We start from the raw sequence: 91,305 nt of genomic DNA on the forward strand, positions 1-91,305 counted from the left end.
GTAGGACACGGTCACGAAGATGCCGCCGCCGATCAGGGCGATGAGCATGATGGCGCGTGGCATGTTCTTACGCGGTTCGACGGTCTCCTCGGTGAGGGTGGTGACGGCGTCGAACCCGAGGAAAGAGTACGCGGCAATGGCAGCGCCGGCGGAGATAGTGGCAAAGCTGGACGTGTTGTTGAAGAACGGCTGCGTGCTCGCCAGGCCGCCGGCGCCCGCGGTGGACACCACGTTGCCGATGGACAGCGCCACAAAGAACACGATGACCAGCAGCTGGAACGCCATGAGCACGTAGTTGGCCTTGTCCGCCACCTTGATGCCCAGGATGTTCAGCAGGGTGGTGATGAGGACGAAGCCCACGATCCAGAGTCCGATCGGGATACCGGGGAACTGCGCGCTCAGATAGGAGCCGCCGATGAGCCAGATGACCATCGGCAGGAAGAGGTAGTCGAGCAGGATGGCCCAACCGACGAGGAACCCGACCCGCGGATCGATGGACCGGCGGACGTACGTGTAGGCGGAACCGGCCACGGGGTACGCGATGGCCATCCGGCCGTAGCTGTGGGCCGTGAACAGCATGGCGACCATTGCCACCAGGTAGGCGGAGGGCGATGCCCCGCCGGTGGCTTCGGCGATGATGCCGAAGATCCCCAAGACGATCAGCGGGGTCAGGTACGCCAGGCCGAACAGCACCAGGGACGGCAGTTTCAGCGTGCGGGTGAGGGTGGGTGTTGTTGTCACGAGTGGTTCCTTAGGCGTTGAAGGTCTGTGGAGCCCAGGTGGCCGGGGTGATCCGGCCCTGATAGACGGGCAGTTCGACGGCGTCCTCGCCGTCGCGGAACTGGGACCAGGGGCGGTTGAGATTTTCGGTGCCGTGCGTCCTGACATGCTCGACGGCGGCAAGGTCCAGTTCCGCCGTGAGCAGCTGCGGCTGATCGTCGGGTGCCTCGGCGAGGGTGTTGCCCTCGGGGTCGACGATGATGCTCAGGCCCTTGCCGGTGGGGCCGGCGCAGTTGACGCTGACCACGAAGACCTGGTTCACGATGGCGTTTGCCTTGGCGAGCACCAGCTCCTGGCGGCGGTCCGGCGTCGTGGTTTTCACGACGTTGAGAATCACCTCGGCGCCCATCCAGGCGAGCTGGCGGGAGACCTCGGGGAACCACGCGTCGTAGCAAATGTTCAGGCCCATCCTGCCGACGCCGGCCAGGTCCACGGTGGTGAACCGATCGCCGGGGTCATACGGCTCGAATGGGCGCCAGGGGAAGACCTTCCGGTAGTAGCCGGCCAGCTCCCCGTCCGGGGACAGGACCAGCTGGGTGTTGAACAGATGCCCTTCCGGGCCGCGCTCGCACACGCTGCCGGGAACCAGCCAGATGCCGAGGTCCGCAGCGAGTTGTTTTAGTTCGCGGACACGGGGCCCGTCCAGCGGTTCGGCGGAGGCCTGGAGCATTTCGGTGCGCTGCTGGTCGGGGTCGGAATCCCCGAACAGGTGCAGCTCCGGAAACACCACCAGCCTGCTGTGCGGCTGGACGGCGAGGGCGGCCGTGACCTCGTCCGCGAAGGCCGAGACGGTTTCGCCGATAAGCCGCGGCCGGGCCTGGGCAGCGATGAGGGGAAGGGTGCGTTGCATGGGGTTATCTCCACGGTGGGGTGTGTGATCTGAACTATATTAGATCAGAATGATCCAATTATGGGAAGAGGTGGAGATGGGCCGTAAAGTAGCGGATATGACCCGTCAGTTGGAGGACACCGCCGAGCCTTCGCCTATCGGTGCGGGAAGGCTGGCCGGCATCGACCGCCGAAGCGCCATCGATGCCGTCCGGCTGCGGATCGGCATGGCGATTTCACTGGGGCTGCTGAAACCCGGCGAGCGTCTGCCCGACCAGGAGGACGTGGCCCTGGGCCTGTCGGTCAGCCCGATCACCGCCCGGCGGGCGCTGGCGAGCCTGGCGGAGCAGGGCGTGGTGGTGCGCCGCCGCGGGCGGGGCGGCGGAACGTTCGTGGCGGACGAGCCGCCGCGGAACGTGCTGGCCGAACTCTCCGCATCACCGGCCGAGTCCCAGGCTGTGAACCGGCTGGTGGACCGGAGGCTGCTCTTCGAATGCGCCGTGACGCACTACGCGGCGATCAACGCCACCGCTGAGCAGCTGGATGAACTCGAGCGGCTGACGCGTGACATGGCTGAATCCTCGGACTGGTCCGACTACCACCAGGCGGACGAGCAGTTCCACCAGCTGGTGGGCACGGCGTCGGGGCTGGGGACCGCCGTCGAGGTTTACCACGAGACACTGGCCGAGCTCTACGCCTACTTCATCCCCTACCCGATCGAGCTGCTGCACAAATCAAACTGCGACCACGTCACGCTGGTGGCAGCCCTGCGCGCCGGAGATGTCCAGGAAGCAGTGGAGGTCTCGCGCAAGCACGTGGACATCTTGCACCGGACGATGTTCATGGGGCTGACGGAGGGTGGGGCTAGCGCAATGACTACTGACTGACGTGCTACCTCCGGCTGCTGCGTCGGGAGCCGACCGAAATCGTTGGGAGCCCCGATCAGCACGGTTATCGAAGGCCCCGGGACTACCGCCGTTCTACCGGAGGCGATCATCCGGCCAATGATTTTGCTAGTGGCTTTTCGTGCACGGTGCGCATACCCGGCAGCCCGGACCTTTCTGATGCACAGTCCATGTTTCCCAGGACATTGGACGCACGTCATGACGCCTGCCCACCCTTACGCCGTCACACAACAAAGGGGCCCCCAGATGGGAGCCCCTTCAGTTTGCTGCCTTTTACTTCAGGTTCTGAACTGCGTAGTCGGCTTCCGCCGGCGTGAACTTCTCGCCGCTCGCCGATGTCAGCTGCTGGCGGATGGCCTCCGGGGACATGGACATAGTCTCCTGGTAGCTCTTGGCCTTCGCCAGGGCATTCGCCTTGTAGTCTGCCTTGAGGTTATCAACAGCATATTGCGCTGCCTTAGGCGAGAACTTCTCGCCGAATTCCGATGTGAGCTGCTGGTAGATGCCGGCCTTGCTCATGTGCATAGTCTCGGAGTAGGACTCCGCCTTCTTCAGCGCGGACTTGTACTCGGTAGGGACTGCCGGTTCTGCGGGGGCCGTCGATTTTGCGGGGGCCGGAGCAGCAGGTGCCGCTGCCGATGCGTCCGCGCTAGGAGCGGCAGTAGTTGAAGGCTTGTTACCAGCGTTGGCAATCGACGAAATGATAATGATCCCAATGATGATCAGAGGGAGTAGGAACCGCTTCTTCTTAAACCAAGGCCGAGTAGCCTTTCTGTACGCCTTGTCCGCTGCCGCCTGGGCTTTGCCGTCCCGCGGAGCGCTCGGCCCCGTTGTGTTCTCTGTCATTGCAGATCCTGTCTAACTAACTTGGCTAATTTCTCTGGGTGGCGTCTCTGCCGCTGCATCACTGAGATGTAAAGCCCTGCGTCAGACCAAATGACAGGTCGGTCCCCCCGACAGATCATAGCGACAAGCTCACGATTTCTCGCATATGCCACGTCAGATTACTGTGCTCTTATCACTCGCATCGCCATATGGGGGAATCTTTGAAGAAGCACATCGCACCACTGGGTCTTGCAGCCCTCATCCTGACGGGCTGCTCGGCCCCGGCAGCGTCGCCGCAGCCGTCGGCCCCGTCGGTTGAGCCCGCAACCACACAGTCCGCCATGCCGTCACCGTCGGCGTCTGCCACTGCGTCAGCGGCAGCCACGAGGAGCGCTCGCGGCAACCTCATCAAGAAGATCGGGCAACCTGCTGGTTTCACGTCAGATGACGGGGGAACACAGGCAGCGACGTTCGTAATCAAGTCGATTGCACCCATCAAATGCACCGAGCCATACGCACAACCTGCCAAGAACGGACACTTCTTGGCTGCAACTGTGGATCTGCAGACGTTCCCGGTACTGGCAGACTCTTCTAATCCCATGGTCATGATGCAGTCCCCGAACTGGAAGTTCATTGCATCGAACGGAACGACGTTCAACGCCGACCTCGGTGGCAACTCTTACGGTTGCATCCCCGAGGCGGAAATGATCCCCGGCCGCGTCGGTCCCGGTGAAAAAGTAACAGGGAAGATTGTCTTCGACGTTCCCGCTACCACGGGCATTCTCGCCTTCGGTGTTAACGGGGGGACCGACTGGGAGTGGGTAATCCCCACCAAGTAGACAAGTCTCGGCCAGGAAGCAGTAGGCCCCGCCGCCATTGGTCGCGGGGCCTCCTTCTTGATAGGAGACGATGGGCCAAGCTCCCTGCCAGCGCATCCTTTCCATCGGAACCCGGAGCGCCAACCATGGCTTTCCCGGTCTTACTTACGCGCCCCTACCTCCGGACCGCCTTTGCCCCTAGCGATGGACCGGAAAGAGTGCTGTGCGTGCCTCGGAATGTGAATGCTGCATATAGCTGGCGAGGAACCCTAGAGGGACCCACGCGCCGCCTCCGCGCGCATCTTTTGCGCAGAGCCGCCCCAGACTGGGGTCGCGCCCACACCCCTGAGGTCAGCGATCCAGGAGACCCTTATCGGGGAACCTGGCGATCGGCCCGCGGACCAGCTTTAGCAGTGGCATGAAAACTAGCGCGAAAGAGTTGAGCCGCGTCATCGCTGAGCGAGCGCGCCTCTCTCGTGGGTCGAGTAGGCAGGTAGCGACCACGGCCGCCACGCGGCGTGAACGAGCCGCTGCCTCCACCGTGAGCAAACCTCCGATCCTGGCCCCGAGGAGGATGCCGGGGCGGCCGTCGTCTTCAGCTGAAATGAGGTCGACCAGTAAGTCGACCCAGTCCTCCTAGGTCACTTTTCCGCGCGACGTTGTCACCGTTCGGCCGCAGAGAGGCATGTCCACAGCAGTCAGATCGACGCTCCGGCCAGCCAAGAGGGACGGAGCAGGCCAGAGTGCCGCCGCATGGGCTCCCGCGCCGTGGACGACGAGTATCCGCACCGGGGCGCTGGCGTCACGTAACCGGAGGAGGTGGACCCGATGGTTCCGCCTTGGCCACCACTCCGAGACCGGGGGCACGAGTGACTTCCTTCGGGCAGTCGGCAAGAAGCTCGCGTAGTCCTCCACATTGATCTCGGCCGGTTGATGAGGCAGCATCGGGTTCGCCTTTCCACGGTCAACAGCCGTTCACGGTTTTACACGGAGAGTTTAACCAATCGAGTTGGGGTGGGTGGCCAGAGGAGTGACCTTGATCTTCAGGTACTGGTACATCGGGAAGGCGCTGAGAATCCGGTGCAGTTCGTCATTGGATTCGACGTCGAAAACGGAATAGTTTGCGTATTCTCCAACTACCCGCCAGATAGCTGCAAGGCGCCCATCTTGCTGGATAGCCTGCGAGTATTCCTTTTCCAGCCCCTGAAGGTGCTCAACCTCTTGTGGGTTAAGGTGGGGCGGGAATTGGACATCCATGCGGGCAAGGAACAGCATTTTTCTCTTTCAGTTTGCTATGAGGTGGACTAATGAACGCGGTATGCGGCGAGCTTGTCCTCGTCAATTTCCGCACCTACACCGGGCACGTTAGGCACGGCGATGGTCCCGTCCAGAATTTGGATCGGGTCGGCCAGCAGGTCGTCGGCCATGTCCAGGAAGTTGGACAATTCCCCTGCCCGGCGGCTGGATGCTTCGTGGGCGGCTCCAAAGGTGACGGTGGCCAGGGAACCGATTTGGGTGTCGATTTGGCTGCCCATCGTCACGTCGATCCCTAGACCGGTGCAGAGCCCCAGGATTTGCGTGGCTTCGGTGAATCCGGAGCGTGCGGTTTTGATGCAGATGGCGTTGCAGTTGCCGGCCAGCAGTTCCCGGGCGACGTCACCGGCGGTGGGAACTGATTCGTCGCCTACTACTGGTATCGGTGACTTGTCCACGAGACGCTGACGGCTCATGATTTCTTTCGCATCGCATGGTTCCTCGAGCAGCGTCAGACCAAGTCCTTCTGTGCGGCGGAGTACTTCCAGGGCTTCGTTTGCCGTCCAGCCGCGGTTTGCGTCGAGGTAGATTTCGACGTCCTCCCCCAGCCCTTCGCGCAGTACGCGGCACGCTTCAATGTCGAGTGAGAGCGGCCTGCGCCCTACCTTGAGCTTGAAGGTGGTGATGCCGTAAATCTCGCCGAAGCGCAGTGCCTCATCGAGTAGTTCTTCCGGCGGACGGAAGCCGAGCATGTGGCTGAGCCGCATGCGGTCGGTGTAGCCGCCGAGCAGCTTGTGAACCGGCGTTCCGAGCGTCTTGCCGGTTGCGTCCCAGACGCCGATGTCAACGGATCCCTTGGCGACGTGATTGCTGACGGTTCGGCCCAGCACGGCGTGGATTTGTTCCCGGTCCAGGACCTCCATCCCGAGCAACTGCGGGGCGAACACGTTGTCGATGATCGCCTTGATGGATTCCTGGGTCTCGCCGTAGGTGTATGGGCGGGGAGGAGCATCAGCGACTCCCGCGACTCCTTCGTCGGTGTTGACGCGGACGAGGACATGGTCAGCGGTGCTGACCTCACCACTGGCGAACTTCAGGGGGTGCGTGTAAGGGATCACGTAGGGAATCGCTTCGATTCGTTCAATTTTCACGGGGCGTTCCTTCCGGCTTCAGACCGTGAGGGCGAGAGGGGCAGGTCTGAGCGCGGGTATTGGTGGAGAACCGTTGCGGGATCCTGAGGGAGGATCCCGCAACGGCAGTTGAGTTAGCTCATCACTTTTAGTGATTAGGCCTCGGGATCCAGGACGAAGTTGTAAGTAGTCTGTACTCCCTGCCCGTTGGGGCCAGGCTGGATGTCGAGCATCAGCTCCGGTTTCGTCGCGGTGGCGATGTCGTCATCGTTGTGCGGATCTCCAGGGAAGTAGAGCTGCGTGGTCAGAAGCTCGCATCCCGGAGCGGAAACTTTCAGGTGCAGGTGGGCCGGACGCCATGCATGCCAGCCCGCTGCGTTGATGAGGCGACCGCAGGCCCCGTCGGTTGGGATCTGGTACGGGGCCGGCTGGATCGTGTTGATCCGGAAGTTCCCCTCGTCATCGGTGATGAAGGTACCGCGCAGGTTCCACTCAGGGATATTCGGTGCGAACTGGGAGTAGAAACCGTCTTCGTCAGCGTGCCACAGCTCAATCTTCGCAAATGAGAAAGGGCTGCCATCGGTGCTGCGGACCTGACCTTGGAAGAGCATCGGGGTGCCCTTCTCACCAGGGCGCATGTCGATGGTTGCGGGGCTTTTGTGTTCCGGGGAGTTCGGGACGTAGTAGGGCCCCTCGATGGATCCCTTGTTGCCCTTGCGGTGGCTGGTCGCCACTTCCTCTACGGAATGCTCAACCCAGACGTCCAGAAACAGCGGCCATTCGCCATCCTCTCCGACCTGGATCAGCCATGCTTTTAGTGCGTTGTATTCGTCATACGTGACCCTTTCTTCCAGCACGATGTCGTTCGCGGCTTTAATAAGCCGCCCGGCGAGCAGGGCGACACGCTCCTGACTCGTGGCGGCACTGGTCAGCTTGTTCTCACGGAATCGTTGCGTTGCGTTGGCGCCGGAGGAGGCAGCGGTTGCTTGTGCGCTCATGTCTGTTGTTCCTAATACTTCAGGCGGTTGGGTCTGGGGTTCGCTAAAGCTTCAGGAGCTTCGCGGCGTTGGTGCGCGCGATCTTAGTTAGATCGTTTTCGTTGAGTTCGAGGTTGTCGAACCAGGTTGCCGCCTCATCCATTCGCTCGAACGGGTAGTCAGAGGAGAAGAGCAGCCGGTCTGCCCCGATCTCCTGAATGGTGTTAAGCAGGGCAGGAGTGCGGAAGTTTCCGCTTGTCGTGAGGTAGAAATTGTTGCGCAAGTAATGTCCGAAGGTTTTCTCGATGGAGATGCCGCGGGGAGCGACGGCAACCCTGTGGTCGGTGCGCCAGATGTTGAAGGGCAGCAGCTCGCCCAGATGACCGAGGATGATCTGGATTCCAGGGTGCCTGTCGAACAGTCCGCTGCCCATCAGCCGCAGTGCGTGGGTGCCGGTTTCGACCGAGAATGCCCAGGCGGAACCGTACAGCCACGGGTGTCCGTCGTACTGTGGGCTTCGCGAAGCCAGCGGGTCACGGGGGTGAAGGTAGAGGGGCACATCGAGTTCCTCCACCGTGGCCCAGAACTCGGCGTACCGCGCGTCGTCCAAGTACACAACAGTGTCCTCCGTGCCGATTTGCGAATAGCCGTTCACCAAGGCCCCGACAAGGCCCAGGTCAATCACGGCGCGGCGCAACTCAGCGACCGCGGCGTCGGGGTCCTGCATCGGCAGCGCGGCGAAGGAAGCGAAACGATCTGGATTGTTCGAAACCTGTTTGGCGGCGTAGTCGTTCAGTCGCTTCGACCAGTCCACAGCCTGCTCGGAATTGTGCAGCGACTGGATGCCGGGCGACAGCAGCGACAACACGGACTTTTCAATCCCGCACTGGTCCATCAGGCGAAGCCGGTCATCGTGGATGTCCAGCAGCATGTCCCGGCGTGCAGGCCAGGCGTCGGCGGTGAAATGCTCCGCAGACTGCTCCACGATGTTGGGGTCGGTAGCACCGAAGTGCTCTTCAAGGGCGATCTTGGCAACCATAAAAGTACTTTCCTTTGAGATTAGGTGGAGCATGGAGTGGCCACACCGGAGTGTGGGTTTGGGCTCGACTAGGAGGCAGCCACTTCGGGTTGGGCTGCTGAGCTGACGGGGATCGGGAGCCGTGCGTCCTGGCGTTGCAGTTCCGCCTGAATGGCATAGGTGTCGCAGGTCCTACCCAGTGCGGTATAGGCGGCGGCGATGCCTGCCGCGTGACCGGTGGCGAAGGCCGTGCCCATCACCCTGAGTGAAGACCCGGCGGCCTGGTCCCCGTCAAGAAGACGGCCAGCGGCGAAGAGGTTGGCCCTGTTCACGCTCTTCAGGCAGTCAAGGGGAATGCCGAAATAGCCGGGATCGGCGATGAACTTCCAGATCGAAGGGACGCCGGGGCCCGGGTGGTACTCCATGGGCCAGGCCCCGATAGCGACCGCGTCGCGACAGGGTTCTGGGAGGAGGATGTCGTCTTCGGTGAGGCGCAGCGGAGCAACCACGTGCCGGGATTCCCGGGTACCGAGCTCCGGGCCGGTCGACACGATGTAGGCGTTCTCGCACCCGGGCACGGTCTTGAGCGCCTGGAGGTAGGCCTGTGCCTGGAGGCGGGCATGGGCTTCAGCCCGGCTGGTGTCCATGGCGCTGCGCGCGTCATAACCCTCGTCCACGAGATAGGTGATGATGTCCCCGGAGACCGGGAGGCGGGCCACAAGCCCGGTTTCGGCGAGCAGGTTCGGCACGCCGGCAGCCTTGCTGGCAGTGACGGCTTTCTTCAGTGCGGCTCGTCCGGCGTCAACGTCGAGCGGGATTCCCCCGAAGCGGACGCCCAGAGTGCCGTTCTGCACCTTGCCGTCACGGCCGTAACGCACTTCGGCACCACTGTGGCAGGCCAGGTCAGCGTCGCCAGTGGCATCGACGAACGCACCCGCCGAGAATTCGTGGATGCCTTCGTGGTCCGCGACACGGACCGTGGTTACGGCCCCGCTGTGCGCTTTGGCGCCCACGATGAGGCTGTGAAGCCGAACATGTACTCCGGCTTCGTCGCACAACCGGTCCAGGACGAACTTGACGTCTTCGGGTTCGAAGACGACGGTGACGGCGTTGTACTTGCGAGGTTCGCTGACGGCGCCCATTTCACGCAGTCTGGCGTAGACGTCTTCCATGACGCCGAAAACGACCTGCTGCTGGTCATCCTGCGTGAAGATGCCGGCGTAGGTGACGACATTACGGAGCGTGGCGGCTCCGCCGAGGCAGGGTCCCTTCTCCAGAAGCAGTGTTCGGGCGCCGGCACGGCTGGCGCCGATGGCTGCGGCTACTCCTGCTGACCCTCCGCCAGCGACGATGACGTCATAGTGCTTATTCAATGTGTTGCCTTTCAAAGTGTGCATAGTGGTATGGAGTGCTACCGCACTGGCTCGGAGGCGGCGGCGGCGAGGTTTTCGCTGGTAGGGGCTTTGGCCGGGCGGATCGCAAGCATGGGGATCACGGCGAGCAGCGGACCTGCAGCCAGGGCGAGGAATGCGAGCTGGAAGGAGGACGTGGCACCGAAAACCATCCCGATGACGGTGGGGACGACGGTGCTGCCCAGCTGCCAGAAGGCGTTGACTCCGCCTGCTGCGGATCCTGCCAGCTTTTCTCCGGCCAGGGTGGGGATCATGGCAAGCATGATCGGGCTGTAGACGTAGGCGGCGATGCCCAACAACGGTGCGATCCAAAGGAACTGCACGCCGTCCGTTGCCATGCTGAAAAGAACAAGAGTGGCCGAGAACGTCAGCAGAATGCATATGGTGAGGGTTCGTCGGGTCATCCTGATTGCGTCGGAAACGAACCCGATGAGGGGCTTCGAGAATATAGCGGTCGTGCCGAAAATGACCACGACGATGCCGGCCTGAACCGGGTCGACGCCGACGCCTTTGGTCATAAGCAGATTCGACCAGGTGACGAACCCATAGGTGCCCCAGAGGGCGCCAAAGCCTGCCAGGCCGAGCAGGATGAGGTTTCTGTTGCGCAGGAGGGGCTTGATCTGCGGTCGGGTCTTCTCTTGCGGGCCACTTTGCTGTTTGCCGCCGCGCAGAAGGATCAGGCAGATAATGCCGAGACCGACGGAGATGAACCCGAACAGGTGGTAGGAGGCCCGCCAGCTTGCCTGCTGGATCAGGGAAGGAACGACGGCGTTGGCAATAACAAGGCCCAGAGAGGTTGCTGTCATGAAGATACCCATTGCAGCTCCGCGTTTCTCAGGTCGGAACCAGTTGGAGATCAGCCGGATGCCTCCACCGAATTCTGCACCTGCGCACAGGCCGATGCAGGCTTGGAAGACCAGGCCCATCTCCGGGGAGGTCGACTCGCCGAAGCCGAGCATGAAGGAACCTGACAGCAGAATGCTCAGCCCGACAATGAGCCGGCCGCCGAGCCAGTCGGCAAGGAAGCCGCCGAACAGGTTGGAGAGGACGTAGCCGATGTAATACGTGGTGGCGAACAGGCCAAGCCCAGCCACGGCAACGCCGAGGTCGTCACCAACAGAACCCGCAGCGGGTCCCCAGGTGGCGCGGTCTACGGACGTCATGGTGAAAGCAGCCCAGGCTAAGGTCAGGACGACCCAACGGTATGGGGACTGGCGGATCGCAGTTTGCGAAGTCGTCATTGACTTTCTTTCTTTAGGGCATTCGACAGATGGGGAAGGGGCGGGCTGCAGCGGTCCCTGCTGTGAGGCTAAGAGCAATTCCCATAACTAACAGGAAGGGTCTATGTCACACATCACAATATAGAAGCCCTTGATTGCAGGTATCCAATACCCTTTTCAGTGAGGGGGCATACCCTGAAGTTATGGCGGGCAGGGAACCGCTAAGTGAAAGGATGCGACATGGAACTTCGGCAGCTGCGCTACTTCGTAGAGGTTTTTAGTCAGAGGTCAATCTCCAGGGCAGCCGAACAGCTGCTCATCTCCCAGCCTGCCTTGACGCGTCAGATCCGCCTCCTGGAACACGAGTGCGGCACACCCCTGTTTGAGCGCCTGCCCAAGGGAACATTCCCGACTCCGGCCGGCGTGGCCCTCCATAAGCATGCCCTGACCATGCTGGCAATGGCCGGGTCCGCCCGGGAGATAGCACGTCAAGCCGGACCGGTACGGCAGCCTGTCGCTCTTGGACTGGCGCCAGGCCTGCCTTTCGAATGGGTGGACCGACTTCTGGCGGCAGTCGCTGCACAAGCACCCCTAGCCGAGCTGGAACTGACAGATGGAGACACCACAAGCCAGTTAAGAATGGTCCGGGAAGGCCGTCTGGACATTGGCTTGGTGCATCAGGAGCCTTCAGAGGACTTGGTCGGCGGACGCGTAAGGAAGGAGTTCTTCGGCCTTGCCTGCCGTCCCGGACTGCCGGCGATTGGCGGCGAGACGGACTGTCGGTTGGCCGATGTTCATGATCAACGGGTGCTGATTCATTCCAGGGAGCAGTTCCCCCTCGGACATGACCGGCTACTGGCAACCTCCCATGAGTTGGGTGTGGCTCCAGCTTGGCGGATTGCAACCTTCAACGAGCATGCCCGCGCCTGCGCGGACTCCACGTCGTCCGTCGCGGTAATGCTGACCGAAGCAAGCGCCCGCCGCCTCCTGCCTGATTGGCAGTGGAAGCAGCTCGTGGACCCAGCCATGGCACTAGAGACGTGGCTGATTCGCCAACCCGTGACGCGCGGCATCGTCGAAAAGGTCGCCGACATCATCCTGGAAACATTCCAGTAGCGCCGCCTTGTCGTCGGAGTTACGGCTGCAGCCAAATCGGAGTTCGGCAGCCGCTGGCGGAACATCGAAATTTCTGACGCGTGGCGCCTATGTTCAGGGCTGATGGACGGCGGGACTCATAGGCCTTAAAGCGGCCTGCCGTGGATGCATTCCACGAAGGAAGGCATCCACGGCAGGGCTGTTATTTCGGACAGCGTTGGCTACGACTCGCAGGCGACGCCGTCGCGATCGCGGTCAAGGCTGGTGCTGTAGCCAGCCTGCCCGGCGTACAGCGGCGCGGCTCCTGCGGCCTTTGCTGCGGCGCAGTTGGCGTAGTAGGCGGAGGCTGGTGCCTGCGGGACAGCCTGCTGCACCGGCGCCTGCGGGACGGCCTGTTGAGCCGCCGCTTGCTCGGCCGCCAGCTTCGCGGCAGCAGCATCAGCCGCAGCCTTGTCGGCCGCCGCTTTATCAGCCGCTACTTTGTCCGCTGCAGCCTTGTCCGCGGCAGCTTTCGCGGCAGCTTTCGCGGCTGCAGCCTTTACGGCAGCAGCCTTTTCGGCGGCCACCTTGTCTGCAGCGGCCTTCTCCGCCGCGGCCTTTTCCGCCGCAATCGTGTCAAGGTTCTTGACGCCGAGGTGCACGGTGGAGCCCTTTGCCACTTGTGCACCGTCCGTGGGGTCTTGGGACACTACCTGCCAATTCTTCTCCACAATGATCGACTTGCCGTCCACGGTGTCCTCAGCCTCGACCTCGAGCCCCAGATCTTCCAGTTGTTCCGTGGCTATATCCAGGGTCAGGCCCACTACGCCTGGAACCGTGACAGTCTCTTCAGCCACTGCAACAGCGGTAGCTGATTCTGTCGGCTGCGCAGCCTCCTGCTTGCCGCCGCATCCAGTCAGCATGAGGCCGGCCAGTACGACTAATATCAACGTCTTTTTCATTTTTCCCCTTGGAAAGTTTGAAACTGTGAGTGATGGAATTGGTCTAGCTCTCGCAGGCGACGCCGTCGGAGTCGCGGTCGAGCGCCGGTCGGTAGCCCGCTGATCCGGCGTACAGTGGTGCTGCACCTGCAGCTTTGGCGGCAGCGCAGTTGGCGTAATAGGCGGCAGCTGGTGCTGCGGGAACGGGGGCGGGCACAACCGGTGCCGCCGGAACGGGGGCAGGCGCAACCGGTGCCGGAGCTGCCGGCGCCGGGGCCGGAGCAACGACAGCGGGGGCAGGTGCGACGGCGTCCGGGGCCGGGGCCACCGGGGCAGGTGCCACCACCGGTGCCGCCGCCGCCGGCGCCTTCGCGTTTGTTGGCGCGAGCTGGCCGGAGCAGTCGGCCAAGATCCTGGCCATCGCGTCGTGCTCCGCCTGCGTAACCCACAGGCTGTATGTCGCCTTCACCGAAATCTGCCGGGCAACGTATTCGCACCGGAAGCCCTTGTTTGGCGGCAGCCAGGTGGCGGCGTCGGCGTCGCCCTTTTGCATGTTTGTCGGGCCGTCCGTCGACTGCAGGTTCAGCGGATCATTGGCGAAGGCTGTCCGCTGTTCCGTGGTCAGCTGCTGTGCGCCCTTCTGCCAGGCGTCGCTGAGGGCAACAAAATGATCGATCTGGACGGCGCTGCTGGTCGCAGCCCCCCGCAGGAAGTTGATGCTGGTGCCCGTGTACGGGTCCGCCAGCGTGCCGGACCGCACCTTGCACGGGACGCTGTTGGTGTATTTGATACCGGTGAGGTCACGCTTGAGAGTGTCATTCCGCGTGTCGCAACCGTTGCGGTCAACGTCTGCCCACGCCTGGCCGAACAGCGCGCGGTCATACCCCGTCTTTGGTGCCCGGCCCTTGATGGGAAGGGTGGCCAGCAGGTCGACCGCCTTCGTGGCGAAGGCGGGCTGGGTCTTTGGAGCCGCCACGCTGGCGCCCTGCGCCAAGACGTACGGGCTGTCAGGATCCAGCGGGGCGCCCGTCTCCTGCACGGTTGGGGCGGACGACGGCGTCGGCGTCGCAGTGGTGGTGGCGCTCGCTTCTGCGGAGGCTGGCGAGGCAGTGCCCTCCGACGAGGCGGCCTCCAGCTCCGCCGTCGCACTGCGCGGCATCGCCAAGCCGCCCGCGATAAACAAGGCAAAGGCGACAGCAAGCGCAATGGCCCCCGCCTTCCTCTTTGCCGGGAGCCACGCCCATGAGCGGCGCCCGGTCGCCAGGACATAGAGACCGGTGAGCGCGGCCGAGATGGCCAGGAAGACCAGGGCACCCCCAACGCCGCCACTGAAGGCCCCCAACATCACGAACAGCGCGGTAATGCCCCCGACAATGAAGGTGGACGCGCGTGGCTTTCGCGGTGGCCTCGGGCCCCGTCCCGCACCCGTTGGTCCTGGTCCCAGAAGGCTCTCGTAATTCGACATTCGTATCCCCATTAATAAAGGCCCGGCAAGTAGCCGGGCCTTTTGCTCAAGCCGAAATGTAGCTAATGAGAAGCGTATTTCCCCGGCCCCGGGGGAAACCGACAACTGCGTTGATCTTGGGGCAACGTTGATCCAGTCTTGAGCCAACCTTGAGGATCCGTGTCACACTGCGCATCCAACGCGTAACTGCCACGCATCTTGTGCCCGAGGAGCGCGCACCCCGTGCCATGGCCAAGGCCCCTACCGGGCCCATATATAGACTGCAGGGGTACGTGTCCCTCGACTATTTAGGAGAAGTTCATGAGCTACAACGGAAGTCAGTCCGAGAAGCCGGTAGCAGCCGGCGACCTAGACCGCAGCCATATCGGTCAGACGGTGAGCTTTGAATCGAACGACTTCACGGTTGTCTTCGGAACAATCTCCGGCATCGCCCGGACCGAGGCCATGGTGTACCTGTCTCTTCAGGGAGTGGGCGGCGGCACCCATCTGAAGGAAGAGTACGACTTGCCTGTCGGCCAGAACGTCTACGTTCAGATGGACCCTCTGAGCACCGCCGGGAAAACCCTCGCCGAGGCGGAACGGGTCATCAAGGAGAAGTTCGACGAGATCAAGAAGAACCTCCGGGACCGGGAACAGAAACCGGACTCCGAACAGAAACCGGGCGCCGAGTAACCGGACTCCAGTCCGCGAGGAACCCCGCAGTGCGCAGCACTGCGGGGTTCCTCTGTCACGGCGCCCAGAGCGCCGCCCACTACCCGTGAGTGACCACAGCACCCACCAGGGCGAACAACGTCCCGGCCGCCAGGGCAACGAGGGCACGTTTCCGGGTGGGATACAACCAGCACACTGCGAATACAGCCACTGCCAGGATGACGCCGTTGACGACGCTCAGGATGACCGCGACCCACTCGGTCCCGGTGGCCACCCCGAAACCTCCGCCGCTGCAACCGCTGATCCCGCACCAGAAAAAACCGGCCACCATCCACTGCGGAAGGCTTAGCAGAACTGCCAGCGGCACGGCCCACCAGAGCTTGCTGACGTCCGGGGTGACCCCGCGCAGCGCCACCCGCGGATATTGAGCCGAGGCGCCGGGCATGCTGGCGGCCGGAACCTGTGTGACCCTCCGGATACCAAGGACAATCAACCGGAAGACACCCGCGTTGACCACCGCAAGGAGGACGTACCCCAGATAATAGAGGACCGTCGTCGGGCTCAATCCGCCCAAACTGAACTCATCCGGCGAGGGCGGACCCTCGGAACTAAACATGCCGATGATCAAATACGCAGCCGACACGGGCAGTGTCAGATACACCATGGCGAGCAGCAGGCCCTCTTTGGTCCGGGCATCCAGGTCCAGCCCTAAGCCATTGGTAAGTAGCGCTGCAACGACTGCGGCGACCGTCACCGACAGATAAACGACGACGGCGGCTCTGGCCCAGCGCGGCAGGGCCCTTTCCTTCGGCCGAGACCCGCTACTCACAACGCTCCCCCTTGACGTCATTCCGGCCCACTCGCCGCGAGGGAACCGATGGTGCCGGCACTCGCTCGGGCTACCGGCACTTTGATGGCCGCACGCCGGGGTTTCGACAGGCTCAACCACCGGAGGCTAAACCAGCAGCTTCGCCACCAGTTCCCCACGGCTGCCGACGCCCAATTTTCCGTAGAGCGCCTTCAGATGGTCGTGGACCGTGTGCGGGGAGATGAACAGATTTCGTGCGACGTCCGCCGTCGAAATTCCGGACAGAAGCTCCAGGCAGACATCCCGTTCACGGGCGGAGACCCCGTAGGCCGCCAGCAGGAGGCTGACCACGTCATGCGTGGTGGCCGGCTCCACGGTGATCACCATCTGCTCGGGGTCGTCGACCGTAATGAGGCGGCTGGCCTGCAGCACCACCCAGTTGCCGCCGGCGTCCCGCATTCTGGCCCGGGCAGTGCCTGAGACGGAGCCATGGGCCTGCCCCACGACGGAGTGCAGCGTCATGGTGAACCCGCCCGGCGCCGCATCCTCCACTTCGGCCAACCACAGGACAGCTGCGGGAGTGGCCGCCCGCAGTTCGCCGTGGATTCCGGCGATCACGATCACCGGGCCACCCCCAGCGGGGCGTTGCCCGCGCTGCACCCGCACGGCCACCCGGGTAGCAGCCGCCAGAGTGGCGGTGACGGCGTCCAGGAATTCCACCTCGCGGTCCGAGAAATCCTGTCCGCCTTCCCGGAAGATGCTGCCCACACCCCAGCACGCCTCGTCCACCCGGAACGCGCCGCGCAGCTCATGGTGCAGACCCAGGGGAACCAGCAGGTCATTGATCCGGACGCTGCGGACCACGTCCCGGTGCGGGGCATCAGAAATCCTGGCCACGGGCCTCGGCCGCCGCAGCAGCTCCCTGAACGTGTTGGGTTCGGCGCCAGCGTACTCGGACTCGGCGAAGCGAGCGGCATATTCATCCGTCACCGGCCATGGCCGCCAGTTGGTCACGGAGGTCATCCCCAGCGTGTCGGGGTCCACCGCGGCCCAGCAGCCCTGATCGAACGAAACTTCCCGCCGCACCACGGCCAGGGCGGCAGCGTACAGCTCAGCCAGGTCCAGGCCGCCCGAGGCGAGGTCCGCCATCTCGCGCCGGGCACGCTCAGCGCGCTCCTCCCACATACGTCCAGTATCCGGCCGGAGGGCCGGACCGCAATCCCCCAAACAGGGGATTGAGGAAGTCTCCAGGATCCCCTGGTGAGGGGATCGCAGGGCCGCGCGCCGCCGTCGTACTCTTCCTCCATGAACGCCGTATCGCAGCTGTTCGCGGTGCTTGCCGCACTGATCTACATCGTGGTGTTCCCGCTGGAAAGCTTCTTCCTGCGGCACCCGGCAGCGCAGAAATTCCTCAGCACACCTGCACAGAACGTGCCCGCCGTGATGATGTGGGCCATCCCCACCGGCTTCCGCAACCTCCTGATCGGCCTGGGGAACATCGCCGGAGTAGTCGCGGTGAACACGGGCTACGTGGTGGTGGGCTACACCCTGGTGGTCTACTGCTGCGCCAACATGGTGCTCAGCGGCGCCACCATGGGGCTGGCGGACTGGCTGGGCCACTATCCAAAGAAGGGCGACAGCATCCCCGGCACCCTCGGCGCGACCGTCCCGCCCCTCATTGCGCTGGTCGCTCTCCCGTTCTGAGCCTGCCGTTCTGAGCCTACGCGAACCGGGTCCGGACGCGGCGTACCCTAAGCCTATGGAAACCGAGGTCCGGGATCTCCGGCTCCGCACCGGCATCACGGTGCCGTGCCTCGTCCAGGGCGACGCCGGTGCGAAGCCGGTGTTGCTGCTGCATGCGTGGGGCGAATCCCGCGGCAGCTTTGACCGCCTGCTACCCCAGCTGACCGGATTCAGGGTCTACGCTCCGGACCTCCGCGGACAGGGCGAGGCCGACAAACCGGAGGACGGCTACTCCCTGGCAGAACAGGCCGAGGACGCCGCCGCAATCCTGGACGCCCTCAACGTTCCCCGGGCGTTCATCGTCGGCTCCTCCAGCGGAGGTTACGTCGGTCAGCATCTGGCCGTTACCCACCCCGGGCGGGTTGCGGCGCTGGTGCTGGTGGGCTCTCCCCTGAGCCTGCAGGGCAGACCCTCTTTCGCCGACGAAGTGGACGCCCTCACCGACCCGCTCGACGAGGGCTGGGTCCGGGATTCCTTGACCTGGTTTCCGATGCTGCACGACGTTCCTCCGTGGTTCATTGACGACCGCGTTCGCGACGGCCTCAGGATGCCCGCCCATGCATGGAAAGCAATCCTCGACGGCCTGGCCGCGGCCACTCCGCCCACAGAATGGGGAACCATCGAGGCGCCCACGCTGATCCTGTGGGGCGCCCAGGACAACCTTCTGCCGCGCAGCGACCAGGAAACCCTGGCAGCCCGGATCGAGGGAGCGGAGTTGAAGGTCTACCCCGACGTGGCGCACATGGTTCTGTGGGAGTGCCCGGAGCAGGTCGCCGAGGACGCGGCGGCGTTCTTTCGTTCCTGTGTTGACTCCCGCCAGCCGTGGGATGCACTGTGACTGGCCGCTATGCAGCCTCATTGGCCGGAAGGTTGCAGGAGGTTTATGAAAACCTGCCACTGCCGGCCGGCCAGGCGATCGGTCTGGCCTTGGATGCCCTCCTCGCCGGGCTCCATCCGTTGCCGTTGCCCGGCTCCCGTTCCCTGCGCCGGACGGCGGGGCTGGGGCTGCTGCTCGTCGGCGTCGGTCTCAATATTTGGGCTCTTGCTGAACGGGGACGCCGCTCAGCGGGCCCTTTCGAGCTGGAGCGACCGGAGGAACTGGTCACCAGCGGTCCTTACGCCTTCACCCGCAGAGAGGTACTGCCCGGCAGATGGGCCCGGATCGCCTAGCCCTTCTGAGGCGGGTAACCCGGTTCGGTGACAGTACGCGGCGCGGCAGCTCCTTGTGCTGCTCGTCGCATCGGTCCGCTCGGGCGTTAGCTCTCACGCGCCCTCCGAGATGTTGAGAATGCCCCATCGCTTTCCAAGAACCAATCCGACCCTGATCATTCTGGCAAATGCCGACCTCCGTCTTCACCCCCGGGCATGCCGTGCAGGTGGAAGACAATGCCGTCGCCCCGCAGTTCCTCCATTTCCCTTTGAGGTTATGCATCGGCAACATCTCCACCGCACTGGCCGTCCTTCGTCGCCCCTGATCACTGTGGCCCTTGGCTGGAGGGGAAAGACGTCATGCGAAAGCCATGTGCATCTCCCGCATTTGATCGTGAGTTCGAATCCGGCAGCGACTCCAATGAGACCCCTGGTGCAGTAACCGGCGGCTGCATCAACTTCTTCTGAGCCTTCCCGCAGTATTCGCTAAGGATTTCGGCAACCTCGGTTAGATAAGAGGAATTTGAGACATAATTTTTTTGCTACATCAAGCTCTCCACGATGATTCTCCTGGTGACGGCAGGTCATGAATTCACGGGCCGTAGCGATCGACAATGGCGTATCTGCATCAGTCAACCGGACTCCACCGAATCAGAACGCATTAAATAGAACACATTGAAAAGGGGAAAAGTGTCAGAGAATCAAACAATTCCGATCGCCGATCAGCCACGGATTCATCATGTCAAATTGGTCGAGGATAAGCGCAAAAACGGCTTGGGCGTCGCGGCTCTCGTGGTTGGCATCGTCGCCGCAGCATTCAGCATGATCCCACTGGTAGGAATGATTGCCTTTTTCCTCGGCCCGATCGTCATTATCCTCGGCATCATCGCCCTATTCCTCAAGAATCGAAAAAAGGGCATGGCAGTCACTGGTGTCATCCTCGGCGTCGTCAGCCTCATCGTCGCCGGAATGGTGACCGCCGGCGTGAGCGCTGTTGCGAACTCCATTGACGAAAGCATCAACGCCGAGCACACGGTGGAGTATGTCGTCACTACGTCAGGTCCGGCAAGCATTTCGTACTGGACACCGGGCGGAAACTCCACGGAAGACATCACGGCTGGATGGAAGAAGTCCATCACCTCGAAGGAATTCAATATCGCGAGCCTCTCTGTGACCGGAAGCTACTCCGACGCTTCCGCCGCTGTCACTTGCGACATCCTGATCGACGGCAAGAGCGCAGGGAAGAACACGGGTAAAGGCACCGGCGCTCATGCTTACTGCTCGGGGAGCACCTGGCAGAAGTAGATCGGCGGTAGGGCTGGTACTTTGCGCTGAACTGTCTGCCGGTGCCAGCCCTCTCACGTCTGACCGTCCCGCCGCCGCCGGATCCGCAGGCCATCGGCCAGCCCGGCGTGAAATCTGTGGCCAACGCGTGGCCGCTGCTCGGCGTCGGGGATCATGAAATATCGGCAAGGAGTACCCCCATTGAGAAACCCCACTGGCGCCGAAGCGCCAACGGAAAAGATCGCAGCCCAAGATATGCAATCTGACGCAGCTGCCAGCACGGACCAGACGGCAGAGATCGTCGAATTTCAGGAACCCCTCACGAAGGTATGCCCTAAATGCAGCGTACAAACTCAAACTGCCGGCAACTTCTGCCCGCATTGCGGTGCTGCCTACGCGGGCCAGCGTAAGATCCTGAAGCTCAGCAAGCGAGTCATTCTCAGTGCTGTCGGCCTTCTGATTATTGCCATCGCTGGAATAGCGATTGCACTTAGCATTCAACACAATAATCAGGTGAATTCCGAGAAGGCAGCTGCGGCCGCAGCTGCAGAGGTTCAGAAGGAACGCGAGACCGAGGAAGCCCGAGCCTCGGCCGCCGCCTCAGCATCAGCCGCGGCAAAAGAAGAAGCTGACTCTGCCGAGCGATTGAAGCGGACGTCTATTGTCACTGCACTGGAGGAGTCTGTTCTTAAGGACGCCAAGTCGCGCGTCAACGAGGGTGTCCTAGACGGACCCATTAAACGCGCATCATGCACCCCACTGGGTGGAGGATCCACAGACGATCTGACCGCAATCACTGGGACCTTCGAGTGCATCGCCGTGAACAAAACCGAAACAGATGGTTCAGAATCCGGCTACCGTTTTTCGGCGACAGTCAACTGGAATGCAGCCAGTTACTCCTGGCACCTCGGCAGCTGATTTCTGTCATTCCCAGGAATACGATGAGGCCGCTGCCTAGCGAACGGCGGCCCCATCGTGTTCACAAGGTTGACGATGAGCAGCATCAAGTACTCGACTAATCTCCTGGTAGGGTGCCCATCTCCGCGCGAACCGCCCTGTTACCGCTGACACTGCCGGTCGTCGTCCCCTTTGTCATTAGGCTGGCGGACGGCACGCTTACCCGCAGGGCCGCAAAGCGCGGGGCTGGTCAGAGCCGGAAGTGAAGGAACCCGTCCCCAGCGCTAACTGAGCGGACACCGCGAACCGTAAGCCCGCCGTCGGCCTCCCATCAGATGCCAAGTGACCCGACGCCGCGGCCTCGCTTGCAATTTTCGATTCCGGACGGCGGAAGCCAGCGGCACCCGGACAGGTACAACGGCTAGCGGCAGGCTCCGCTCCAGCACCTTGCCGCCCTTTAACCCCGGCGGTAGCCTGAAAACCAGATGACGGGCCGCGCCGCCCACCACCGGTTCCGCGAGTACCGGCACCGGCAGCGCCCACAGGCTCAGACCCGCCACCGGGAACGGGAGAGGCGATGTCTACGCTCGCAGACGGCCGGGAAGCCTACGCCGAACGGCGGTGGCCTGACGCCGTCGGGCAGTACACCGCTGCCGACCGCGACGCCGAACTGCCGGCCGGCGACCTGGAACAGCTGGCCACCTCCGTGATCCTCACCGGCCGGGGTTCCGAGGGAGTGGACATTCTGGCCCGGGCGCACCTGAAGTACCTCGCCGACGGCGACTACCCCGCCGCCGTCCGCTGCGCCGTTTGGACCGGGATTAACCTCATCTTGCTGGCTGAACCGGCCCGCAGCGCCGGCTGGCTGGCCCGGGCACACAGGATCGTCGAGGACCTGTCCGAACCCTGCCGCTTCGAGGGCATGCTGTTCTTACCTGCCGGGCTGGGCGCCCTTTACCAGGGCGACGGCGCCGCCGCCGCGGAAGCCTTCACCAGGGCCGCTGACCTCGGGCGGGAACGTGGCGACGCTGACACGGCGGCCCTCGGCATGCTGGGCCTGGGACAGGCAAAGATCATGCTGGGCCAGCTCGACGACGGCCGGGCCCTGCTCGACGAAGCGATGGTGGCCGTCACTGTCGGGGAGGTCTCCCCGGTCCCCGCCGGGATCATCTACTGCGCAGTGGTCGAAACCTGCCATCTGGCCTTCGACCTGCACCGTGCCCACGAATGGACACGGGCGCTGGACCGGTGGTGCGACGCGCAACAGAACCTGGTGGCCTTCAGCGGCCAGTGCCAGAGGCACCGGGCCGAGCTCTACCGGCTCCACGGCGCCTGGACCGAGGCGATCGACGCGGCCAAAATGGCCCAGGACCTCGCCTTCCGCGGCGACCGGATGGCCACCTACGGCGGCTTCTACGAACAGGGCGAAATTCACCGGCTCCGGGGCGACTTCGACGCCGCCGAGGCCGCCTACCTGCACGCCCAGGAGACCGGCTTCCCGGCGCAGCCCGGGCTGGCGCTTCTCCGCCTGGCCCAGGGCAGGCCGGACCAGGCCCAGTCCATGCTCCGGCTGGCCATGGACGGCGCCGCCCCCGACTACCGGCGCCGAATGCTGGCCGCCCGGGTGGAGATCGAACTGGCGGCAGGCGACGCGCGTGCGGCACGGGCCGCCATGGAGGAGCTGGCCTCGCTGTGCGCTTCGTTCGACATGCCCATGCTGCACGCCATCGCCGAGCAGTGCGAGGCCTCTGTCCTGTTCCACGAAGGTGACCCCGAGGCAGCCCTGGTCCTGCTCCGCCGTGCATGGTCCCGCTGGCTCAGCCTCGACGCGCCGTTCGAAGCGGCCCGCTGCCGTGCCCTCCTGGCCAGCGTGTGCGCCGCGCTCGGCGATGAGGAATCCGCCCGGCTGGAGCATGAGGCGGCCCGGGCAGTTTTTTCCGAGCTCGGCGCCGCTCCGGAGCTGTCCGCGCTTGAGTCATCGGCGCATGCGTCATCGGCGCTTGAGCAGTCGGCGCCCGTTGCGCCGGACGCCGGGACGGCTCACTTGCCAGCTTCCGCGGACGACGTCGGTCACGCCGCCGCCGCCGGGCCGCTCACCGCCCGCGAAACCGAGGTAGTCCGGCTCGTCGCCGCCGGACTGAGCAACCGGGACATCGCCGCCGAGCTGTTCATCAGCGAGAAAACGGTCGCCCGGCACCTGAGCAATATCTTCACCAAGCTGGGCTTGACCTCCCGGGCCGCGGCCACAGCCTACGCCTACCGGCACGGACTCGTCTGACCTCCCCTGGTGAGCCGGCACACCACCGTAAGGTAAGCAGGGTGAGCAGAATCAGCCCGTACGATGCCTGGCAGCGCCTGATTGAAGGCAACGAGCGTTTCGTCTCGGGAGATTCGATGCACCCGAACCAGAACGCCTCCCGGCGCAGCGCGCTGGCGCACACGCAAAACCCGTTCGCAGTCATCTTTGGTTGCGCGGACTCCCGACTCGCCGCGGAGATCATCTTCGACGTTGGCCTCGGCGACGTCTTCGTGGTGCGCACAGCCGGGCACGTGATCGACGACGCCGTTCTCGGCTCGCTCGAGTACGGCGTCTCGGTGCTCAAGGTCCCGCTGATCGTCGTCCTCGGACACGACAACTGCGGCGCCGTCACGGCCGCGAAAGAAGCCGTGGAAACCGGGGACGTGCCTTCGGGCCATATCCGCGACCTGGTTGAACGGATCACACCGTCGGTACTGAGGTCACTGCGTGAGGACAAGACGGACGTCAACGACATCGTTGTCGAACACGCCAAACAAACCGTGCGCCGGCTGCTCGACAGTTCACGGATGATTTTTGACGCCGTGGACAATTACTCCACTGCAGTGATCGCCGTCGCGTACCGGCTCGAAGAGGGCCGGGCGCGCCTCGTTTTCACAGCTGGCGTCCTCTGAAAGCCACGATCCTCTAACAGTCGCAGTCCTCCTTCCCCTGCATAAAATTACCCATCCCCCGCCCGCCGGATCCGCCCCGGAAATGGGTGATTCGCCCGATTCGCCGTGACGCGCCGAAAAATAGCGTTAGTGGCATGAACATTTCGGTGCTCGCAGGAATGGTTTCCACCGCCCTCTTTGCGGTGAGCTACCTGCCCATGCTGCTCAAGGCCCTGCACACGAGGGATCTTGACTCCTACAGCCTCGGCTACCTCGTGCTGAGCAACGCCGCCAACGCCGTGCACTCCGTTTACGTCGTCAGCCTCCCGCCGGGGCCGATCTGGGCGCTGCACTTCTTCTACGTCGTCGCCTCCGCACTGCTGCTCATCTGGTACCTGCGCTTCCGGTCCGTTCAAAACCACCAAACCGCACCTGCATCACCAAGGAGGCACCACCATGAACACCACCCCAGCAACTGACACCTTCGGCGCCGTCGGCACTACCGCCGTCGACACCGTCATCATCGGCGGCGGACAGTCCGGCCTGGCCCTGGGCTACTATCTGGCGCAACAGCACCGGAACTTTGTCATTCTCGACGCCGGCACACGGGTTGGCGACGCGTGGCGGAACCGCTGGGACTCGCTTCGCCTGTTCACCCCCGCCAAGTACGACGGCCTGCCCGGCCGGCGCTTCCCCGGCGACCCTCTCGCCTTCCCCACCAAGGACGAGCAGGCGGACTACCTTGAGGACTATGCCTCCCGGTTCCACCTGCCGGTCCGGCCCAACACGGCAGTCACCCGGCTGAGCCACGACGGGCAGCGGTTCCATGTCACAGCCGGGGCGCGGCGCTGGACGGCGGCGAACGTCGTCCTCGCCACCGGCGCCTACCATCTCCCCAAGACGCCGCGCTTTGCGGCGGAACTGCCAGCCGACATCGTGCAGTTCCACTCCTCCAACTACAAGAACACGGCCCAGCTCAAGCCCGGTCCGGTCCTGGTGGTGGGGCTGGGCAACTCCGGGGCGGAGATCGCCCTGGAGACCAGCCGCACGCATGAAACCTGGCTGGCCGGCAAGCCGAGCGGCGAAATCCCGTTCCGGCACGGGCGGACCGCGGCCCGGTTCTTCATCCCCCTGGTCCGCCTCGCCGGGATGCACGTGCTGACCACCAACACGCCGATCGGGCGCAAGGTGCTGCCCAAGCTGGCTGCCGTGGCAACCCCGTTAATCCGCACCAAGGTCGCTGACCTCGCCGCCGCCGGGGTCCACCTGGTGCCGCGGGTTGCCGGAGTGCAGGACGGCGCAGCAGTGCTCGACGACGGCCGGAGCCTTCCGGTGGCAAACGTCATCTGGTGCACCGGCTACACCGAGGCCTACCCGTGGATGGACATCCCGGCGCTGCCCGCGGACTGGAGGGAGCAGCAGCACCGCGGGATCGTGGATGCACTGCCGGGCCTGTACCTGCTGGGGAAGGACGTCATCTTCGCGGCAGCATCGGAAACCCTCCCCGGCGTGTGCCGGGACGCCAAGTATCTTGCGAAGCAGCTGGCCGCCACGCGGGCTCCACAGGACGCAGCAGAGGTCCAAAGCCGACTGGCGGCGTAACTAAACGACGCTGGCGCCCGTCCCGGCCGGCGACGGGACCGCGGCGGCGAGCGCCGGCGTCGTTCTCCTTCAGCGTCAGCTGTTACGCGCGCTGGGTGATGTTGAGAATGTTCCCTTCGCTGTCCAGGAACCAGGCGGACTTCCCCCAGTCATCCTTGAAGACGCCGTTCTCCGTCTTCAACCCGGGCTGGTCGTACTCTTCAAAGACGACGCCGCGGCCCCGCAGCTCCTCCATTTCGCGTTCGAGGTTGTCCGTGGTCCAGCCCATCTGGGTGTTCTTCGCCGTCCCGGCATTCTCTGTCTGATAAACGAGGAAGGCCGTTCCGTGACCGCCGCGGTACACCAGATTGTCGTCCTCCAAGGACTCGGAAGGCTCCAGCCCCAGCTTGTCCCGGTAGAAATCCCTCGCCCTCTTGATGTCCTTCGCCGGAAGCACAGCAATGATGTCTGAATCCGTGAGCATGATGATTTCCTTTGCGCATTGTTCTCTCGTTGATGGCGATGCTCTCCCCCGGAAGCGGTTCCGGAACGTCCTTGTCCGGTGGCCGCGTGGCCGCCCGTTCCGCCAATACCGTGGCGGCCACCTTGGGACTCTGCCCAGCCCTGCCAGCCGCCATCGGCGCGAGGGTCCCCGAAGCTTACGGGGCCATTATGGAGCCGATTCATGGCTACGGAAATAGTGCTGAGGCGATACCTCCACCATCTGGTGCCCGACATGGTGGAGGCACACGGAAGCCGTCAGCCGCTTGGAAGCCCTCGGCCCGCGACTGGCACAAACATATAAACGGCAATTCCTTCCGCTAGGCCCGGGCTCACGGCCCTGCTATCCCCAGGATTGTTCGGACATGTGCCGGAAGGCGACCTCGAGGATCCTCAGGTGCCGCGGGCGGGAGAGTGCGAACAGGACTACCTCGGCCACGTCGTCAGGGGTCATCATGTTTTCCAGTTCCGGCATGCCGGGGAGGCGCAGGCCCCGCCCCATCCCAAAGTTACTCGCGACCCCTCCCGGGCAGACATTAGTGCACCGGATGCCGCTGGCCCTGAGTTCGTGGTCCAATGAGCGTGTGAATCCGACTTGAGCGAACTTCGTGGCAACATATACGGCTTCGTCGGGCAGCCCGCGGCGGCCTGCTTCGGATGCAACAGTGACAATGTCCCCTGCGCCTCTTTTTTGCAGGTACGGAAGAGTGGCACTAACCGTGTTGAAGAGGCCCGTCACGTTGACGTCCGTCATTTCCTGAACGTCGCTGTCGGGGGTCTCGATGAAGGGTGCCCAGGAGCCCACCCCGGCGTTAGCGACGACGATGTCGATGCCGCCAAAGTGCTCCGCCGTCCTCTCGGCGGCGCACTGCATCGCCTCGCGGTCCCGGACATCGGCCAACGCCGTCAAGCTGTTGGGAAGACTGGGACCCAGTCCCGACCGCGACACCATGGAGACAGCGGCTCCCGACCTGGACAGGGCACCGGCGACGGCCGCACCAATGCCGCCGCTGGCTCCCGTGATGAAAGCAGTCTTGCCCGATAATTGATGGCTGATGGTTTCGTTCATGACATTACCGCCTGAGTCGATTCGATAGCTTTCACTTTGGTGTCGATCTAAGTCCAGTCCTGGCTGGAAAAGGGCTGGTGGCTGCGTCAAAGCGCATGAATGGCCCAGCCGGCGTGATGGGTCGTTCCTTGGAGCAACGTCACGAGGTCTTCACCTGTGTTGAACGCGTTGGGAGGGCAAGTCATGGGTTCCACTGCCAGCCCGATGCGGTGCCGTTCGGGTATCTCATGGTCCGCGGTGTGAAGCTGGACCCATGGGCAAGCCTGTCCCCAAGTCATGGCGACCCCGGTACCGCAGGGATCCCGTAGCTGTAGACGTACTTCGACCTCGCCAGGGATGGTACGGAGATCGGTGAAGGCGTGATCTATTGCCGTCTTACCCAGCCGTTGGGGGCGGCGGTAATCGAACGGTGTGCTGTCCACGGAGGTACGTTGGAGAGGAATGAGTCTGTCAGGTGTGACGTCGAGGAAGGTGCCTGCGTCCAGTTCCAGTGACCAGGTATCCAGGGAGGACGGCCCGGCCATGAGGTACGGGTGGGGGCAGGTCCCGTAGGGGGCAGCGTGTTCCGCGGTGTTCGTGGCAGTGACTGTGGTGTGAAAACCTGACTCGTCCACCACGTAGCTGACATCGAGCAGCAACTCGAAGGGGTAGCCCTTGCTCGGGCGCAGTACGTGCCGCAGTCCCAGGCGTGATCGTTCATGGTAGAGAACGGTCCAGGGAACGTGGGAAACCAGGCCGTGTAGCGCCGCCGCCCTGGAAGGCTCGTTGGTTGGAACCGTAAGCTCAACTCCCCCGAAAATATAGCGTCCGTCCGGAATGCGATTGGGCCAGGGTGCGATGATGGCGCCTCGGTAGTCGGGCATCGGCTCACCGAGAGCGAACGGGACGATCAGGTCACGGCCCTCATGAGTGAGCATGCGGACGGCGGCCCCTGCCTGCGTAATCGCCGCGCTGTAGCCCGCCGCGGAAATTCTGTAGTCACCGGCGTTCACCGTGCAGCCACCGGCCGCGTGGCCACGACCTGCAACAACCTGCCAGCGACTGCCGCGGTTTCCATCCGTGCTGGGGCGAGGTAGGCGCGGGGATCAACGATATCCGGGGTGGCCAGCGCGGAGCGGACCGCACCCGTGAATGCGACGTTCAGAATGGTCCCCAGATTGATCTTCACCATTCCTGACGCAACCGCAAGGACCACTTCGTCGTCGGGCACACCTGAGGACCCGTGGAGCACCAGGGGCACTCCCACTTCATTTTTGATCCGGGCGATGAGGTCGTGATCCAGCCGGGCTGTTTGTGCCGTCATGGCATGGGAGCTGCCGACGGCGACTGCCAACGAATCTACCCCGGTATCAGCGGCAAAGCGGGCGGCTTCGACGGGGTCGGTGCGCACCCCGGGGGCGTGGGCACCGTTCTTTCCGCCGATTTCTCCGAGCTCAGCCTCGACGTGCCATCCGCGCAGATGGGCCCACCGGGCTGCGTCGCGAGTCGCAATGACGTTGTCCTGGAACCCTAGGCGGGAGCCGTCAAACATCACGGACGTGATGGCAGTTCCGGCCGCCTCGCGGAGAATTCGCTCGTCCTCAATGTGGTCCAGGTGCAGCGACACGCAGGCATGGGAGGACTCCGCGAGCGCCGCCAGCCCGCTCACGAGCGGCTTGAGCCGGCCGCGGTGGAACTTGATGCAGTTTTCGCTGATCTGCAGCACGGCAGGCAGTTCGGTTTGCTCGGCGGCCTCAACGATGGCTTCCCCGTGCTCGAGGCTGATGACGTTGAAGGCGGCCAGCCCGACGCCGCTTGCGACCGCCTCGCGCATGAGCTCCCCGGTGTGTGCCAATGTCATTTGAACTCTCCGTTGCGTTTGGTTGGAGCCGCCAACCTTGTAATCAGCAGCTTTTAGATGTGAGCTTGACAACATCCCCAATAAAACACAACAATATCCAATATCTTCCAATCAACCAACAGGCAGGGGTGAAACCGGTGCTTCTCGTAGGACTCGACATCGGCACGACGGCGGTCAAGGCCGTGGTCTTTGACGAGCACGGCGCTGCCCTCGCCGAAGGCCGGGCCGCTACACCGTGGTCTGTTTCGCCACTGGGGGTTCAGCTGGAGGCTGCCGAACTTCTCAACGCCGCGGCCTCGGCCCTCACCTGTGCGCTGGCCACGGCACCGGACGGTGCGGTGGCTTCCATCGGCATCACCAGCATGGGTGAATCGGGCGTGCTGACCGGCCCGGACGGCAAAGCTGTGGGCCCGGTGATCGCCTGGCATGACCGGCGGGATCTTGCCGAACTGGAGAGCCTGCGCGCTGCCATTTCCGAGGACGCGTTCTCCGTCCGCACGGGCCTGCCAATGCGGGAACAGTGGTCCCTGACCAAACACCGCTGGCTCCTGACCCATCTGCCGGAGACCCGACGGGCGACCGCGCGCCTTAACATCGCGGAGTGGATGGCCTTTTCGCTGGGTGGAGCCCCTGTCTCGGAGCTCTCCCTGGCCTCGCGCACCGGCTGGCTGGACCTCGCTTCCCGCAACTGGTGGACCGAAACCCTGGAATGGTCGGGGGCCAGCCAGACACTCATGCCGGAACTGGTGGTCGCCGGGACCAACCTGGGTCTTGTGAGCGCGGAAGCAGGGATAAGCCGCCTCACCGGGGCGGCCATCGCGGTGGCGGGACATGACCACCAGGCGGCGGTCGCCGGAGCGGGGGCTTACCTGCCCGGCGATGTCCTCGACTCCTGTGGAACTGCCGAGGCCCTGGTGCGCGTCATTGAACCAGCCCTTTCGGAACCGGCCCTGCTCGAGCTGACAGCCGCCGGAATTACTGCAGGCTGGTCCGTCTTTGAGGACAAATGGACACTGCTCGGCGGCACGCAGGCCGGGCTGGTCCTCCAGAACGCGTTGAAAATGCTCGGGCTCGACAGCGCCGACATCGCACACCTTGACGCCGACCCCTCCCACAGCGTCGGCCCGCTTCATGCCACGATCGACGCCGGGCAGGGACTCGCGCTCCACGGCGCCACCGGGGCAACGAGCCAGGCAGACATCTGGCGGGCAGCGCTGGATGCCGTGACCCGGCAGGCCGTGGAAGTTCACTCCCTGATGACCCGGGCGGCAGGCTCCCCGTCCCGGATGGTGGTGACCGGCGGCTGGTCCCGCAGCAGCGGACTCCTGCAGAGCAAGGAAAGAGTGTTCGGCGCCCTCACGGTGCCCCCGGCCAAGGAATCCGGCGCACGCGGCGCCGCCTTTTTCGGAGGCCTCGCTGCGGGCATCTACGGATCTGCTGCAGATTTTCCCTCCGGCGCAGGCCCTCGCCCATCCTCAAATACCACCCTCCAACCGGAAGGGGCCCTGTAATGCACCCCATCCCCGACCGCAATGAGCCGCGCTCCGATTCCCGGGTCCCGTTCCCGGAGCAGCGGCGCGGACTCATCCTTGAGCGCCTCCGCGCCGAAGGCCGCGCCGACGCGGCCTCGATCGCAGAGGAACTGGGCGTCACCGGTGAAACCGTGCGCAAGGACCTCCTGGCCCTGGACCAGCTGGGTCTCCTGCGCCGGGTTCACGGCGGAGCAGTACCGGTGGGGCGCCTGACCTACGAGCCAGCCGTCTCGATGCGGACAGGCTTCATTGACGAAAAGACCCGTATCGCCAAGGCCGCGCTGCGGCACCTGCCCACCGGCGGTTCGGTGCTGCTCGATGCGGGATCCACCACAGGCAGGCTGGCCGCGATGTTCCCGCATGACAAGGAGTTAACCGTGTACACGAACACGCTCAGTATCGCCATTGGCCTCTTGGACAGGCCGTTGCTGACGGTTCACACGCTCGGCGGACGGGTCCGTCCGCTGACGGAGGCCGAAGTGGACGACTGGGCATCCCGGTCACTATCCGAGATCAACGTTGATGTTGCCTTCCTCGGCGCGAACGCGATTTCGGTAGACAGGGGGCTTACCACTCCTGACCCGGCGGAAGCCGCAGTGAAGAAGTTGATGCTGGAAAGCGCCCGGCGGCGCGTCCTGTTGGCGGATCACAGCAAATTCGGGTGCGTGAGCAACTGCAAGCACGCCGACCTTGCCGACATCGACCTCCTCATCACCGACTCCGCCCTTGACGGCCGCGAGCTCAAAGCCGTCCAGGCGGCAGGGGTGGAGGTGGAACTGGCATGATTGTGACCGTTTCACCGAATCCCAGCATGGACCGCACAATGTCCATTGACCGGCTGCCGCACGGGGACATTGTCCGCAGCCACCGGAGTTACAGCGAGCCCAGCGGCAAGGGGGTTAACGTCGCCGTCGCGCTGCATGCCAACGCCATCGACGTCGTCACAGTCCTGCCCGCCGGCGGCTTTACCGGGGTGCAAATCACCGGAATGCTGTCGGACCTGGGAGTCCCGCATGTCGCGGTGCCGATCGCACAGGAGATTCGCAGCAATGTCAGCCTGGTGGAACCCAATGCGACTGTCACCAAGATCAACGAGGTGGGTCCCAGTTTGGACGGTGCGGAGGCCGCATCGCTGATCCGGGCTGCCTTGGAGCACGTCAGTGCCGATGACTGGCTTGTCCTTTGTGGGACGCTGCCGGACGGAGCGGTGGAACGGCTGTACATCGACTTGGTGGAGGGGGCACACGGACGGACCGCCCGCGTTGCCGTCGACACTTCAGGGGAACCCCTACGGAACGTCCTTCCGTACGGGCCCGACCTGGTCAAGCCCAATGCCGGCGAGCTCGCGGAGCTCACCGGACGGTCGTTGGAGACCCTGGGGGACGTCGTTGACGCCGCCCAGGAACTTCGACGCCGGGGAGCCCGGACCGTCCTGGCAAGCCTCGGATCCGACGGAGCAATCCTCCTCGACGATTCCGGCTGCTATTTCGGCCAGGCACGGGTGGACCGCGTCGTCAGCGCCGTCGGCGCCGGGGATGCACTGCTTGCCGGCTTCCTCGCCGGCGGCGCAAACGGACCCCGCGCCCTCCGGGAGGGCTTGACCTGGGCGGCTGCGGCCGTCCAACACGAGGGCACTCTTTACCGCGGTCGTGGGCCACGGATAAAAGTGGACATCCGCGACGATCTCGACCGGAGCCGAGCCCTCACGGAGCCCTGCACCGCAGCGGGCCAACCGGCGGGGAGCCCAATCTAAGCCCACCCCCTCCGCCCGCCAGCACCACAACCTCGGGCCCCAAGGCCCTTGCCTGGCTACACGCAACCCAATTTCAAAGGAGAACCATGGTTACCAAGCGAACAGCGCGGCTCGCACTTATCTCGTCTCTCTCTGCTGCCACTCTTCTCGGCCTCACGGCCTGCGGCGGTTCCGCCCCGGCCACCACGTCTTCAGAGGACAAAGGGCTGATCGGCATTTCCATGCGGTTCATCGCCGGAAACGCCTGGCTGAGCACCATGTCCGACGGCGCCGTCAAGTCCGGAACCGCCAAGGGCTGGACGATGGAAGCCGTCGACGCCCAGGGCAGCGCCCAAACCCAGATCCAGCAGATGAGGACCTTCATCAACAAGGGCGCCAAGGCGATCATCATCGAGCCGGTGGGCGACCGCAACGTCGCCGGCGGCATAGAGGCTGCCAAGGCCGCCGGCATTCCGGTCATCGTCGTCAACGACCGTGTTTCGGAGGAGCTCGCCAAGAGGGTCGCCTGTAACGTGCACGACGACGGCGAAGCGACCGCCGAGCTGGTGGGAGCGAAAGCCGCGGCGGCCGCCGTCGCCAGGAAGGGTGAAAACTCCACCATCAACCTCTACATCCAGGCCCTGTTCCCCCAGGAGCTCGTCACCGAAAGCCGTGAAAACGGCTTCATGGCCGGCTGGAACAAGTACATGGAGCAGCACCCGACGGTGAAGACCAAGCGGATCCCCAACAACTACGGCGAAGCCCTGCCGGACAAGACCCTGACCGCGATGCGCAACGTGCTGGCCGGAAACCCGGACCTTGACGTCGTCTTCAACCAGACCGACGTCGTGATGCCGGCGGTGATTGAGGCACTCAAGGGCGCTGGCCGCATGGACCAGAACGGTAAGACCGAGGTCATCCTGGCCGGGTTTGACGGCGGCATGGAGGTTATTAAGTCGATGGCCAAGGACCCGTCCTCCCCCGTGGTTGCAGACGGCCTGAACCAGCCGGCGCTCCAGGCCGCCTACGCCGTGGACGAAGCCATCGCCGCCGTGACCGGTACCCCCAGCGGCAAGTGTGAGGGCACCCCGGCAACCCGGATACTGCCCGCCCTGGCCGTGACCCCCGAGAACGCCGGCCAGTACATCAGCGACGACCTCGCCTTCGCCGGCGCCGAGTAGGCGGGACCATCATGACTGCACCCGTTGGGCTCGACCTGCGCCCCCTGATCGCGGTATCGGGAGTGTCCAAGGCATACCCGGGAACCCAGGCCCTCGCCGGCATCAATCTGGAGGTGATGCCCGGAGAAATCCACGGCATCGCCGGACAGAACGGCGCCGGAAAATCCACTCTGGTGAGAATCCTCTCCGGCGTGGAAAGGCCTGATTCCGGCAAAGTCCTGATCGACGGTGAGGCCGTCACGCTGGATAACCCGCAGGCGGCCCAGCGGGCGCGGATCATGACCGTCCACCAGGAACTCAGCCTGGTCCCGCACCTCTCCGTGGCGGAGAACATCTACGTCGGAGAACTGCCGCGCACCGCCGTCGGCACCATCCACTGGTCCAGGGTCCGCACCCAGGCCCGAGAACAGCTGCTACGCCTCGGGTTCGACATCGACGTCCGCGCCACTGTGGCGTCACTGCCGATCGCCCACCGGCAGGCCGTGGAAATCGCCAAGGCCCTGACCCGGGACGCCCGGGTCCTGATCCTGGACGAACCCACGGCCACCCTTCCGCGTCACGACGTGAACCAATTGTTCGACCTGCTGAACGAGCTAAAGAAGCTGGGCCTGGCCATCATCTACATCTCGCACCACTTCGACGAGATGTACGCGATCTGTGACAGAATCTCCGTCTTCCGGGACGGCCAGCGCGTGGCGCTTCACGACGGCGACGAAAAGCAGCACGATGCCATCCTGCAGTCCATGCTCGGCGGGGTGAGCCCGGAGCGGTCAGCAAAGCTTCAGGTGGGTCCCGGAGACATGCCCAGGCTCGGCACCGGCCGGACCGAGGGCGAGGTGGCGCTGTCAGTCCGTGGCCTCCGCGACGGCCACGACCTGCACGGGGTGGACCTGGACCTTCACAAAGGCGAGGTGCTCGGCATTGCCGGCCTTTCCGGCAATGGCCAAAGCCAGCTTGCCGCGGCCCTGTTCGGAGCTGAAAAGTCCCAGCACAAGGAGTTTCTGGTCAACGGCCGGGAGCGGCGCCGGCAAGATCCCGCCCACTCGATCGCCCTGGGTATCGGCTTCCTCCCTGAGGAACGCAAGACGCAGGGGCTGATCCTGACTATGTCCATCACACGGAACATCACCATGGCCTCTCTGCCACGGTTCTCGCCCGGATACTTCCTGAGCAAGGCCAAGGAACAGAAGGCAGCAGTGCGCATGCGTGACGCCCTTGCCATCAAGACCGCACACGTCGGCGAAGCGGTGGGAAACCTCAGCGGCGGCAACCAGCAAAAGGTTGCCCTTGCGAAGTGGCTGGTCAGCGGCGTCAGCACGCTGATCATCGTCGAACCCACTCGGGGCGTGGACGTCGGGGCAAAACTCGAGATCTACGAACTCATCCGAACGTTCGCGGACCAGGGTGGCAGCATCATCCTGATCACGTCCGAAATCGATGAGGCCCTGATGTGCGACCGGGTGCTCATCCTTAGCCGGGGCCGGACCGCCGGCACCGTGAGCCGCAGCGAGATTGAGCAGCGCGGGGAGGCCGCGATCCTCGACCGCTTCAACTGACCGTCCCGAAAACCAAAACAATGGAGTTCAAACCCGTGGCAAACAACACCACCCCGATACCGCCGGCACGAAGGCTTGCCCAAAGCCTGCCGTCCGCCCTCACTTCGCTCCGCACGTTCGTCGCTTCGCTCGGCTCCAAGGGATACCTGCTGGCCGTCGGCGCCATCGTCCTTCTCGTCGGCAGCGCCCTCTCCCAGCACTTCATGACCTCACGGAACCTCATATCGGTCCTGATCACCGCTTCTGTGGTGTCCGTCCTCGCCGTCGGACAGTACCTCGTGATCGTCACCGGCGGCATCGACCTCTCAGTAGGGGCCGTCGCAGCAGTGTCGTCGGTGATAGCGGGGCTGGCCCTTCAGCAGGGCACGCCCTGGCCTGTCGCCCTCCTTCTGGCACTGCTGACGGCCGGCCTGATCGGGGTCTTCAACGGCCTGATGATCGTCTACGGCGGCATCACCCCGTTCATCGTGACGCTGGCGATGATGAGCATCGCCCGCGGTGTGGCTTACATGCTGCAGACGGGGCGGCAGGTCGCGATCGAGGACCAAGGCTTCCTTGCGGCCTTTACCGCCAGCGTGGGTCCCATGCCCGCGCCGGTCATGATCGCCCTGCTGGTGACCATCGTCTTCGCCGTCGTCATGTCCCAGACCCGCTTCGGCCGCCGGCTCTTCGCCCTGGGAGGCAACCCGGAAGCCGCCAGGCTGTCCGGACTCCCCATCAAGCGGGACATCATCGGCGCCTACTTCCTCTCCTCCCTCCTGGCCGGCCTGGGCGGGGTGATGATCGCCGCACAGCTCACCGAGGGCAGCGCGATCATTGGCGAGGGCTACGAGCTCAACGCAATTGCCGCCGTCGTGGTGGGCGGGGCGTCCCTTTTCGGCGGCACCGGCGACCCTGTCAGCGCCGTCCTGGGAGGCCTGATCATCGCGGTGATCCTGAACATCATGGACCTTCTCGGCATTCAGGCCCAACCCCAACTGGTGGTCAAAGGGGCCGTGATCCTGCTGGCCGTCCTGTTCACCAGCGGCGTGGGCAACAAGCTGCCCGGCGCCCTTCGAAAACTCATCTTCCAGCAGCGCTACACGGGCAAGCCCGCCACTCAAGCGACGCCGGTCGGCGCTGCACCGGCAAGGGACAAGGAGGAAGCGGATGTCCGCCACTAACGAGGCCACGCTGACCCGGTGGCGGTTCTTCACGGAGGCGGAAGCCGAAACCGTGGACGCCATCTGCGCGCGCATCTTTCCCAGCGGCGACGGAAAACCCGGCGCCCGGGAAACCAAGGTCATCACCTACATCGACAGGACGACGGCGGACGAGGACGAGGCCCTGCGCCGCTGCTACCGAGACGGAGTGGAGGCCCTGAACGGCCTCAGTTCCGAGCTGTACGGCCAACGGTTCGCGGAGCTGTCCGACGAACGCAAAGACGAGGTGCTGGTACAAATCGAAGCCAGCGGAGCCGCTGAATCCACTGGAGCCCCGGAGGGCGCTGAAGACGAGGGCCTCCTGGCCACGTTCTTCGCCCTCGTCTGGGAACACACGATCCAAGGCATGTTCTGCGACCCCCAATACGGCGGCAATCACGAGGCCCTGGGCTGGCAGCTGGTCGGCTTCCCAGGGGCCCAATGGGGCTACAACGCAGAACAAATGCGGCCCGGCTTCGATTCCAAAACCATCCCCATCAAGACCCTTGAAGATCTACGCAGAGAGTTGAGGCGAGCAGATGCCTGAGACTGCAGAGGCCATCGTCGTCGGGCTGGGAGCATCCGGCGGCATCATCGCCGAGCAGCTGACCAAGGCCGGAATCCGGGTGCTGGCCCTCGACAAGGGACCCGTGCACACCACCGAGGAATTCACCTTCAAGCAGGACGAAGTCAAGTACTACTCCCGCGGCTCCCTCGTCCCCCAGCTGGCAACCGACCCCGTCACTTGGCGGCCGGACGAAAAGTCCACCGCACGGCTGCTCCCCTGGGCAGCCGGGGTACGCGGGAACAGCGAACCCCTGCACTTGCCGCCCTCCATCGGTCCCGGCGGCGGAACCCTGCACTGGGGCGGTGCCTCCTGGCGCCACCGCGACGCCGACTTCCGCATGAAATCCCTCATCGAGGAGCGCTACGGTGCCGACGCCCTGGACGAGGATTCCACCATGGTGGACTGGCCCATCGGCTACGGCGACCTGGAACCCTACTACGACCGCGTCGAATGGGAACTGGGCGTCTCGGGCCGGGCCGGAAACGTCAATGGCGCGCCGGACCCGGAGGGCAACCCCTACGAATCCCCCCGGGAGCGCGGCTTCCCGATGCCCCCGCTGCGGACGGCGCCGGCCGACGACAGGTTTAAAGCGGCCTGCCAGCGCCTCGGGTACCGCCCCTTCCAGCAGCCGGCTGCGGTGGCTTCCACAGACTACAAGTCGCTAAAGGGCTGCGAATACTGCGGTTTCTGCCACGGCTTCCTGTGCCACGTCAACGCCAAGCAGTCCAGCCGCATCACCTCCGTCGAGGCGGCCCTGCAGACGGGCAACCTGGAAATCCGTTCCAATTCACGGGCCTTCCGGCTAGACCGCGACCCTTCCGGCCGCCGGATCACCGGAGTCTCCTACTTCGACGCCGACGGCAACGTCCACGAGGTGCAGTCCAACCTCGTGGTGGTGGCCTGCTACGCCTTGGAGAACAGCCGTCTGCTGCTCGCCTCCGGCATCAACGCCAACGGCCAGGTGGGCCAGAACTTCATGACACACAGCTTCGGCTGGTGCAGCGTGGTCCTGCCAGAGTTCAGCAATCCCTTCATGGCACCCCTCGTCGCCGCCAGCGTCGTGGACGATCTGAACTGCGACGGCGTGCCGGACAACGACGAAGGGGTGCTGTGGGGATCCGTCCTGACCAGCATTCCCGGCGACCTCCAGCCCATTGAAGCCGCCCACAACCTCCCGCCCGGCATGCGCCGCTGGGGTCAGGGCTTCAAGGACTGGTTCTCCGAGAACTACCGTCGCCTGATGGGCATCCACAACCAGGTGCCCAGCTTCCCGTCCAGGAAGTACTACTGCGACCTCGATCCGGTGGTGAAGGACAAGTTCGGCCAGCCGGCGCTGCGCATCACGCACGACTGGTCCGAGCATGACCTGGCCGCCCTTAAGTACTTCGAGAAGGTCAAGCGCGCCATCGCCGAGGAAATGGGCGCCACCCAGTTCTGGTCCGAACCGACGCCCCCGGCATACCACCTGTCCACGCACGAGGTGGGAACGCACCGGATGGGCGAGAGCCCAGCCGATTCCGTCGTCGACATCTACGGCGAGTCCCATGAATGCAAGGGCCTGTTCGTCGTCGGTGGCGGCCAGTTCCCCACGCTGTCCGGCTACAACCCGACCCAGACCCTGCAGGCGCTGGCGTATCTCAGCGCCGACCGCATCCTCGACAAGGTCTGACCGGGCCCGTACCGGAACCCTAAACCCCCGAAAGAACACCTCGTCTGCCTGAAACCCCAGGCGACGACGCGATAAAGAAAGAGAAATAACAAATGGTTGACCCGTATGCCATCGTGGCATTGTCCAACACCGTCCACACCATCAAGAAGCGCGAAGACGCCATCGAGAACACCAAGCGGATCTGCGACTTCATGGACCCGGCCGTCATGGTGGCGGCCACCGACGGCGCACCCGTCAAGCTTGTTGTCCTGCCGGAAATGGCAATTCAGGGCATGCTGCCGGACTTCAAAGCCGGCAACCGCGAAGCCCACGAAGCCTTCGCCATGACCATCCCCGGACCGGAGACCGAGATCCTCGGCCAGAAGGCCCGCGAGCTCAACACCTACATCGCCGCTGAGCTCTACCTTGTCCGCGACGACGACTTCCCGGGCCACCTCTTCAACGTGGCCTTCATCATCGACCCCAACGGTGACGTTGTCTACAAGCGTTACAAGTCCACCTCGGACGCGTACGAGGGCGGCGCCCTGGGCACCACCAACCCGCACGATATCTGGGACGAATTCATTCAGAAGCGCGGCAACGGCAACCTCCTGGATGCCTTCTTCCCGGTCGCCAAGACCGAGATCGGCAACATTGGCTACATCATCTGCCACGAGGGCGCCTACCCGGAGACCTCCCGCGGCCTGGCGATGAACGGTGCCGAACTCATCATCCGCGGCACACTGATCGAGCCGCAGGTGGGCATGGGGATGTGGGAGCTGCAGAACCGCGCCCACGCCATGTTCAACCAGGTCATGGTGGTCGCTCCGAACCTGGGCCCGCAGCGCAACGACGACGGCAGCCTGTTCGACCTCTTCGGTGGCCAGTCGATGATCGTGGACCACAAGGGCCGGGTTCTGGTGAAGAACGAAGGCGTCAGTGCCGGCGACTCCTTCGTCAGCACCGTCGTCGACCTGGAGGCGCTCCGCCGCTCGCGGGCTGCCAACGGCGTCACCAACTGGTTCAAGGACCTGCGCACCGAGATGTATGCGGGTATCTACGAACAGCCCATCTACGAAAGGAACCAGTACCTCAACGAGCTGCCGGCCGAAGGCTGGCTTGCCCGTGAGGCGAAGCGCCGTGGCATGAACATCGAAAAGCTCATGGAACGCGGACTCCTCACGGCGCCGTCGAGCAACTAACTCCCCCGCAAGAGGGAAAACCACTGCGGGCGTCCGGCCCCAGGCCGGACGCCCGCAGCCCATCACCAACCCCTGCAAAACCCGAAAGGTAGACGCATGTACGCCGCCGTCCTCCGTGCCCCCGGACCCGTTGAGAACCATCCGCTGGACTACAGCGAGGTCCCCGAACCCGTACCCGGCCCCGGTGAAGTCGCGATCAGCGTGCTCGCCTGCGGGGTCTGCCGGTCCAACCTGCACATGATCGAGGGTGACTGGCTGCCCGGCACCCCCGCCGCGCTGCCCATCATCCCGGGCCATGAGGTTGTGGGCCGGGTGAAGGCCGTTGGTCCCGGCGTGGACAACCTCGCGGTGGGCGACCGGATCGGCGTCCAGCCCATCTGGTCCGCGTGCGGCATGTGCGGGCACTGCATCGGCGGTCATGAGCAGCGCTGCCGGCGCCGGCAGATCACCGGAGAGACACGCGACGGCGGTTACGCGGAAGTCATGCTGGCGAACGCCGCCTTCGCCTGCAAGATCCCCGATTCCCTGTCCGATACCGAGGCTGCGCCACTGTTCTGCCCGGGGATCACCGCCTACGGCGCGGTGAAGAAGGCGCTGCTGCGGCCGGGCCAGAACGTGGCCGTGTTCGGCGTCGGCGGCGTCGGCCACCTGGCGCTGCAGATGGCCGGGCTCACCGGCGCCCACGTCAACGCCGTCTCCCGGAGCGTGAAGGCCCGGACCCTTGCCGAGCAGCTGGGTGCACACGGCGCATATGTGCCTGCCGGAAGCGAGGGAGGCTTGGTTCTTCGGGACGGGTCCCAGGACACGGCCATCGTCTTCGCCCCGTCGGACCGGGCCGTTGCCGAAGCGCTGCGCGTCATCAAGCCGGGCGGCCGCGTGGTGCTCGGCGTGGCACAGTCCGTGGGCGTCATGGATATCGGCGACGAAAAGACTGTGGTCGGAACGGTGCTGGGTACCCGCCAAGACATGGCGGACGTACTGAGCCTCGCAGTGGACGGCAAGCTCCACGCTGTCCATGAAGACTTCCCGCTCAGCGAGGCCAACCAGGTGCTGCAGCGGCTCAAGAACGGCCAGCTGCACGGCCGTGCCGTACTGGTGCCCGGCGCATGAGTGCCGTCACCGGCCGGGAACCGCATCGGTTCATCATTGTCGGCCGGGGCTGGCGCGCCGACTTCTACCTACGCATAGCCCGAAGCCTTCCACACCTCTTCACCTGCGTCGGTGCGGTCACGCGAACATCAGAAGGCGGGGAGGACATGGAGCAGCAGTGGGGCATACCCACATACCGGACCCTCCAAGAAGCAGCCCGCAGTCTGGACCCTGACCTCGCCGTCACGTGCGTCCCCCGGCACGCCAACCCGGGGGTCGTCCGCGCACTCGTTAGCCTCAACATTCCGGTCCTTTCGGAAACGCCGCCCGCCGCTGACCTTCCCGCACTGCTCGCGCTATGGCACGACGTGGGGTCCACGGGCCTGGTCCACGTGGCCGAGCAGCACCCATATCTTCCCTTCTTCCGTGCTGTCCGCCGCCTCCTCGACGCCGGCAAGTTCGGGGAAGTCAGCTCCGCCACCGCGTCCTGGACCCACGACTACCACGCCATGGCCATCCTGCGGTCGGTGCTCGCCATAGGACACGACCGCGTACACATCCTGGCGATGTCCCGGCAGTCCCCGCTCCTTAACGGACCAGACCGGCAGGGCAAACCCGATTACAAGAAACTGGACGACGTCCGGACCACTCTCGCGCTCCTTAGTTCGGGCTCCAAAACAGGGGTCTACGACTTCACTGAGACGCAGTGGTTCAATCCCCTGCGCGGACGGCATTTCCAGCTCCGCGGCAGCCACGCCGAACTCACCGGCAACCGGCTCACCTGGTTAAACGACGACGGCGACCCCGTCAGCGCACCGATCGAACGACGCCAACTCGGCATCGACGGCAACCTCGAAGGCGCCGACCTGGACACACTCAGCGCCGCAGGGGAAATCCTCTACGTGAACCCTTTCCGCGGCGCCCGGCTCTCAGACGAGGAGATCGCCATGGCCACCTGCCTCAACAACACGCTGCCGGAAAACCGCACCCAGGGCTACTCCCTCGCCGACGCCTGCCAGGACCACTATCTCTCCCTCCTCATTCATGAAGCCGCTGGGTCAGGGGGGAGCATCAACTCGGCGCCACAACCATGGCAGGCCGTCCCGAGCCTCCACACCTTGTCGGGCCACCAGCCCACCCCAGCGCGTGCCGTCACCGGCCTGGAACCAACCAAATAACAACCGATTCGAAGGAACGACAATATGCAGAAGCGAACCCTGGGACGCACCGGGCTATCCGTCTCCCCAGTCTGCGTGGGAACAAGTGCCCTGGGCAGCCACCCCACACAATACGGCTATGAAGTCAGTCACGAGACGGCGGTAGCCACCATCCGGGGGGTGCTGGAGGGGCCTTTCAACTTCATCGACACCTCCAACGAGTACGGGCACGGCGGCGACAGCGAACGGCGGATCGGCGAAGCCATCAAAGAAGTGGGCGGCCTGCCGGCAGACATCGTCCTCGCCACGAAAGTCGACCCCATTGTCGGCACCACGGACTTCTCTGGCGACCGGGTGCGGAAGTCCGTAGAGGAGAGCCTCGAACGGCTGGGACTGGACAAATTGCAACTCGTCTATTTTCACGATCCCGAAAAGATCACCTTCGAAGAAGGAACGGCGCCCGGAGGTCCCCTTGAGGCCCTCATTCATTTGAAGAACCAGGGCGTTATCGAGCACCTGGGTGTCGCAGGCGGCCCCATCGATCTCGAACTGAAGTACCTGGCAACCGATGCCTTCGACGTCGTCATCAGCCACAACCGCTACACCCTCGTGGACCAGACGGCGGAGCCGCTGATCCAGGACGCGGCGGCTCGCCGTGTGGCATTCGTCAATGCCGCCCCATTCGGCGGCGGCATGCTCGTCAAAGGCCCGGATGCGGTCCCGAACTACTGCTACCGCCCCGCGAGCCCGGCGATCGTGGAACGGGTCCGGAAAATGGAACAGCTGTGCAAGGCGCACGATGTGCCCCTGGCCGCCGCGGCGCTTCAGTTCTCCACCCGGGATCCACGTGTCGCGTCCACGATTGTAGGCATGTCCGAACCCCGCCGCGTTGCCCAGACAGCCGAACTCGCCGAGTGGGACATTCCCGCCGAGCTGTGGGACGAACTGATCCCGCTGGCCCGCGCCGGTTCCGGCGACTTGGGATAACCGCCGACCTTCCCGACCACCGTGAATGCCTCCGCCGAGTCCCATACCGGAATCTGACGGAGGCATTCCGGCTCGGTGGCCGACGTCACCGCACGCCAGTAATCCAGGTTCTCGTCAGCAGGAATTTCATGACACCGTTAGAAGGAGTCAACAGCACAGCTAAGCCGCTTTACAGGAGGTAGCCATGACCCCAGCCGCAGAACAGGCCAACGGGCGTCCGGACACGCGCGTGCCCTACGCGGACCAGAGAAGAGAATTCATCCTTGCCACACTCCGAACGAACGGCCGCGCCGATGCCGCCGACATGGCTCTGGAACTCGGGGTCACGAACGAAACCGTCCGCAAGGACTTTGTAGCCCTCGAGCAACTCGGATTGCTGCGCCGCGTCCACGGTGGCGCCATCCCCGTGGGACGCCTCACCTATGAACCTCCCCTGGCAGCGAGAACAGCCCTCTCTGAGGAAAAGGAGCTCATCGCCCGGGCGGCCCTCCAGCACCTGCCCACCAACGGATCAGTCCTTATTGACGGGGGGTCCACGACTGCGAAGTTGGTCGAAATCCTGCCGCGGGACCGTGCGCTGAGGGTCTACACCAACACCCTGTCGATCGCCGTCGCCCTCATGGATGCGCCGTTGCTGACGGTTTACACCCTTGGCGGACGCGTCCGGCCGGTCACCTCCGCCGAAGTCGATGACTGGGCAGCCCGGGCACTTGCTGAAATCAACGTGGATGTAGCGTTCCTCGGAACAACAGCCGTCTCCCTCGAGCGGGGCCTCACAACTCAGGACGCGGCCGAAGCGGCCATCAAACGGCTAATGCATGCCAGCGCCCGCCGCCGCATACTACTTGCCGACCACAGCAAGTTCGGCAAGGTCAGCAACTGCAAACACGCAGATCTGGCCGACATCGACCTCCTTATCACTGACACCGGCATCAATCCCCAGATGCTGAAGTCGCTGCGTTCAGCAGGCCTCCAAGTGGAATCCGTCTGACCCCTCACCAACGGTCAACAGGCCCTCATTTACAGGCACACCGCAGTCAGTCGTCGCACCGTTCTGAACGGCGAATGCAGAGAGGGCCCCACCCGGCGTCCAATCCTGAAAAGACCAGGACGGAAATCGGCCTCGTACAACGTTGGTCCTCATCGCCGGACTTGCCGCGCCATGGTTCGCCTGCCAGTGCCCGCTGAAATCGTATGTCAGGGTCTCCGCCGGCGCGCCATCCCTGAAGTCGATACAGCAGTGCCGTACGTCGCCGCGGTCCCCGACGATCATCTCTATCCCCATGATGAAAGTTCCCGTGCATGGAAGCTCTCCGCTGTACTCAAACTCGAGAAAGCAGTCACGATCGGACAGCAAGAGAGCTGCCCGGACTAGCCGGGGCGAGTGAAGGCAAACTTGGTCATAGGCGTGTGTACACATGCTGACTCCTCATACACAAGACCAAACAGTGGTCTTTCTGTGCTCGACAATTAATCGTTGCTGCTGAAGGCGGCGTCGAAGCTTGTCTGCGATGCCGGGTAATCGAACTTCTTGAGCGCGGCGAGAGCTTCGGGGGCGCCGTGGAGGCGGTCCATGCCGGCGTCTTCCCATTCGATGCTGATGGGGCCCGTGTAGCCGATGGCGGTGAGGGCGCGGAAAGAGGATTCCCAGGGGACATCGCCGCGTCCGGCGGAGACGAAGTCCCAGCCGCGGCGGGGGTCGCCCCAGGGCAGGTGCGAGCCCATGACGGTGTTCCGGCCCGTCATGCGAAGCTTGGTGTCCTTGCAGTCCACGTGGTAGATCCGCTCCTTGAAGTCCCAGATGAAGGAGACCGGGTCGATGCCCTGCCACATCATGTGCGAGGGGTCCCAGTTGAGCCCGAACGCCTCGCGGCGTCCGATGGCCTCCAGGGTCCGGACGGTGGTCCAGTAGTCGTACGCGATCTCGCTCGGGTGGACTTCATGGGCGAAGCGGACCCCGCATTCGTCGAAGACGTCCAGGATGGGGTTCCACCGGTCCGCGAAGTCCTGGTACCCGGCGTCGATGACCTTTTCCGGCACGGGCGGGAACATCGCGACGTACTGCCAGATGGAGGAACCGGTGAAGCCGACAACGGTGTCCACGCCCAGGGCCTTGGCGAGCCGTGCGGTGTGTTTCATTTCCTCGGCGGCGCGCTGGCGGACGCCTTCGGGGTTCCCGTCGCCCCAGACCCTGGGCCCGACGATGGCCTCGTGGCGGAAGTCGATGGGGTCATCGCAGACGGCCTGGCCCTTGAGGTGGTTCGAGATGGCCCAGACCTTCAGGTTGTACTTCTCCAGCACGGCGAGTTTGGACTCCACGTAGCCGGGCTCGTCCCAGCGCCAGGCGTCCAGATGGTCCCCGGACACGGCGATCTCGAGGCCGTCGTAGCCCCAGCCGGAGGCCAGGCGCGCGACTTCCTCGAAGGGCAGGTCGGCCCACTGGCCGGTGAACAGGGTGTACGGGCGAGGCATGTCAGGCTCCTTCGGCGAGGGTATCGGTCGGGGCGTCGGCTGCGGGTCGACGTGTCCGGATCAAAGGTTGTTGGTCCGGCTATTGCAAAGCTTGCTGCCTTTTCGGATTTCCGTTCTTGAGGTCCGGGGACTGCAGGTCGGGTACGGCCGGGAAAATACCGGCGATTGCCGCTGCAGACCCCGGACCATGTGGTGAGTCCGGGATTCTCAGATGGCTTGGGCTTTCTTCATGCAGTCCCTGACATAGGCGTCGGACGCGCGAAGGTGTTCACCGATTTTTCCGAAGCTCCATCCCTGCGTTCCGTGGCATTTGAGGCTGGTGACGCCTTCATACCCAACCCTGTGCAGCGTTCCCAGCATTACGGAATGGTCAAGTGTTCCGTCGGGGCGGGGAAGTTGCTGGTCGGCGGGACCGAAGTTCAGCCCGTCTGTGCCGTGGCGGTAGGCGCGGTCGATGTCCCAGATGTAGTAGTAGAAGAGCCGTTTGCGTTCGGCGAGGAACGTGATCGCTTCGCTGATGGTGTCCTGCATCACCCACAGGTGCGGGGGAGCGATGCAGATGCCGAGGTAGGGGTCGTCGATGTCGCGGATGAGCCGTTTCATCTGGGCGAGGGTGTCAACGCCTTCGTCCCATCGCTGGTCTTCGTTGGCGCCGGATTCGAAATCGGCGGCGAACGGGACGGTGAGATGGTTTTCGACCGCGATCCGGACTCCGCGACGTGCTCCTGCTTCGACGATGGGTGGCAGGAAGGTGGAGACGAAGTCGGGGTAGTTGGCTTCGCAGTCGAAGATGAGGGTGTCGATTCCGAGGTCTGCGGCGAAATCGACACGTTCCAGGATTTCGTCCTGGGTCTTTCCGTAGACTGTGAGGCCGCAGGGTTTGATCCCGTATTTGTCCAGCACTCCGAGGATTTTGCCGGGGTCATCTCCCGGGTTGACGTGGTGGGCCAGCGGTGCGGCGGAGGACCAGAGGTTGACTTCTTTGAAGCCGATATCGGCAAGGTCGCGGATGGAGTCTTCAAAGCCGTGGTCGTGGTAGGGGACGAGCTCGGCGGCATATCTGAACATGGGTTCTCTCCTTCGGAGGGTCTGACGGGTTTACCAGACGAAGACGGCTTTTTCGGTTTCGCGCTGGTCGAAGGCGCGGAAGGCTTCCTCGGCCTGATCGATGGAAAAGTCGTGGCTGATGAGCTTCTCGACCGGAATTTTCTGGTCGATGACGAGGCGCACGATTTCTTCCCAGTCGCTGATGGGGAAGTACCAGCCGCCGACGACGGTGAGCAGTTTTCTGAGCATCTGGTCGCTTGGGTTGATCTGCGTGGCCCGCGACTCACCGACGAACGCGACGGCGCCTAGCTTGGCGGCGGCGTCCAGGGCCGAGTTCTGCCCGGCGGGGTTGCCGGAACAATCGATGCAGACGTCCGCTCCGCGGCCTTGGGTGAGGTTCCGGATCTGCTGGACGGCGTCGGCTGTTGTGCTGTTGATGACGGCGTCGGCGCCGAGCGAGCTGGCCTGTTCGAGCCGGTGGTCGATGACGTCGACGGCGATGACGCGGGCGCCGAAGGCTTTGCCGATGAGTACCGCGGCCGATCCCATTGGTCCCATGCCGAAGACGGCGACGGTTTTTCCGCCGGCCACTCCGAGCTGCTTCTGCACGTGGTACTGGCTGCCGACCATGTCGGTCATCACCGCCCCGGCGCGGAAGCTGAGTTCGTCAGGGAGCTGAAGACAGTTGCGCTCGGGCAGCACGAAGTAGTCGGCGTCACCGCCGTGGACGTCGAAACCGAAGCATTTCCACTGGTTGCACAGCATCATGTAGCCGCTGAGGCAGTACTCGCAGAAGCCGCAGCCCAGGGCGAGGTAGCCGGCGACACGGTCGCCTTCTTTGACGTGGGTCACGGCGTTTCCGACCTTGACGACTTCGCCGGCTGCCTCGTGCCCGGGTATGACCGAACCGTGGCCGGCACCTTCCCCGCCGACGATCGGGTTGCCGTAGTAGATGCTCATGTCGCTGCGGCAGATCGCGGAGGCACGGGTCCGCACCAGCACCTCATGCGGTCCCGGCTCCGGGACGTCGCGTTCCGCGACGGTGACTCTTTTGTCACCGGGGAGGATTACTGCTTTCATCGTTTCTTCTCCAATACTCATTTACTTGACTGCACCAAAGGTGAGGCCGGCGACCATCTGGCGGCGCAGCACGACCATGAGGACTAGGATCGGCACGACGATCAGGGTCGCGGCGGCGGTGATGTTGCCCCAGTCCGTGCCGTACATACCGGTGAACTGCTGCAGGCCCACCGGAGCGGTCTTGGCCCCGCTGCGGGTCAGTGACAGGGCGAACAGGAATTCGTTCCAAGACAGGACGATGGTCAGTACGGCGGCCGTGGCGACGGACGGCACAAGGAGGGGCCAGATGATCCGGCGGAGGACCTCCCATGTTGAGGCGCCGTCGACCATGGCTGCTTCCTGGATCTCATAGGGCAGCTGCAGGATCGAGCTGCGCAGGATCCACACCACGATGGGCAGGTTGAAGGCAGCGTACGGGATGATCAGGGCCGGATATGTGTCCATAAGCCCAAGCTTGCCGGCGAAGACGAAGACCGGGATGACGGCGACGATGGGAGGGAACATGTAGGTCGACAGGATCCAGGATGAGAGTCCCTTGCGGGCCCGGAAATCCCTCATCGTCAGGGCGTAGGCGGCCGGGACCCCCACGATGATGGCCAGCGCGGTGGCACCGAGGCTGACGACTGCACTGTTGGTGAGCAGCTGACCGAAGCTTTCGGATTTGCCGCCGCCAGCTGACAGTACGGAGGCGTAGTTGTCCAGGGTGGGCTGGAAGATCCAGGCCGGGGGGATCTGGTTCGCGATCCCGGCCGGCTTGATGGACGTGATGAACATGAACAGCAGCGGCACGAGGCCGACTAGGAGCCATGCCCACAGAAAGGTACGTCCGATGATGACGCGTGCCACGGTACCCGCGCGGCTGGTCGATGATGTCGTTGTCATTACATTTCCTCGGGGTCTGCTCGGCGGCCGATGATGCGCAGCATGAATGGGATAAGAAGCGAGAGGATGATCAGGAAGACCACGCCCAGGGCGCAGGCGAGACCGACGTTGAAGCTTTGAAGGCCGACGCGGAAAATGCCCAGGTTGATGATCTCGGTGGACTCACCGGGACCGCCACCGGTGAGGATCTTGAACGAATCGAAGGTTTTGAAGGCCTGGATGGTCCGCAGCACGGCCGCGATGGCAATGAACGGCACCATGGCCGGAAAGGTGATGTGCCGGAACATCTGCCATGGGGTCGCTCCGTCGACCATGGCTGCTTCCCGGGGTTCCCCCGGCAGGGACTGAAGGCCGGCCATCAGGATCAGGGCGATGAACGGGGTCCACTGCCACATGTCGAGAATGACCAGGACGATCCATGCCGATGTCGGATCACCGAGCAGGTCGACGCCTTGGGGGAATCCGAAGACGCCGAGGTAGTAGCCTACCCACCCGTAGTTGGGGTTCAGCAGCTGCTTGAAGACCATGGCCGCGACCGCCGGAGTGACGGCGAACGGCAGCAGCATGAGCGCGGCCCCGACCTTGTTGGCGCGGGTCTGGGCCGCTAGCGGGAGTGCCAAGGCAAAGCCCAGGATCATCTCCAGGATCACCGCGACCGCAACGAAGCCGAACGTGATCAGGAATGCGTGCTGGACCGAGGCATTGGTGACCGCCGTGATGAAGTTATCCAGTCCGACGAATTTGCCCACGCCCCCGAGGATCTTGTCGTTGCGGAAGGCCGAGTAGAAGATAAAAATGGCCGGGGCCACCGTCATCAGCAGCAGGACAAACATGGCCGGGGCCATGTAAGCCCACGGGGTCGAACGTTTTTTCCAGGTCAGCGGCTTCCTGCCCCGCGGGCCGGCCGTGGCAAGGCCGTCCGCGCGGCGGGAAGCGTCAACCGTCAAAGTCGCATCCAATGGTGCGGCGGTTGCTTTCATAATCGATACTCCTTGGGCGACCTTGAACGGTCCGATGGGTTAGTAGCCGGCCGATTTAAGGAGGGCCGAGACCTTCTCCGACGCGGACTTGAGTGCATCCGATGGCGAGGAAGCGCCGGTTGCGGCGTTGTTCACCGCGACGGCCACCTCGTGGCTGACTTCGGTGTAGTTGGTCAACCGGGCACGGCCAACGCCTACTGCGAGGGATTTTCCGAGCGTGTCGTAGAAGGGTGCGAGGGGGTTATCGTTCTTGATTTCGGCAAAGACGGAGGTCCGGCTGGGGTGCAGGGACTTGGCGGTCATCGTCGTTTGCTGCTCGGCGGCGGTCAGCCAGCTGATCCCCTGGTAGGCCCATTCCTTGTTCTTGGAGTTCTTGTTGACGCTCAGCATCCAGGTCCCGAAGTGGGGTCCGGCGGCTTTCGCGCTGGGCACCGGGGCATAGCCGATGGTGCCTCCCTTGACGTTGTCACCGAGCTTGAGGTCGTGGTAGTTGATCGTCATCGCGGTCAGCCCGCTGCCGAACGATTCGGCGGTTGTACCCCAATCCGCTGACGTGCTGCCCGGGGGGACATGTCCGCTTTGCGCCAGCTTGGCGTAGTAATCCAGCGCTTGGACTCCTTCGGGCGTGTCGAACGTGGGCTTGCCGTTCTCGTCCGCCAAGGTCCCGTCCCCGCCCTGGGAGGCGAGCAGGGTCTTGAAGTCATCGGTGGCCCAGTCGCCGACACCCGCCATGACCGTGGTGCCGTAGAGCTTCTTGTCCGGCTGGGTAAAGAACTCCGCCACCTGGGCATAGTCGTCCCAGGTCTTCGGGACGGTGAGGTCCTTACCGTACTTGGCCTTGAAATTCGCCTTCTGGACCGGGTCGTTGAACAGGTCGCTGCGGTAGGCCATGACAGCCACGTTCGACTGGATCGGCATCCCGTACACGTCGAATCCTGCGTTCTTGATCGCGGATGTGTCGGGCCTGGCCGTGGGATCCGGGTAGCGCTTGATCGGAGAATCAGCGTTGTAGACGGTCGTGTCATAGAACACCTTGGGGATGAAGTCACCCACGTTGGACTGCGGGCCGTCAGGGTTCAGGGCCCCGTTCTCGAGGTACTGGCTCAGGGGCTCGAGGTTCTGCACCAGGGCCGGCGCCCACGGAGTGTCGACGACGACGATGTCGTAGTAGCTGCTGCTGGAAGCGAATTCGGAGAAGACCTTCTGCTGCAACGCGTCGTACGGCTGGTTGTCGATCTTCAAATCGATGCCGAACTTTTCCTTGAACTCCGGCACCAGCGACGCGACGGCGGCGCTGTTGGCTTCATCGGTGGTGTAGAGCATCCGCAGCTCTGCCGGTTTGGCTGCCGCGGTATTGGGTGCTGATGACCCGCCCGTGCATGCGGTTGCCAACAGGGTTACGGTGAGCGCGGCTCCCAAGCCCGCTACGATGCGTGACCGCTTGACGCGATCGAGAGATCGGATCATCCTACTGCCTTCCTTAAGCCCTGGGCGCCCCATGTGCCGAGGCACACTTGGATGATTTTCATTGCTGCACTCCTTCTAGTTGTTTCACAGCGGGGACGTCGACCCACTCGCCGCCGTTGCTGGATTCGATGATGCTTTCGGTGAGGACGGCTGACCTGAGGCCGTCCCGGAAGGTCGGCAGGCCATCGCGGATATTCCCGTCGATTGCGGCATAGGTATCGGCGACAAATGAGTTGAAGGCATCCTGATAACCCTGCGGATGCCCTGCCGGCAGGACACTGAGCCGTGCCGCTTCGGGGCTAAGCGCGTCCGGGTCCCGGACAAGCAGCTGGGAACCGGCCCGTTTGCCAAGCCACAACGTCTCCGGGGCTTCCTGGTCGAACTGGAGGGTGCTCTCCGAACCCGAAATCTCGATCATCAGGCGGTTTTTCCGTCCAGGCGCAACCTGGCTGACCAGGAGGTTTCCCACGGTGCCGTTCGCAGTCGTGAATACAGCCGCGACGAGGTCCTCGGTCTGGACGTCCTTGTGGGTTGCCCGGCGCGAGAAGAGTGTGCGGCTCAGTGCACTGACCCGTGTTATCCGGTCCCCGCTCACGAATTCGAGGAGATCGCAGAGGTGAGACCCGATGTCGGCGAACGCCCGCGAAGGGCCACCGAGACCGGCGTCCACCCGCCAGTTGTCGTCGTCTCGGGCCAGCAGCCAGTCCTGAAGATAGGACGCCTGGATGGTGGAGATCAGTCCCGTCTGGCCTGATGCAATGCGTTCCCGGGCTTCCCGCACCATGGGGTGGAACCGGTAGACGAAGGGAACGGTCGCGACCGTTCCGGCCGTAGCCGCGAGCTCCACCAGATGGGTGGCATCCTTCACATTGGTAGCCAGCGGCTTCTCGCAGACAACGTGCTTGCCTGCCTTCAGCGCGGCCTCCGCCAGCGCGACGTGGGTGGAGTTCGGGGTGCAGACGTGGATGACGTCGATCGTGTCGTCTTCGATGAGGTTCTGGACCGAGGCGTAAGCGCGCTCGACGCCCAAGCGGTCTTTGGCACGGGCGGCACTGGCAAGGCTCGAGGACGCGATGCCGGCGACTTCCGCGCCGGCAGCACGGGCGGCTCTGCTGTGCACCTCAGCCATGAACCCGGCACCGACGAAGCCGGCCCGTAACCGGGAGGGGGCTGTCGTGGTTCTGTTGTTTTCCATGCCGAAACAGTGACACGCACCACGTGGCTTTAGTCAGGCACCCAGCAAAAGTCTGCACCTTTTGACGCTCTTGGCCGTGGAATGCACACCTAAGTTGCACTTTTTGATGCTGGCGGCATTGACGAGTGGACGGGAACGAGTGGGCACCTTGACACTGAGTGGAGATGAGGCCCCCTCGGGGCCCTGTGAGCCTGATGTTTCAGATCTCAAGCTCACCATTCACCTCTTTCGAGCCCCGAAATGGAGAGACAATGGACAACGGCGGCCCCGGCGAACTTTTGCGGATCCTTCGGGACGGACGCCCGCGAACCAGGGCAGACCTTGCCGGAATAACGGGCCTGGGTCGAGCTGCCATCAGTTCTCGCCTTGAGCCGCTCCTAAAGCTGGGGCTCGTTGTACCCGTGTCAGATGCGGCTTCCACCGGAGGCCGCCCATCGGCGCGCCTGGCCTTCAACCCCAGTGCAAGGGTGGCCGCTGCCGCTGACGTCGGTGCCACACACGCGACCGTGGCTCTTGCGGACCTATCCGGAAGGGTACTCGTGGAAACCACTGAACGACTTGAGATTTCGTGTGGACCGGAAGCTGTTCTGGACTGGCTAACGATGACGCTGACGGGCCATTTGAAAGCGATGAAGCGTCCGGCAACGGACATCGTCGCCTTTGGCATTGGGCTACCCGGTCCGGTAGAACACTCCACGGGAAAGCCGACCAGTCCGCCGATCATGCCGGGATGGGATGGATTCGATGTCCCCGCTTACGTTCAGCAGACCTTTGACGTTCCCGTACTCGTCGATAACGATGTCAATCTCATGGCGCTCGGGGAGCGGGCGACCCGCTGGCCCAAGGAGGACAACATGATCTTCCTCAAAGTCGCCACAGGCATCGGCTCAGGGGTTGTCAGTGGAGGAATGCTGCAGCGAGGCGCGGCAGGAGTCGCTGGAGACGTTGGCCATATTGCCGTTTCCAGGGCGGCAGGAATTCAATGCCGCTGTGGCAAAACCGCCTGCTTGGAGGCCATTGCAGGCGCTCCGGCCGTCGCCGCGCAGCTCCGTGAAAATGGACTCGAAGCCACCACAGGAAACGACGTCGTCTCGCTCGTCCGTTCGGGCGATTTGGCTGCCATTCAAGCCGTTCGGCAGGCTGGCCGCGACATCGGGGAAATGCTCAACATGTGTGTGAGCTTCATCAATCCCTCACTAATTGTCGTGGGCGGATCGCTTGCACAATCAGGAGAACATTTGATCGCCGGTATCCGTGAAACGGTCTATGCACGCTCAACGCCGTTAGCTACCCAGCACCTGAATATCACCCGATCCGAAACCGGGCCGGAAGCTGGAGTGGTTGGGGCCAGCATCTTGGCCGTCGAATATGCCCTCGCCCCACACCGAGTCAATGAGCTCACAACCATGCTGCATTTCGGCGGACACGAAAAGACCGACGATCTGCAGAAAGCGGAACATGTGGCTATCCACCGCATGCTCACCCAAACCAACGGCGGCCATACCGTCGTGGGGGGTGTGGGCACTAGGGCCATCAACGCCCTGATCAAAGATGAGTACAGGTAAAATAGGCATAAGAGCTGAGGTCCTTTCTGGCCAACCTTGTGAGCCCACCGCAACCGATTCCTCAAGACGTAGCCGCCACTCCCATTGCCGCCATGAAACTTCAGCTGGTGAAAAGGAGGATGGCATGCCTCAATCCGCTACCGGGAACAGCGGCCGCCTGCGACGGTATACAGTGCCCGAGGGGCTCAATCCCGAACAAAGGTTCGAACATTGGCGGGCGTGGTATGGCAGTGCCGTCGAAACCCCAATGCGGCTGGAAAAGTCGGCACGCGAGACTCCTCTGTCCTTCAATCCTTCAGCCATTAATCTTGCCGGGCAGGGCTTCAGCCTCATAGAAATGTTCAATGGTCCCGCATTGGGCTCGTGGGCGCCGAATCCCGACACCAGGGATCTGCGCCTGGCCTACTTCCGCAAAGCGCCGGCCCTAACCCTCGCTCTCAACGGCGTGCCTGAGCCAGTACCACAGGGATCTGTCAGGTTCATCGATACCTCGCTGGGCGGCAGTTTCGATGCGCCCGAAGGCTTTCATGCCTTGCAGCTCAACATCGACCGCAGCAGCCTGAATGTGAGCGATTCCGCGCTAGGCTCCCTGCTTCGCCTGCCTGACCTTGCAAAACACCCCATTGTGGGCACTTTCGTAATCCCCGCGCTGATGAGCTGGAAGCGGCCGGGCATCGACCGGGAGGCGGCGGGAACCGCAGACATCCTCCGATCCGTGATGGCCACCCTGGTGGGCTCCCTGCTCGAAACGCCGATCGACGATGAGGCGCAGAAACCGGCCCTAAGTCGGGCTGTGAAGAAATACCTTGACGCCAGCTATGAAAACCCCGATCTTGACGTGGCACTGATCGCCGAGAGGTTCAACCTCTCACGTCGCTCTCTGTTCTACTTTTTCGAGAATGAAGAACTCCACCTGGGTGAGCGTATACGCGCCTTGAGAACGCGCAAAGCCCTCGAGCTGCTCCTTCAGGCCGGCGCCCAAAGGATCACCTACTCAGAAATAGCGACATCGTGCGGATTCACCAATGTGCAAAGCATGCGCCGTGCAGTGAAAGAGTTTACCGGGATGAACGTGAGGGAGATCCATCGATCCGAGCCCGTGGTCCGTGACGCACTGCAACAACTGCGGGAGTCGCTGAACCCCAACATGTAACCGTGCTGGCGGCGACATCCTGCGAGAGCAGAGCCTCACCAGCTGACCAGCAGCGCGAACCGGACCTACAACCCCCTCACTTGCCGCCTGCACCCCGCAGGAGCATAATGGTTAGCGGAGCTAATTAGCATTGCTAAGTAAATTTTGCAGGAGGCGCAACGCACAGTGAGGGAAACGGACCGGGAGCCCAGGGACAGCATCACGCCGGACATTCTCGCCATCGACCTTCGGACAGCGGTGATGCGCACCTCCCGCAGGCTCCGCGTGGAGGCAACCGGGGACGTGATCACGCCCGGCCAGTACACGGTCCTGGCCCAACTCCACGTCAACGGCCCGCAAACCCTCCGCGCACTGGCGGAACGCGAGCACGTGCAGGCGCCGTCCATGACCCGGATCGTCAACGCCTTGACTGAGCAAGGCTTTGTCACGCGGACAGCCCACCCCGCGGACGGCCGCCAGGTCCAGGTGGGAATCACTCCGGCGGGGAAGGATGTCCTGGCTGAGGCCCGGGAACAGCGGACGGCCTGGCTGGCCCAACGCGTGGCCGGACTCAGCGACGAGGACCGCCAGATCCTCAGCCGCGCCGCCGCCATCATGCAGCAGCTGAGCGCCAAATGAGCGCCATGTTCCGGGCACTGGAGAACCCCAACTACCGCATCTGGGCGGGCGGGGCGCTCGTCTCCAATATCGGCACGTGGATGCAACGGATCGCCCAGGACTGGCTGGTGCTGACAGTCCTCACCGACCATTCCGGCACCGCCGTCGGCATCACCACGGGCCTTCAGTTCCTGCCGATGCTGCTGCTCGGCCCCTACGGCGGTGTGCTCGCAGACCGGCACCGCAAACGCCTGATCCTGCTGTGGACACAGCTCGCGATGGGCCTGTGCGGGCTGGCCGTTGGGCTCCTGGTGGTCACGGGCACCGCCCAGCTGTGGCATGCCTACCTGGCCGCCCTGTGCCTTGGACTGGCCAGCGCCATTGATGCCCCGGCCCGCCAGACCTTCGTCTCCGAACTGGTGGGGCAGGACAAGGTGGCCAATGCGGTGGCGCTGAACTCCGCGTCCTTCAACACCGCGAGGCTCACCGGTCCTGCCATCGCCGGTGTGCTGATCGCCTGGGTGGGCACCGGACCGGTCTTCCTGCTCAACGCAGCCAGTTTCGCCGCCGTCATCATCTCGCTGTTCCGCATCCGCACCTCCGAGCTGACCCCGGCCACGCCGGCGGTTCGCGGCAAGCACCAGGTAGCCGAGGGCCTGCGCTACGTGCGGGGCCGGCCGGACCTGACACTCATCCTGGTCATGGTGGGGATCCTTGGTGCCTTCGGCATGAATTTCCCCATCACCAACGCGCTGATGTCCACCGCGGAGTTCGGAGTGGGGCCGGGTGAATTCGGGCTGCTGGGCTCCATCATGGCCGTCGGAACCCTGGCCGGCGCTCTGCTCGCGGCCCGCCGGGCCGGCCCCCGGCTGCGTTTCCTGCTCGGCGGGGCCCTCGGACTCGGGTTCTTCACGCTGGTAGGCAGCGTGTCGCCGTCGTTCTGGCTCTACGCCGCGGTGCTGATACCGGTGGGCCTGGCCTCCATCACCTTCCTGAACAGTTGCAACACCAGCATCCAGCTCTCCGTGGAGCCGCAGTTCCGGGGGCGCGTGCTGGCCCTCTACCTGGCCGTCCTCCAGGGCGGCACCGCCGTGGGAGCGCCGCTCATGGGGTGGATAGGCACGGAATTCGGCGCGCGCTGGTCGGTGGCCGCCGGCGGCGCCATCGTGCTGCTGACGGGCCTGCTCTCTGTCATCGCGGTCAGCCGGCGCAGCCCGCTGACGTTCCGGGCACAGCTCCGGACCGCGTTCCCCGGAAAACGCGACCCGGGCATGAGGATCTCCGACGCCTAGCCCGGTGCCTTCCATAACTGCCGCGGCATGCCCGGGGTGACTGGGATAGGCTCGCTTGGAAGGGGACAGGCATTGGCTCCAACTGTAAGGGGCGGGGAATTCCTTGGATCTACTGGGTGGCATGAGCCGCGACGAACTCCGCATTTCTTCTTGGGTTGCCGCCACCGTCTTCGCGCTGGTGGCCGGCGTCTGGCGTCCGCACAGGCTTCATTGGACTGCGCTTGGTTCCGTCCTGCTCTTCGCGGCCCTCAACGCGGGCGCCGGGATCTACGTCCTGAACCATTTCAGTGATTCGCGCTGGTCTGCAGGGGGAGAACCGCCGCTGAGCGCTCCGTCGTTTTCCGGGACGCCTGTCGTGGGGCAGTTTCTGGGCCCCCTGGACTCCGCCCTGAACGGAGTGGTCGGCGGGGTGAACGACTTCCTGGCATTCAAGCAGGCACTTCCCGTAGCCCTGGACTTCTTTGCTGCGTCCGGCTGGGCCCTGCTGGTGGCCTTCCCGCTTGCCATTCTCGCCGCCGGCATCAGTTACTCCGTGGCTCGGCGCCGAACGGCGGACTTCGAAGAATACCGTGCCACCGTTGACCTGCTCAAAGATGAGCTTGAGCAGGTCAAGCGGCAAATCTCGTCAGGGAATTCCGCCGACACGGCACTTCCTGTGGAGGACAAGGACACTGATGGGCGCCCGGACTGACGCCGAAGAGCCTTGGACCTGTCGCCACCGCCGATGAATCCCCCGTTTACGAAACGTACAACAATCCCGTTCCCCTCCGTTTAGTGTTGGTGCAGCAGATCACGAAACCGATTACGTAAACCGTTTACGTCGCCGTGTTTTGCACACGAACCAGCACCGGCCGAGGAGAAGCAGTGGTAACCATCAGGGACGTCGCCAGGCACGCCGGCGTATCGCCCGCCACCGTCTCGCGGGTGGTCAACGGACTGGTGGGCTACTCCGCCGAAACCCGCGAGCGCGTGGAGGACGCGGTCCGCAGCCTCAGCTACGAAACCGACTATCTGGCCCGCGGCCTGAAAACCCGGCAGACCTCCGTGATCGGACTGCTGGCACCCATGGTGTCGGACGCCCTCGCCTCCCAGGTGATGCAGGGCGTCGAAGCCGAGGCCCAGGAGCGCGGCTACGCCGTGATGCTGGGCCGCACCGGGGCCAAGTCGGCCTATATTGCCGGGTACCTGCGCACGCTCCGCACCTATCGGGCGGCCGGCGTCATCCTCATCTCCGCAGTCATCACGTCCGAAACGCGGCAGCTGCTGGGGCCGAACATCCCCATCATCTCCGTGGCCATCAGCGACAGGTCCGGCTCACCCAGCGTGGCCATCGACGACGAGCAGGCAGCTTACGACGCAACCCGTCACCTGCTGAAGCTCGGCCACCGCCGCATCGGCCTGCTCGCCGGCGACCCCGCCTCGATGTATGTGGCCCAGCCTAGGGAACGCGGCTACCTCCGCGCCATGGCCGAGGCCAAGTGCACCCCCGTCACCGCCACCGGCAGCTTCTTCTACGAAAGCGGCGCCCCGGGCCTTGATGACCTCCTGGCCCAGGAACCGGATCTCACCGCGATCTTCGCAATGAGTGACGAGATGGGCGCAGCCGTGGTGAACGAACTGCAGAAACGGGGCCGCCGTGTCCCGGAAGACGTCTCCGTCCTCGGCTTCGACAACACCTCCACTGCCCTGCACGTCCACCCGCCCCTGAGCACCATGGCCCAGCCGCTCGAGGAGATGGGCCGGATGGCCGTGAAGAAACTGCTTCGCTCCCGCGACCTGGGGCCGAAGATTATGCCGCACCGGCTGATCGAACGCGGCTCCACGGCCCCTCCCGCTATCAACTAACCCGCCCAACCCCCATCCCAACGGCAACAGCCGGCACTGACGCGTGCCGCCGTCGTCGTACTCCCCCATGCCCAAAACCAAGTGCCACAACAGACAGAACCCATTGAAGGAGCAACACATGAGGCAGCGCCGCCGGACCTGGCAGACTCTTCTCACCACCACCGCACTCGTGACGGCCGCAGCCGTCTCGCTCACGGCCTGCGGCGGATCCGCCGCGGAACCCAAGGCCGGCGCCGGCGCCGCCGCGGCGTTCGAAGGTAAGGGTCCCATCAATTACGTCTCCTCCCGCGACGCCTCCGGTGCCGCGCAGAAGAGCATCGACGAATGGAACGCCGCGCACCCGGATGAGAAGGTCACGTTCATCGAGCTCCCGGACTCTGCCGACCAGCAGCGCCAGCAGCTCGTACAGAACGCGCAGATCAAGTCGGACACGTTCAGCGTGCTCAACCTTGACGTCGTGTGGAACTCCGAATTCGCGGCCAACAAATGGGTGCTCCCGCTCCCCGCGGACGCCATCCCCACGGACCGCATGATCCCCGCCACCGTGAACGCCGCGAAGTACCGGGACACCCTCTACGGCGCCCCGTACTACACCGACGGCGCACTGTTCTACTACCGCACCGACCTCCTCAAGGCCGCCGGCGTGGCCGCCCCGCCCAAGACCTGGGACGAGATGAAGGCCGCCTGCGCGAAGGTGCTGGCACTCCCCGCAGCCAGGGGCATGTCCTGCTACGCCGGCCAGTTCGACAAGAACGAGGGCCTCACCGTCAACTTCTCCGAAGCCGTGGCCTCCGCCGGCGGCAGCATCGTGGACGCCGAAGGGAAGCCGACGGTCAACACCCCCGAAGCCAAGCAGGGCCTCTCGCAGCTGGTGGACGGCTTCAAGGACGGACTCTTCCCCAGCGACGCCATCACCTACCTCGAGGAACAGGGCCGCCGCGCCTTCCAGGACGGCAAACTGGTGTTCCTGCGCAACTGGCCGTTCCTCTACTCATCCTTGAGCGCCACGGACGGCTCCAGCGAGGTGGCCGGCAAGTTCGGCATCACCTCCATCCCGGGGACCACGGGCACCGGCGTCTCCACCCTCGGCGGCCGCAACCTGGCCGTCTCCCCGTTCACCCCGAACAAGGCCACGGCCCTGGAGTTCATCAAGTTCTTCACCAGCCAGGAACAGGCCCAGAAGCGCCTGGCCCTCAGCTCCCGCGCCCCCGCCTACGCCGCGCTCTACGAGGACCCGGCCATCGTGGCCAAGCGCCCGTTCTTCCCCACGCTGCTCGAATCCCTGACCAGCGCCCAGCCCCGCCCCAAGGTGGTCCAGTACGGAGCCACCACCAAAGCCATCCAGGAAGAGGCCTACGCCGCCCTCACCGGCGCGAAGGACACGGACACCGCCTTGGCGGACATGCAGGCAAAGCTCGAAGAGATCACCGCAAAATGACAGCCACCGTTACCGCCCCCGCCTCGCAGGATCTGAAGAACCCGCCGACCCGGAACACGAAAAGCCGCACGCCCGGCGAGGGCCGCATGGCCGCCATGCTGCTCTCCCCCACCCTCCTGGTTCTGGCGCTGGTGATCGTGTATCCCCTGCTTTCGGCCATCCACCAGTCCCTCTACCGGGCCGAGTCCGGCTTGGACGCGGACGGGTTCGTCACCGAAGGCGAGGCCTTCGTGGGCCTGGCCAACTACGCGGACCTGTTCGTGGGCGAGTCCGGCCAGCGCTTCCTCAACGCCTTCTCCAACACCACGTTCTTCACCATCACCACCGTGCTGCTGGAAACCGTCCTTGGCCTGTGCCTGGCGCTGGCCATGAACCGGGCCTTCCGCGGCCGGTCCTTCCTCCGCGCCAGCATTCTGGTGCCGTGGGCTGTGCCTACCGCCGTCTCCGGCCTGCTGTGGCGCTGGATCTTCCAGTCGGACGGCATCGCGAACAGCCTGCTGGGCAGCGAAATCCTGTGGACCGCCGAAGGCACCGCCTCGAAGGTGGCCATCATCGTGGCCGAGGTGTGGAAGACCGCACCGTTCATCGGCCTGCTGGTCCTGGCCGGCCTGCAGATCATCCCCGAGGAAGTGTACGAGGCCGCGAGGATCGACGGCGCCGGCTGGTGGCGCCAGCTCGGTTCCATCACCCTCCCGCTGGTCAAGCCCACGCTCCTGGTGGCCGTGCTGTTCCGCATGCTCGACGCCCTGCGGATGTTCGATCTCCCGTTCGTCCTCATCGGCCCCGGAAAGGAATCCGTGGAGACCCTCTCCATGCTCGCCTGGGACGAATCCAACCAGCTCCGCTACGGCTCCGCCTCCGCGTTCGCCGTGGTCCTCTTCCTGTACGTCGCCGTCGTCGCCATCGTGTTCGTGAAGGTGCTGGGCGCGGACATCACCGGAGGAAAGCAGCTCGGCCTCAAGAAGCGCAAGGCAACCCGTTCACAGAAGGCCGAGGCCACCCGATGACCATCACCGAACTCAACAGCCTCGGCACCGACAGCAAGCGCGAAGGCAAGCAGCACGGCGGGAAACGTGCCCGCAAGGCCGGCGCACCGGCGTCGGACGCTTCTCCCGCGCCGAAAAAGCGCACCTGGCGCTCCTACTCCGTGTACGCCGGGCTGGTGCTGGTCTTCGCCTACTGCCTGGCGCCGTTCTACTGGATGCTCGTCTCCAGCCTCCGCCGCACCGCGGACATCTTCGACAACACCCTCCTGCCCGCGCCGTTCTCCCTCGAGAACTACGTGAAGGTGTTCGACGGCTCCACCATGTTCGGCCAGGCCCTGCTCAACAGCCTGATCGTGGCCGGCACCACCACGGTGCTGGCCCTGGTAATGGGCGTGTTCGCCGCCTATGCCATTTCCCGGCTGAACTTCCGGTTCAAGTCCGTGATCCTCGGCGTTATCATTGCGACGTCGATGTTCCCCGGCATCTCGGTGGTGGTGCCCCTGCTGCGGTTCTTCACGGACCTCGGCTGGATCAACACCTACCAGGCCATGATCATCCCCAACCTGTCCTTCGCCATTCCGCTCGCCGTCTGGAACCTGACCACGTTCATGAAACAGCTGCCGTTCGACCTCGAAGAAGCGGCGATGATCGACGGCTGCAGCAAGTGGCAGGCGTTCCGGAAGGTACTGCTCCCGCTGGCCGCGCCCGGCGTGTTCACCACGGCCATCCTGACGTTCATCCACAGCTGGAACGAGTTCATCATCGCCCTCTCGATGATCAACGACCCCACAATCCAGACGGCCACCGTCGCCATCTCCAAGTTCACCGGCGCCACCGAGTTCCAGGCACCGTTCGGCGAACAGATGGCCGCCGGCGTGATCGTCACCGTTCCGCTGGTGATCATGGTGCTGATCTTCCAGCGCCGGATCGTGGAAGGCCTCACCGCAGGGGCCGGCAAATGAGCGGTTCCGGTTCTGCCGCCGGGGCGCCTTTGGGCGCCGCTTCCGAAGAAGCGCACGACGCCGCGTGGTGGCAGTCCGCGGTCATCTACCAGGTGTATCCGCGCTCCTTCGCGGACGGGAACGGCGACGGCGTGGGCGACCTCGCCGGGCTCGCCGCCCGCCTGCCGTACATCGCTTCACTGGGCGTGGACGGCATCTGGCTGACCCCGTTCCAGCCCTCCCCGCAGGTGGACCAGGGCTACGACGTGAGCGACTACTGCGGCGTGGACCCGCTCTTCGGCACCATGGCCGAGTTCGACCGGCTGCTGGATCTCGCCCACTCGCTGGGCCTGCGGATCCTGCTCGACGTCGTCCCGAACCACTGCTCGTCGGCCCACCCGCTGTTCCGGCAGGCCCTCGCTGCGGGCCCTGGCTCGCCGGAACGGGAACTGTTCCACTTCGTCCAGGGCCGCAGTTCCGGCCCGGACTCCCCCGGCGACCTGCCGCCCAACAACTGGCAAAGCGTGTTCGGTGGCCGGGCCTGGAGCCGCGCGGACCCGGATTCGGAAGGCGACAGCCCGGCGGCCGACAGGGAGTGGTACCTGCACCTGTTCTCCTCCGGCCAGCCCGACTGGAACTGGCGGAATCCCACCGTCGGCGATTACTTCGAAGGCGTGCTCCGCTTCTGGTTCGACAAGGGCGTGGACGGCATCCGGATCGACGTTGCGCATGCGCTGTTCAAGGCGGACGGCCTGCCGGACGCGCCGGCCGCCACCGCCGTGGTGGACGGGCTCCGGTCCAATCCCCTGGTCTCGGACCAGGAAGAGGTCCACGAGGTGTACCGCCGCTGGCGGACCCTCGCCGAGAAGTACCAGCCGCACCGCCTGCTGGTGGGCGAGGTCAACCTGGAACCTGCCCGCGCCGCCCGCTACACCCGGGCCGACGAGATGCACCAGGCGTTCGCCTTCGCCTTCGTGAAGCTCGGCTGGGACCCGGCGGCGTGGGCTTCTGTGGGGGCGGAGCTGGAGGCCGCCCGGCAGCTGCACGGCGCCGCGCCCAGCTGGGCGCTGGAGAACCACGACATCGTCCGTTCGGTGACGCGGTTTGGGGGCGGGGCTCTCGGCGCCCGGCGTGCCCGGGCTGCGGTGCTGGCGCTGCTCGGCCTGCCCGGCGCAGCGTACCTGTACCAGGGGCAGGAACTCGGCCTGCCCGAAGTCGACGTCCCGGTGGATGCCCGCGTGGACCCGATGTGGGTCCGCGGCGGGATCACCCGCGACGGAGCCCGCGTCCCGCTGCCCTGGACCGAAGACCCGGCACGAAACCACGGCTTCACGCTGGGTTCCGCCGGTGAACGGGCCGGCTCGCCGTCGGGCTCTCCTGCCCCGCCGTGGCTGCCGCAGCCCGACGGCTGGGGCGGCCACGCGGTCGAAACCCAGCAGCAGGACCCGGGATCCATGCTCGCCCTGGTGACTGCCGCCGTCGGACTCCGCCGTCGGTTGTGGGAACAGGGCGTGTTCACCGCTGACGACGGCGGCACCTGGCGGGTGGAGGCCGGGAACCTGCTGCTCTGCGAGCGCAGCCCGAGGTTCCTCGTCGCCGTCGCGATGGGAACGGAGCCGGTGCCGCTACCGGGCGGGACCGTGCTGGCCAGCGCCGTTCCGTTGGAGCGTGACGGCTGGCTGCAGCCGGACAACGCCGTGTGGGTGCTGCGGGGCTGAGTCCCTGTTGACGGAACCGGCCCTGCAGACCCGCGGGTCACGTTCACGGCCAGCTCACGGCCTGCATAGGATGGTGCCATGTCCAGTCGGATAGCGGCCATCGTGATCGACGCCGTACAGCCGCGCGTGGTGGCCGACTTCTGGTGCAACGTCCTCGGCTGGCATGTGGTCGACGAGGACGACGGCGTCATCAGCATCTCGCCACCGGATGGCTCATGGCCCACAATCGACGTGGTGCCAGTGCCAGAGAGCAAGTCCGTCAAGAACCGGCTGCATCTCGACCTCCGCGCCGACGGCACATCGACAGCCGACGAGTTTGAGCGACTCCTCGGCCTCGGTGCGCAACCCACGGACGTGGGCCAAGGGTCCGACGCAACGTGGGTTGTTCTCAGTGATCCCGAAGGCAACGAGTTCTGTCTGCTCGCCCGCACCGCGCAAGAAGTCCGATGACGACGGCGTAAAGTACGATGCCGGGCGCGGAACCGGGCCGGGCTGTCCGGCGGCGCGGGATAATGGAAGCATGACGGATCAGGATCAGCACCGGGATCCGTGGGAAGAGTTCGACAGGCTCCCGCCCGCGGTGCCCGACCGCGTCGAGGGGATACCCGGAGGTCAACCGCAGGGCTTCGGCTTCCGCACCGGCGTGCGAAGTGCAAGGGTGGCGTTCGGGTTCGCCGTGTACGCCCTGGTCCTCGGAACCCTGCTGGTCCTCGCGGGCGTGATCGTGTTCATCAGCCAGGGGCAGTGGCTGTTAGTCGGACTGATGGTGATGATCGAGGCCGTCTTCGTCTATGCCTTCAGCCGGCTGGCGCGCCAGGCACGCAACCGGCGCCTTTCCCAGTAGTGGCGCTACGCCGCCTTCCGCTCCCGCCACAGCAGCGACACCGCGAACGTCACCGCGCAGAGGCCCAGCATCACCAGCACCATCCGGCCCCAGTTCTCCTGGTTCACTCCGGTGCCATAGAAGATGCCGATCATCACGGTGGCCCCGATGGCACCGACGTACCGGCAGGTCTGATAGATCCCGGCGGCCACTCCCCTGTCCCCCGGCGCGGCGGACACGTACAGGCCTTGGTTGGAGGCGATGGCGACCGCCCCGTACGGAACGCCCATGAGGGCGGTCAGCGCCAGCACCAGCAGGACGGCGAACGACGCCGTCAGCAGCCACAGCGCCGCTGCCGCCAGAGTAAGCAGTACGACGCCGGCGATCAGCACCCGCCGTACGCCGAACCGGTCGATCGCGCGCGCGGCGAGCGGCGTGACGACGACGGACATCGCCGCCAGCGGCAGCATCAGCAGGCCCACCACGCCGGGGTCATAGCCACCGGTTTCCTGCAGCAGCTGCGGCAGGCCGAAGAACGCGAAGTAGTAGACGCCGCTGAACACCGTGAAGCCCAGGTACACCAGCAGCAGCGGCCGGTTCCGGCCCAGCAGCCGGAGGTCCAGGAACGGGCGTTTGAAGCTCAGCTCCCGCCAGGCGAACAGCACGGCCAGCATCATGGCACCGCCCAGCAGCCACCAGCGGAAACCGGGCAGCGCGTCCAGCAGTCCCATGAGCAGCAGCACCATGCCGCCCGTGAAGGCGAGGATGCCGGGAATGTCGGAGTCACGCAGCAGGCTGGCGAGGCTGCCCTGCTCCCGCGCGTGGTCATCCGGCGCGAACCTCCGCACTAGGAGCAGGGCGGCGAGGGCCAGCGGCACGTTTATCAGGAACAGCGCCTCCCAGCCGACCAGGCTCACCAGCAGCCCGCCCACCACCGGGCCCACTGCGGCCCCGGACGTGTTGGCCATCTGAATGCGGCCCAGCGGCCGCGTCGTTGACACGTCCGCCTGCCTGGCCAGTTCACCGACCATGACGACGGCGCTCGGGTACGCCGTCGCGGTTCCCAGCGCCATGAGCGCGCGGGCGATGCAGACGAACACGAAATTGGGCGAGAAGGGAGCCAGCGCGCAGGTCACTGCCACCAGCGCCATGCCCAGCATGAAGAGCCGCCGCGGCCCGAACCTGTCAGCCAGCCGACCCATCAGCGGCTGGCCCGCAGCCGAGGTGATGTAAAAGGCGGTGATCACCCAAGTGACGGTGGCGACGTCGAGCCTGAAATCCTCGCGCAGCACCACCAGGGCGACGGCGATCATCGACGAGTTCAGCGGGTTCAGCGACGTGCCCAGGCTGAGGCCGGCCACGGCGAGGCCCGTGCGGGGAGAGTTGCTCACGCCTTACAGTCTCGCGCATACAAAGGCATCGTTGCCTCAGGCTACGACGTAACCTTCGTCAGGTCGGCGTCCTTGACCGCTGGGAAGCCCGGGCTTGTCCCGCGGGCAGCGTTCACCAGATTGGCCAGAACCGCATCAGCGCCCCTCATTGGCGCGGTCAACTACATACACCTGGCGGAGAGGCATCCGCGTTTTCCATCGCGGCGGCAACTTCTCGTAATTAGTAAGGGTGAGTTCAACGACGTCTGCTCCAGTCAGCAAGCGCAAGTTCTGCCGTTCCCGCTCATAGCCCACCGCGTCTTTGCTAAAGCTGCCGAGACAAACGAACAGGGCGAGTTCGCCATGTGCGAGCGTTCCACTGAGCCTCTGGACATCGGGCCGGGACTGCTGTGCACTCGTGTGTTTGCACTGCACCTTGATCAGCGGCGGCTCGAGCCCCAGCGAATCCTTGTGCGCAATGACGTCGATGCCACCGTCTGACGAATATGGCGTTACGCGCGCCTGATAGCCGATCGCCCGTAAAAGGTCGGCCGTGAAGTGCTCAAATTCCTCATGGGAAAGCCCTTCGAGCAGCGTTTTCAGGATGAAGTCGTGCGTGAACTGGTCCAACCTCGCAGCGCTCGGTTCCGTCTCTATCCATTCGTCAACGGCCTCCGCTTCCACAGCTTCTGGCGCTCCCCGTGGCACGGTTTCCGCACCAGACTCTAAGAAGTTCTCGAAAACATGGACATTCTTCTTGACTCGGAACAAGGTGAGTGCCGAACCGATTTCATACAAGGCCTTCTGGGGGAAGAGACCACGAGAGACACCAGTCTTTATCCACCGGACTGATCTCCGGTGCGGATGTACCGGCACATCTTGGCGGTATGTGTAATCGCCCGTGACGATGCCGAAGTTGAGAGTGCCGTCAGGACGATAAGGTGCTATGACGATGTCACCCTGTTTAATTTCATGCGCGAAACGTAAGAGGATCCCGGCCCACACGGGTATTGCCCCGGATTTTGCCTCCGGATAGGCCTTCTCCAGCGCCTTTTTCAGAAGTTCTCGATCGTTGCCTATAGAGCGAATATCAGGAATTTCCGCCCACCCGATGCTGATGAATCCATGGTCGAGTAGCTCGTTCGATAAGGCGTCATTGTGGATGCCCCACATTGCGACCATGTCGGTGTCTCGCTTTCGTGAGTACTGCGTGTTCTGCTGGATCAGCCTATCGTCAGGGACACACCAGCACGACGAGCCAGGGTCGCTCGCGGTCTGCGCTCTCGCATATCACCACCTCTCCAACCAGATCCGAGCTGCGAATCCCCCGCGCTGTGCTCTTTTCGCTTCGGCCCGCAGTTCCACGTCAGGCATCTCATGGCCTAGATTTCTGACAATGGTCGCTAGTACTTCGAGCACGTCAGCTGCCTCTTCCAGCCGGTCAGCGGGAGCCGCCCCCTGAAGTTCACGAGCCTCTTCAAGGAGTTTCTCGAAAAGACTCTCTAGGTATTCGTCCTCTTCCAGTATTCGAGTATCAGGTTCAATCCCCTCGGCTCGCATGATTTCCGGTATTCCGTCCCTAACCAGCTTGCCCATAAACATTCTCCTTTCGAGATACTTTAACGATGACGTTTTACTCGGCACATTCGACGGCAGCAACGGCGTGGCGCCTAGCTATCTTGATGGGTGCAAACACACGAACCTACAAATTCGCTCTGGGGGCGTCGCTCCTTGACTATGCCAAGGAAGGACGTACAGCGGTGACCTTACGCGACCTGGCCGAAGGTTACGCCCGAGTCATGGTCAAACACGCAGCGGTGGCCCCTCAGGCAAGAATATCGGGAGCCTTGGCACCGGGAGACTTCCTCTCTTGCGTTCGAGAACAGGCTGAAGAAACTCTCTTGACGGGTTCACCTACAGAAGCTCTCGTCGAGGCGGCCGTTCGTTCTATGCCCGGCATGGTCATGCAAAAGTTTCACAACCTGAGGGGCGGCGTAGAGGTTCCCCACCGCTTTTACAATCTCAGAGCGAGCGGGCCCGAGGTTGTGGTGGAATTCACCGACTCTCTGATGGCTATAGCCGGTTCTGAGGAGGCGCATAATTTGGGTACAGAACTCAATGCCCGTTGGCAGATCGTAGAAACTTCCTTCGAGAGCGGTGTGGGGCTGAGCCTGATCGGCGAAGGGCTAGGGATCGATCTTGTTCTTGGAACGCTCGTCGAAAAACGACGTCGTAGGCCCGTTGCTGGACTGGGCCCGGCTGTCATCGGGTTCCAGCACGGTCGCTGCCTAATCTGCAATGACCCGATTCCAGAAGCGGATCGTGTAGCGATAGACCATGTCTTCCCGTTCTCGCTCATGAAGCGAGGAAGTCTCGTAGCGGATCCTTCGCTGGATCTCGACTCCGTATGGAATCTCGCTCCCGTGCATGCGGCCTGCAACGGCCGGAAAAGCAATAGGCCTCCAACGAGGGACGAGATATACAGACTCGGACACAGAAACGAGGCGATAATGCTGTCTCCCCACCCGCTCCGGCGCACTCTGGAATTGTCACTTTCAGCCAGAGGGTTCCAGCGGAAACCTGGAGCGTGGTACAGATTCCTGGAAACGGTCATCTAGCATAGAGAGCCGCCCCTAGGTCGCTTGTTCCCCACGCATTCAGATGCGACGACGCGACGGGGGGTACGCCATCTCCGTCTTGGCGGCGTCAGCGCACGAGCGACGCAGACGAACACGAAGTTCGGCGGCAGAGACAACCGCCCGCGCAGGACACCAGCCACCCAATGAACAGCCACGGCGGCCCGAAGGTGTCAGCGAACGCCCTTATCAGCGACTGGGCGGCGCCCGAGGTGATGTAGAAAGCGGTAATCACCAGCTGACCGTGGTGACGTCGAGCCGGAAATCAATTGCATTTCTGCAGCGAACTCGATGAAACCCTCGCCCCATGCGTTCATGATTCAGGGCTATTGCAGCCGTCTGCGGCGGAGTACGATCCGGGCACAACCACAACGTGCAAAGGTCGGCATTGCGATGAAGCGAGCTATGAAGCACTGGACCGTGTTGGCGGCAGCCATCTTCCTGGCGTTCAGCGTGAGCGGAACTGCCAACTCCGCCCAGCCGCTGCCCGGCGCGACAGACGGAACCAGCCAAAGCCCCGCCTCGCTCCTGACTGGGTACCCGTTCCCTGGATACACCACCGGCCAGGCCCTGCTAAACACCTTGGTCAGGCGGACGCCGGCGGGTCCTGAATTCCATGAGTCCGCATTTGAATACCCGGTAGTCGGAGCGGACGGGTGCACTACCCGGGAACGCGTCATAATCGCCGGGGCCAGCGACCGAACACTGGCCTCACCCTGCATGGTGCTCAATCCCCAGTGGGTATCCGTATGGGATACCACGGTCTTGGTAAACCGTGCTGAGGTAGATGTTGCGCACATGGTTCCCCTGAAAGAAGCCTGGTACTCCGGGGCGTGGGCGTGGACAGCCAAACAGCGCCGCGACTTCGCAAATGACCTGTCCAACAGCATTTCACTGAGGGTCCTGACGGCCACAACGAACGAAGAGCGGGGATCGTCGGACCCTGCCGACTGGTGGCCGCCCTACCACGGCGCCCACTGCAACTACGCCACAGATTGGGTGTGGGTTAAAGCCCGATGGAACCTCAGCGTCGATCCTGCCGAATACGAGGCGCTCATGACACAGCTCGACGAGGCCCACACCAATATCTGCCGCGACAAACCCGTCGACGTTCCGCCGCTCGGCCTCACCCCCGGAGTCGGCCCGGCGGCGATTATCGGAGGCATCGGTGCTCCGTCCGGGACGCTGTACAGCCTGGTCAGCGTCCAGGCATATAACGCGGACCATAAGGTCGTGCGGGAGACCCAGGTCCGGGTGGAGGGAATCTACGAGCTGACGGGCCTGCCGCCAGGCGACTATACAGTCAAGTTCCTCGGCGGGACGAGCGGGACGTCAGACCAGTGGTATAGCGACCAAGGCCCGGGCGGCCCGCCCGAGGTAATCACTTTGACTGCCGGCAGTATTGCCAGCGGAATTACGGTTGGAATGATCGCAGCCCCCGGCTCAGCGGTACCGTCTTTGGTGGCCGGACAGTAGTGCTCGCTGGACGATGGCGACAATGAACGGCGAGGCCGGCGGACTCCGCGACCTGGTGACAGAGCTCCTCAGCCTGTGGCTGCTGCTGGCCGTGTTCCTCGACGGCTGGGCGCACCTCAACGTCCCCGGCCTCGAGACGTTCTTCACGCCCTGGCACGCCGCCCTCTACTCCGGCATGCTCGCCACGGCGGCGTGGACCGCCGTCGTGATCTTCCGGAACCGGGCGCCCGGGCAACCATTGCGGCAGGCCTTTCCGCCCGGCTACCGCGGAACAGCGGCCGGGGTCATTCTCTTTGCCACCGCCGGCGCCTTGGACCTGCTGTGGCACGAACTGCTGGGCCTCGAAGTGTCGCTGGATGCCCTGGTCAGCCCCACCCACCTGCTGCTCGGCTTCAGCCTCTTCCTCATCCTGGGCACCGCGGTGCGGAGCGCCCGCGCGGCCGGGCCCGCCCGGAACTTTGCGTGGACCCCGGCGGCGCTGTTCGCCGTCGTCCTGCTGACCGGGCTGGGAGCGTTCTTCCTCATCTACTGCTCCGCCTTCGTCCGGCCGGGGCCGACGGCCCTCTTCACGCCGATGCCGGTGGGTACGCCCGGCCGCATCCAGGCGGAACTGCCGGTGGTCGTCAGCCTGACGAGCTACCTGCTGACGACGGCCCTGATCATCGCGCCCTTCCTCTTCACGCTCTCGGCCACCCGGCGCCCGGCCCGCGGGATTGTCACCATGCTGGTGGCGGCGGCGGCCTGGCTGCCCGTCGTGATGGTCGGCCTGCAGCCGTACGCGATCGCCGGAGCAGGCGGCGCCACTCTGGCGGCGTTGGTGGCCGACCTGCTGCTGCTCCGGCTCCCCGACGACTGGCTGAGCAGGCGCCTGCCTGCGGTCACGGCGGCCATCGCGGCGCTCCTGTGGACAGGCCAGCTCGTCGCCTTCGCGGTGACGGATGCGATCCGCTGGCCGCCTTCGCTCTGGCTGGGGGCGGTGGTGCTCAGCGCGGCGGCGGCCGCGGGCCTGGCCGGCCTCAGCTCCTGGGGCCCGGCGAGTTCCGCGCCGGACGCCCGTCTGTAAACTGGCGAATGCGGCGCGAAACGTTCGCGTAAAGATTCACCGAGGGCGGCAACGATGACGACGATGGTAAAAGTGGCCCAGCTGGCCGGCGTGTCCATCTCCACCGTTTCGCACGTCCTGAACGGCACCAGGCACGTCGGCGACGAGACCCGGCAGCGCGTCCTCAAAGCCATCGAGGAAACCTCCTACCGCCAGGACGCCCTGGCCCGCGCCATGCGGCGTTCCCGGACCGACAGCATCGGCCTGATTGTTTCCGACGGCGGAGAGCCGGCTTTCGCCGAGATGATCCGAGGCGTGGAGGAAACCACCGCCAGCCAGGGCATCACCCTCCTCCTGGCCAATTCCGCCGAGGACCCGGAACGCGAGGCCCGCGCCGTCCGGGCACTCCTGGAGCGCAGGGTGGACGGCCTGATCCTGGCCCGCGCCGCCGGCTCCGGCCCGGAGGCTCTGGCCGAGTTCGCCAACCAGGACACGCCGCTGGTACTGATGGACCGGCTGTCCGAGGAGACCTTCGACCAGGTGGGCGTCGAAAACACCGCGCCCATCAAGGAACTGGTCCAGCACCTCACCTCGCAGGGACACGACCGGATATTGCTGGTGGCCGGGGACACCCGGGTGTCCACACTGCGGGAACGGCACAGCGCCTTCCAGGACGCCATGACGGCAGCCGGCATCCCGCCGTCGGACCAGCTCACCGTCACCGCCGCCGGCCAGGAAGGGGCCGACGCCGGGATAGAGGAAGCGTTGTCAGCATCCGCGCCGCCCACCGCAGTCATCGCATGCAGCACCGTGCTGGCCGCGGCCGCGCTGCGGCGCATCCAGCAGCGGGGACTTCGGATGCCCGACGACATCGCCTTCGCCACGTTCGACGGCTTCGCCTACGCGGATCTGTTTCAGCCCCAGCTCACCACCGTCCGCCAGCCTGCATTCCAGGTGGGTGCCACCGCCGCCGAGCTGCTGACCAAGCGCATCGCCGACAAGTCGGCCGAGACCTCCGTTGTCCGGCTGTCGCCGACCATCGAATACCGCGCCTCCACCGGCCCGCTCCCGGCGTCCTAAAGGCCGGGGCCCGGGCTCAGCAGCTAGATGGGGCTGCCGAACTCGCGGATTCTAATTCCGGTGAAGTCCGCCGGGCCGCCGTCGGCGTAAAACGAGATACCGGTGTCGACGTCGGCGAAATGCACTTGCTGCGACAGCACCGTGTGCCCGGCGTTCACGAACACTTCGACGCTCTGTGTATCAACGAAGATGCGCAGGTGCACCGATCGCGCGTTGGCGTCAATAGGTGCGGCAGCACGCGAGTAAGGCGCGAGCGAGTAGCCGTTCTGGTCTGAGGGCGCACGGTCGACGTAAAGCTCGCCGCCGTACTTGCCAACGTTCGTATGACGCAATCCGTCTAGGGAGCGGCCGACCGAGACCCCAACATTCGTAGCCGCGTCCCATGAGATGTCGAGCTCGAGCTCGTAGGCGCGCCCACTCCACGGCAGCACGGAACTGCCGTTGACCCTGTGCTCAGGGAACGTGGTGGTCGCGGTGACGTAGCCCGAAAGCGCCTCAACGGGGGCGCTGAGCAGGCTGTACCAGCCGCCCGATTGGTGCTCGAGCCGCAGTTCCCGCACGATCGAGTTCTGCCCGTTGTACCCGTCGGATGCATCGGTGGGTACATCCCGGGCCGCGTACTTCCAGTTGTTCATCCAGGCGATTGCAAGGCGTTTTGTCTCTGGCGCCTCGACCGATGGCCACGTGACAGCTGCGTACCAGTCCCAGCCCCAGTCGAGCCACTGCGGTGTGAGGTTGTCGGCGATAAACGCCGTGCCGTTCCAGGCGCCAGTCCAATACGCATAGGTCATCGGTAGGCCAATGCTGTAGGCATCCATGCTCGCGCCGAGTACCCAATGCCGTGTGCCGTCGCCAGCGATCATCTCGAACAGATCGGGGCACTCGATCCCGCCGAGGGCATGGTTCGGGTAGTCGAAGTTGGATTTCCACTGCCAGTTCCGCAGGTCCGGCGAGGTGTAAAAGGCCGCGTAGCGTGCCCGTCCGATCACGCACACCCATTCGCTGCGTACCTCGTCCCAGTGGATCTTGGGGTCGCGAAACCACTCTGCGTTTTCGATCTCGGCTGGTGTCGTGGCGGTGCGGCCGTCGGTGTTGGCGATCACCGGGTCAGGGAGGGTGGTGAAGGTGTAGCCGCCGTCGGTTGACCAGTAGAGGTACTGCTCCTGATACTTGCGGATCCCGTCGGTCGGCTGTGTCGCGAGTGCGATCACCGCCCCGGCGCCGAAGCCAGCGGTGTTGGCGGCGTCGACGACGGCCGATCCCGACCACACCGGGAAATCGGGCTGCAAGGGCATCACCACGCCCTGGTGGGTGAAAGACACGCCATCACTGGTCGTGGCGTGGTCCCATCCGCCCGGGCCATTATTCTGCCCGGAGTGCAGGTAGTAGAGCTGATAAGCGCCGTTGGTATATACGGGGCGCTGCGGGTCGCACAGCCAGCCCGAGGGCGGAGTCATATGATAGACCGCCCGCAGGGATGACTGGGCGTGCGCTGCCGGTACGGCGCTGCTGGCAAAAAAGGTAAGGGCCCCGACGCCTGCACCCTGCAGGACAGTGCGTCGTGAGGTTTCGTGCCTCATAAATTGGTTTCCTCTCAAGGTTCGGCGGGCGCCATAGCCAGCTGAACGTGGTGGTAGCGGACGCGCATCGGGCTGGGACATGGGAAGGTCCCGGGCAGCAACAGTGCGCGATCTTCGGGGTGAGAAACGTCGACCGGTGTCCCTGAAAAATGCCGTCCGCTAAATGTCGACGGGCTGGGACTCACCGGTTACGCAGGACGATAGTCGGATTCGGAGGCCATGGTCAAGCGTTTAATCACGAGTTTTTTACTTTCCCAGAACGGCCCGGTGCACTCAGGGGTCTTGCTGAGCTGAGAGCACCGGAAGCAAAGAAAAAGTTTGCTAAAACGCTTGATCACCCAGCGCATTAACGCTACCTTCCTAGTGATCAAACGCTTTAGCAGAATGGACATCAGCGCAGATGAAACGCTCAGTCTTCTTCCAGCCCAACGACGGATGGGTTGGGGACCTTATCCCCTTCGAGAAGGATGGAGAGTTCTGGCTCTTCTACCTTCACGAAGACCGCTCGGATCCGAAACCCGGGACCTCATGGAACCTCGTCACCACCAAGGACCTCACGCAGTTTGAGGACCATGGCGTTTCCTTGCATCACGGCAGCGAAATGGATCTGGACTTTAATGCCTACACGGGCAGTATCGTCGTCGACGATACCGGCCTTCACCACCTGTTCTACACAGGCCAGAACCCCCGAAATCTCGGCCCTGACGGTCTGCCCCTGCAGCTGGTCATGCACGCCTCCAGCACGGATGGCATGCAGACGTGGGTGAAGCACCCGGAACTCACGTTTGGCGCTCCGGAGGGGTATGAGCCCGGGGACTGGCGGGATCCTTTCGTGTTCAGGGATGAAAGCAAAGGCCAGTGGCGGATGCTGTTGGCGGCACGGCATTCCGACGGGCCTGAACGGCGGCGGGGTGTCATCGCCCAGTGCGTGTCCAGTGACCTGATGACCTGGCAGCACACCGAACCCTTCTGGGATCCGCGCCGCTACATTACGCATGAATGCCCCGACGTCTTCGCTTGGGGCGACTGGTGGTACATGGTGTACTCCGAGTTCTCGGAATCGTTCACCACCCGGTACCGCATGGCCAAGAGCCCCGACGGGCCCTGGACCGTGCCGAACCTGGACAGCATCGACGGCCGCGCGTTCTACGCCTCCAAGACAGCAGAGCGCGAGGGACGCCGCTTCTTCTTCGGCTGGATCGCCAGCAAGGAAGACGACACCGATCAGGGACCTTGGCAGTGGGCCGGCACGATGGCCGTTCTGGAAGCGCGCCAAAACCCGGACGGAACGCTGGGATTTTCTTTCGCCGATGAACTCGTGGGCAGCTTCTGGGAAGACATCCCGGTATCCCTGACCAACGACCTGCCGACACGGCTGGACGTTCCGGACGGGTATGCCGCTGTCACTTCCGACGAAGAACTGCCCAGCCAGTTCTACGCCAAGGCAGTGCTGGACATCGCCCCCAACACCACCGAATGCGGGCTGTTGCTGCGCTCCAGTCAGGACGGGGACCAGTCCTACATTCTGCGCTTGGAACCGAAACGTGGCCGGCTCGTCTTCGACCGCTGGCCACGGGCCATCACAGGAGAGGCCCAATGGCACGTGTCCGGGGACGTTCCGTTCGACATCGAGCTGGAGCGCCCGTGCGACCTTGCTCCGGGCGAGCACACCCTGGAGGTCATCGTCGACGGCGACCTGTGCGTCGCCGTCGTCGACCGTCAGGTAGCTCTCAGCACCCGGGTCTACGACCTGCCCGCGGGACGGATCGGCCTTTTCACCGGCGAAGGATCCGTCGCGATCACCGAACTTGAGATACGTAAGCGCACCGACACCTGAGTATCCCCACCCCAACCTCTGTTCCAATCAAGGGAGATTGCCGCAATGAAAAAACTAATCCGTGCTGCCGCCGTCGCCGCCGTCGCAGCCTTGGCATTGACAGCCTGCGGCGGCGGAGGGTCCAGCGACCCATCCAACGTCAGCCCCACCGGGGAGATCAAAGCCCGTGAAATCTCGTGGCTGCTTTCCCGGCCGGCTGACGGGGCCGTCATCAACATCATGAAGAAGCTCGCCGACGAGTACGCCAAAGACCACCCCGGCTTCGCGCTGAACCTCATCACCACCCCCGACCGGCCCTCTTACATCCAAAAGCTTGAGACGCTGGCTGCGGCCAACAAACTCCCCGAGCTCTTCGACACCGATGCCACGCCTTTCGCCCAACAGCTGGCCAAACAAGGGAAAATGGTCGACGTCGAAAAGCTGCTGAAGTCCCTGGACGTCTACGACGACTACAGGCCCAGCGCGCTGGACTATCAACGGTTCGACGACGGGTCCCTGAATATGATTCCGTTCCAGTTCGAGCTGGAGTTCGTCTGGTACAATAAGGCCCTGCTGCAGAAGGCCGGGGTCTCCGTGCCGAAGTCCCTGGATGACATCCCCGCCATGTGCACCGCCCTGCGGGCCGCCGGCATCACTCCTATTGCCATCGACGGCCAGGACCAATGGCCTCTGGAGCGGTACATCGCCTACCAGCCCTTCCGTGAAGCCGGGCCGGACTTCATTCAAAAGCTCAAGAAGGGCGAAGCGAAGTTCTCTGACCCCGCAGGGCAGAAGACCGTCGAATGGCTGGCGTCGCTCGGCAAGGCGAAGTGCTTCCAGGACGGCTTCTCATCCCAGGGCTACTCCGACGCCCAGAACCAGTTCACCTCCGGACAGGCAGCGATGTACAACATCGGTACCTGGGAACTGCCAAGCCTGGCGACGGACAAGCTGAATCCTGAAGTGCGTGGGGACATCGACTTCTTCACCCTGCCCACGACTGCAGGATCCGTCACGGCCGCCAACGAGTTCGTCTCCCCGTCCGGGATCGGCATGGCCGTCAACTCCAAGACCTACGACCCGCTCGTGAGCGACTTCCTGAAGTTCGCCCTGACGAAGTACCCGTCCGAATACGCGGCCACCGGCGCCCTGTCGCCGACCACCAACGTCGAGACGGCCGTACCGGCCAACGCCACGCCCTTGTACAAGAAGGCCCTGGAGAAGGCCAACGACCTCGGGGAAAAGCAGGCCATGCCGTGGGACACGCAGCTCGACCCGACTACCAACGGCAGGCTGCAGCAGGAGCTCGTGCTCCTGGTCCAAGGCAACATCACGCCAGAACAGTTCACCAGCACGATGGACAGCACCATCGCGCAGAACGCCCCGAAGTTCTTCAAGTAATCACAGCGGTGGGGGCTACGGCCCCCACCCGAAAGGCCAGCCATGCTCCCCAACAGGTCACGACTCTCCGTCCTGGTCTTCCTGCTCCCACCCCTGCTGCTGTACGGCGTCGCGGTGCTGTTCCCCATCATGCAGTCGCTGTTTCTTAGCTTCTTTTCCTGGAACGGCATCAGCGACATGGAGTTCGTGGGGCTCGCCAACTACGTGCGGATGCTCACGGCAGACGACATCTTCTGGCGCTCCTTCTTCAACGCCCTCGGTTATCTCGCCATCTGCCTGGTACTGCAACTCGGCGGCGCCCTGCTCGTCGCCAGCCTCCTCACCTCAATGCGACGCGGCCGCGAGCTCATCAAAACTCTCTACCTCCTGCCGGCGGTGATCTCCACCGTGGCTATCGCGTTCCTCTTCGTGCGCATCTACTCCATTGAACCGGTGGGCCTCCTCAACCAGCTCCTGCACTGGATCGGCCTCGGCGCTCTTGAACGCCCCTGGCTCTCGGACATCAACAGCGTCCTCACCGCAGTATCGGCCCCGGAGGGCTGGCGGTTCACCGGCCTTTACATGCTCATCATCTACGCGGCGCTGCTGTCCGTCCCGCAGGAACTTGAGGAAGCCGCCCGCCTCGACGGCGCCTCGCGGTGGCAACTGTTCACCAAGATCCGCTTCCCGCACATCATGCCCGTCTGGATCACCACCACGATCATGGCAACCACCTACGGCCTGCGCGGATTCGACATCCCGTACCTCATGACAAACGGCGGCCCCGGACAGTCCTCGGAGCTCCTGACCACCTACATGTACAAGACGGCTTTCACGAGCACCGACTTCGGATACGCCAGCACCATCGCCGTCTTCATCGTCGTCGAGTGCCTGGTCGCCGTCGGACTCATTCTCTTCATGCTCAAACGAAAGGCGGACGCATGACCGCGCCAGCAGCTCCTGTTACAAGGCCACTTGCGGCCCCAGCAGACAGCCCGCCGCCACTCCGCAGGCGGCGGCCGCCCAGCCTCCACAGCACGCTGTCAAAGGTGATCATCGCCCTCATCGTCATCGTGCAGGTCTACCCTCTGGCCTGGCTCTTCATCACGAGCCTGCGCACCGAACATGACTTCGCGACCGGCGACCCTTTCGCGCTTCCCAAGGCGATCACCTTCGATAACTACGCCCGCGCCTTCGAAACGGGCAACCTCGGAATGAACATCCTCAACAGCTTCATCGTCACGATGGGTGCCAACCTCCTGATTGTTCTCCTGGGCATGATGGCCGCCTACGCCCTGCAGGTCCTCGGCTTCCGCTTCAGCAAATTCGTCCGCAGCCTTTTCCTGATCGGCATCATCGTGCCCGTGCAGATCGCACTTGTGCCGCTCTTCATCGACTACTCGACCATCAACCTGCTCGACACGTACCCATCGATGATCATCCCTCTGGCCGGCTTCGCCCTTCCGATGTCGATCTACCTTTTCTCCTCGTTCTTTGAGTACATCCCGCGGGAAACGTACGAGGCCGCCTCTCTTGACGGAGCAGGTCCGTACCGCATCTTCGGACTCATCACCCTCCCCCTTTCGGTGAATACCGTCGTGACAGTCGTGCTGGTCAACAGCATCTTCATCTGGAACGATTTCATTTTCGCCAACACCTTCGTCCTCTCCGAGGAACTGAAGACCATTCCGCTGGGCCTGCAGAACTATATCGGCGCGATGGGCAAGACCGACTGGACAGCCACGTTCGCGGCCGTCTGCGTCACCATCACGCCCCTGCTGCTGGTGTTCCTCGTGCTGAACAAAGCAATGATCCAAGGCCTGGAAAGCGGGGCGACGAAGGGATGACGGCCGCGGCAGACGGATATACTCCTGATGGAGGGCACATGATTTCGCAGGAGAAAAATTCAGGCAAAGCGGCCACCCCCGACGTTCCTGTCAGAACGGGCACCGCCCATCCAGTCACCCTCCGCGAGGTCGCTGAAGCAGCCGGCGTGTCCACCGCCACGGTCTCGCTGGTCATCAACAAGAAGAAGAATGCCCGCATAGCGGATGAGACGCGGCAACGAGTCAACGACGCGATCCGGCAGCTCGGTTACCGCCCCAACGCATTGGCCAAGACCCTGGTCAGCGGCACCTCACGGTTCATCGGGCTGGTCGCAGACGGCGTCGCCACCACCCCCTTCGCCGGCCAGATCATCCACGGCGCCCAGGACGAAGCCTGGAAGCACGGGTACGCCCTTCTTATCGCCAACACCGAAGGCAACCGCGAGCTTGAAAAGGACGCCATCGCCATGATGCTCGAATACAAGGTGCGCGGAATCCTCTACTCCACCTGGTTCCATCGGCCAACCGACATCCCGGATACCTTGCGCGAAGCGGACTTCGTCCTCGTCAACTGCTTCTCTCCAGAGCCCGGGGCGGCCCGCGCTGTCGTACCCGACGAAGTACAGGGTGGGCACTCCGCCACGGAAATCCTGCTTCGCGGCGGCCACCGGCGCATCGCTTTCATCAATGCCACCATCCCGGCGCCTGCCAAGGACGGCCGGCTACAGGGCTACAAAGATGCCCTGGAGGCTGCCGGAATTCCATTCGACGCGGACCTGGTGATGGAAGCCTATCCCGATCAGGAAGGCGGATACGGCGCTACCGACGAGCTGCTCAAGCGCCACGTCACAGCCGTGTACTGCTACAACGACCGGATGGCCATGGGACTGTACGACGGCCTGCGGGAAAATGGGCTCTCCATCCCGAACGACATTGCCGTCGTGGGTTTCGATAACCAGGAAGTCATCGCCGCTCACCTTCGCCCGCCGCTGTCCACGGTTTCGCTGCCCCACTACGAACTCGGTGCGGCAGGAGTGCGCATGCTGCTGGGCCTGGACGGCGCACCGAATGACTCCGCCGTGAAGATCGCGTGCCCCGCAATTGAGCGCGCTTCTGTTGCTGTTCACTCACCGGCATAGGTTCTAAACACCCGCGACGGCGGCGCGTCCCCTGAGTGTGGGGGCGCGCCGCCGTCGCGTCCGGGATCAGCGCAACCCACCCTGCGCTGAGAAACCTCACATCTCTTTCTGTGACCCATTGCACATCGAAACGTTTGCCTCTACTATCGAAACGTTCGCGCAAACGTTTTTCTTGAAGGAGGCGCAGTGGCAACCATCGTCGATGTCGCATCACTTGCCGGTGTTTCGACGTCCACTGTGTCGCACGTCCTCAACGAAACCCGGCACGTCGAACCCGAGACTAAGGCCCGCGTCATGAGTGCGGTGCAGGCGACGGGCTACCGGCGGGACGTGCTGGCCCGTTCCATGCGCCGCTCCAGGACAGACTCCATCGGCCTCGTTGTCTCGGACGCCGGGGAGCCGGCCTTTGCGGACATGGTGCACGGGGTGGAGGAGGCCGCAGCGCAGCTCGGCCTGTCCCTGCTGCTGGCGAACTCGGCGGAAGATCCCGCCAGGGAACGCGCCGCGGTGGAGGCACTTCTGGACCGCCGCGTGGACGGCCTAATCATCGCGAGGGCAGCCGGCTCACAGGCCGGGCTGCTTGAGCGGATCCGGAACGAAAAGAAGCCACTGGTGCTGCTGGACCGGCTCGCGGACCTGGACGTGGACCAGGTGGGGGTGAACAACCAGGCCGCCATGGCAGCCCTGGTTGACCACCTCACGGACCGCGGCCACGAACGGATCATGCTCATCTCGGGCGACCTGCGGGTCTCCTCGCTCCGCGAGCGCCATGACGGTTTCCGCGCCGCCATGTCCAGGCGCGGACTGGAGGTACCGGCCAGCCTGCTGTGCGAGGGCACGGTCACAGCGGCGGCAACGTTTGACCGGGTCCGGCCGCTGCTTGACGGCTCCGCCGCGGGTCCGACGGCGATCCTGGCCTGCAGCACCGTGTTGGCGGCAGGAGCCCTGCGTGCAGTCCAGTATCAAGGGCTGCAGGTGCCCGGGACCATGGCCTTCGCCACGTTCGACGGCTTTACCTACCCGGACCTGTTCCAGCCCCAGATCACCACCGTACGCCAACCGGCATTCCGGCTCGGCGAGAACGCCGTGGGTTTACTCATGCGGCGCCTCGAGAACCCCTCCGCCCCCACCAAGATCCTGCGGCTCGAATCCGAGATCGAGTTCCGCCGCTCCACCGAACAACAGCTCCACCAGTAACTGCTCTACAAACCCCATCGCATTCCATCAGCGCATCCCGCGCCGCATGCAAAGGAGCATCACATGAGAAAAACAGTCCGCACCACCATCGCCTCGGCGGCAGCCGCGGCCCTGCTGGCCCTCACCGCCTGCGGAAGCGCCACGGATTCCGCCGCACCGGCGGCAGACGGACCCTACTCGGCCCCGGCGAAGGACATCACCGCCACCATCTCCGTTTCGAACTGGGGCGACCCGGGAGACAAAGCCGTGTACGACGGCGTCGCCGAACGCTTCAAAGAGAAGTACCCGAACGTGACGGTGAACAACAACTTCACCCCCATCACCACCTGGACCGAATACGTCAACAAGCTCGTGACGCAGGCCGCCGCCGGGCAGGCCCCGGACGTCATCAACATCGCCACCGAAGGTGTGGAGCTGGGCCTGGCCAACGAGCTGTTCACTCCCCTGGACGGCTTCCTCAAGAACGACCCCGAGGCAGAATCCCTGCGCAAGGACATCGACCCGAAGCTGCTCGAAGGGTTCAGCAAGGACGGCTCCACCTACCTGATGCCCAACACGTTCAACACCATGGTGATCTACTACAACACCAAGATCTTCGAGGCCGCCGGCATCGAGCGGCCCAGCGATGACTGGACCTGGGACGACTTCCTGGCGATCGCCAAGAAGCTGACGACCGGTTCAGGCGCCAACAAGGTCTACGGCTTCGCCATGCCGTACTACTCCTTCGGCATCACCCCGTGGCTGTACTCCAACGGCACGTCGATGATGAGCGAGGACCTGCAAACCGCCCAGCTGACCGACGAAAAGGTCAAGGAAACCGTGGGCTGGGTCCGCGATCTTGTCACCGAGCACGGAGTGTCGCCCCAGCCCAAGGGATCTGACCCCTACCAGCTGTTCCCCGCCGGCAAGGCAGCCATGACCGGCGCCGGGCACTTCGTCACCGGCGGGTTCGAAAAGGCAGGCTTCGAAGACTACGACATCCTTCCGTGGCCGAAGGGAACCACCAAGTCCACGGTCTTCGGCGCCGGAGCGTTCGCGGTCTCCAAGACGTCCAAGAACCCGGAGCTGTCCTGGGAGTTCATCAAGATGCTCACCGACCAGCAGACGCAGAAAAAATGGGCCGACGCCGGCGCCGCCGTTCCGTCCACCAAGACCGCCGCTTCATCACCGGAGTTCCTGGCCTCCCCCAAGCACGCCGCAGAGTTCTACAACTCCCTCTCCTACGCCAAGCCCGTAGCCGCCCCCCGCGCCTACAACGTGCTGGATCCGGCGTTCATGCGGGCCATGGACGAGATCATGTCCGGCCAGGACATCGGCTCCTCACTGGAGAAGGCCCAAAAGGACGTTGAGGAGGCGCTGCAGCAATGACACTGACCGCCCCCACAACCCAGCTGCCCCCTGCGCCCCCAACAGGGCGCGGGGGCCGCCCCGGGCACCGCAGCGCGGCCCGCCGTCGGGAAGCCCTCACCGGGTACGCGTTCACGGCACCCACCGTCATCGGGTTCCTGGTTTTCGTCCTGGGACCCTTGGTGGCGGCCCTCTACCTGAGCCTCACCAAATACAACATCCTCACGGCACCCAAGTTTGTCGGCCTGGACAACTACGTACGCATGTTCCGGGACGAACGCCTGGCCACCACGTACGGCAACACGGTCCTCTACGTGGGTGCCGCCGTCGTCCTCATCAACGGTTTCGCGCTCCTGTTCGCCGTCCTGATCAACCAGCGGCTCCCCCGGGCCCTGACGTACGTCTTCCGCTCGGCGTACTTCTTCCCCTACCTGGTGGCCCTGGTCTACGTCTCCATCATCTGGCAGGCACTGTTCCAGAAGGACACCGGCATCCTGAATTACTACCTCACCGCGATGGGCGGGGAACGGATCGACTGGCTCAACAGCTCCGAGTTCTCCAAGGCATCCGTGGTCATCGTGGACACCTGGCGGAACGTGGGGTTCGCGATGCTGATCTTCGTGGCGGCCCTGCAGGAAGTCCCCAAGGACATGGTGGAGGCCGCCGGCATGGACGGTGCCAACGAGTGGCAGGTCTTCCGCAGGATCGTCCTGCCGATGATCAGCCAGGCCACGTTCTTCAACATCACCATCACCATCATCGGCGCGTTCCAGATCTACGAATCGATCATCGTGCTCACCCGGGGAGGCCCGGGTGACGCCAGCCGCAGCGTGGTGATGTACATCGCCGAAGTGGCCTTCAACAAGTTCGATATGGGCTACGCCTCAGCCATCGCGGTAACCCTGTTCCTCATCATCATGCTGGTGACGCTGGTGCAATTCCGCCTTCGAAAGTCATGGGTGAACAATGAGTAACCTCAACGTCCCGGTCCTCCCCTCCCGCGGAGGTGCCGGAAAAGCAGGCAACGGGAAAGCCGTACGACGGCGGCCCGGCGTCGGGAAGTCCGTTTCAGTTGCGCTGCTGGTCATCGGAGCGGTGGGAATGATCGCCCCGTTCCTGTGGATGTTCACCACGTCGCTTCGCGACGCCAGCCACGCGTACGACCTGCCGCCGCAGTGGCTGCCCACCGAATGGGACTGGTCCAACTACGCCGCGGCAGTCAGCGGGCCGGTGCCCATCCTGCGGAACATGCTCAACAGCGCCGTCATCGCCATCGCCGTCAGCATCGGCATGATCATCACGGCGCCGATGGCCGGCTATGCCTTCGCCAAGCTGGAGTTCCCCGGCCGCAACTCCATCTTCGTGGGCCTGCTGTCCTCATTGATGGTTCCGGCGCAGGTGACCATCATTCCGCTGTTCCTGCTGATGCGGACCTTCGGACTGCTGGACAACCCGCTCAGCCTGATCCTGCCCGGCATCACCGGCGCGCTGGGCGTCTTCCTGCTGCGGCAGTTCTTCCTGGGGCTGCCGCAGGAAATCATCGACGCCGCCCGCATGGACGGCGCCACCGCCTGGCAGACGTACCGGCTGATCGCGCTGCCGCTGGCCAAGAACGCCGTTAGCACCCTGGGCGTCATCACTTTCCTGGGCTCCTGGAACGCCTACTTCGCGCCGTCGATCTTCCTCAACAGCACGGACACCGCCACCCTGCCGCTGGGCCTGGTCCTGATGCTCGGCCCCTACGGTGCCGGGAACGTGGCCCAGGTGATGGCTGCCACCACCATCGCCATCGCCCCCGCGCTCATCGTCTTCCTCGTGGCCCAGCGGTGGATCATCGCCAGCCTCACCCAATCAGCCGTCAAGGGCTAACCACCTCCTCTCTTACGAAAGGCACCATTCCCATGGCTTCATCGCCCCGCTCCGGCCTCCTCTCGAGCCTGACAAAGCTCTCCACCGCCCGCACGGCCCGCGCCTCCAGCTGGGACCAGTCCGGCCGGAACCGCGACAACTGGATCGTCATGCCCGGCGAGGAACGCGTCCTTGCAGACATCGAGGGGCCGGGCGCCATCACGCACATCTGGATGACCCAGTCCTGCCGGATCCAGCCCGGGCCCGGCCAGATCTCCCCGGAACTCGTGGGCGTGCCCATGCTCGAAATCCACAACGCCCTCGGCGTCAGCTGGGAAGTGGTGGACCCGGACTACTACCGCAAGATCGTCCTCAAAATGTACTGGGATGACCAGGACACGCCCAGCGTCATCGCGCCGCTGGGTGACTTCTTCGGCCTGCTGAACTCGCTGTCCGGCTCCTACGACTCGCTGCCTCTCTCCGTCTCCGTGAAGGAAGGGGAGCTGAACACCTTCGGCGGCAGCGCGGCCTTCAACAGCTACTTCGAGATGCCCTTCAACTCCCGGGCGAGGATCGTCGTCGAAAACCAGAACGACATCCCCTACCTGCAGTACTTCTACATCGACTACGAGCTCTACACCGAGCCCCTGCCCGAGGACACCGCCTACTTCCACGCGCACTGGCGCAGGCAGAAACCCAACGCCGGATGGGGCCCGGACCTGCAGACCAACAGCATCGAGGTGGCCATCCCCAACCTCTCGGGGGACGACAACTATGTTGTCCTGGAAACCGAAGGACAGGGTCACTACGTGGGGTGCAACCTGGCCGTGCGCCACTTCCAGGGCTCCTGGTGGGGCGAGGGAGATGACATGATCTTCATCGACGACGACACCTGGCCGCCCAGCCTGCACGGCACCGGCATGGAGGACTACTTCGGCCACGCCTGGGGAATGCAGCACAACGCCTTCCTGATGAACGGCACCATGGTGCACGAAGAAAACGTGCCCGGCTTCCACCACAGCTACCGCTTCCACATGACGGATCCCATCAGGTTCCAGAAGCGCATCAAGGTCACGTTCGAGCATGGCCACGCCAACCACCTCTCCGATGACTGGTCCTCCACCGCCTACTGGTACCAGACGCTCCCCTCCCCCGTTCTGGACATCGACCCCGTGGAGGAACGCCTGCCGCTGCGGCCGCGTGAGCAGGTGGAAGAGCGCCCCCTCCCGGACCTGACACCGGCCCAGCAGGCCGCCCGCGACGCCTCGGCTGCGCGGATGAAGCAGTTCACCGAAACGCGGGACGCAGTCCGGAACGAGCGCCGGGCGGAAATCGACGCATGGGAGAAGGCCAACGCCGAGCAGGCGCGGGAAGTCCGGCAACGCTTCCTGGCCGCCAACAGCGTCCTGGCCCAGTGACCCCACAATCCCCGAAAAGCAGAAAAGGATCAGCATGAATACGCAGGAACCGCGGCCCGCCTTCCACTTCACAGCCGCCGAAGGGTGGATCAACGATCCCCTTGGAGTGACCTGGAAGGACGGCCAGTACCACCTCTTCTACCAGTACGTTCCGGGCCGCACCACGTGGGCCTCCGACTGCCACTGGGGCCACGCCACCTCCCCGGACATGATCGCCTGGACCGAGCAGGGCGTCGCCGTGGCGCCCGGGGACGGGGACGACGGCGTCTGGTCGGGTTCCATAGTCACCGGCGAGGATGGTGCCGCGACCATGTTCTACACGTCGGTCACCGAACCGGACATTGGCGTCGGCACCGTCCGCACTGCAACTCCGGACGACGCCTCCTGGACCACGTGGACCAAGGGTGCGAAGCTGATGACCGCGCCGGATCTTGGCGTGGTGGCCTACCGGGACCCGTTCGTTTTCCGCGACGGCGGGCACTGGCGGATGTTCGTGGGCGCCGGGCTGGAGGGCGGAACCGCCGCCGCCATTTCTTACAGCTCCCCGGACCTTTCGCGGTGGACACTGGACGGCATCGCCGCGCAGCGCACCGGCACGGAGACGGAGCATGTTTGGACCGGCGCCATGTGGGAGTGCCCCCAGCTGTTTGAGATCGGCGGCTCCCACGTCCTCGTCACCTCCGTCTGGGAGGACGACGTGCTGCACTATGTGGCCTACGGTGTGGGAACCTACTCTGACGGGAAGTTCACCGCCCGTTCCTGGGGTCAGCTCAGCTTCGGCAAGAGCTACTACGCGCCGTCGTTCTTTCGGGACAAGGACGGCGACCCGTCGCTGATTTTCTGGATCCGCGGCGTGGTCAGCCCCGACCGGCAGTGGGCCAGCGCGCTGAGCATTCCGCACACGCTGACCCTCGACGGCGACACGCTGGTGGCCACCCCGCACGCCGACCTCGCGCAGTATTCCCAGCCGGGCCGCCTGGAGCAGGTGGGCGCCACGGTTTTCGAGACCGTGCTCGACGGCGGTGGGGACCTGCGGTGTAACGTCACCGCCGGGACGGTCATCCGCCTCACCACCATGGACGGCCCCCTGGCCACCATGCGGCACGACGGGAAGGGCATCCGCGTGACGGCCGCCGGGAACACCGATTTCGCCGACGCGTTTCTGCCGGCGGACGAGGGGGCCGAACTCCGGGTGATCATCGACGCCGGAGTGCTGGAACTCTCCGGCAGGCAAGGAATCATGGCGGTCCCGCTGCCCGTCATGGACTCGCCGGTGACGCTGACCGTGAGCGGTGCGTCCGGCACGCCCCTGCTACGCACAGTGACGAGGCCGGCGCCTCAGGCGGCGGACCTGCATCTTGCTGCCACGTCCCTGCCGTAGCTCCTCGGGTAGCCCGAACCCCTGCCGGCCGTAAACCTCCCTTCATGGAGGCTGCGGCGGCAGGGGAACCGGGTCAACCAGTTGCGGCTAGTTGGAGGGGAAGTTGTAGGAGGCGCCGGAGGCCTGGGCGGGCTCGGGCCAGCGCGACGTCACGACCTTGCCGCGGGTGTAGAAGGACACGCCTTCGGGGCCGTAGATGTGCTTGTCACCGAAGAGCGAGGCCTTCCAGCCGCCGAAGGAGTGGTAGGCCACGGGGACAGGCAGGGGCACGTTGATGCCGATCATTCCGACGGTGACGGAGCGCTGGAACTTCCGCGCGGAGGCGCCGGAGGAGGTGAAGATGGCGGTTCCGTTGCCGTACGGGTTGGAATTGATCAGCCTGATGCCCTCCTCCAGGTCATCGACGCGGACCATCACGAGCACGGGGCCGAAGATCTCCTCGGTGTAGGCGGTCATCTCGGTCGTGACGTGGTCGATCACGGTGGGGCCGACCCAGAACCCCTCCTCGTGACCGGGGACCACGAGGTCGCGGCCGTCCACCACCATGGCGGCGCCGGCCTGTTCGGCCTCGCCGACGATCCGCAGAATGCGTTCCCTGGATTCCGGAGTGATGACCGGGCCCATCTCGGCACCCGGAGCGGTGCCGTTGTCGACCTTCACGTCCAGGGCACGCTCCTGGACCTTCTTCACCAGCAGGTCCGCGGCGTCCCCCACGGCGACCGCCACGGAGACCGCCATGCAGCGCTGCCCTGCGGAACCGAAAGCCGCGGCGGCGAGGTGGTCGGCAGCGTTGTCCAGGTCCGCGTCCGGCAGCACGATGGCGTGGTTCTTCGCCCCGCCCAGGGCCTGGACGCGCTTGCCGTGCGCCGTGGCGGTCTCCTGGACGTACTGCGCGATCGGGGTGGAACCGACGAAAGAGATGCCGTCCACATCCGGGTGGGTCAGCAAACCGTCAACGGTCTCCTTGCCGCCATGCAGGACCTGGAACACGCCGTCCGGCAGGCCCGCGGTCTTCCACAACCTCGCGAGCAGCATCGAAGCCGAGGGATCGCGCTCGGAGGGCTTAAGGATGAAGGCGTTGCCGGTGGCGATCGCCATCGGCGCCATCCACAGCGGCACCATGACAGGGAAATTGAACGGCGTGATGCCGGCCACCACGCCGAGCGGCTCGCGGAAGGAGAACACGTCGATGCCCGTGGAAACCTGGTCCGAATAATCACCCTTGAGCAGCTGCGGGATACCGCAGGCGAACTCGACCACCTCCAGGCCCCGGGCGATCTCGCCCTTGGCATCGGAGAGGACCTTGCCGTGCTCGGCCGTGATCAGCTCAGCGAGTTCGTCCACATGCAATGCCACCAGTTCGCGGAACTTGAACAACACCGCCGTGCGCTTCGCCAGGGAAATGTCGCCCCACGTCTCCGCAGCCTTCTTGGCCGCGGCGACGGCAGTGTCCAGGTCTGCCTGGTTCGCAATCCGGAGCTCACCCGACACCTGGCCGGTGGCCGGGTTGTACACCGGTCGGGTACTGTCACCCGTACCGGCGGATTCACGTCCGTTGATGAAGTGGTTGATCAGGGTCAGTGTCGCTGTTGACATGGTCACGGCAGTTTCTCCTTAGAAAGTGAGGGAGGGCTCAGCAGTCGGTACAAAGCCCAGGGACTTGTCCACGACGTTTTCCAGTGGCTCGCCGTTGCAGTACCGCTTCAGGTTGTCCACGAAGAGCTTGGCGAGATCATCGAGGTAGTCCTCGGTGTCACCGCTCATGTGCGGGGTAATGATGACGTTCTCCGTCCCCCATAGCGCATGCCCCTCCGGCAGCGGCTCCGGGTGCACGACGTCAAGGGCGGCACCGGCGATGGAGCCCGACGCCAACGCCTCGATGAGGGCATCTGTGTGGACGAGTTCCCCGCGCCCTACGTTTATCAGCCGGGCCGACGGCCTCATGGCCGCAAGTACTCTCGCATCAACGAGTCCCCTGGTATCTGACGTCAGCGGTGCTGCCAGGACGACGTAGTCGTAGTCATGGACGATTCCGGCCAGTTCCCGGGAGGAGTGTATCCGGCCAAAGTCGGCATCCCCCGGCCGGCTGGCCCGGCCGGCGCCGTCCACCTCCATCCCTACGGCCCGGAACAGGCGTGCGATTTCGCGCCCGATCGACCCGGTGCCCACCACCAGCGCGCTCTGGCCCTGAATCTTGCGGGTGACCCTGTGCTGCCAGCGCTGTTGCTGCTGCAGCCGGAAGGAACCCTGGGCGTCCTTGGCCATGTCCAGCACGAAGCCCAGCGTGAACTCCGCGATGGCCCGGCTGAGGACCCCGCGCGAGTTCGTGTAGACAACGTCGCTCTGGATCAGTTCATCGAACAGCAGCTGGCTCACACCGGCCGCCGTAACATGGACCCATTTCAGCGTAGAGGCAGCGTCCCAGTTCTCCCTGAGCGCCGGCGAGAAGGAATGCCACTGATACAGCACGTCCGCGCCGTCCATGGCCTTCGCCAGGCCATCAGCCTTGGTCAGCCGGACCTCTGCGAGCTCCTCAATTTCTGCCAAGCGCGGCGGCAAGGCCTCCCGATACAGAGCCGCGACAACCGGCCGCCGGCCGTGCACTGCATCGCTCATGCAGAAATCCCGGTTGTGGGTGTTTGTGTGTTCTCCCACAGTCCGACGATATTCTGCCTGGGCTCTCCAAGGTTGATGATGGTGTTTTTCGGTTCGGTCATCTCCCGGACGGCATGCCGGACGCCTTCGCGGCCTACCCCGGATTTCTTGAACCCGCCAAAGGGCATGGAGTCGATGCGGACGTCGCTGGTCTCGTTGATGACCACGGCGCCGACGTGCAGCTTGTCCGCGATGGCCAGGGCGAGGTCGATGGACTGGGTGAAGACGCCGGCCTGCAGCCCGTACTCGGAGTTGTTCGCCGCGAGGATGGCATCCTGGACGTCGGTGAACGGCAGGATGCTGACCACGGGCCCGAACACCTCGTCGCGGATGACCCGGCATTCCGCGGGCACGTCGGTCAGCACGGTGGGCTCGTAGTACGCCCCCCGCCGCTGGCCGCCGGCAAGCAGGCTGGCACCGGCCGCAGTGGCTTCTTCCACCCATTCCTCGACACGGCGGGCCTCTGCCTCGGAAATCAGCGGCCCAATATCGGTGGTCCGGTCAAGCTTGGGTCCTGTCTTGAGCGCCTTGGTCTCGCGGGCAACCTGCTCCACTACCTGATCGAAGAGCGAGGCGTGAACGTACACCCGCTGCACCGACAGGCAGTTCTGCCCCGCCACACCAAAGGCTCCGGCCACGATCGCCGTCGCCGCGGCCTCGGGGTCCGCGTCCGCGCAGACAAGCGTGGCGTTGTTGCCGCCGAGTTCGGAGAGGATCTTCTTGGCCCCGGCTGCTGCGGCAATACGGTCGGCCGTGGCGGGGCCGCCCGTGAAGGAGATCAGGTCCACCCGCTCATCGGTGACAAGTGCTTCGGAAACGCCCGGTCCGGAGACGATCGCGGCAATGCGACCCGACGGGACACCCGCTTCCAGCAGCAGCTGCACCAGCGCCAGCCCGCTAAGCGGCGTACGTCCGGAAGGCTTCAGCACGACGCCGTTGCCCCCAATCAGCGCCGGGCCCAGTTTGTGTGCCACCAGGTTCAGCGGATCGTTAAACGGCGTAATGGCCGCGACGATGCCAACCGGCTTGCGGCTGTACCAGCCGATCTTGCCGCCGCCGGCCAGGCTGTCCTCGAAACCCAGAGTCTCCCCCGCCAGTTCCTCGGACGCCGCGGCGGAAAGCCGCAGGGTTTCAATGCAGCGGCGCACCTCGCGCTCCGCTTCGGAGATGGTCTTGCTGCTCTCCGCGGCGATAATGCCGGCAAAGCGGGCAGACTGCTCGCCCAGAAGCAGCACAGCCCTCTCCAGGGCCTGGCGGCGGGCCCGCACCGGCCAGTTCTCTACCTGCAGGTGACGGTGGATATGCGCGATGGCACGCTTCACGTCCCCGGCCGTGGAGGTGCAGACGCGCCCCACTAGGAAACCGTCCTGGGGGTCCCGGACTTCCAGCGTCATCTCATCGCTCTGCCAGTGCCCTTCAAAGAAGGCACCTCCGGGGAGATTGGCAACTACTGACCGGCTATCCCCTGTTTGCGGGCGCGCGTCATCGAGGCTTGTAAATGGCAGCATATGATCCCTTGCCTAGGTGATGTATCTGGGTAATCTGAAGCCGGGCAGCCGATTGATTCGGCTGCCCGGCTTTTCAGGGTGTTACTTGACTCGGTCGATGATCTTGGCGGCGGCGCCGATGAAGGGCAGGAACCAGGGCGGGCCGAAGTGTCCGGGTACGGGCGGGTTTTTGAGGTCTTCCCATACGTTGGCGGTCTTGTCGCCGGCCATGT

Annotated in this window: 85 protein-coding genes and 1 pseudogene (1 of these 86 cut by a window edge); 55 read left to right on the forward strand and 31 right to left on the reverse strand. The window is 64.3% G+C overall.

Going from position 1 to position 91,305, the window contains the following annotated elements; all coding sequences use genetic code 11:
• Both AC5RUM_RS16750 and AC5RUM_RS16755 read right to left on the reverse strand, forming a co-directional pair.
• Positions 1 to 741, reverse strand: the 5' portion of a protein-coding gene (locus AC5RUM_RS16750; protein WP_494035992.1) for an APC family permease. Its footprint begins 615 nt before the window's first position; only the first 741 of its 1,356 coding nucleotides appear in the window; the start codon lies at positions 739 to 741; the stop codon falls past the left edge of the window.
• Between the two features lie 10 nt (positions 742 to 751).
• Positions 752 to 1,630 (reverse strand): carbon-nitrogen hydrolase family protein, encoded by an 879-nt coding sequence (locus AC5RUM_RS16755; RefSeq protein ID WP_494035993.1) that lies wholly within the window; start codon positions 1,628 to 1,630, stop codon positions 752 to 754.
• Between the two features lie 97 nt (positions 1,631 to 1,727).
• On the opposite strand from AC5RUM_RS16755, the gene AC5RUM_RS16760 reads away from it, so the two are divergent.
• The gene (locus AC5RUM_RS16760; RefSeq protein ID WP_494035994.1) at positions 1,728 to 2,495 is read left to right on the forward strand and encodes a FadR/GntR family transcriptional regulator; all 768 of its coding nucleotides are present in this window, start codon (positions 1,728 to 1,730) and stop codon (positions 2,493 to 2,495) included.
• A 291-nt stretch (positions 2,496 to 2,786) separates the two neighbouring features.
• Here AC5RUM_RS16760 and AC5RUM_RS16765 read toward each other — a convergent pair whose 3' ends face one another.
• The gene (locus tag AC5RUM_RS16765; RefSeq protein ID WP_494035995.1) at positions 2,787 to 3,359 is read right to left on the reverse strand and encodes an Ltp family lipoprotein; all 573 of its coding nucleotides are present in this window, start codon (positions 3,357 to 3,359) and stop codon (positions 2,787 to 2,789) included.
• 188 nt (positions 3,360 to 3,547) lie between these two features.
• On the opposite strand from AC5RUM_RS16765, the gene AC5RUM_RS16770 reads away from it, so the two are divergent.
• Positions 3,548 to 4,177 (forward strand): DUF4352 domain-containing protein, encoded by a 630-nt coding sequence (locus AC5RUM_RS16770; RefSeq protein ID WP_494035996.1) that lies wholly within the window; start codon positions 3,548 to 3,550, stop codon positions 4,175 to 4,177.
• Positions 4,178 to 5,152: 975 nt separating this feature from the next.
• Here AC5RUM_RS16770 and catC read toward each other — a convergent pair.
• The 6 genes from catC to AC5RUM_RS16800 all read right to left on the reverse strand — a co-directional run bounded on the left by catC (position 5,153) and on the right by AC5RUM_RS16800 (position 11,188).
• Positions 5,153 to 5,431 (reverse strand): muconolactone Delta-isomerase, encoded by a 279-nt coding sequence (gene catC, locus AC5RUM_RS16775; RefSeq protein WP_494035997.1) that lies wholly within the window; start codon positions 5,429 to 5,431, stop codon positions 5,153 to 5,155.
• A 29-nt stretch (positions 5,432 to 5,460) separates the two neighbouring features.
• A complete protein-coding gene (locus AC5RUM_RS16780) occupies positions 5,461 to 6,561 on the reverse strand; it encodes a mandelate racemase/muconate lactonizing enzyme family protein (protein WP_494035998.1) in 1,101 nt (366 codons plus the stop codon).
• A 134-nt stretch (positions 6,562 to 6,695) separates the two neighbouring features.
• Positions 6,696 to 7,538, reverse strand: a complete 843-nt coding sequence (gene catA, locus AC5RUM_RS16785) for a catechol 1,2-dioxygenase (protein ID WP_494035999.1) — start codon at positions 7,536 to 7,538, stop codon at positions 6,696 to 6,698.
• 43 nt (positions 7,539 to 7,581) lie between these two features.
• On the reverse strand, positions 7,582 to 8,556 hold the full coding sequence (locus AC5RUM_RS16790) for an amidohydrolase family protein (RefSeq protein WP_494036000.1): 975 nt from the start codon (positions 8,554 to 8,556) through the stop codon (positions 7,582 to 7,584).
• A 68-nt stretch (positions 8,557 to 8,624) separates the two neighbouring features.
• On the reverse strand, positions 8,625 to 9,908 hold the full coding sequence (locus AC5RUM_RS16795; RefSeq protein WP_494036001.1) for an FAD-dependent oxidoreductase: 1,284 nt from the start codon (positions 9,906 to 9,908) through the stop codon (positions 8,625 to 8,627).
• 38 nt (positions 9,909 to 9,946) lie between these two features.
• The gene (locus AC5RUM_RS16800; protein ID WP_494036002.1) at positions 9,947 to 11,188 is read right to left on the reverse strand and encodes an MFS transporter; all 1,242 of its coding nucleotides are present in this window, start codon (positions 11,186 to 11,188) and stop codon (positions 9,947 to 9,949) included.
• A gap of 219 nt (positions 11,189 to 11,407) precedes the next feature.
• On the opposite strand from AC5RUM_RS16800, the gene AC5RUM_RS16805 reads away from it, so the two are divergent.
• The gene (locus AC5RUM_RS16805) at positions 11,408 to 12,283 is read left to right on the forward strand and encodes a LysR family transcriptional regulator (RefSeq protein ID WP_494036003.1); all 876 of its coding nucleotides are present in this window, start codon (positions 11,408 to 11,410) and stop codon (positions 12,281 to 12,283) included.
• Between the two features lie 200 nt (positions 12,284 to 12,483).
• On the opposite strand, the gene AC5RUM_RS16810 is transcribed toward AC5RUM_RS16805, so the two are convergent.
• The gene (locus AC5RUM_RS16810; RefSeq protein ID WP_494036004.1) at positions 12,484 to 13,203 is read right to left on the reverse strand and encodes an excalibur calcium-binding domain-containing protein; all 720 of its coding nucleotides are present in this window, start codon (positions 13,201 to 13,203) and stop codon (positions 12,484 to 12,486) included.
• Positions 13,204 to 13,246: 43 nt separating this feature from the next.
• Positions 13,247 to 14,530: a GmrSD restriction endonuclease domain-containing protein gene (locus AC5RUM_RS16815; RefSeq protein WP_494036005.1), complete on the reverse strand. Its 1,284-nt coding sequence runs from the start codon at positions 14,528 to 14,530 to the stop codon at positions 13,247 to 13,249.
• A gap of 417 nt (positions 14,531 to 14,947) precedes the next feature.
• Between AC5RUM_RS16815 and AC5RUM_RS16820 the strand changes: the two genes are divergently transcribed.
• Entirely contained in the window at positions 14,948 to 15,319 is a 372-nt protein-coding gene (locus AC5RUM_RS16820; protein ID WP_494036006.1) for a hypothetical protein, read from the forward strand.
• Between the two features lie 79 nt (positions 15,320 to 15,398).
• On the opposite strand, the gene AC5RUM_RS16825 is transcribed toward AC5RUM_RS16820, so the two are convergent.
• Together AC5RUM_RS16825 and AC5RUM_RS16830 are read right to left on the reverse strand one after the other, a co-directional pair.
• A complete protein-coding gene (locus AC5RUM_RS16825) occupies positions 15,399 to 16,127 on the reverse strand; it encodes a hypothetical protein (RefSeq protein WP_494036007.1) in 729 nt (242 codons plus the stop codon).
• Positions 16,128 to 16,253: 126 nt separating this feature from the next.
• Positions 16,254 to 17,291, reverse strand: coding sequence for a helix-turn-helix transcriptional regulator (locus AC5RUM_RS16830; RefSeq protein WP_494036008.1), 1,038 nt, complete (start codon positions 17,289 to 17,291; stop codon positions 16,254 to 16,256).
• A gap of 120 nt (positions 17,292 to 17,411) precedes the next feature.
• Here AC5RUM_RS16830 and AC5RUM_RS16835 point away from each other — a divergent pair, with 120 nt between their 5' ends.
• The 10 genes from AC5RUM_RS16835 (at position 17,412) to AC5RUM_RS16880 (ending at position 25,691) form a co-directional block, all read left to right on the forward strand.
• Positions 17,412 to 17,810, forward strand: coding sequence for a DUF1304 domain-containing protein (locus tag AC5RUM_RS16835; protein ID WP_494036009.1), 399 nt, complete (start codon positions 17,412 to 17,414; stop codon positions 17,808 to 17,810).
• Positions 17,811 to 17,865: 55 nt separating this feature from the next.
• Complete coding sequence (locus AC5RUM_RS16840) at positions 17,866 to 18,687, forward strand: alpha/beta fold hydrolase (protein WP_494036010.1); 822 nt, start codon at positions 17,866 to 17,868, stop codon at positions 18,685 to 18,687.
• Positions 18,684 to 19,019 (forward strand): hypothetical protein, encoded by a 336-nt coding sequence (locus AC5RUM_RS16845; RefSeq protein ID WP_494036011.1) that lies wholly within the window; start codon positions 18,684 to 18,686, stop codon positions 19,017 to 19,019. The genes AC5RUM_RS16840 and AC5RUM_RS16845 overlap by 4 nt, the downstream gene beginning before the upstream one ends.
• A gap of 167 nt (positions 19,020 to 19,186) precedes the next feature.
• Positions 19,187 to 19,324 carry a hypothetical protein gene (locus AC5RUM_RS16850; RefSeq protein ID WP_494036012.1) on the forward strand — a complete coding sequence of 46 codons (138 nt, stop codon included), beginning with the start codon at positions 19,187 to 19,189 and terminating at the stop codon, positions 19,322 to 19,324.
• A 364-nt stretch (positions 19,325 to 19,688) separates the two neighbouring features.
• On the forward strand, positions 19,689 to 20,303 hold the full coding sequence (locus AC5RUM_RS16855) for a DUF4190 domain-containing protein (RefSeq protein ID WP_494036013.1): 615 nt from the start codon (positions 19,689 to 19,691) through the stop codon (positions 20,301 to 20,303).
• A 180-nt stretch (positions 20,304 to 20,483) separates the two neighbouring features.
• Positions 20,484 to 21,200 (forward strand): hypothetical protein, encoded by a 717-nt coding sequence (locus tag AC5RUM_RS16860; RefSeq protein WP_494036014.1) that lies wholly within the window; start codon positions 20,484 to 20,486, stop codon positions 21,198 to 21,200.
• Positions 21,201 to 21,756: 556 nt separating this feature from the next.
• Positions 21,757 to 23,457, forward strand: a complete 1,701-nt coding sequence (locus AC5RUM_RS16865) for a helix-turn-helix transcriptional regulator (protein ID WP_494036015.1) — start codon at positions 21,757 to 21,759, stop codon at positions 23,455 to 23,457.
• Positions 23,458 to 23,498: 41 nt separating this feature from the next.
• Complete coding sequence (locus tag AC5RUM_RS16870) at positions 23,499 to 24,110, forward strand: carbonic anhydrase (RefSeq protein WP_494036016.1); 612 nt, start codon at positions 23,499 to 23,501, stop codon at positions 24,108 to 24,110.
• A 134-nt stretch (positions 24,111 to 24,244) separates the two neighbouring features.
• Positions 24,245 to 24,568, forward strand: a complete 324-nt coding sequence (locus AC5RUM_RS16875; RefSeq protein WP_494036017.1) for a hypothetical protein — start codon at positions 24,245 to 24,247, stop codon at positions 24,566 to 24,568.
• Positions 24,546 to 25,691, forward strand: coding sequence for a flavin-containing monooxygenase (locus AC5RUM_RS16880; protein WP_494036018.1), 1,146 nt, complete (start codon positions 24,546 to 24,548; stop codon positions 25,689 to 25,691). Before AC5RUM_RS16875 ends, AC5RUM_RS16880 begins: the two co-directional genes overlap by 23 nt.
• Before the next feature lie 82 nt (positions 25,692 to 25,773).
• Here AC5RUM_RS16880 and AC5RUM_RS16885 read toward each other — a convergent pair whose 3' ends face one another.
• Positions 25,774 to 26,154 (reverse strand): VOC family protein, encoded by a 381-nt coding sequence (locus AC5RUM_RS16885; protein ID WP_494036019.1) that lies wholly within the window; start codon positions 26,152 to 26,154, stop codon positions 25,774 to 25,776.
• A 235-nt stretch (positions 26,155 to 26,389) separates the two neighbouring features.
• Here AC5RUM_RS16885 and AC5RUM_RS16890 point away from each other — a divergent pair.
• Positions 26,390 to 26,446 (forward strand): annotated as a pseudogene (locus AC5RUM_RS16890) (DUF4913 domain-containing protein); the annotation flags it as partial.
• Between the two features lie 68 nt (positions 26,447 to 26,514).
• Here AC5RUM_RS16890 and AC5RUM_RS16895 read toward each other — a convergent pair.
• The 3 genes from AC5RUM_RS16895 to AC5RUM_RS16905 all read right to left on the reverse strand — a co-directional run bounded on the left by AC5RUM_RS16895 (position 26,515) and on the right by AC5RUM_RS16905 (position 29,080).
• Positions 26,515 to 27,240 (reverse strand): SDR family oxidoreductase, encoded by a 726-nt coding sequence (locus tag AC5RUM_RS16895; RefSeq protein ID WP_494036020.1) that lies wholly within the window; start codon positions 27,238 to 27,240, stop codon positions 26,515 to 26,517.
• Between the two features lie 86 nt (positions 27,241 to 27,326).
• A complete protein-coding gene (locus AC5RUM_RS16900) occupies positions 27,327 to 28,232 on the reverse strand; it encodes an aldose 1-epimerase family protein (RefSeq protein WP_494036021.1) in 906 nt (301 codons plus the stop codon).
• Positions 28,229 to 29,080: a class II fructose-bisphosphate aldolase gene (locus AC5RUM_RS16905; protein ID WP_494036022.1), complete on the reverse strand. Its 852-nt coding sequence runs from the start codon at positions 29,078 to 29,080 to the stop codon at positions 28,229 to 28,231. Before AC5RUM_RS16905 ends, AC5RUM_RS16900 begins: the two co-directional genes overlap by 4 nt.
• A gap of 137 nt (positions 29,081 to 29,217) precedes the next feature.
• Here AC5RUM_RS16905 and AC5RUM_RS16910 point away from each other — a divergent pair, with 137 nt between their 5' ends.
• The 13 genes from AC5RUM_RS16910 (at position 29,218) to AC5RUM_RS16970 (ending at position 43,904) form a co-directional block, all read left to right on the forward strand.
• Positions 29,218 to 30,591 (forward strand): FGGY-family carbohydrate kinase, encoded by a 1,374-nt coding sequence (locus AC5RUM_RS16910; protein ID WP_494036023.1) that lies wholly within the window; start codon positions 29,218 to 29,220, stop codon positions 30,589 to 30,591.
• On the forward strand, positions 30,591 to 31,397 hold the full coding sequence (locus AC5RUM_RS16915) for a DeoR/GlpR family DNA-binding transcription regulator (RefSeq protein ID WP_494036024.1): 807 nt from the start codon (positions 30,591 to 30,593) through the stop codon (positions 31,395 to 31,397). Before AC5RUM_RS16910 ends, AC5RUM_RS16915 begins: the two co-directional genes overlap by 1 nt.
• Complete coding sequence (locus AC5RUM_RS16920; RefSeq protein WP_494036025.1) at positions 31,394 to 32,365, forward strand: 1-phosphofructokinase family hexose kinase; 972 nt, start codon at positions 31,394 to 31,396, stop codon at positions 32,363 to 32,365. The genes AC5RUM_RS16915 and AC5RUM_RS16920 overlap by 4 nt, the downstream gene beginning before the upstream one ends.
• 86 nt (positions 32,366 to 32,451) lie before the next feature.
• The gene (locus tag AC5RUM_RS16925; RefSeq protein ID WP_494036026.1) at positions 32,452 to 33,525 is read left to right on the forward strand and encodes a sugar ABC transporter substrate-binding protein; all 1,074 of its coding nucleotides are present in this window, start codon (positions 32,452 to 32,454) and stop codon (positions 33,523 to 33,525) included.
• 11 nt (positions 33,526 to 33,536) lie between these two features.
• A complete protein-coding gene (locus tag AC5RUM_RS16930) occupies positions 33,537 to 35,081 on the forward strand; it encodes a sugar ABC transporter ATP-binding protein (RefSeq protein WP_494036027.1) in 1,545 nt (514 codons plus the stop codon).
• Positions 35,082 to 35,101: 20 nt separating this feature from the next.
• Entirely contained in the window at positions 35,102 to 36,244 is a 1,143-nt protein-coding gene (locus AC5RUM_RS16935) for an ABC transporter permease (protein WP_494036028.1), read from the forward strand.
• A complete protein-coding gene (locus AC5RUM_RS16940) occupies positions 36,231 to 36,809 on the forward strand; it encodes a gluconate 2-dehydrogenase subunit 3 family protein (RefSeq protein ID WP_494036029.1) in 579 nt (192 codons plus the stop codon). The genes AC5RUM_RS16935 and AC5RUM_RS16940 overlap by 14 nt, the downstream gene beginning before the upstream one ends.
• Positions 36,802 to 38,499 carry a GMC family oxidoreductase gene (locus AC5RUM_RS16945; RefSeq protein WP_494036030.1) on the forward strand — a complete coding sequence of 566 codons (1,698 nt, stop codon included), beginning with the start codon at positions 36,802 to 36,804 and terminating at the stop codon, positions 38,497 to 38,499. Before AC5RUM_RS16940 ends, AC5RUM_RS16945 begins: the two co-directional genes overlap by 8 nt.
• Before the next feature lie 92 nt (positions 38,500 to 38,591).
• Complete coding sequence (locus AC5RUM_RS16950) at positions 38,592 to 39,680, forward strand: nitrilase-related carbon-nitrogen hydrolase (protein ID WP_494036031.1); 1,089 nt, start codon at positions 38,592 to 38,594, stop codon at positions 39,678 to 39,680.
• A 96-nt stretch (positions 39,681 to 39,776) separates the two neighbouring features.
• A complete protein-coding gene (locus AC5RUM_RS16955; protein ID WP_494036032.1) occupies positions 39,777 to 40,790 on the forward strand; it encodes an alcohol dehydrogenase catalytic domain-containing protein in 1,014 nt (337 codons plus the stop codon).
• Positions 40,787 to 41,947 (forward strand): Gfo/Idh/MocA family oxidoreductase, encoded by a 1,161-nt coding sequence (locus tag AC5RUM_RS16960; protein ID WP_494036033.1) that lies wholly within the window; start codon positions 40,787 to 40,789, stop codon positions 41,945 to 41,947. The genes AC5RUM_RS16955 and AC5RUM_RS16960 overlap by 4 nt, the downstream gene beginning before the upstream one ends.
• Before the next feature lie 24 nt (positions 41,948 to 41,971).
• Complete coding sequence (locus AC5RUM_RS16965) at positions 41,972 to 42,913, forward strand: aldo/keto reductase (protein WP_494036034.1); 942 nt, start codon at positions 41,972 to 41,974, stop codon at positions 42,911 to 42,913.
• A gap of 184 nt (positions 42,914 to 43,097) precedes the next feature.
• Positions 43,098 to 43,904: a DeoR/GlpR family DNA-binding transcription regulator gene (locus AC5RUM_RS16970; RefSeq protein ID WP_494036035.1), complete on the forward strand. Its 807-nt coding sequence runs from the start codon at positions 43,098 to 43,100 to the stop codon at positions 43,902 to 43,904.
• A gap of 479 nt (positions 43,905 to 44,383) precedes the next feature.
• Here the strand turns inward: AC5RUM_RS16970 and AC5RUM_RS16975 are convergent, their stop codons facing one another.
• The 7 genes from AC5RUM_RS16975 to AC5RUM_RS17005 all read right to left on the reverse strand — a co-directional run bounded on the left by AC5RUM_RS16975 (position 44,384) and on the right by AC5RUM_RS17005 (position 52,036).
• Positions 44,384 to 45,385, reverse strand: a complete 1,002-nt coding sequence (locus tag AC5RUM_RS16975) for a sugar phosphate isomerase/epimerase family protein (protein ID WP_494036036.1) — start codon at positions 45,383 to 45,385, stop codon at positions 44,384 to 44,386.
• A 207-nt stretch (positions 45,386 to 45,592) separates the two neighbouring features.
• The gene (locus tag AC5RUM_RS16980; protein WP_494036037.1) at positions 45,593 to 46,453 is read right to left on the reverse strand and encodes a sugar phosphate isomerase/epimerase family protein; all 861 of its coding nucleotides are present in this window, start codon (positions 46,451 to 46,453) and stop codon (positions 45,593 to 45,595) included.
• 30 nt (positions 46,454 to 46,483) lie between these two features.
• Positions 46,484 to 47,512, reverse strand: a complete 1,029-nt coding sequence (locus AC5RUM_RS16985; protein ID WP_494036038.1) for a zinc-binding dehydrogenase — start codon at positions 47,510 to 47,512, stop codon at positions 46,484 to 46,486.
• Positions 47,513 to 47,533: 21 nt separating this feature from the next.
• On the reverse strand, positions 47,534 to 48,394 hold the full coding sequence (locus AC5RUM_RS16990) for a carbohydrate ABC transporter permease (protein WP_494036039.1): 861 nt from the start codon (positions 48,392 to 48,394) through the stop codon (positions 47,534 to 47,536).
• The gene (locus tag AC5RUM_RS16995) at positions 48,394 to 49,374 is read right to left on the reverse strand and encodes a carbohydrate ABC transporter permease (RefSeq protein WP_494036040.1); all 981 of its coding nucleotides are present in this window, start codon (positions 49,372 to 49,374) and stop codon (positions 48,394 to 48,396) included. The genes AC5RUM_RS16990 and AC5RUM_RS16995 overlap by 1 nt, the downstream gene beginning before the upstream one ends.
• A 39-nt stretch (positions 49,375 to 49,413) precedes the next feature.
• On the reverse strand, positions 49,414 to 50,841 hold the full coding sequence (locus tag AC5RUM_RS17000; protein WP_494036041.1) for an ABC transporter substrate-binding protein: 1,428 nt from the start codon (positions 50,839 to 50,841) through the stop codon (positions 49,414 to 49,416).
• A 58-nt stretch (positions 50,842 to 50,899) separates the two neighbouring features.
• A complete protein-coding gene (locus AC5RUM_RS17005; protein WP_494036042.1) occupies positions 50,900 to 52,036 on the reverse strand; it encodes a Gfo/Idh/MocA family protein in 1,137 nt (378 codons plus the stop codon).
• A gap of 251 nt (positions 52,037 to 52,287) precedes the next feature.
• On the opposite strand from AC5RUM_RS17005, the gene AC5RUM_RS17010 reads away from it, so the two are divergent.
• The 12 genes from AC5RUM_RS17010 to AC5RUM_RS17065 all read left to right on the forward strand — a co-directional run bounded on the left by AC5RUM_RS17010 (position 52,288) and on the right by AC5RUM_RS17065 (position 64,415).
• A complete protein-coding gene (locus AC5RUM_RS17010) occupies positions 52,288 to 53,601 on the forward strand; it encodes an ROK family transcriptional regulator (protein WP_494036043.1) in 1,314 nt (437 codons plus the stop codon).
• Between the two features lie 124 nt (positions 53,602 to 53,725).
• Positions 53,726 to 54,754: a helix-turn-helix domain-containing protein gene (locus AC5RUM_RS17015; protein ID WP_494036044.1), complete on the forward strand. Its 1,029-nt coding sequence runs from the start codon at positions 53,726 to 53,728 to the stop codon at positions 54,752 to 54,754.
• 240 nt (positions 54,755 to 54,994) lie between these two features.
• Entirely contained in the window at positions 54,995 to 55,372 is a 378-nt protein-coding gene (locus AC5RUM_RS17020; protein ID WP_494036079.1) for a MarR family winged helix-turn-helix transcriptional regulator, read from the forward strand.
• Positions 55,369 to 56,643, forward strand: a complete 1,275-nt coding sequence (locus AC5RUM_RS17025) for an MFS transporter (protein ID WP_494036045.1) — start codon at positions 55,369 to 55,371, stop codon at positions 56,641 to 56,643. Before AC5RUM_RS17020 ends, AC5RUM_RS17025 begins: the two co-directional genes overlap by 4 nt.
• A 121-nt stretch (positions 56,644 to 56,764) precedes the next feature.
• Entirely contained in the window at positions 56,765 to 57,334 is a 570-nt protein-coding gene (locus AC5RUM_RS17030) for a hypothetical protein (protein ID WP_494036046.1), read from the forward strand.
• A 173-nt stretch (positions 57,335 to 57,507) separates the two neighbouring features.
• A complete protein-coding gene (locus tag AC5RUM_RS17035; protein WP_494036047.1) occupies positions 57,508 to 58,488 on the forward strand; it encodes a LacI family DNA-binding transcriptional regulator in 981 nt (326 codons plus the stop codon).
• 118 nt (positions 58,489 to 58,606) lie between these two features.
• Entirely contained in the window at positions 58,607 to 59,926 is a 1,320-nt protein-coding gene (locus tag AC5RUM_RS17040; RefSeq protein WP_494036048.1) for an ABC transporter substrate-binding protein, read from the forward strand.
• A complete protein-coding gene (locus AC5RUM_RS17045; protein WP_494036049.1) occupies positions 59,923 to 60,933 on the forward strand; it encodes a carbohydrate ABC transporter permease in 1,011 nt (336 codons plus the stop codon). The genes AC5RUM_RS17040 and AC5RUM_RS17045 overlap by 4 nt, the downstream gene beginning before the upstream one ends.
• Complete coding sequence (locus AC5RUM_RS17050; RefSeq protein ID WP_494036050.1) at positions 60,930 to 61,874, forward strand: carbohydrate ABC transporter permease; 945 nt, start codon at positions 60,930 to 60,932, stop codon at positions 61,872 to 61,874. Before AC5RUM_RS17045 ends, AC5RUM_RS17050 begins: the two co-directional genes overlap by 4 nt.
• Positions 61,871 to 63,571: an alpha-amylase family glycosyl hydrolase gene (locus AC5RUM_RS17055; protein WP_494036051.1), complete on the forward strand. Its 1,701-nt coding sequence runs from the start codon at positions 61,871 to 61,873 to the stop codon at positions 63,569 to 63,571. The genes AC5RUM_RS17050 and AC5RUM_RS17055 overlap by 4 nt, the downstream gene beginning before the upstream one ends.
• 78 nt (positions 63,572 to 63,649) lie before the next feature.
• Positions 63,650 to 64,021, forward strand: a complete 372-nt coding sequence (locus AC5RUM_RS17060) for a VOC family protein (RefSeq protein ID WP_494036052.1) — start codon at positions 63,650 to 63,652, stop codon at positions 64,019 to 64,021.
• Between the two features lie 70 nt (positions 64,022 to 64,091).
• Positions 64,092 to 64,415, forward strand: coding sequence for a hypothetical protein (locus AC5RUM_RS17065; RefSeq protein WP_494036053.1), 324 nt, complete (start codon positions 64,092 to 64,094; stop codon positions 64,413 to 64,415).
• A 5-nt stretch (positions 64,416 to 64,420) separates the two neighbouring features.
• Here AC5RUM_RS17065 and AC5RUM_RS17070 read toward each other — a convergent pair whose 3' ends face one another.
• The 3 genes from AC5RUM_RS17070 to AC5RUM_RS17080 form a co-directional block, all read right to left on the reverse strand.
• Positions 64,421 to 65,785 (reverse strand): MFS transporter, encoded by a 1,365-nt coding sequence (locus AC5RUM_RS17070; protein ID WP_494036054.1) that lies wholly within the window; start codon positions 65,783 to 65,785, stop codon positions 64,421 to 64,423.
• Positions 65,786 to 65,920: 135 nt separating this feature from the next.
• Complete coding sequence (locus AC5RUM_RS17075; RefSeq protein ID WP_494036055.1) at positions 65,921 to 66,946, reverse strand: restriction endonuclease; 1,026 nt, start codon at positions 66,944 to 66,946, stop codon at positions 65,921 to 65,923.
• 108 nt (positions 66,947 to 67,054) lie between these two features.
• Positions 67,055 to 67,360: a nucleoside triphosphate pyrophosphohydrolase gene (locus tag AC5RUM_RS17080; RefSeq protein ID WP_494036056.1), complete on the reverse strand. Its 306-nt coding sequence runs from the start codon at positions 67,358 to 67,360 to the stop codon at positions 67,055 to 67,057.
• Positions 67,361 to 67,563: 203 nt separating this feature from the next.
• On the opposite strand from AC5RUM_RS17080, the gene AC5RUM_RS17085 reads away from it, so the two are divergent.
• The 4 genes from AC5RUM_RS17085 to AC5RUM_RS17100 all read left to right on the forward strand — a co-directional run bounded on the left by AC5RUM_RS17085 (position 67,564) and on the right by AC5RUM_RS17100 (position 71,998).
• Positions 67,564 to 68,382, forward strand: a complete 819-nt coding sequence (locus AC5RUM_RS17085; protein ID WP_494036057.1) for an HNH endonuclease family protein — start codon at positions 67,564 to 67,566, stop codon at positions 68,380 to 68,382.
• Positions 68,383 to 68,805: 423 nt separating this feature from the next.
• Positions 68,806 to 69,876: a GmrSD restriction endonuclease domain-containing protein gene (locus tag AC5RUM_RS17090; RefSeq protein WP_494036058.1), complete on the forward strand. Its 1,071-nt coding sequence runs from the start codon at positions 68,806 to 68,808 to the stop codon at positions 69,874 to 69,876.
• A gap of 22 nt (positions 69,877 to 69,898) precedes the next feature.
• Positions 69,899 to 70,939, forward strand: coding sequence for a hypothetical protein (locus tag AC5RUM_RS17095; RefSeq protein ID WP_494036059.1), 1,041 nt, complete (start codon positions 69,899 to 69,901; stop codon positions 70,937 to 70,939).
• Positions 70,940 to 70,993: 54 nt separating this feature from the next.
• A complete protein-coding gene (locus AC5RUM_RS17100) occupies positions 70,994 to 71,998 on the forward strand; it encodes a LacI family DNA-binding transcriptional regulator (protein WP_494036060.1) in 1,005 nt (334 codons plus the stop codon).
• A gap of 23 nt (positions 71,999 to 72,021) precedes the next feature.
• Here the strand turns inward: AC5RUM_RS17100 and AC5RUM_RS17105 are convergent, their stop codons facing one another.
• Positions 72,022 to 73,578, reverse strand: a complete 1,557-nt coding sequence (locus tag AC5RUM_RS17105; protein ID WP_494036061.1) for a glycoside hydrolase family 32 protein — start codon at positions 73,576 to 73,578, stop codon at positions 72,022 to 72,024.
• A gap of 400 nt (positions 73,579 to 73,978) precedes the next feature.
• Here AC5RUM_RS17105 and AC5RUM_RS17110 point away from each other — a divergent pair, with 400 nt between their 5' ends.
• From AC5RUM_RS17110 to AC5RUM_RS17160, 11 genes are all read left to right on the forward strand, one after another.
• Positions 73,979 to 75,415: a glycoside hydrolase gene (locus AC5RUM_RS17110; RefSeq protein ID WP_494036062.1), complete on the forward strand. Its 1,437-nt coding sequence runs from the start codon at positions 73,979 to 73,981 to the stop codon at positions 75,413 to 75,415.
• 45 nt (positions 75,416 to 75,460) lie between these two features.
• Positions 75,461 to 76,795: an ABC transporter substrate-binding protein gene (locus AC5RUM_RS17115; RefSeq protein ID WP_494036063.1), complete on the forward strand. Its 1,335-nt coding sequence runs from the start codon at positions 75,461 to 75,463 to the stop codon at positions 76,793 to 76,795.
• A 42-nt stretch (positions 76,796 to 76,837) separates the two neighbouring features.
• Positions 76,838 to 77,719, forward strand: a complete 882-nt coding sequence (locus AC5RUM_RS17120) for a carbohydrate ABC transporter permease (RefSeq protein WP_494036064.1) — start codon at positions 76,838 to 76,840, stop codon at positions 77,717 to 77,719.
• Positions 77,716 to 78,621, forward strand: coding sequence for a carbohydrate ABC transporter permease (locus AC5RUM_RS17125; RefSeq protein ID WP_494036065.1), 906 nt, complete (start codon positions 77,716 to 77,718; stop codon positions 78,619 to 78,621). The genes AC5RUM_RS17120 and AC5RUM_RS17125 overlap by 4 nt, the downstream gene beginning before the upstream one ends.
• Positions 78,622 to 78,659: 38 nt before the next feature.
• Positions 78,660 to 79,739 carry a LacI family DNA-binding transcriptional regulator gene (locus tag AC5RUM_RS17130; RefSeq protein ID WP_494036066.1) on the forward strand — a complete coding sequence of 360 codons (1,080 nt, stop codon included), beginning with the start codon at positions 78,660 to 78,662 and terminating at the stop codon, positions 79,737 to 79,739.
• A gap of 186 nt (positions 79,740 to 79,925) precedes the next feature.
• Positions 79,926 to 80,936, forward strand: a complete 1,011-nt coding sequence (locus tag AC5RUM_RS17135; RefSeq protein WP_494036067.1) for a LacI family DNA-binding transcriptional regulator — start codon at positions 79,926 to 79,928, stop codon at positions 80,934 to 80,936.
• 63 nt (positions 80,937 to 80,999) lie between these two features.
• Positions 81,000 to 82,304: an ABC transporter substrate-binding protein gene (locus tag AC5RUM_RS17140; protein ID WP_494036068.1), complete on the forward strand. Its 1,305-nt coding sequence runs from the start codon at positions 81,000 to 81,002 to the stop codon at positions 82,302 to 82,304.
• On the forward strand, positions 82,301 to 83,257 hold the full coding sequence (locus AC5RUM_RS17145; RefSeq protein ID WP_494036069.1) for a carbohydrate ABC transporter permease: 957 nt from the start codon (positions 82,301 to 82,303) through the stop codon (positions 83,255 to 83,257). The genes AC5RUM_RS17140 and AC5RUM_RS17145 overlap by 4 nt, the downstream gene beginning before the upstream one ends.
• A complete protein-coding gene (locus tag AC5RUM_RS17150) occupies positions 83,250 to 84,152 on the forward strand; it encodes a carbohydrate ABC transporter permease (RefSeq protein ID WP_494036070.1) in 903 nt (300 codons plus the stop codon). Before AC5RUM_RS17145 ends, AC5RUM_RS17150 begins: the two co-directional genes overlap by 8 nt.
• Positions 84,153 to 84,184: 32 nt before the next feature.
• Positions 84,185 to 85,549: a glycoside hydrolase family 172 protein gene (locus AC5RUM_RS17155; RefSeq protein WP_494036071.1), complete on the forward strand. Its 1,365-nt coding sequence runs from the start codon at positions 84,185 to 84,187 to the stop codon at positions 85,547 to 85,549.
• Between the two features lie 34 nt (positions 85,550 to 85,583).
• Positions 85,584 to 86,930, forward strand: coding sequence for a glycoside hydrolase family 32 protein (locus AC5RUM_RS17160; RefSeq protein ID WP_494036072.1), 1,347 nt, complete (start codon positions 85,584 to 85,586; stop codon positions 86,928 to 86,930).
• A gap of 87 nt (positions 86,931 to 87,017) precedes the next feature.
• On the opposite strand, the gene AC5RUM_RS17165 is transcribed toward AC5RUM_RS17160, so the two are convergent.
• The 3 genes from AC5RUM_RS17165 to AC5RUM_RS17175 are packed head-to-tail and all read right to left on the reverse strand — an operon-like array spanning position 87,018 to position 90,979.
• On the reverse strand, positions 87,018 to 88,526 hold the full coding sequence (locus tag AC5RUM_RS17165; protein ID WP_494036080.1) for a CoA-acylating methylmalonate-semialdehyde dehydrogenase: 1,509 nt from the start codon (positions 88,524 to 88,526) through the stop codon (positions 87,018 to 87,020).
• An 18-nt stretch (positions 88,527 to 88,544) separates the two neighbouring features.
• Positions 88,545 to 89,546, reverse strand: a complete 1,002-nt coding sequence (locus tag AC5RUM_RS17170; RefSeq protein WP_494036073.1) for a D-2-hydroxyacid dehydrogenase — start codon at positions 89,544 to 89,546, stop codon at positions 88,545 to 88,547.
• Entirely contained in the window at positions 89,543 to 90,979 is a 1,437-nt protein-coding gene (locus AC5RUM_RS17175) for an aldehyde dehydrogenase family protein (RefSeq protein WP_494036074.1), read from the reverse strand. The genes AC5RUM_RS17170 and AC5RUM_RS17175 overlap by 4 nt, the downstream gene beginning before the upstream one ends.
• Positions 90,980 to 91,305: the final 326 nt, after the last annotated feature.

The sequence above is a fragment of the Arthrobacter sp. B2060 genome, from assembly GCF_059090445.1.

Excerpts from the sequence above, each read along its gene's own strand:
- AC5RUM_RS16975 (WP_494036036.1), bottom strand. The coding sequence starts at position 45,385 with ATGCCTCGCCCGTACACCCTGTTCACCGGCCAGTGGGCCGACCTGCCC.
- AC5RUM_RS16875 (WP_494036017.1), top strand. The coding sequence starts at position 24,245 with ATGAACATTTCGGTGCTCGCAGGAATGGTTTCCACCGCCCTCTTTGCG.
- AC5RUM_RS16830 (WP_494036008.1), bottom strand. The coding sequence starts at position 17,291 with ATGTGGGAGGAGCGCGCTGAGCGTGCCCGGCGCGAGATGGCGGACCTC.
- AC5RUM_RS16790 (WP_494036000.1), bottom strand. The coding sequence starts at position 8,556 with ATGGTTGCCAAGATCGCCCTTGAAGAGCACTTCGGTGCTACCGACCCC.
- AC5RUM_RS16850 (WP_494036012.1), top strand. The coding sequence starts at position 19,187 with ATGCCGACCTCCGTCTTCACCCCCGGGCATGCCGTGCAGGTGGAAGAC.
- AC5RUM_RS17055 (WP_494036051.1), top strand. The coding sequence starts at position 61,871 with ATGAGCGGTTCCGGTTCTGCCGCCGGGGCGCCTTTGGGCGCCGCTTCC.
- AC5RUM_RS17075 (WP_494036055.1), bottom strand. The coding sequence starts at position 66,946 with ATGGTCGCAATGTGGGGCATCCACAATGACGCCTTATCGAACGAGCTA.
- AC5RUM_RS16765 (WP_494035995.1), bottom strand. The coding sequence starts at position 3,359 with ATGACAGAGAACACAACGGGGCCGAGCGCTCCGCGGGACGGCAAAGCC.
- AC5RUM_RS16770 (WP_494035996.1), top strand. The coding sequence starts at position 3,548 with ATGGGGGAATCTTTGAAGAAGCACATCGCACCACTGGGTCTTGCAGCC.
- AC5RUM_RS17065 (WP_494036053.1), top strand. The coding sequence starts at position 64,092 with ATGACGGATCAGGATCAGCACCGGGATCCGTGGGAAGAGTTCGACAGG.
- AC5RUM_RS16935 (WP_494036028.1), top strand. The coding sequence starts at position 35,102 with ATGGAGTTCAAACCCGTGGCAAACAACACCACCCCGATACCGCCGGCA.
- AC5RUM_RS17130 (WP_494036066.1), top strand. The coding sequence starts at position 78,660 with ATGATTTCGCAGGAGAAAAATTCAGGCAAAGCGGCCACCCCCGACGTT.
- AC5RUM_RS17085 (WP_494036057.1), top strand. The coding sequence starts at position 67,564 with ATGGTCAAACACGCAGCGGTGGCCCCTCAGGCAAGAATATCGGGAGCC.
- AC5RUM_RS17030 (WP_494036046.1), top strand. The coding sequence starts at position 56,765 with ATGAGCCGCGACGAACTCCGCATTTCTTCTTGGGTTGCCGCCACCGTC.
- AC5RUM_RS16885 (WP_494036019.1), bottom strand. The coding sequence starts at position 26,154 with ATGCTCACGGATTCAGACATCATTGCTGTGCTTCCGGCGAAGGACATC.
- AC5RUM_RS17015 (WP_494036044.1), top strand. The coding sequence starts at position 53,726 with ATGCCTCAATCCGCTACCGGGAACAGCGGCCGCCTGCGACGGTATACA.
- AC5RUM_RS16835 (WP_494036009.1), top strand. The coding sequence starts at position 17,412 with ATGAACGCCGTATCGCAGCTGTTCGCGGTGCTTGCCGCACTGATCTAC.
- AC5RUM_RS16940 (WP_494036029.1), top strand. The coding sequence starts at position 36,231 with ATGTCCGCCACTAACGAGGCCACGCTGACCCGGTGGCGGTTCTTCACG.
- AC5RUM_RS17155 (WP_494036071.1), top strand. The coding sequence starts at position 84,185 with ATGGCTTCATCGCCCCGCTCCGGCCTCCTCTCGAGCCTGACAAAGCTC.
- AC5RUM_RS17025 (WP_494036045.1), top strand. The coding sequence starts at position 55,369 with ATGAGCGCCATGTTCCGGGCACTGGAGAACCCCAACTACCGCATCTGG.
- catA (WP_494035999.1), bottom strand. The coding sequence starts at position 7,538 with ATGAGCGCACAAGCAACCGCTGCCTCCTCCGGCGCCAACGCAACGCAA.
- AC5RUM_RS16930 (WP_494036027.1), top strand. The coding sequence starts at position 33,537 with ATGACTGCACCCGTTGGGCTCGACCTGCGCCCCCTGATCGCGGTATCG.
- AC5RUM_RS17040 (WP_494036048.1), top strand. The coding sequence starts at position 58,607 with ATGAGGCAGCGCCGCCGGACCTGGCAGACTCTTCTCACCACCACCGCA.
- AC5RUM_RS17165 (WP_494036080.1), bottom strand. The coding sequence starts at position 88,526 with ATGTCAACAGCGACACTGACCCTGATCAACCACTTCATCAACGGACGT.
- AC5RUM_RS17095 (WP_494036059.1), top strand. The coding sequence starts at position 69,899 with ATGAACGGCGAGGCCGGCGGACTCCGCGACCTGGTGACAGAGCTCCTC.
- AC5RUM_RS16925 (WP_494036026.1), top strand. The coding sequence starts at position 32,452 with ATGGTTACCAAGCGAACAGCGCGGCTCGCACTTATCTCGTCTCTCTCT.
- AC5RUM_RS17080 (WP_494036056.1), bottom strand. The coding sequence starts at position 67,360 with ATGGGCAAGCTGGTTAGGGACGGAATACCGGAAATCATGCGAGCCGAG.
- AC5RUM_RS17010 (WP_494036043.1), top strand. The coding sequence starts at position 52,288 with ATGGACAACGGCGGCCCCGGCGAACTTTTGCGGATCCTTCGGGACGGA.
- AC5RUM_RS17160 (WP_494036072.1), top strand. The coding sequence starts at position 85,584 with ATGAATACGCAGGAACCGCGGCCCGCCTTCCACTTCACAGCCGCCGAA.
- AC5RUM_RS16880 (WP_494036018.1), top strand. The coding sequence starts at position 24,546 with ATGAACACCACCCCAGCAACTGACACCTTCGGCGCCGTCGGCACTACC.
- AC5RUM_RS17000 (WP_494036041.1), bottom strand. The coding sequence starts at position 50,841 with ATGATCCGATCTCTCGATCGCGTCAAGCGGTCACGCATCGTAGCGGGC.
- AC5RUM_RS17045 (WP_494036049.1), top strand. The coding sequence starts at position 59,923 with ATGACAGCCACCGTTACCGCCCCCGCCTCGCAGGATCTGAAGAACCCG.
- AC5RUM_RS17060 (WP_494036052.1), top strand. The coding sequence starts at position 63,650 with ATGTCCAGTCGGATAGCGGCCATCGTGATCGACGCCGTACAGCCGCGC.
- AC5RUM_RS17145 (WP_494036069.1), top strand. The coding sequence starts at position 82,301 with ATGACACTGACCGCCCCCACAACCCAGCTGCCCCCTGCGCCCCCAACA.
- AC5RUM_RS16960 (WP_494036033.1), top strand. The coding sequence starts at position 40,787 with ATGAGTGCCGTCACCGGCCGGGAACCGCATCGGTTCATCATTGTCGGC.
- AC5RUM_RS17140 (WP_494036068.1), top strand. The coding sequence starts at position 81,000 with ATGAGAAAAACAGTCCGCACCACCATCGCCTCGGCGGCAGCCGCGGCC.
- AC5RUM_RS17005 (WP_494036042.1), bottom strand. The coding sequence starts at position 52,036 with ATGGAAAACAACAGAACCACGACAGCCCCCTCCCGGTTACGGGCCGGC.
- catC (WP_494035997.1), bottom strand. The coding sequence starts at position 5,431 with ATGCTGTTCCTTGCCCGCATGGATGTCCAATTCCCGCCCCACCTTAAC.
- AC5RUM_RS16760 (WP_494035994.1), top strand. The coding sequence starts at position 1,728 with ATGACCCGTCAGTTGGAGGACACCGCCGAGCCTTCGCCTATCGGTGCG.
- AC5RUM_RS16905 (WP_494036022.1), bottom strand. The coding sequence starts at position 29,080 with ATGACATTGGCACACACCGGGGAGCTCATGCGCGAGGCGGTCGCAAGC.
- AC5RUM_RS16800 (WP_494036002.1), bottom strand. The coding sequence starts at position 11,188 with ATGACGACTTCGCAAACTGCGATCCGCCAGTCCCCATACCGTTGGGTC.
- AC5RUM_RS17175 (WP_494036074.1), bottom strand. The coding sequence starts at position 90,979 with ATGACGCTGGAAGTCCGGGACCCCCAGGACGGTTTCCTAGTGGGGCGC.
- AC5RUM_RS17020 (WP_494036079.1), top strand. The coding sequence starts at position 54,995 with ATGCGCACCTCCCGCAGGCTCCGCGTGGAGGCAACCGGGGACGTGATC.
- AC5RUM_RS17090 (WP_494036058.1), top strand. The coding sequence starts at position 68,806 with ATGAAGCACTGGACCGTGTTGGCGGCAGCCATCTTCCTGGCGTTCAGC.
- AC5RUM_RS16755 (WP_494035993.1), bottom strand. The coding sequence starts at position 1,630 with ATGCAACGCACCCTTCCCCTCATCGCTGCCCAGGCCCGGCCGCGGCTT.
- AC5RUM_RS17120 (WP_494036064.1), top strand. The coding sequence starts at position 76,838 with ATGCTCCCCAACAGGTCACGACTCTCCGTCCTGGTCTTCCTGCTCCCA.
- AC5RUM_RS16915 (WP_494036024.1), top strand. The coding sequence starts at position 30,591 with ATGCACCCCATCCCCGACCGCAATGAGCCGCGCTCCGATTCCCGGGTC.
- AC5RUM_RS16805 (WP_494036003.1), top strand. The coding sequence starts at position 11,408 with ATGGAACTTCGGCAGCTGCGCTACTTCGTAGAGGTTTTTAGTCAGAGG.
- AC5RUM_RS16865 (WP_494036015.1), top strand. The coding sequence starts at position 21,757 with ATGTCTACGCTCGCAGACGGCCGGGAAGCCTACGCCGAACGGCGGTGG.
- AC5RUM_RS16985 (WP_494036038.1), bottom strand. The coding sequence starts at position 47,512 with ATGAAAGCAGTAATCCTCCCCGGTGACAAAAGAGTCACCGTCGCGGAA.
- AC5RUM_RS17115 (WP_494036063.1), top strand. The coding sequence starts at position 75,461 with ATGAAAAAACTAATCCGTGCTGCCGCCGTCGCCGCCGTCGCAGCCTTG.
- AC5RUM_RS16990 (WP_494036039.1), bottom strand. The coding sequence starts at position 48,394 with ATGACAACGACATCATCGACCAGCCGCGCGGGTACCGTGGCACGCGTC.
- AC5RUM_RS17100 (WP_494036060.1), top strand. The coding sequence starts at position 70,994 with ATGACGACGATGGTAAAAGTGGCCCAGCTGGCCGGCGTGTCCATCTCC.
- AC5RUM_RS16820 (WP_494036006.1), top strand. The coding sequence starts at position 14,948 with ATGAGCTACAACGGAAGTCAGTCCGAGAAGCCGGTAGCAGCCGGCGAC.
- AC5RUM_RS17110 (WP_494036062.1), top strand. The coding sequence starts at position 73,979 with ATGAAACGCTCAGTCTTCTTCCAGCCCAACGACGGATGGGTTGGGGAC.
- AC5RUM_RS16945 (WP_494036030.1), top strand. The coding sequence starts at position 36,802 with ATGCCTGAGACTGCAGAGGCCATCGTCGTCGGGCTGGGAGCATCCGGC.
- AC5RUM_RS16895 (WP_494036020.1), bottom strand. The coding sequence starts at position 27,240 with ATGAACGAAACCATCAGCCATCAATTATCGGGCAAGACTGCTTTCATC.
- AC5RUM_RS17050 (WP_494036050.1), top strand. The coding sequence starts at position 60,930 with ATGACCATCACCGAACTCAACAGCCTCGGCACCGACAGCAAGCGCGAA.
- AC5RUM_RS16840 (WP_494036010.1), top strand. The coding sequence starts at position 17,866 with ATGGAAACCGAGGTCCGGGATCTCCGGCTCCGCACCGGCATCACGGTG.
- AC5RUM_RS17150 (WP_494036070.1), top strand. The coding sequence starts at position 83,250 with ATGAGTAACCTCAACGTCCCGGTCCTCCCCTCCCGCGGAGGTGCCGGA.
- AC5RUM_RS16980 (WP_494036037.1), bottom strand. The coding sequence starts at position 46,453 with ATGTTCAGATATGCCGCCGAGCTCGTCCCCTACCACGACCACGGCTTT.
- AC5RUM_RS17170 (WP_494036073.1), bottom strand. The coding sequence starts at position 89,546 with ATGAGCGATGCAGTGCACGGCCGGCGGCCGGTTGTCGCGGCTCTGTAT.
- AC5RUM_RS17105 (WP_494036061.1), bottom strand. The coding sequence starts at position 73,578 with ATGAGGCACGAAACCTCACGACGCACTGTCCTGCAGGGTGCAGGCGTC.
- AC5RUM_RS16950 (WP_494036031.1), top strand. The coding sequence starts at position 38,592 with ATGGTTGACCCGTATGCCATCGTGGCATTGTCCAACACCGTCCACACC.
- AC5RUM_RS17125 (WP_494036065.1), top strand. The coding sequence starts at position 77,716 with ATGACCGCGCCAGCAGCTCCTGTTACAAGGCCACTTGCGGCCCCAGCA.
- AC5RUM_RS16965 (WP_494036034.1), top strand. The coding sequence starts at position 41,972 with ATGCAGAAGCGAACCCTGGGACGCACCGGGCTATCCGTCTCCCCAGTC.
- AC5RUM_RS16995 (WP_494036040.1), bottom strand. The coding sequence starts at position 49,374 with ATGAAAGCAACCGCCGCACCATTGGATGCGACTTTGACGGTTGACGCT.
- AC5RUM_RS16970 (WP_494036035.1), top strand. The coding sequence starts at position 43,098 with ATGACCCCAGCCGCAGAACAGGCCAACGGGCGTCCGGACACGCGCGTG.
- AC5RUM_RS16810 (WP_494036004.1), bottom strand. The coding sequence starts at position 13,203 with ATGAAAAAGACGTTGATATTAGTCGTACTGGCCGGCCTCATGCTGACT.
- AC5RUM_RS16920 (WP_494036025.1), top strand. The coding sequence starts at position 31,394 with ATGATTGTGACCGTTTCACCGAATCCCAGCATGGACCGCACAATGTCC.
- AC5RUM_RS16955 (WP_494036032.1), top strand. The coding sequence starts at position 39,777 with ATGTACGCCGCCGTCCTCCGTGCCCCCGGACCCGTTGAGAACCATCCG.